Origin of the sequence: Parvularcula lutaonensis (assembly GCF_014651915.1) — a bacterium.
Classification (GTDB): domain Bacteria; phylum Pseudomonadota; class Alphaproteobacteria; order Caulobacterales; family Parvularculaceae; genus Parvularcula; species Parvularcula lutaonensis.
The window spans coordinates 113836-226844 of sequence record NZ_BMXU01000002.1 but is presented as its reverse complement, the minus strand read 5'-3'; the positions used below and the strand labels follow the sequence as shown (position 1 = coordinate 226844).

Sequence of the window (113009 nt, the reverse complement as noted above, 5' to 3'; positions counted from 1 at the left end):
AAGGGAAAGGACGAAGCCGAGCGCCTGATCCAGGAAGGCGTCGCCAACTACAAGCCTGAGTGATCTCGCTCAGCATACGATACGAAAAAAGGCGGGCCGAGGCCCGCCTTTCTTTTTGCCGACAGGCCGGCGCTCAATCACGTGCACCCTGGCTTCCCGCAGCTTCAGGCACGGGGTTCGGGTCCGGGAATCCGCGCTGGCGCATCAGGGCACTGACCGTGACATCCTTGCCGCGGAAAGCCCTGTATCCCTCCGTAGGCGGAATGGTATTGCCAACGGATAGCACGTGATCGACAAAGGCCTGCGCCACGTCGGGGTCGTAGGCACCGCCGTCGGCCTCGGCAAAGGCTTCCCAGGCATCAGCCGCGAAGGTGTCGGCCCAGAGATAGGCATAGTAGCCCGCTGCATAGCCTTCGCCCGAGAAGATGTGAGCGAAATGGGGCATGCGGTGCCGCATGGGCAGCTCCGACGGCATGCCAAGCTCTTCGAGGGTGGTGCGCTCGAACTCGGCGGCGTCGATGTTCGACGGGTCTTCCAACGTGTGCAGTTTCATGTCGACCAGCGCCGAGGCCAGATACTCCGTGGTCGCAAAGCCCTGGTTGAACGTCGCAGCATTCTCGATCTTCTGGACAAGCTCTTCCGGGATCGGCTCGCCCGTGTCGACATGGACTGCGTAGGTCTGAAGGATCTCGGGCGTTGCCAGCCAGTTCTCGTGAACCTGGCTTGGGAACTCGACATAGTCGCGCGGGACAGCCGTGCCGGCAAGTGATGGGTAGACCACATCTGACAGCAGGCCGTGCAGCGCGTGGCCGAACTCGTGGAAAAGGGTTTCCGCATCGTCCCACGAGATCAGCGTCGCTTCACCCTCGGGAGCCTTCACGAAGTTCGAGTTGTTCGAGACGATCGGAAGGGTCTCGCCATCAAGTTTGTTCTGGGTCCGGTAGGCGTTCATCCACGCGCCCGAACGCTTCCCGTCGCGGGCATAAGGGTCGAAATACCAAAGCCCCTTCAGCTTGCCGTCCTTGTAGACTTCCCAGACCTTCACGTCAGGATGGAAAACGGGGACGTTGTCGATCGGTCCACGGAATTCGAGGCCGTAAAGCTCGTTAGCCATCCAGAACATCCCCTCACGGAGATTGTCGAGCTGGAGGTATTGCTTCACTTCACCGGCGTCGAGGTCATACTTCTCCTTGCGGACTTTCTCCGCATAGAAACGGTAGTCCCACGGCTCGATGGTGATGTCCGCGCCTTCGCGATCGGCAACGGCCTGCATGTCGGCGACTTCCTCGGCGACGCGGGCCTTGGCTGCGGGCCAGACACTCATCATCAGTTCCATTGCCGCTTCCGGCGTCCGGGCGACCTGCTTCTCCAGCGCCCGATCGGCAAATGTGCCGTATCCCTGCAGCTTCGTCCGTTCACCGCGGAGTTTCATGATCTCCGAGATGATCGCCTTGTTGTCGTACGCATCGTTGTTGTCGCCGCGGCTGTAGTAGTTCCGCCACACCGTCTCGCGGAGGTCGCGCTCGGTGGAATAGGTGAGGAACGGGTCCATCGACGAGCGGGTGTTGGTCACGGCGTATTTGCCGGGCTGGCCCTTGGCTTCCGCAGCCGCGGCCATGGCTTCGACGAGGTCCTCAGGCAAGCCACCGAGCTGGTCCTCGTCGAGGAAGGTCACGTAGCTGCCTTCGTCGTGCAGGAGGTTCTGAGAGAACTTCGTGTAGAGCTCGTTGAGCCGCTCGTTGATGTCGGCGATCTTCTCCTTGGTCTCTTCATCGAGAGCTGCGCCCGAGCGGGCGAAGTCAGTGTAGTAGTCCCAGACAAGGCGCTGCTGCACCGGGTCGAGGGCCGCCATCGCGTCTTCGTCATTGTAGATCGCGGCGATACGCTCGAACAGGGCCGTGTTGCCGATGACCTTGGCGGAATAGTCCGAGGTCAGAGGAACGAGCTTCGTCTCGATCTCCTGGAATTCGGGGCTCGACAGGTTCGAGGACCAGATGCCGTAATAGGTGTAGAAACGGTCGAGGGCCTGCCCCTGGCGCTCCATCGCGACAATGGTGTTCTCGAAGGTCGGCGGCTCGTCGGAATTGGCGATGGCGTCGATCTCGGCGAGGCCTTCAGCGATCGCGGCTTTCAAGGCGGGCTCGAAGTCGGCCAGCTCGACCTTGTCGAAGGCGGGCACGCCGCCATAGGGGCCTTCGAAGGGTGCGGTCAGGGCGAAGTCCGCCGTGCTCGGCGCCTCGGTCATTTCAGCTTCCGCAGAAGTCTCCGCGTTCATTTCTTCGTTCGCTCCCCCGCAGGCCGCGAGCGCCACGAGCGCTGCGCCCAGAAACAGACTTTTTCTCACCGGATACCCTTTCGGTTTGTGATCACGGCGGAACTAGCAGATTTTTGCGCGGCAACGGTAGGGGGCTGGGAATAACCCTCGTTCAGGGTCTGCGCATCAGTCGAAAACGACTGTCCGCGCCCCGCTCAGGAACACCCGGCCCTCTGCATGGGCCTTGACAGCGCGGGCGAGGACCCGAGCCTCGATGTCCCGGCCCATTTCCACGAGCCTGTCGGGCGTGGCTCGGTGATCGACGCTGACAGCTTCCTGCGCGATGATCGGACCCTCGTCGAGATCGGCGGTCACGTAATGCGCGGTCGCACCGATCAGCTTCACGCCGCGGGCATGGGCCTGGTGGTAGGGGCGTGCGCCCTTGAAGCTCGGAAGGGCAGAGTGGTGGATGTTGATACAGCGGCCTTCAAGCTCCCTACACAGATCATTCGACAACACCTGCATGTAGCGGGCGAGGACAACGAACTCTGCCGAGGTCTCATCAATCAGTTTACGGAGCTGGTCTTCGGCCTGCGGCTTTGTCTCCTTCGAGACGGGGATGTGGTCGAAGCGGATCTCATGCCGGTCGGCGTGCCAGCGCGCATCCTCATGGTTCGATGCGATGCCGACGATATCGGCGCCGAGCCTGTCGCTCCGGTGCCGGAAAAGAAGGTCGTTGAGGCAGTGGTCCATCTTCGAGGCGAGGACAAGGACCTTGGGCCTGTAGCCCGCCGGACGCAGATTCCAGGCGAGGTCGCGCCGAAGCGCGACTTCACCGAAGGCGCGGCCGAAGTCCTCAGCATCAAAAACATCACTCGTCTCGAAGCGCGCCCAGACGAAAAAGCGCCCGGACACGCTGTCAGCGAAGTCATGGCTCTCCACCACGCTGAGCCCGCGATCGGCGAGGAACGCCATGACGCTCGCAAGGATGCCCACAGCATCCGGACTGGCGGTTCGCAGAATGTGAGACTGATGCCCACTCATCGGCTTAGTGTTTCCCCAGAGCGGGATGACGTCAAATTCGGTGGTCGCTGAGGTGAACGGTCCGCGGACATGGCGGCCAGCCGGAAGCCCTGCGAATCCTTCCGGTGGGCTCGGCCCTCGGATCGACGATAAAGCGAAAGCGCGTCCCGTCCGGCTTCCGCCCTTTCGCGGACGAGGCCGGGCGTGGGTAGATCCTCGATCGCTTGTCCCGGCAAGGCATGCTCCAGCGCGATCTCCTTCACGCGGCGCGAAGCTGCGCCGCGAGCCTCCCTCCCGGTGCGGAACCCGAAGATCTTTCGCGGCAATAGCATCGCTTTGGCAAACGCTCCGCCGCGGGCAACGTCGTCCCAGAAAGCGGCAAGGGCGTCGCGGGCACCCTGGCGGCCCCCTCGGACAAGCCCCGTCGCGAGGATAGCGGCATTCATTGCCCCGGCAGAAGCGCCGGAGAGAGCAGTCAAAGGACGATCCTCAGCCTCGAGCAGCTTGTCGAGTGCGCCATAGGTAAAAGCGCCAAGCGCGCCTCCGCCCTGCAACGCGAGGACACGGCCTCGCGTGCGGCCGTCAAAGGCCGAAACGGCGCGCCTGAGCAGCCGCCGCGGATTGAGGGGCTGTTGGTGATCCATGGCGGGCGGCTCTCAAAACCTGCGTTTGCAGAGGATAGTCCTCTGTGGGTTGACGATTTCTTCCACGACTCGATGCGGCGCACAAAAAAGCCGGGCGCGTGGCCCGGCTTCTGTTCCGAGATAGGAAAAGCGGCTCAGCCTGCCTTGTTCACGCGCATGTACCACTCGACCAGACGGCGGACCTGGCGGGGGGTGTAGCCACGCTCGGTCATGCGGCTGACGAAATCGTCGTGCTTCTTGGCGGTCTCGCTGTCCTTCTTCGAGTCGAAGGAGATGACCGGGAGGAGGTCTTCCACCTGGGTGAACATCCGCTTCTCGATGACGGAGCGGAGCTTCTCGTAGCTGGTCCAGCTCGGGTTCTTGCCGCCATGGGCCGCGCGGGCGCGGAGGGCGAACTTGACCACCTCGTTCCGGAAGTCCTTCGGGTTCGCGATGCCCGCGGGCTTCTCGATCTTCGAGAGCTCCTGGTCCAGCGTGTTGCGGTCGAGGAGCTGGCCGGTGTCGGGATCCTTGAAGTCCTGGTCCTCGATCCACGCATCGGCATAGGCGATGTAGCGGTCGAAGAGGTTCTGTCCGTACTCGCCGTAGCTTTCGAGATACGCCTTCTGGATCTCTTTGCCGATGAAGTCGGCGTAGCGGGGGGCGAGTTCAGCCTTGATGAACTCGAGATATTTCTTCTCGACCTCGTCAGGGAACTGCTCCCGGCGGATGGAGTTCTCGAGAACATACATCAGGTGCACCGGGTCGGCCGAAACCTCTTCGGTGTCGAAGTTGAAGGTCTCCGACAGCACCTTGAAGGCGAAGCGGGTAGAGATCCCGTCCATGCCCTCATCGACGCCGGCGGCATCGCGGTACTCCTGGTGGCTCTTCGCCTTGGGGTCTGTGTCCTTCAGCTTCTCGCCGTCATAGACCCGCATCTTGGAGTAGAGGTTCGAGTTCTCGTGCTCCTTGAGGCGCGTGAGAACCGAGAAACGGGCCAGCATCGGCAGTGTCTCAGGCGCACATGGCGCGTCGGAAAGCTCCGAGGATTTCAGCAGCTTCTCGTAGATCTGGGTCTCTTCGGTGGGACGCAGCGCATACGGAACTTTGACGACCGAGATCCGGTCGAGGAAGGCCTCGTTGTTGCGGTTGTTACGGAAGGCTTGCCATTCGCTCTCGTTCGAGTGCGCGAGGATGATGCCTTGGAAGGGGATCGGTCCGAGCGACTCGGTGCCGACATAGTTGCCTTCCTGCGTCGCGGTCAGCAGCGGGTGCAGGACCTTGATCGGCGCCTTGAACATCTCGACGAATTCGAGAAGCCCCTGGTTCGCGTGACACAGGCCACCCGAGTAGGAATAGGCGTCGGTGTCATCTTGGCTGAAGTGCTCGAGCTTCCTGATGTCGACCTTGCCGACCAGGGCAGAGATGTCTTGGTTGTTCTCGTCACCCGGCTCGGTCTTCGTGATTGCGATCTGGCGCAGCTTGGACGGGTAGAGCTTGACCACCGAGAATTTCGAGATGTCGCCTCCATACTCGTCGAGGCGCTTCACGGCCCATGGAGACATGATGCCGGTCAGGCGGCGGCGCTCGATGCCGTATTTTTCTTCGAGGAGGTTTTTCAGGTCCTCGGTCTGGAACAGGCCCAGCGGGCTTTCGAAGACGGGCGAGAGTTCGTCGCCGGCCTTGAGGACGTAGATCGGGTACTCTTCCATCAGGTCCTTGAGGCGCTCGGCGAGCGATGACTTGCCGCCGCCGACCGGGCCGAGGAGGTAGAGGACCTGGCGCTTTTCTTCGAGGCCCTGCGCGGCGTGACGGAAGTAGCCGACGATCCGCTCGATCGTGTCTTCCATGCCGTAGAAGCCGTCGAAGGCCTTATAGCGCTTGATGGTGCGGTTGAAGAAAATCCGGCTGAGGCGCGGATCCTTCGACGTATCGATCATTTCCGGTTCGCCGATGGCCTTGACCATCCGCTCCGCCGGGGAGGCATACATCATGACGTCGTCGCGGCACGCCAGCAGGTAGTCGCGCAGCGACATCTCCTCGTGCTTGGTCCGCTCATAGCCTTCAGAGAAGGCGTCGAAGACATCCAGTCCTTCCGTCATCGTCATGCTCATTTTCTGCCACCGATTCTGCCAGCCCCTGACGGCCGGCGGTTCGCCCGCGGGGGCGCCGTATTCCCCGCTCACGCGCTACGCACACAGGTGGTCCGGCCGTGTCTAACCGGGCCGCAATCTTGAGGTTAACCGTGAGGCGTTAAAGCTTTGCCATCACAGTCTGCCAATTGCGGCGCTATGAACGCATGATTGCGCTCAGGACCACCGATACAACATATAGGATGTGCCTGCGCCGCGTGATCCCGCAAGGTCCTTATTCTGAACAATTGCGCAAATTTTCTGCGACGTTGCCGCACAGTGACGGTGATACGTGAACGGATGTTCAGGTTCCATCGGCTGGCACCGAAGGGGGGAGAGTGCTGCTCACCTCACGCCCAGTAGGGAGGCGGCAGATCGCCTCTCATCGCGAGGTCTGCCGTAGCTTTGAGAGTTTCCAAAGCGGTCTCGATCAGGGCGGGATCGGCGAACTCCTCCTGCCAGACGACATAGGCAGGGTAAGGGAACACAGGCGCGCCTTCGATCCGGTGGAGCAGGCCCTCGTCCATGTGCGGCTCGATGATGCGGCGGGGGAAATAGCCGGCTCCGCCCTGATTGATGACGAGGTTCACGCCAAGGGCCCCGAGATCGATGGACAAGCCAGGGTTGTGAAGATCGGGGAACTGGGCCGCGTGCCATTCCGTGAAGCCCGTGCCCCAATCGCAGAAGATATAGTTTTCTTCGAGCGGTCGTTTTGCATCGGCCGTCACCAGGACGAGCTGGTCCTCGATCAGCTCTTGGATGGCGAGGCCGGGGCGGTGCTCCGGACGATAGATCACGGCCATGTCGAGGGTGCCCTCGGACATCTCGCGCATCAGCCGCTGGGGCATCCCGGAGCTCAAACGCAGGGCCACACGCGGGCAGCGCTCCTGAAAGCCCGGGACCCAGCGGGTGAGGAGCCGGTTCCACAGCGAATACTGCCCTCCAACTACGAGGGTGTCGTCGAAGGCTTCGGGCACCGCGACCTGGTGCTTAGCCTCCTCCCAGACCCGGACCATGGACCGGGCGAAGCGGTAGAACTGCTGCCCCTGCGGCGTGAGCGCCGTGCCCGCCTTCGAGCGGGTGAAGAGCGGCTTGCCGAGCAGTTCCTCCAGCGCCTTGATCCACGCGGACACCGTCGACTGCGTGACGAACAGCCTCTTCGAAGCGGCGACGAAGTTCCCGGCTTCGACAATGGCGAGGAAGGTGCGGGCTTGGTTGACGTCCATGATCGTTCGACATTCTCGATTGCAAACCGCAATTCTATTCGTTTGCCCGGAGCATGTCACTGCGCCATCTCTGATCCCGTCGCTGGCACCAAGGTACTTCGCCAGGCCGAGGACGACCTGAAGGATGCCCGCTTGAAAGAACACCGCGGCAAGGACAACATCGCCGATGGCAAGAAGAAGCTCGCCAAGGGTGAGAAGCTGGTCTCCGAAGGCCGCCGCGAGATGGAAGAGGTCCAGCAGGAATACCGCAGCCTCGCCATGGCGATCCGCTAACGGATGAAAAGACTGGCGCCGCGCGTGGGATCATGCGCGGCGTTTCGCTCTGCCTGACGAAGGCCGAGCCCGTTCTCGCGCCGCAGGGGTGGGCCTCGCGGCGCGAGAGCGCGTTTAGCGGGCGGTGGACTGCACGCCGTCGCCGAACTCGGTCGGTTTGTCCTCGTCCAGAAGGTCTTCGCCCGATTTCTGACGGTCTTCGTCGACTTTCTCTTCCAGCGTCCGGTCAGGTGAGACGTCTTCTTCCTCAACGCTGGCTTTCGGTGAGGGCTTTTTTGGCGGCGAAGGTTCGAAGGGTTGCTCGCTCTTGTGGACCACCGCCGTGAGGGCGTCAGGGATCTGGTCAATGCGGAGGCGGTAGATCGGCTCGGGCAGGGTGAAGCCTTGTTCCTCGAGTTCCATCTTGACCACCCGGATCGCGGAGGACCGGGCTTTCAGGAAGTCGGTGTTCGTTTGGTTGATCCAGAACGCGTAGGTGATGACGATATTGCTGTCGCCGACTTCCTCGACCCAGGCCTGGGCGGGCGGGTCCAGAAGCGGGAACTTGAGGGCGCGAAGCTTGGCGAGCCCTGCTTCCATCGCAGCCTTCGGATCGTCTTCAGCATCAATTCCGAGGACGAAAGTGATCCGTCGTTCGGGGTTCCGCGAATAGTTGAGAATGACGGCCTTGAACACCTGGCTGTTGGGGATGCGCAGGTGGTTGCCGTCAGGGGTCATCAGGATCGTCGCGCGGCTCGTGAGGCGGACGACGACCCCGAGTTTCCCGTCGATCTCGACAAGGTCCTTAGGCCTGAAGGGCTGGCGGATCGACAGCATCACCGAGGCGATGAAATTCTCGATGGTGTCGCGGATGGTGAAGCCCACGGCGATGCCGACGACGCCCGCTGCCCCCAGGATGGCCGACAGGATCGCCACGGCGTCGAGAATGTTCAGCGCGAAGACGATGCCGAGGAGGAGAAAGACGACAGGGATCAGCCGCCGCAACAGCTGCTCGATGAGCTCGCTGCCGCGCGAGAGACGCTTGGTCAAAAAATCACGGGAGCCAAGGAAGGCGCCGATCATCCAGAAGATCAGGACCGAGATCACTGCGACGACCAAAAGGGGTGTCATGCCCCAGATCGTCTCGATCAGCTCCTGTGTCCTCTCGGCGGCGGAGAGAGGCTCTCCTCCACCGCTTCGATGCTTTCCTCGAGCTGCATCAGCTGTTCCGGGCCAGCGCTTTGTCGATCAGTTCTGCGGTGTTTTCAGCACCGTAGATCGCAACGAACGGACCCATGCGCGGGCCTTCGGACTGGCCGAACACGACCTCGTAGAGGCCCTTGAACCATTCGCGGATGTTCTCGTAGTTCTGCGCCTTGCCAGCGTCGAAGACGAGGGTCTGGTAGACGTCCTCCTCCTTGCCGTCACCGACCTCCTTGAGGCTAGCCGACAGCATTTCGAGAGCCGCGCGTTCCTGGTCCGTTGGTGCACGGAACTGCTTCTTCGGCAGGACAAAGTCCTGGAAGTAGTTCACCGCGTAGCCGAGCATCGGCTCGAGGGCCCGCATTTCGGCTTCGGACGCATCCGGACGGTATTTCTGGACAAAGCCGCGCAACACGTCCGGGTCCGAGGTCCCCGAGGCATCAACGATATTGAGAAGCAGGCCGAAGCTCACCGGAGGCGTCGTGTCCGGCACTTCGCCCTGGTGGATGAAGAAGGCCGGGTTCTCGACCTTCTTCGCGTCTTCCTGCTCCGCATACTTGCCGACATGGGTCCAGTATTCGTCAGCCTGCTTCGGGATGACGTCGAAATAGAGCTTCTTGGCCTTCTTCGGCGCGGTGAAGTTGAAGAGCTGCAGCGTCTCGGGCGCGGCATAGCGCAGCCATTCGTCGATGGTCAGGCCATTGCCTTTCGTCTTCGAGATCTTCTTTCCGTGCTCGTCGAGGAAGAGCTGGTAGTTGAAACCGGCTGGCGGCTCGGAGCCCAGTGCACGGACGATCCTGGAGGACAGCCTCGTCGACTCCGTCAGGTCCTCGCCCGCCATTTCGTAGTCGACCTCGAGAGCGTACCAGCGACCGGCCCAGTCGGCTTTCCACTGGAGCTTGCAGGCGCCGCCCGTGACTTTCTGCTCGCGCCGGGTGCCGTCCTCGTCCTCGTAGACGATGGTGCCGGAGGCGGCGTCGCGTTCCAGCAGCGGAACATACAGCACACGGCCGGTCGCGGGGCTGATCGGCAGGATCGGAGAATAGGTCTTGCGGCGTTCCTCCCCAAGGGTCGGCAGGATGATGTCCATGACTTCGTCATAGACCTCCAGCATACGGAGCAGCGCCTTGTCGAGCTTGCCCGTCTCATAGGCTTCGGTCGCGGAGACGAATTCGTAGTCGAAACCGAAGCGATCGAGGAAAGCCCGCAGCTTGGCGTTGTTGCTGGCCGCAAAGCTCTCATACTCGCCCGATGGGTCGGGGACACGGGAGAGGGGCTTTTGCAGGTGCTCTTCGAGAATTTCGGCATTGGGAACCGGCGGGACCTTCCGCATACCGTCCATGTCGTCCGAAACACAGAGAATGCGCGTCTCGTATTCCGGGCAGAGCAGGCCGAAGGCAAAACGCACCATCGAGGTGCGGGCCACTTCTCCGAAGGTGCCGATATGGGGCGGGCCCGACGGGCCATATCCGGTCTCGAAGGTCACGAGGCCGTCCTTCTTGCCCATCTTGTCCAGACGCTTTTTCAGGGCCTTAGCTTCTTGGAAGGGCCAGGCTTTCGCGTTTTGGAGGATGGCGGGGTCGAAGGATCTATCAGTCATGCCGCGGGATATAACGGCTTCCGCGCGCGAGGATAGGGGGAACATCCGCCGCGGTCAGGCCTTGTCGGGAACCGTCTCCTCAAGCGGCGCGCTAACCGCATCGGGCATGTGCTCGCAGGCTTCGGTCATCTTCTCGTTGAGTTCGGCATTCCTGGCGCGCCTCCGCCGCACCCAGTTGGCGACGCGCTCGCTCCCGAGAACGAGAAGCGCAAGGCCGGGGATCAGGAACAGGAAGCCGAGCGGCATGGGCGAGACGAAGATGATCCCGCCGATCATAGCCAGAACCGTTCCGAGAGTGACGTAGAGAGCCTTGCGCATCGCGGCTCCTTCAAGGTCGCGTTCGTTGGCAGAACACGCCCCGCGGCGGTCGTGTTCCACCTTGGCACCGCTGTGGGTCTCAACAGTCTCGGAAAACAGAGCGAACGCGGGGGGCGGGCCAAGAACGGCGAGGTGGCCGCGTCCTGACCGCGCTCGTTCTGATGGCGGCGCGCCAAATGGGCTCCCGCGTGGGAGCCCCCCAAGCCTATTGGTTTATGTACCGCTTGGCTTCGTACCTGGCGATGGCACGGTTGTGGACTTCGTCCGGGCCATCGGCCAGGCGCAGGGTCCGCATGTGGGCGTAGATCTCCGCAAGGTGGAAATCGTCCGAGACCCCGGCGCCGCCATGGGCCTGGATGGCGTCGTCGATGATCTTGAGCGCCATGTTCGGCGCCGCGACCTTGATCATCGCGATCTCGCCCTTCGCCGCCTTGTTGCCGACCGTGTCCATCATGTAGGCCGCCTTGAGGCATAGCAGGCGCACCATCTCGATATTGGTCCGCGCTTCGCCGATCCGCTGTTCCCAGACCGAGTGCTTGATGATCTCCTTGCCGAAGGCTTTGCGGGTCATCAGGCGCTTGACCATGGCCTCGAGCGCGCGCTCGGCGGCACCGATCGTCCGCATGCAGTGGTGGATACGGCCCGGTCCAAGCCGGCCTTGCGCGATCTCGAAGCCGCGACCTTCGCCGAGCAGCATGTTCGACGCAGGGACCCGCACATTGTCGAGCTTCACTTCCATGTGTCCGTGGGGCGCGTCGTCATAGCCAAAGACCGGCAGGTGACGCTCGACCGTGACGCCTTCTGCATCGGCGGGAACGAGGATCATGGACTGCTGGTTGTAGGTGTTCGCGTCGGGGTCGGTCTTGCCCATGACAATATAGACCGCACACCGAGGGTCGCCTGCACCCGAAGACCACCATTTGCGCCCATTGATGACGTACTCGTCGCCATCGCGCTCGATCCGGCATTCGATGTTGGTGGCGTCCGAAGAAGCGACGGCCGGCTCGGTCATCAAGAATGCAGAGCGGATCTTGCCGTCGAGGAGGGGCATGAGCCACCGCTCTTTCTGCTCCTCCGTGCCGTATTTATAGAGCACTTCCATATTGCCGGTATCGGGCGCTGCGCAGTTGAAGACCTCCGGCGCGATGTGGCACTTGCCGGTGATCTCCGCGATCGGAGCGTATTCGAGGTTGGTGAGCCCGGCGCCAAGTTCGGGGTCTGGCAGGAACATGTTCCACAGGCCAGCGTCCCTGGCCTTGTCTTTCAGCTCCTCGATGACCGGCGGAATTTTCCAAGGGTCGCCCGCGGCACGAAACTCAGCGTGCTGTTTTTTGTAGGTCTCGTAGCCGTCCCAGACATGGGCGGACATGAAGTCCTCGACCCGGCGGATGAAGTCCTTGGTCCTGTCGGAATGTTCAAAATGCATGGGCGGCCTCCCTGGCGCGCGGTTCTCGTTGTTGGGAGAGACTGTGCCTTCCCATCGGGCCGCGGTCAAAGGGGTTGCTGCTCAGCCGCGCCGTGCCCGGAAGAAGTCCCGCAACAGCCCAGCCGCATCTTCGGCGCGAACGCCCGGCGTTACTCGCGGCCTGTGATGCAGGGTCTTTTGCTCGAAGAGCCGCGGGCCATTCTCCACCGCGCCGCCTTTCGGATCGGACGCGCCATAGACCAGCCTTGCGATCCTCGCATGGCTGATCGCGCCGGCGCACATCGCGCAGGGCTCGAGGGTCACCACCAGCGTGCAGCCTGGGAGGCGGTAATTGCCAAGCTTCGCTGCCGCGGCCCTGAGCGCCGCGATTTCGGCATGGGCGGTCGGATCGTGCTCCCTGATCGGAGCGTTGTGTCCCTCGGCAAGAACGGCGCCGTCGGGTCCGAGCACGAGGGCGCCGACCGGCACTTCGTCGCGCTCCGCCGCTGCGCGCGCCAGTTCCAGCGCCCGCGTCATCGCATCTTCATCGTTCATCGGCCCCGCTTACGGCGCGCCTACATCTTGGAGAAGGGGTCCACCGGTTCGAGGCCAAAGCTCTTGCTCGGCGTACCGTAGTCACCGAGCAACACTTCATAATGGAGATGCACCGGGATCCTGTAGCTCGCGGTGTTACCCATGATGCCGAGCTGGGTGCCGAGCTTCACCGCTTTGCCCTGTCCGGCCGCTCCCGTGCGCGAAGCGAGATGGGCGTAGCGGGTGTAAACGCCTGCGCCATGGTCGATCAGCACATAGTTGCCGTAATCATCACGGTAGCCTGACTCGAGGACCGTCCCCGGTCCCGCGGCGACGACTGGGCCAGCCGGGTCGCTTTGGTAGTCCACGCCCTTGTGCAACCTTCCGTTCCGGCTGCCGAACGAGGAACTCAGGCAACCTCGGGGCGCTGGGTTCACCAGCAGCTTGACGCCGTTGAATGTCGCGAAGGGCCTGTAGCCGCGGACCTTGCCTTGGCCATCTGTTGCCGGCGCGTTGCTCACCTGCATACGCGGGCAAAGCGACAGCGAATCCTCTGGCGCGAAACCGACGGCGGCACCCGACGGTGCGGAAGCCAGTTCGCGCTTGTCTCCTGTCGATGGTCCGGAGCCGTCCGGGGATGCGCAGGCCACAAGGAGGCCGCTGAACGCGAGAGCAAGGAGTGTCCGGGTAATGTTCACCATCTTGTGAGCGTGTCACAGAGCCTGGTTGCTCGCAAATCTTGCGGCCCGGACCAGATTTTTTGCGGTCAGAGTTATTGACGCGTCCCAAGCATCACTTAGATAGGCCGTTAGCAGCCAGCACTGGAGAGTGCTAAAACCGGCTGCACGAAGTTCAACGCTAGAGAAAATCTGGAGAGCAGCATGGCTTTCAGACCGCTCCACGACCGTGTCCTCGTCCGCCGCATCGAAGAAGACGACAAGACCGCCGGCGGCATCATCATTCCTGACACCGCCAAGGAAAAGCCGCAGCAGGGCGAAATCGTTGCCGTGGGTTCCGGCATCCGCTCTGAAAATGGCGACATCACGCCGCTCGACGTGCGCGAAGGCGATCGAGTGCTGTTCGGCAAATGGTCGGGCACCGAAGTGAAGATCGACGGTGAGGATCTCCTCATCATGAAGGAAAGCGACATCCTGGGCATCCTTTCGTAACGCCCCGTCTCGCTTCGTCAGTACAAAGACATAGAATTCAGGAGAAAGCACATGGCAGCTAAAGAAGTCCGCTTCGAAGCCGATGCCCGCGAGAAGATGCTCAAGGGCGTCGACATCCTCGCCAACGCCGTGAAAGTGACCCTCGGCCCGAAAGGCCGCAACGTGGTCATCGAAAAGTCCTTTGGCGCTCCGCGCGTCACCAAGGACGGTGTCTCGGTCGCCAAGGAAATCGAACTCGAAGACAAGTTCGAGAACATGGGCGCCCAGATGGTCAAGGAAGTCGCTTCCAAGACCAACGACATTGCCGGTGACGGCACCACCACCGCGACCGTGCTGGCCCAGGCCATCGTCCGGGAAGGCGCCAAGTCGGTTGCGGCCGGCATGAACCCGATGGACCTCAAGCGCGGTATCGACACCGCCGTCGCCCGCGTCCTCGACACCATCAAGTCGAACTCGGTCCCTGTCGAAGGTTCGCAAGGCATCACCCAGGTCGGCACCATCTCGGCCAATGGTGAGGCTGCGATCGGTGAAATGATCGCCCACGCGATGGAAAAGGTCGGCAACGAAGGCGTCATCACGGTCGAAGAGTCGAAAACGGCTGAAACCGAACTCGAAGTCGTCGAAGGCATGCAGTTCGACCGCGGCTACCTGTCGCCCTACTTCGTCACCAATGCCGAGAAGATGACCGTCGAGCTCGAGGACCCGTTCATCCTGCTGCACGAGAAGAAACTCTCGAACCTGCAGTCGATGCTCCCGCTCCTCGAACAGGTTGTCCAATCCTCGCGTCCGCTGCTCATCATTGCTGAGGACGTGGAAGGCGAAGCCCTCGCCACCCTCGTGGTCAACAAGCTCCGTGGCGGCCTGAAAGTCGCTGCCGTGAAGGCTCCGGGCTTCGGCGACCGCCGCAAGGCGATGCTCGAAGACATCGCGATCCTCACCGGTGGCCAGGTTGTCTCCGAAGACCTCGGCATCAAGCTCGAGAATGTCGGCCTCGACATGCTCGGCACGGCGAAGCGCGTGGTCATCACCAAGGACGACACGACCATCGTCGACGGTGCTGGCGACAAGCAGGACATCGAAGCCCGCACGGCCCAGATCCGTCAGCAGATCGAGACGACCACCTCGGACTACGACCGTGAGAAGCTGCAGGAGCGCCTCGCGAAACTCGCTGGCGGTGTCGCGGTGATCAAGGTCGGCGGTGCCACCGAGGTCGAGGTGAAAGAGCGCAAGGACCGCGTCGACGACGCGCTGAACGCCACCCGCGCTGCGGTTGAGGAAGGCATCGTCCCGGGCGGCGGTACGGCCCTGCTCTATGCCTCGCGTTCGCTCGACGACCTGAAAGGCGAAAACGCCGACCAGGATGCCGGTATCGCGATTGTCCGCCGTGCCCTCCAGGCGCCGCTTCGCCAGATCGCCGAGAACGCAGGCAACGAGGGCTCGATCGTCGTCGGCAAGCTCCTCGAGCAAGACGACGTGAAGTTCGGCTTCAACGCCCAGACCGAAGAGTACGGCAACCTGCTCGAGATGGGCATCGTGGACCCGGCGAAAGTCGTCCGTACCGCCCTGCAGGACGCGGCCTCGGTCGCTGGCCTCCTGATCACCACGGAAGCCATGATTGCCGAAGCGCCGAAGAAAGAAGGCGCCGGTCCGGCCATGCCCGACATGGGCGGCATGGGCGGCATGATGTAAGCCAAGGCTGCATCAGCCCGGTATGTGAGAAGGGCGGCCCTCGGGCCGCCCTTTTTTCTTATGTCGTGGCCTTGGTGGAACAATAATCGACGCCATGCTGCGCCTGCGAAGATATGCTGGTGGTCAGACGCGGTCAGGTATGTATTGTTTGATGAACAGGCGAATAAAGATTGTGGAAAACCCTCACTGCAGTGATATGTGAGAACAGAACACTGAGCTCCAGCCCCGCATGAATGCTAGGTTCCAGGCCTGTTCTACACGAAGGCGCGAGAGATCTTTCTTTTCTTCTTCCCAAGGCGCGAATCTTCGTTGTACCGTTCTCCCTCCGGCATGAAGCCCGGAGATACCTTCTCGCCAGAAGGGAGAGAGACGATGATCAAGGGTTTTCTGAGGCGACGCCAGGACCAGGGCCGCGCCGGCGACATGGCTGCTGAGAGCCGGGCCTACGACATCACGAGCGCCCGTCTTCCCGGACGCTCGATCATCGCATTCGAAAAGCGCGGTGGATCGGCCGCTGCGCTGGAAGTAACCGAACGCGGTGCCGAGATCCTCAAGGGCCTTGCTGCCGGAGCTATCCTGTCGGAGCTCGACGAAGTGCGTGCAGCGCGGTCCGATCTCTCCATGCCGCTCATCCGCGACGAGGGGGCGAGCCGCGAGGAGGCGGAGGCATTCATCCAGTCCCTCGACCTCCTCGATGGTGCAGAAAAGCGGGCTTTGATGGGGGCGCTGCCCCGGTGACCTGAAGCCCGCTTCGCAGGCGGGCGTCCCGCCGTCGTTTCTTCCCGCGACCAGAGGGCGCTCGCCAAGCGGCTCCGGACCCGCTCTAAGGCGGCTGTGCCTGAACTTCCCGAAGTCGAAACCGTCCGCCGTGGGCTGGAGCCGGTGCTGACCGGCGCCACGATCCGTGCCGTTGACCAGCGCCGCCCGGACCTGCGCTTCCCGTTTCCTGAGCGCTTCGCCGAGCGGCTGACCGGCGCGCGCATCGAGGGTGTCGGCCGGCGTGCAAAATTCCTGATGTTCCCGCTTTCCACGGGCGAGACCGTGCTTGGCCATCTTGGCATGACCGGGCGCTTCTCGGTGGAGGAGGGTGCGAAGACCCTCGAGCCCGGTGCCTTCTACGCTCCCGACCCGCCAAAGGGGCACGAGCATCTCCGTCTCGATCTCAGAAAAGCCGGTGGCGGGCGGGCATTCGTCACTTACTCCGACCCCCGCCGTTTCGGCTTTTTCGAGATCGTACAGACAGTGGAGATCGAAGACACGCCGCGCTTCCGCGCTCTCGGACCCGAGCCCCTAGGCAATGGTTTCCATGCGCAGGCGTTGCTCGAGAAGCTTTCGGGCAGGAAGATGCCGCTCAAGGCCGCTCTTCTCGACCAGTCCGTCGTGGCGGGGCTTGGCAACATCTATGTTTGCGAGGCGCTCTACCTGGCCGGCCTGTCGCCGAGGCGGAAGGCTTGCACGGTTGGCGCGACGCGTGCCGGACGACTTGTCGCGGCGATCAGGGACGTCCTCACGAAGGCGATCGAAGCGGGGGGCTCGACCCTTCGCGACTATGCCGCAGCTGACGGCAAGCAGGGGGCTTTCCAGCAGCAATTTCATGTCTATGACCGGGAAGGCGACGCCTGCGGCCAATGCGGGCGCGAGGTCCAGCGTATCGTCCAGTCGGGCCGTTCGACCTTCTTCTGCGGCGGCTGTCAAAAATGAGCGAAAAAAACCGATTTCGATCGTTGACCCGACTTCCCCCGCTCGGTATCAGTCGCGCTCGTTTCGAACTCAAAGAAGGTTTCTGACCCAATATGGCCAACACGACGTCGGCACAGAAAATGGTCCGGAAGATTGAGCGCCGCACGGCGGTCAACAAGTCGCGTCGCAGCCGTGTCCGTACCTACATCAAGAAATTCGAGCAGGCTGTGGAAGCTGGCGACAAGGCGAAAGCCCAAGCCGCGCTCCGGACTGCCGAATCCGAGATCATGCGGGCGGTTTCCAAGGGTGTGATCCACAAGAACACCGCTTCCCGGAAAGTCTCGCGGCTTTCCAAGCGCGTGGCTGCTCTGAGCGCATAAGACACGAGCTTCTTCCGGTCACGGAAGAGTGCACGAATTATCGAGGTCGTCCATGATCAGTGGGCGACCTTTTTTGTTGCAGTTTTATCTTTGCACTGAGCGAAATTGTTATGTGGAAAAAGTTTTAGCTGCGTTACCCTGAAACGAACTTTTCAATTTCGCTTGATTCCATCTGCGGTTCAGCCCGTTCAAAACGAAATTCGCCACCCTGAGACAAATGCTTCATGTGCTTGTCATCTCCGTCTCGCGAGGTAGCTTGGTGGTCGAGGCAGGCACGGGCAGGTGCCTTTCATCCGGGAGGACAAAAATGATCAAGAAACGAGCCCCCGCTACGCTGGGCGGGGGGATGCTCCGGGTGCGGTGTTTTGGTTGTCAAGGTCGAACGTGACATCGTTTCGGCTGGACAAAGCGGCCTCCCGATGGAAGAAGAGTAGGCCTCGGCGCCAGTCGATCGTTTCCAAAATTTCGTTTTAATTTCGCGGCCCCTAGTGCGGTCGAACACTCTAGTTTTGCGAAGGCAGATGATGCAGAACGCTCAGAGCACGCACCAATTCACACGTTTCAAATCCTGTCTGAAGGAGCAGTTCGGACAGGCTGTCTTTGACAGCTACTTCGACCGTCTCAGCCTGGCTGAGGTGGGTGACGACCATGTCACCCTTTGCGCGCCGACGCGTTTTTCTGCGTCGCTGATCTCACAGCGCTATCTCGGCCGGATGCGCCAGGTCTGGTCGGAGCAGATCCACCCTGTCAGTAAGCTGAGCGTTCGCGGCGCGCACGAGATGGGTTCCGTCCGCGCTGATGCAGGCATCATCCAAGAGAGCATGGACCAGCAACAGGCGAGCCTTGCGTCCTCGCTGACCGCCGCGCCGAAGATCACGCCCAAGTCCGCGCAACCCGAGAAACCCGGTTTTGACAGTGAGGGCGCGCCCACCTTCGCCCAGGCGATGACCCTTGACCGCTTCTGCACGAACGAGACGAACAGCCTCGCTTTCCGCGCCATCATGAAGCTGCTCGACAGCCCGACGCCTTCCGTCACCATGATTTACGGCGCTGCGGGCCGCGGCAAGACGCACCTCCTCAATGCAGTCGGGCAGGAATGGCTGCGCCGCCATCCGGGCGACAACGTCCTCTACCTGACCTACGATGCGCTGATGACGGATGTCTCCGAGGCATTCATCTCGAAGAGCTTCAAGGAACTCCGTGCATTCCTCCAGAATACGGATGTGCTCCTCATCGACGACATCCAGCTCCTGCGCGGACGCAAGCGCACGCAGGAAGAGCTCGACTGCCTGATCGACAAGCTCCGCAGCGCCGGCAAGCGTGTTCTGGTCGCCGGCGCAATGCCGCCGAAGGAGCTCGCCGAGACGGGCATTTCGCCGCGCCTCGCAGGACGCCTGGGCGGCGGGCTCTGCGTCGCGGTGGGCAAGCCAGACCTCGCGCTCCGCACCAAGATCGCCAAGCAGTTCGCCGAGGAGGCGATGCGTGTTTCCGGCGTCGCGATCCCGCAGCGTCACCTCGACTTCATCGCGCGTCGCTGCGAAGATTCGGTGCGTGAACTCGAGGGGGCTCTCAGCCTGATACAGGTCGCGACCGAAGCGTCTGCGGAGCATGGTGGTCAGCTCACGGACGAGCAGATGCGCCAGCTGCTTTCCGATCACCTCAAGCAGCGCCGTCAGCAGGTCACACCGGAAGCGATCCTCGATTTCACGACCGAGACCTTTGGCCTGTCGAAGGACGATCTGATGAGCCGTTCGCGCAAGCAGCCGATCGTGCGGGCCCGTCACGCCTTCTGCTTTGCTGTCCGCAAGCTGACGGATACGCCGCTGACGGCCATCGGCTCGATGATCGGCCGCGACCATACGACCGTGATGCATTCGATCCGCACGGCCGAGATCCTGGCGTCCAGCGATCCGACCTTCGGCAGCCGCATCACGGCCATCTTCGACGAATTTGAGAACGACTGAGGATAGGTTTTCGCGGCCACGGCCTAGCGTTAACGATTGTCCTATGCTGATGTCATGTCCCCCCATTTGAGTCGGCGGGGGCGCCGACACCAGCAAGGAGTGATGGTTCGTGAAGGTCACCATCGAACGCGGTACGCTTCTCAAGGCCCTGTCTCACGTCCAGTCGGTCGTTGAGCGCCGGAACACGATTCCCATCCTGTCCAACGTGCTGCTGCGCGCGGATGGCGGTACGCTGTCGCTGACGGCGACCGATCTCGATATCGAGATCGTGGAGCACGTCCCCGCGGATGTGGAGCAACCCGGCGCGGCCACCGCGGCTGCCGTGACCCTCTTCGACATCGTCAAGAAGCTTCCCGACGGCACGCAGGTCCAGCTCGAGAAGACGTCGATGGGCCGGCTCCAGCTGACTGCAGGGCATTCCGAGTTCTCGCTCGCCGTCCTGCCGGAGGACGACTTCCCCGTCCTGCCGCAGGCCGAGGGTGGTAAGAGCTTCGAGGTTCCTGCCGAGGACCTTTCCCGTCTCATCGACAAGGCCCGTTTCGCAATGAGCCAGGAGGAGACGCGCTACTACCTCAACGGCATCTACATGCATGCGAGCGAGGAGGGGGGCGAGAAGACCCTGCGCGCCGTGGCCACCGACGGTCACCGTCTCGCGCGGATCGATGCCGATCTTCCGCAGGGTGCGGAGGGTCTTGAAGGGATCATCATCCCGCGCAAGGCCGTGCTTGAGCTGCGCCGTCTCCTCGACGACGCGGGCGAGACGGTGGAGATGCAGGTGTCCTCGGGGCGGGTCCGCTTCGCCTTCGACGACATCGCGCTGACGACCAAGCTCATCGATGGGACGTTCCCGGATTATGCGCGGGTCATCCCGCAAGGGAACGACAAGCTGATGCGGGTCAGCCCGGCGGAGTTCGCAAAGTCGGTCGACCGCGTCTCCACCGTGTCGGCGGACAAGACGCGATCGGTGAAGCTCGCCCTCGAAGGCGACACGCTGCGCCTCAACGTCAACAGCCCCGAGACGGGCACGGCAACCGAGGACCTCGGCGTCGACTATCCGGGCGAGCCCATCGAGATCGGCTTCAATGCCCGCTATCTCCTGGACATCACCTCGCAGATCGACGGCGACACCATGACTTTCGCGTTCGCCGACACGGCCAGTCCGACCCTTATCACGGACGAGGCCGATGAGCGCGCGCTCTACGTCCTGATGCCGTTGCGCGTCTGATCGTCCCCATGCGGCGCATCACGGCGCTGACGCTGAGGGACATCAGGTCCTACGAGGCTTTCGAAGCGAGGCTGTCCGGGCGCTCGGTGGTCATCACCGGACCAAACGGGGCTGGCAAGACCAACATTCTCGAGACCCTTACCTTGTTCGGTGCGGGCAGGGGCCTGCGCGGCGCCAAGCTGTCCGATGTCGTCCGCCATGGCGCAGGCGGCGCGCCGGGAGCGGCGATCACTCTGTCTGCGGAAGATGAAGAGCCGATGCGCCTCGTCGTCTCGGTCGTTCCACCGCGCTATGACCGGCGCGAGGTCCGGATCGACGGTGAGGTGGTGAAGAGCGCCGGCACGTTGTCGGAACTCATCCGCTTCCTGTGGATGACCCCGGCGATGGACCGCCTGTTCATGGACGCGCCGTCCGAGCGCAGGCGCTTCCTCGACCGGATCGCCGCTGCGGGATCGTCCGGCCACGCCATCATTGCCGGGCGCTACGAGAAGGCGATGAAGCAGCGCATGGCGCTCCTCGAGCAGGGCGGCGATCCTTCTCTGCTGACCCACTTCGAGCGCGAGATGGCCGATGCGGGGATCGCCCTCAGCATGGCCCGGCGCGAGACGGCCGAGAGCCTCGCCGCTGGCTATGAAGCGCTCCGACAGGAAGCTTTTCCCCGCGCAACGGTCTTCATCGAAGGCGATGTCGAGCTCCTCCTCGCCGAGCATGGCGAGGAGCAGGCGCGAGACAGATTCGCCGAGCGGCTCGCCCGCAATCGCCGTATCGACCGGGATGCGCGGCGTACGATCATCGGTCCCCACCGCTCCGACCTCGTGGTTACCCATGAAGGCAAACAGATGCCTGCGCGCCAGTGCTCCACCGGTGAGCAGAAGGCGCTTCTCACCGGCCTCGTGCTTGCCCGTGCCCAAGCGGCAAAGGAGCGGGGCGAGGGGACGCTCGTGCTCCTCCTCGACGAAATCGTTGCGCACCTTGACGAAACCCGCCGCGAGGCGCTCGCGGAAACCCTCCACGGGCTCGGTCTCCAGGCCTTCCTGACCGGGACGGACCCGGACGCTTTCGCGCCATTTCTGGCGCACATGGACCACCTCCGTCCGGACCAGGGCGGGAAGGTGTCAAACCCGCAAGATTCCTAGTCTTTTCGCCTCCCGGCGGCGGCGTAAAACGCTTGGGTTTCGGGCCGAAAATCCCTATGTTCGGGAGGAATCATAAAGACAAGAATCGAAGGCGAGAGCGCATGGCCTCTGAGGCTGCTTCCGAGCAAAACGGCAATTCTGGCGGCGACGAATACGGCGCGCAGTCCATCAAAGTTCTCAAGGGCTTGGATGCTGTGCGTAAGCGCCCGGGCATGTATATCGGCGACACCGATGACGGCTCGGGCCTCCACCACATGGTGTACGAGGTCGTGGACAATGCCATCGACGAGGCGCTGGCGGGCTATTGCGACACCGTCGAGGTGACCCTCAACGACGATGGCTCGGTCACCGTGCGCGACAATGGCCGCGGTATCCCGACCGCCATGCACCCGGAGGAAGGCGTCTCCGCCGCGCAGGTCATCATGACCCAGCTTCATGCCGGCGGTAAGTTCGACCAGAACAGCTACAAGGTGTCCGGCGGCCTCCACGGCGTCGGCGTCTCGGTCGTGAACGCCCTTTCCGAACGGCTGCACCTTCGCATCTGGCGCGGCGGCAAGACCCACGAAATGACCTTCATCCACGGCGAGGCCGAGGAAGATCTCAAGGTCACCGGCGATGCGGACAGGACGGGGACGGAAGTCACCTTCAAACCGTCGGACAAGACCTTCTCGAGCGTCGAGTTCGACTTCGAGACCCTGGAGCGTCGCCTGCGCGAGCTCGCCTTCCTCAACTCCGGCCTCAAGATCGTGCTGCGCGATCATCGGCATGCGGAGCACAAGGAGCTGGAGCTGTTCTACGAAGGTGGCCTGACCGCTTTCGTGAAGCACATCGATGAGAGCAAGAACGCTCTCGTCAGTGAGCCGATCACCATGCAGGCGGAGAAGGACGGCATCACCGTCGAAGTCGCCATGTGGTGGAACGACAGCTATCACGAGAAAGTCCTGCTGTTCACGAATAATATTCCGCAGCGCGACGGCGGCACGCACCTGGCGGGCTTCCGCGCCGCGTTGACCAGGGTCGTGAACGGCTACGCCCAGAGCTCGGGCCTCCTGAAGAAGGAGAAGGTCTCGCTTTCCGGCGATGACGCCCGTGAAGGTTTGACCGCCATCGTCTCGGTCAAGGTGCCGGACCCGAAATTCAGCTCCCAGACGAAAGACAAGCTCGTTTCCTCCGAGGTGCGCCCGGTTGTCGAGAACATCGTCGGCCAGGAACTCTCGACATGGTTCGAGGAGCATCCCGCCGAAGCGAAACGGCTTGTCAGCAAGGTGATCGAAGCCGCCGCGGCCCGCGAGGCTGCGCGCAAGGCCCGCGAACTTACCCGCCGCAAGGGCGCGCTCGATGTTTCCTCGCTGCCGGGCAAGCTGGCTGACTGCCAGGAGCGTGACCCGTCCAAGTCCGAGCTCTTTATCGTCGAGGGTGACTCGGCGGGCGGCTCCGCCAAACAGGCCCGGAACCGCGAAAACCAGGCCATCCTGCCGCTCAAGGGCAAGATCCTGAATGTCGAGCGGGCGCGTTTCGACAAGATGCTTTCGAGCCAGGAGGTCGGTACGCTGATCACCGCGCTTGGCACGGGCATCGGGCGCGATGACTTCAACATCGACAAGCTGCGCTACCACAAGATCATCATCATGACTGACGCCGATGTCGATGGCGCGCACATCCGGACCCTGCTGCTTACCTTCTTCTTCCGCCAGATGCCGGAAGTCATTCGCCGCGGCCATCTCTACATCGCCCAGCCGCCGCTTTATCGGGCGGACAAGGGCAAATCGGCCCGCTACCTTCTCGATGAAAAGGCGCTCGCCGATTATCTTTATGCCGAAGGTATCGAAGGTGCGGTGTTCATCTCGGCCGGTGGCGAGCAGCGTACCGGTAACGATCTCGCCGATCTGGTCGAGAAATGCCGGGTTGTCGCCCAGCGGGTGGAGAGCTTCCCGGCCTGGATCCGCCGCGACGTTCTCGTTCTTGCGGCGCTCGAAGGCGTTCTGGGAACGGAAGAGCCCGGTGAGGGCGCCCTGTCGAACCTGACCGACCGTCTCGATTTCATCTCCGAAGAGTATGAGCGCGGATGGACGGCGACGCTGGAGGACAATGGCGATGTCGTTCTTGCCCGTGACGTCCGCGGCGTGCGCGAGGCCTATGTCCTGACGCAGGAGATGCGTCTCGGTGCCGATGCCCGGCGTCTGGCGGCGGAGGCCGAAGACATCCGCGGCGTGTTCCTCGGCGCAGCCACGCTGAAGCGGGGCGAGGCGGAAACGATCGTCTACGGACCGCTCGATTTTCTGGAAAGCCTGCGCAAGGTCGGCGGCAAGGGCATCACGCTGCAGCGCTACAAGGGCCTCGGTGAGATGAACCCGGAGCAGCTCTGGGAGACGACTCTTGACGCCAATGCCCGCCAGCTCCTCCAGGTGCGGATTGAAGAGGCCGACAGGGCCGACGAGACCTTCACCAAGCTGATGGGCGATGTGGTCGAGCCGCGGAAGCACTTCATTCAGAGCAACGCCCTCGAAGCTGAGCTTGATCTCTAACAGCCGGGTTTGGCTCCCGCGCCGGATCGACGGCCCGGCAGGTATCCCTCCCTGGGTGCGGCCGCGCCTGCGGGCCTATGGCCGCCCTCGGCACCTGAAGTCTTTGCCCTACATGGCAGGAATGGTTGGTGGCGATGGCTGAACATAGCGCGCAAGAGGTGCTCCCGGAACGGTTTCAGAACTGGTTCGCCGCGCGCGGCTGGCATCCGCGCGCGCACCAGCTTGAGATTCTCGAAAATTCCCTGAACGGACGATCGACACTGCTGATCGCACCAACCGGGGGAGGCAAGACCCTCGCCGGTTTCCTGCCGAGCCTGGTCGAGCTCTCCGCCGCGCCGAAGAACGAGCGCTCGCTCCATACGCTGTACATCTCGCCGCTCAAGGCCCTTGCGGTGGACATCGCTCGCAATCTCGAAGCGCCCGTGGACGAGATGGGCCTGCCTGTTGCCATCGAGAGCCGCACCGGCGACACGATACAGTCCGTACGCCAACGCCAGCGAACCGCGCCGCCAGACATCCTCCTGACCACGCCGGAACAGGTCTCGCTCCTTCTCGCGCACCCGTCGGCAGAGACGCTTTTCTCCGGACTCCGCTGCGTCATTCTTGATGAGCTCCATGCGCTCAGGAAGTCGAAGCGCGGCGACCTTCTGTCCCTCGATCTCGCAAGGCTGTGGACACTCGCTCCCGGTATGCGGACGATTGGCCTCTCCGCAACGGTCGACGACCCGGTCCCGCTGCGCCGCTATCTTGTTCCCCAGGACGGCACGGACGAGGCCCTCGCCGATCTCGTCATCGGCAAAGGCGAGGTCAGCCCGAAGGTCACGGTCCTGACCCCCGATGACGACATTCCCTGGTCGGGTCATTCTGGCCGGCACAGCTTCGAAAAAATCTACGATCTCATCCGTCAGCATACGACAACGCTGGTCTTCACCAACACGCGCAGCCAGGCGGAGGTCTGTTTCCAGGAGCTCTGGCGGATGAACGAGGACGCGCTGCCCATCGGCCTCCATCACGGCAGCCTCGACCGGGAGCAGCGCGAACGGACAGAAGCCGCGATGGCAGCGGGCCAGTTGAAAGCAGTGGTCTGCACCGCGACTCTCGACATGGGAATTGATTGGGGCGCAGTGGATCTCTGCGTGTGCCTCGGCGCACCGAAAGGTGCTGCGCGGCTGGTGCAGCGGATCGGTCGCTCCAATCACCGGATGGATGAACCTTCGGAGGCGATCCTCGTCCCTGCCAACCGTTTCGAGGTTCTCGAATGCGTCGCAGCAAAACAGGCGGTGGATCAGGGCCTTCTCGATGGCGAGCCCTATAATGAAGGCGCGCTCGATGTCCTGTGCCAACATATCTGGGGCATGGCAGCGGCCGAGCCGTTCTTTCCCGACCGTCTGTACGAAGAGGTGATTTCCGCCGCGCCCTACCGGTTCCTTACGCGCGAGACGTTCGACGAGGCGCTCGATTTCGTCGCCACTGGCGGATACGCCATGCGCGCCTATGACCGTTTCCGCCGGATCGTGAAGATGCCTGACGGGCGTATGCGGATCAAAGATGCCCGCACGGCCCAGCTTTACCGCATGAACGCAGGCACGATCGTCGAGCTTCCTGTCTATAATGTCCGCCTCGGGAGAATGGCGCGCAAGGACGGCCGCCCCACGGTCGCACGGGGGGGGCGCAAGCTCGGCACCATCGAGGAATGGTTCCTTAGCCAGATCACCCCCGGTGACACCTTCATTTTTGCAGGGGAGATGCTGCGCTTCGAAGGCGTGCAGAACATGGATGTCTACGTCACCAAGTCCCAAGCCGACGAGCCGAAAATCCCGAGCTGGCAGGGCGCGAAGTTCCCGCTATCCAGTTTCCTTGCAGACAGTGTACGAACGATGGTCAGCGACCCTGCGACCTGGCGCGCGCTGCCTGGTCCGGTGGCGGAATGGCTCGGCCTGCAGGAGGCGAAGTCATATCTCCCCAAGCCCCATGAACTCCTGATCGAGACCTTCGAGAGGGGCGGGAAGCACTATGTTGTCTGCTACCCTTTCGACGGCCGTATCGCCCACCAGTCGCTCGGCACGCTCGTGACACGCAGGCTCGAACGCATGGGGATGCAGCCGCTTGGTTTCTGCCCGACGGAATACGCACTATCGGTCTGGATGCGGAAGGACCCGTCGAGCCTCGACATGAACGAGGTGTTCGAGCCCGACCTTCTCGGAGAGGATCTCGACCTCTGGCTCGCCGATGCGCAGCTGATGAAGCGGACCTTCCGCAACTGCGCGATGATTGCAGGCATGATCGAGCGCAACCATCCGGGTCAGGAGAAATCGGGCCGGCAGGTCAGCTTCTCTGCCGGGCTGATCTACGATGTCCTGCGCGAGCACCAGCCCGACCACATCCTTGTGAAGGCTGCCTGGAACGACGCTGCGGCGGGTTTCCTCGATATCCGCAGGCTGTCAGACCTTCTTGGCCGGGTCAGCGGTCATCTCGTCCACAAACGGTTGAAGCGCGTCTCGCCGCTCGCCGTGCCGGTGATGATGGAGGCGGGCCGCGAGACGATCCAGGCTGCGGCCAATGAAGCGATCCTCGAGGAGCTCGAAGCGGAACTGTTACAGGAAATGCAGGGTTAGGCGTCCCAAACCGGGAAGGTTAACAATGGGTTGACCCGCATGGTTCCGCTTGAGGATTTAGTAACGGTGGCCCAACTGTTGCAGCGATGGTGTCATGTTCCTTGGGGAGGCACGCATGCGTTTTGCCGCTATTCTTCTGGCCGGGCTCGCTCTCACTGCCTGCGCCACCCGTCTCGAGCCGGTTCCAGAAACTGGCGCGTTCAGCCTCAAATATGTCGAGGTCGACGGCGACTATTTCATCCGCGTCGACAAGATCGGCGTCAGTCAGGCTGTGACTCTCGCGGATAGCCATCACCCGGACCGCAGCGATTGGCGCCGCGCTGACTGGCAGCGCTTTGCTGACAAGCTGTTTCCTGAGGACGAGGTCGACTTCGATACGCTGCGCGAACTTCGCGGCTCGAACCTGATCCCCGCCGGCCTCGCTTCGCCCAAGCCGACCGCCATCCCGCCCTGCGAGACCAGCGTCGACCCGGACTACGCCAAGGTCCAGAAGCGTGTCATTCGCCTTGCCAAGAAGGGGACGGGCGCCGTGACCATGTCCACGACCTGTTCTCTGCACGAAGGTCTCTCTCCGGGTGAGTATGAAGGCATCCACCAGCGTCCGAACCCGTACAACTTCCCGACACGCTACGAGACGGTGATTGACCTCGATCGCGATGGGCGTCCGGAGCAGCGTAATGTTCGCATCCGGAACGTCCCGAAGTCGGAAATCGTGGCCTTCGTGAAGTTCGAGACGGTCCTGCCGCGGGAGCTGAAGCGCGAGCTGATCGCTTCGGTCAACCGCCTCTGACATCCCTCAGGTGGCGGACAGTCAGTCCGCCGTCGCTTCTTTCCAGGCTTCTCGCTCGACGCATCGGTTGAAGTAGGCCTTCACGGCGTCCGGGGCGTTGTCGAAGATGCCAGCGAACTTCGCCAGCAGCAGCATGTAGACCACAGAGATGTCCGCTGCCGAAAAGCCCGTGGGCAGAAGGTAGTCATGTGCCCTGAGCGGTCCTGCAAGAACTTCGAAGCAGCGCTGGGATTCCTTCGCACCATACTTCGCCATGGCCGGAATGCGCCGTTCCTCCGGCAACAGGACATTGTGTCCGAGGGCTAGTGTCACATACATTCCCATGCCCGCCTCGCCGAAATGCAGCCATTGCAGGTAGGGGCCGTAGAGCCTGTCACCAGGCTTGGGCGCGAGATGCTCGCCGCCGGGCTTGGTCAGCAGGTATTCCATGATCGCCGTCGACTCGAAAAGGATCAGGCCGTCATCGTCGATGGCCGGGATCTTCTGCGAGGGGTTCAGCGCCTTGTACTCGTCCGAGGTCAGGTATTCGGGATTGTTCGGCACCTGTACCACCTCATGGTCGAGTCCCATCTCAAGGCACAACCAACGAACACGGACAGATCGCGCGAAACGGGCGTGGTAAATCTTCAAGGTCACGGGAGCTTCCTCTCTTTTGGGAAAGCTTACTGATCTTTGAGCCAATATCCCATGATAAAGGCAGTCTGTCGCACCTGAGGCGGTCGCCGTGGCCGATCCGGTTCCTACGTGCCTCTTCGTCGATCAACGACGAATGGGAGACCCCACATGAAGACGCTCAAAGCACTCGTTCTCGCGCTCAGCGCCGCAACCCTGGTTCCGGCCACCGTGACCAGCGCCGCTGCGCTCGATCACCACAAGAAAAGCGAGATGAAGAAGGCGGAGAAGACCGTCGTCGGCGTTGCCGCCGGTAATGAAGATTTCTCGACCCTGGTGACCGCCGTGCAGGCAGCCGGCCTCGTCGAAACGCTGAACGGGGATGGTCCGTTCACGGTCTTTGCCCCCACCAACGCGGCCTTTGAAGCGTTGCCTGAGGGCACGGTGGAGACGCTTCTCAAGGAAGAGAACAAGGACGCTCTCTCCATGGTGCTGACCTACCACGTGGTACCCGGAAAGGTTAAAGCGGGCGACCTCGTCAAGATTATCCGCGAGGGCGACGGCGAAGCGACTGTGACCACGGTCGAAGGCACCGAGCTCACCGCGAGGATCAAGGACGGCGATGTCATCCTGACCGATGCTGCCGGTAACGACATCAAGGTCGTGAACACAAACATCGCCGCTTCGAACGGCGTCATCCATGTCATCGATGGCGTGCTTCTGCCGGCGTCGGGCGATCACGACGCCTGACGCAGAGGGCGTGGCTGGACCCTTGCGGGTTCAGCCATCCGTGCCCGTTGTTTCCGCAGAAAGCGCTGCGAGGTTATTCCGGATACGGTCAATCCTCTGGCGCTCGCTCGACAGGTTTTCATAGGCGCGCAGCATGGCGTTCATCGACGTCACCGCCACCTTCACCTTGCCGTCGCTGTCTTCGAAGACCGCAGCCCTGATCGGCAGCTCCGCAGCCATGAGCGGCTCCACCTGCATCAGCGGTGTTCCGATATCCGGCGAACCGAAGATTACGACCGTGGACGCGGGCAGTTCCAGCCCGGCCTCCCTCGCGCCGGCGGCGTGGTCGATCACGGCGAAGACCGTCAGGTCGCGCCGGTCGAGGGCCTCGTAGAGACGGCGCATCGTTTCGTCATGGTCGAAATTGCTCTCGGTGACGACGAAGCGCGGCGCAATGGCCCGCTTATCGCTTGCCCCTGCCCGCTCTTCGACAGGACTCCGATCCCCGGCCGCGCCGTTGCAGGCCGCAACCATTGCGGTCGCCAGCAGTCCTGCCCAAAACCCGATCTTCATCGCCTCAACTCCCAGTCCCTGCCGGTGCCCGAACGTCTTCGTCCTCGTACAGCCCGGCGATCGCGAGCAGTTGGTCCTTCTTGGCCATCGCCGCAAGATAGCCTCGCTCGGTGATCTCTTCGTGGCGGTCGAACGCCGCCGCTGAGATGTCGTCAAGCTTGGGGGTCAGTCTGAGGTCCGCCACGTCGATCTGCGCCCTCGCCTGGGCGAGGTGCGCCTGGACAATATCCATGGTCGCAGCTGCCGTCTCGAACAGATGCGGTTTCGACTTTGCCTTCGCGCGGGCCATGGTGATCTCCCTGTCCAGGAAGTTCTTCGTGTCACGGATCAATGAGGTCACAGTTTCGGGCAGGAAACTCTCTTCCTCGACCGGTTCGGGCTCCACCGGCACCACTGCGCGGGTGGTCGGCCTGTCGAAGCGGGTGAGGGTGACGGCCGAAGCGTTGAGATCAACCGAGATCACCCGCTCGGCGCCCAGCGCGCGGGCGAGGCTGACGGGAACGGGGTTCGAGGCCGCCCCGTCAATCATCCAGCGCTCCGCGCCCTGGAACATCACCGGCGCTGCCTGCATCACCAGCGGGATCGCGCTCGAAGCCCGTGCCGCATCAAGGACCGAGCCTCGGGTCAGCCAGACCTCCTGTCCGGTGGCGAGGTCCGTGGCCACCGCCCCCCAAGGCTTGTCGAGATCGCAGATGTCCTTGTCGGCATAGCGGAACACCTCGAAGGCCCTCGCCGGGTTGATGAAGCCCCCGGCGCCGATGCCAATCGCGAAATGGCCGAATGCGCCGATCGGGTCGAGCTCCTTGGCCCAGGTCAGGAATTCGTCCCAGACCCCGAGGCGCCGGGCGGCAGAGACGAGGGCGCCGACGGAGCATCCGGCCTCGACCGTGACCTCGATGCCAAGCTCATCAAGCGCCTTCAGCACCCCCACATGGGCCCAGCCCCTTGCCGCGCCCGAGCCCCATGCCATGCCGATTTTCGGTAGCTGTCGTGTCATCATTCCCTAACGCTTGAGAGGCGGGATAAGTTTTTCGCAAGGTCCGTTAACGTTGGAGTAACGCTGGCTTGCGAGTCAGGATAGGTCGACGTGCCACCTCGCGGACCCTTCGCCTACCGCATTTTTCGATGCTGTGGCGCCGGGGCCGCAAATTCCCAGGCACTGTGAGGGCAGCATGGCAGAAGCCGCGAACCGTCAAACGAAGAACCCGAAGCGCATTCGGCCGGCGAGCCTGAAGCCTGGAAAGGCCATGGGCGGCAAGCTCAAGGCCGCCCTCAGCTTCGCAGCCTCCGATGAAAACGATCAGACAGAACAGGATTTTGACAAGATCCTGAACGACGTGATGACGCGTGAGGCCGAGCATGTCTCGCGTCTGAGCGACGAGGAGGCCGAGGGCACCGCCGCGCTCGCGCGCCGCCTGGCCGAGCGTGTCCAGAAGAACCGCACCGGCGATGCGGAGGACGAGTCCCCGCAAGCGAGAGCGCTGAAGATCGCGAAGGCTGCCGCGGAGAAGCGCAAGGCTGCTGCCCAAGCCCTCGCCAAGCCGGACCTGCCCGAAGACGACGATGCCGACCTTGCCGAGCCTGCCGATCTCGACAAGCTGATCCAGGCCCGCCAGTCCATGAGCGACATCCCCCCGGCGCGCCCGCAGGTCAAAGGCCCGCTGGAGACGATCGAGGAACCCGTCCTGCAGGAGCTGCCCGAGGACAAGGTGATCGACGAGCCGGTCCTGGCCAAGCTCCCGCTGGAGACGGCACCCAAGTCCGAACTCAAGCCGCTGCCGGACGAGGAGGGCGGCAAGTCGGACATCCGCGATGCCTTCGCTGCCCATCTCGAGGCGCTCGACCGCGAGGATTCGATCCTCGGTGACGATGTCACCGCTGGCGATGCGGAGCGCAAGGGCGGCGGTAATGACGGCGATGGTCCGCAGATGACCTTCGCCGCCGAACCCCGCCGCGTTGAAGCGCCCAAGGAGAACCCGCTCCGCGGCTTGATCGAAGCCACCACGCCTCTCGCGATCTGGACCAGTCTCGCCATGATGGTCGCCTCGCTCGCCTATGGCGCATGGCAGGGCGGTGTGGACCTTCTCGTGGCCAGCGTCTTCGGCGCGGGCATCCTGATTTTTGTCACCGTGCTGACGCTTGCCAGCATGGTGCAGGCTTACTCGCCGGTGCTCCTGACGAGCTTCCTCTTCAAGCGCGTCTCGAAGAAGCGCGATGAAGCGATCGCGCTCGCCGGACACGAGGTCATGCAGTCGCTGGGCCTTGCTGAAGGCATCATCGACGCGGATGCCGATGCCCGCCTCGTCACCACCCGCGACGGCGTCGTGGTCTACGCCAATGATGCCTATCTTCAGATTGCTGAAGAAGCAGGCGTCAAGGGTGCGACGGGCCTTCCGCCGCGCATCGACCGTCTGTTCGGCCAGTCAGGCACTGAAAGCTCCAAGATGTTCCGCCTCGCCAAGGCATGCCGTTCAGGCACGCCAGCGGAGGAAGAGCTGACCCAGGCCATGGGCCGCGCCGCGCATCGTGGAAAAGGCGAGCTGCCTGTGCGGCGTTTCTCCGTCCACGTCCGCCCAATGAAGACGGCAGGCGATGGCCAGACCTATGCCGCCTGGCGCCTCGTCGAGCTCGAGGTCGATCGCCAGCAGGACACGCTGAAGGCCGCTTACCACCACCTGCCGCGCCCGATCATCGCCGTGGAGCGCTCTGGCGCGATCGCGTGGATGAACCTCGCAGCAGCGAACCTCTTTGGCACCAAGCCGGGCGCAGCCATGTCGCTCAGCGACATCGTCCTCGGCGAAGCCGCGCCTGTCGTCGGCCACCTGTGGGAGCTGATCGCGGAAGAATACGAAGTCCGCATCCGCCAGCGCGGCGAGGCTGCGGGCACGTCGAAGGAAGTCGTCCTCACCCCCTTCACCAAGGGCGGTCCGGGCGAAGGCTTCGTTTGTGTCGAGATCGCCGAGAAGGGTGGCTCGAAGGCCGATCCGGTCGGCATGCAGGCAGGGGCCGATCTCACCGACGCGCCATTCGGCGTCGCTGTCCTCGAGGGCGATCCGTCCGCAGACGGCAAGATCACCTACGCCAACGCTATGTTCACCTCCTTCTTCCCGGAGGCAAGCGAAGGCGCACGCTTTGCCAGCGTCCTTTCATCGGAAGCGGTCAGCGAGCTGATGGCTGCTCTGAAGGGCCGGCCGCAGAACAAGCCTTTGACCAAGCCGATCGAAATCCGCGTCGGGGAAGGGGCCACGGCCCACACCTACCGCATGTTCGCGCGGCCCGTCCGCCGTCGCCGCGGCGCCTATGGCCCACGCCAGACCGTTCTTTACGCTGTGGACATCACCTACCAGCGCCGCATGGAGGAAGAGACCGTCCAGGGCCAGAAGCTCCAGCAGATCGGCCAGATCGCGGGCTCCGTCGCCCATGACTTCAACAACTTGCTCCTCGTGGTCAAAGGCTCGACCGAGCTCCTGATGCGCAACCACCCCGTCGGCGATCCGAGCTACCGCGACCTCGCGATGATCTACGAGACGTCCCAGCGCGCGCAGGACCTGACGCGTAACCTGCTCGCCTTCTCACGCAAGCAGACCCTGACTCCGGAAATCTGTTCCATTACGGAGCTTCTCAACGACTTCACCCCGGCGCTGAAGCGCTGCGTGTCGGAGAAGGTGCAGCTTCAGGTCGTCCACGGCCGCAACCTGCCGGACGTGAAATGCGACAAGGGCCAGGTTGACCTTGCGATCATGAACCTCGCGGTGAACGCCCGCGACGCGATGGCGGGGCAAGGCGGCGGCTCTCTCCGAATCGAGACGAAACATGTTCCTGCGGAAGCCATTGCCGACTATGGCTACGAAGTGCTCGACGAGGTCGATCACGTCCTGATCGAGGTCGCCGACACTGGCGGCGGCGTGCCGAAAGAGCATGCCGAGAAGATCTTCGAGCCCTTCTTCACCACCAAGGGTGAAGGGCAGGGCACGGGCCTTGGGCTTTCCACCGTGGCCGGAGCGATCGGCCAGATGGGCGGCCGCATCTTCCTCTTCAACCGCGAAGGCGAAGGCGCGACCTTCCGCATCTTCCTGCCTGCGGTGAGTGCCGAGGAGTCCGCCGCCGCCGCCGCGCGCCGCAGCGAGATCAAAAAGAACGAAGAGGCTGCCGACCCCACGGGCAAGGGCAGGATTCTCGTTGTCGAGGACGAAGACGGCGTGCGGAGCATCGTCGTCCGCGCTCTCGGCATGTGCGGCTACGAGATCACCGAGGCCACCGACGGCGACGAGGCGCTCGAGATCATCGAGGACTCAGGCGAGCGCTTTGACCTTGTCCTCACCGACATCATGATGCCGGAGATGGACGGGCCGACCCTGATCCAGGAAGCAGGCGAGAAGCTGCAGGGTGCGAAGGTCGTCTTCATGTCGGGCTATGCCGAAGCCGCCATGCGCGACAAGCTGAACGAGATCGAGGGCGCGAAGTATCTCCAGAAGCCTTTCACGCTGACCTCCGTCGCGTCGGTGGTGAAAGAGGCGCTGGCCCGCTGATCGATCGGCTCTTGAACGATAAAAAAGGGCGTCCCGCGGGGCGCCCTTTCTTGCTGGCTGGGCAGCCGGGTCAGCTCGCGAGGTCCACCGCGACCGTCGCGTCGTCTTCCTCCGCCGGGGCTTCCCAGGGCAGGTGACGGTCTTCGAGCACCACGAGGTTGTTCTGGTTGATGACGTCGCCGGTGATCTTGAAACCGAGGATTTCCTCGACCTGTTCATCGTCATGCCGCGCAATCGCCAGGGTCTCTTGGGTCGAAAAGTTGCACAGGCCCCTCGCGCATTCCTCGCCATCCTCGTCATAGACGTGGAGGACATCGCCCTTGGTGAACTCTCCCGTCACGGAGATCAGGTCCTCGGCCCGCACGCCGGTTTCGTCATTCCTGATCCGCCTCGCCGCTTCGTTGGTGACGACCAGCGAGCCCTGCATCGTCAGCCGGTCAGTCAGCCAGACGCGGAAGGCGGACTGCGGGTCGCCATCGGCGATACACTTGGTCGCCCGGCGTTCCCCGTTCAGGATCGTCGTCACGGGTCGCTCGAGGATGCCTTCGCCAATCCATGCCGTCACGCCCGCGTTCTGGGCCATGTTGGCGGCCAGCATCTTGGTCATCATGCCCCCCGAGCCAAGGGCGGAGACCCCCATCGTCGCCTCGATATAGCCGGAGACGTCTTCGACCTCCGGCACGAATTGCGCCTTGGGGTGGTCTGGCGCTTTGTCATAGAGGCCGTCGATCGAGGTCAGCATGACGAAGTCTTGCGCCTGGATCATCTGGGCGATCTTCGCCGCGAGGCGGTCATTGTCACCGACCCGGATTTCCTCCGTCGTTACCGTGTCGTTCTCGTTGATGATCGGCAGGATGCCGTTGCCGAGCAGGCGCTCGAGCGTGTTCTTGGTGTTCAGGTAACGGCGGCGGTTCTCCATGTCTTCAGAGGTCAGAAGAACCTGCGCGATCTCGATACCGAATTCGAGGGCAACCTGCTTGTAGGCAGCGAGCAGGAGGGGCTGTCCGCATGCCGCAGCGGCCTGCTTGTCCTGCAGGCTCGCCTGGCCGGGCTCCACCCCCATCAGCTTCAGTCCGACCGCGGCCGCGCCGGAAGACGTCAGGACAACATCGCAACCTTTCTTGCGAAGGGCGGCAATGTCCGACAGCAGTCCGTGCAGGAAGGCGTAGCGGATCGTCAGGTCCTCTTCATTGACCAAAAGGCTCGATCCGACCTTGATGACGACGCGGCGGTTGAGTGGATACAAAGTAATCTCTTCCAGTTGCTGGATACGCCTTGCGTGTAGCGAGAAAGAACGACGAAACAAGGGCTGGGGCACCTTAAGATAGCGCAGGGGCAGCATCACGAGAGGGTGAGCATTTTCGAATTCGCCTTCTGGTCGCCCCATTGGACGGGTGGCCGTAGCCTTGCTCTTTACTCCGCATCGCGTTACCCGACGCGCAAATGGAACGTCCCGCCGCGATTGGCCCTGGCCTTGATCGCAGAGCGGGAGGCTTCGCTGGCAGGGCAGGGGTCCTGCGATGTGCGAGGCCCGAATGACGGAGACATCTATGCTCGACGACACTGACGGCGGCGTTCGCGCCGAGATCGAATCGCTTTGCCTGCGCGCACGGGAAGGCGCGCGCGGCCTTGCTGCGGCCAGCCCTGAAGCCAAGGACAAGGCGCTCCGCGCTGCCGCCGATGCCCTGCGCAATCGCGCCGGAGAGCTGGTCGCTGCCAACGCCAAGGACGTTGCCGACGTCGAGGCGGCTGGCAAGCCCGCGTCCTTCATCGACCGCCTCAAGCTCGATGAGGAACGCGTCGAAGCCATGGCGACCGCGCTCGAGCAGATCGCAGAGCTTCCGCACCCTGTTGGCCGCAAGCTTGCGACCTTCGAGCGTCCCAATGGACTCGTCATCGAACGCATCGCCGTTCCTCTCGGCGTCGTCGGCATGATCTATGAAAGCCGCCCGAATGTCGGCGCTGATGCCGGTGGCCTCTGCCTCAAGTCCGGCAATGCCGTGATCCTGCGCGGCGGTTCGGAAAGCACCCGTTCGACGGAAGTCATCGTCGCCTGCATGCAGGAGGGCCTCAAGGCCGCGGGCCTGCCCGAGACAGCGATCCAGAAGGTCCCGACCACGGACCGTGCGGCCGTCGCTGCACTGCTGCAGGCCGTCGGCCTCGTCGATCTCGTCATTCCGCGAGGCGGCAAGGGTCTTGTCAGCCTCGTCCGCGATCAGGCGCGGGTGCCGACGCTTCTGCACCTCGACGGCAACTGCCACACTTATATACACGAGAAGGCCGACGCTGGCAAAGCCGCGGCGATCGTCAAGAACGCCAAGCTGCGCCGGACCGGCATCTGCGGCGCCACCGAGAGCCTCGTCATCGACCGCGCGGCCCTTGCGATGCTGCCACGGATCGTCGACGCCCTCGAAGGCTGCGAGATCCGCGGCGATGAGGAAGCCCGCCAGGCCGACAGCCGCATCGGCGAAGCTACGGAAGCCGATTGGGGTACGGAGTATCTCGACAGCATCATATCGGTGAAGACGGTCGGTGGTCTCGACGAAGCCATCGCCCACATCGAGCGGTTCTCCTCGCACCACACCGACGCTATCGTCACCGAGGACCCGGTGGCGGCCGAGCGCTTCCTGACGGAGATCGATAGCGCCGTGGTCATGCACAATGCCTCGACGCAGTTCTCCGACGGCGGCGAGTTCGGCATGGGTGCCGAGATCGGCATTGCCACCGGAAAGATCCACGCCCGCGGCCCTGTCGGCCTCGAACAGCTGACGACCTTCAAATACACCGTCCGCGGCACCGGCCAGACCCGGAGCTGAGCCGCGCGCCCGTCATGCCGACTGTGCCGACGGGCTCACCGAAAGTCGTGAACCGCAGATGATCTCTCCTGGATAGCCCTGCGCTGTCCGGGATGACATCGGCAAGGGATCACGCCACACGACACCACACACGAAGACCACGAGGGCAGAGAGAACCATGAACATCGAAGCGCTCATTTCGCTGGCGGGCTATTTCATCCTGATGCTCGGCATCGGGCTCTACGCCTACAAAGAGAGCACCGACGACAGCTCGGGCTACCTGCTCGGTGGCCGCAAGCTCGGCCCGGCAGTGGGCGCGCTTTCGGCTGGTGCATCGGACATGTCCGGCTGGATGCTTCTCGGCCTTCCTGGCGCGGTCTATGTCTCCGGGCTCTCGAGTGCATGGATCGCAGTGGGCCTTACCGTGGGCGCCTTCCTCAACTACCTGCTCGTGGCGCCGCGTCTCAGGGTCTACACCGAGGTCGCGGACGACGCGATCACCATTCCCGACTATTTCGAGAAGCGCTTCAACGACACGAGCCGTGCCCTGCGCGTTCTCTCGGCCGTCGTCATCATCGTTTTCTTCACGGTCTACACCTCGTCGGGCGTGGTGGCCGGCGGCAAGCTCTTCGAGGCGAGTTTCGGCCTCGACTACCGCGTCGGCCTGTTCCTGACCGCGGGAGTCGTTGTTGCCTACACGCTGTTCGGCGGTTTCCTCGCCGTCTCGCTGACGGATTTCGTCCAGGGCTGCATCATGTTCATCGCGCTGGTCCTCGTGCCTATCGTGACCATCCAGGTGCTTGGCGGCTTTGGCGAGACGTTGAGCCTGCTCAAGGACGCGAACCCCGCCTATCTCAGCATGTTCAAGGCGCCCGATGGCATGGGCGGGGCGCAGGCGCTGTCGCTGATCGGCACGATCTCGCTGCTTTCCTGGGGCCTTGGATATTTCGGCCAGCCGCACATCATTGTCCGCTTCATGGCCATCCGTTCACTGAAGGATGTCGCCGTTGCGCGGAACATCGGCATGGCCTGGATGATCGTCACGGTCATCGGTGCCGTGCTCGTGGGCCTTGCAGGTCGCGCCTATGTCGCCTCGGACGAAGGCGGGATCGCGGCCTACCTGTCCGAAGCGGGCCGGGGAGGTATCGAGGCCTTCGACCCCGAGACGATCTTCATCGTCCTCAGCCAGATCCTGTTCCATCCGTTCATCTCGGGCTTCCTGCTCGCAGCCATCCTTGCGGCGATCATGTCGACGATTTCCTCCCAGCTTCTCGTCTCGTCGAGCTCGCTGACCGAGGACTTCTACAAGATCTTCCTCCGTCGCGGCGCGAGCGAGAAAGAACTCGTCACCGTGGGCCGGAGCTCGGTCCTCGTCGTGGCGCTCGTTGCCATTGGCCTCGCCCTTGACCGGTCGTCGAACATCCTGACCCTCGTCTCGAATGCATGGTTCGGTTTCGGTTCGGCCTTCGGCCCGGTGGTCCTGCTCAGCCTCTTTTGGAAGAAGATGACCCGGACCGGCGCACTTCTCGGCATGCTCACCGGCGCCATTGTCGTGCTGGTCTGGGTCTACGGTCCTGCAGGCCCGCACCAGGACATCGCCGCGATCATCCCGGGCTTCGCCCTCGCCACCGCCGCGATTTTCCTTGGCAGCATGGCCTTTGGCAGTGTCGACAGACCGATCGCCGCCCGTCACGATGAGGTGGCCGAAGCTGTCGCGAACGGCTGACGCTCCCCCCTCATCCGCGGGGGTTGCTGCAATTTATAGCGCCCCCGCTGCGGAGAATGCGGGCCATTCGCAACCCGGTTTTATAAGAACCCTAGCGACCGCTGCGAAAGGCGGAAGGGAGAAGGGGTGGAGACAGCTCACGACGGTCCATTCGTTCCGCGATCAGCTCTCGCTGCGCTACGTTCCCGCGCGGAAAGCGCGGGCCTCGACGTATCGCGCATAGCCGGGGACCTCGGCGTCGAATTTGATGGCCTGAACGGGGCCTCACGGTTGCCGCTTACGGGCTTCCTCCGGCTGCAGACGCGGCTGACCTCGCTGCTCGATGACGAGACCGGCCGCCTGTCCAAGCGTCCGTTGCTCTCGGGGTCCACGGAACTCGCGCTTTCGCGCCTTCCTTCCCGCGGCACGCTCATTGACGCGATGGAGACAGCGGCCCGCTCTTACAATCTTTTGCACGGCGGTGAGTTCAACAGCGTCCAGCACCGCGAGGGGCAGGTCGCTTTCGTCACCGATGACCGAAATTTTCCGTATGCGGTCCAAGACGACGAGCAGATCCTTTTCATCATGGAGACGACGCTCCTCTTCGTGCACGCGCTTTTGCGCCTCATCGTGCCGAGCGTCGCGGCGGGTGGCTGGCGCGCGGTCGAGCTGCGGCGGGAGCAGGGCCCGGCGAGGGTTCCTTTTGATGACCTCGTCGAGACCCGCTATGGCTGCCTGGCCTATGCCTTGGTCTATGACCGCGCCGCAGCCGAGCGCATCGTCACCTTCCCGCCGCCGGCGGGGATCACCCTCGAAGCCGTCACCGAAGAGCAGATCAGGCTCCTTACCGGCGGCGTCGATGACCGCACTTTCGCAGGCCGTGTCCGTATGCTGATCGAGGAGGGGGCAGGCGACCAGACCGCTGTCGCAAGAGCCCTCGGCATGTCCGTGGCGACCCTGCGCCGCCGCCTAGCGGAAGAGGGGCAAAGCTTCCGCGCGCTCAGGACGGAGACGCTCGAAAAACAGGCCGACCAGCTTCTGCGGACCGATCTCCCGCTCGTGCAGGTCGCGGAAAGGCTGGGCTTCTCCGATGTCCGCAGCTTCTCCCGCGCTTTCAAGGCGTGGACGGGTGAAACCCCGAACACGCGACGCAGAAACGCTCAAGTTTGAGCGATATTGTCCTGACTGACTGCGCGGTCGGGTCGTTTTCGTGACATTTCGAACAGCTTAGCCTCCCAGGATAAAAATATAGGTCCGCAGGGAGGATCACCATGAAACCGATCGCAAAGATTTCGCGCGCCGCGCTGTTCCTGACAGCCGCCAGCGCTGCCCTCATGCCTGCCTATGCGCAGGTCGAGAGCGAGGACGGGGATGTCATCACCGTCACCGCTCGCCGCCGGGGGGAGAGCCTCCAGGACGTGCCCCTGTCCGTGACCGCGATCAGCGGTGAACGCCTGGAGGAACTTGGCACACCCGACATCACCTATATTGCGCAGACCACGCCCAACACGACGCTTGAGGTCAGTCGCGGGACAAACTCCACCATCACTGCCTTCATCCGCGGCGTCGGCCAGCAGGACCCGGTCGCAGGTTTCGAGGCCGGCGTCGGTATCTACATCGACGATGTCTATCTCAACCGTCCGCAGGGGAACGTTCTCGATGTCTACGACGTCGAGCGTATCGAGGTCCTGCGTGGCCCGCAGGGCACGCTCTATGGCCGGAACACCATTGGTGGGGCGGTCAAATACGTCACCAAGCGCCTCGGTGACGAGCCGAGCCTCAGGCTCCGCGGCACCTATGGCACCTTCAACCAGCGTGACATCGTCGCCACAGGCGAGCTACCGCTTGCTGATACCCTCCGCGTCGGCGCATCTGTTGCAAGCTTTAACCGCGACGGCTTCGGCAAGAACCTCACCACCGGCGAGGAGAATTACAACAAGGACGTTCTCTCCGCCCGCGGATCGGTCGAGTTCGAGCCGAGTGACGCGCTGTTTGTCCGCTGGACCGCTGACTATCTCGAGGACAACTCCAACGCCCGCGGCGGCCACAGGGAAATTCCGGGCCTCTTCTCGGGTGCGCCGGTTCTCGACGATGTCTTCGATACCCGCGGCGGCATCATGGGCCCGAACGTTGTCGAAGCCTGGGGGACCTCGCTGACTGCGGAGCTGCGCCTCTCTGACACCCTCAAGCTCAAGGCCATCGCCGCCCACCGCGCCGATGACACCGAGACGCAGATCGACTTCGACGCCCTGCCTGCTGAGGATGTTGATGTCCCGGCGATCTACGAGAACGAGCAGACGACCTTCGAGCTGCAGGCCACCTATGAAGGTGACGCCGTTCAGGGGGTCGGCGGCCTGTTCTACATCGATGCCAATGCCTTCAACACCTTCGACGTGATCCTCGGCCAAACCGGCGCCCTGATCAGCCTGCCGGGCCTCAACGCCAACACCACCGGCGATGTCGATACCGAAAGCTGGGCGATCTTCGCCGATGTCAGCTTCGATCTCGAGCGCCTTCTCCAGATGCCGGGTTGGGAGCTTTCGCTCGGCGGTCGCTACACCGAAGACCAGCGTGCGGCAGACGTCCTGCGCCGAACCTTCATCGGTGGCCGGACCAACGAGCTCGGCGGCAACAATCCGACGCTGATCGCGACGACCTCGGATTTCTCTGGTGAAGAGACGTTCACGGATTTCAGCCCGCGGGCCTCGATCTCCTACAGCCCGAACGCTGACCACAATTTCTACCTGTCCTACTCCAACGGTTTCAAGGGCGGCGGCTTCGATCCGCGCGGCCAGTCCTCGGCAGCCATCGACTTCGACCAGGACGGTGACGTCGACGGCGACGACATCTTCGACTTCTTCCTCTTCGAGCCTGAAGAGGTGGACAGCTACGAACTTGGCTGGAAGTCGAGCCTCGCAGGCGGACGCCTTCGCAACTCGATCGCCGTCTTCCTGGCCGAGTATGAGAACGTCCAGATCCCCGGCTCTGCAGGCGGCATCGACCCCGTCACCAACAGCCCGACCTTCATCGGCGTGACCACCAATGCCGGTGCAGCGGAGTTCAAGGGCCTCGAAATCGAAGGCACGGCAGTCCTTGGCGAGGAAATCTTTGCAGCCGGCGACAGCTTCGCGGTCGACTACGCTCTCGGCCTCATTGATGCGGAGTATACGGAGTTCATCGTTGCAGGCGTGGACGTCTCCGACCAGCGCGTCGTCCAGAACACGCCGGAGACTTCGGCGGCCCTGACCACCCGGTACAACACGCCGATGGCGGGCGGGGACCTGACCTTCCTGACGGTCACGAGCTACAAGGGCGATGTAAACCAGTTCGAGGTGCCCAACCCGCTCATCGACCAGGAGGCCTACACCCTGTTCGACGCCAGCATCGTCTGGACCAACGCGGACGGCAAATTCAGCCTCGGCCTTCACGGCAAGAACCTGACGGATGAGGAGTACCGCGTCGCCGGCTACAATTTCCTCGCCCAGAACCCTGACGGTTCGATCGTGCAGCCCCTGACGTCGACCCTCGGCCTCGAAGGCATCGCTACGACCTTCTACGGCCCGCCGCGCCAGGTGTTTGCGACGGCCGAAATCCGCTTCTAAGCGTCACCCAAGACTGGCCCGGTCGGTTGTCCCAAGCCGCCGGGCCTTTTTGCCCCTTTGAGGAGACGCGCCATGCGCAAGCTACTTGCTGGACTGCTGGTCGTGCTGGCGGCCGGCGCCGTTGCGGTCCTCGGCTATAATTACAAGGCCAGCCAGGGCGTCGACCAGGCAACCGTCGAAGAAGCCTATCTCGAAACCCAGGACCAGTTCGTCCCCATCGACGGGCTTGAGGTCCGGGTCAGGGACGAGGGGCCGCGCGACGCGCCCGTTCTCCTGATGCTCCATGGCTTCACTTTCAGCCTGGAGAGCTTCGATGCCCTCGCTGAACGGCTGAGCACGGATTACCGCGTCATCCGCTACGACCTGCGCGGGCATGGCCTGACCGGTCCCGACCCGCAGAAGCGCTATTCCCCTGCTCAGCGGGCGGAGCATATCGGTGCTGTCCTCGATACTCTTGGCATCGAGCGGGCAACCATCATCGGCAATTCGCTCGGCGGCCTTGCATCCTGGCGCTTCGCTGCGGAGAACCCTTCGCGGGTGGAGGCGCTCGTCCTCATCAGCCCCGGCGCCTATCCCATCAACGGCGTCAGCGATGAGCCAGCGCCCGTCCCGCCGCTCGTCGAAGCCTATCTGCGCACGGTGCCCGAGGCCGGGCTCGAAGCCTCGCTTTCCCGCATCTATGCTGATCCTTCGAAGATCACGCCAGAGCGCAAGGCCGAGATTCGCGCGATGATGCGCCGCGAGGGCAATGGTGAGGCCTTCGTCGATGCTTTGAAGGTCTTCACCCTGCCAGACCCCGAGCCGATGCTGGCGAGGGTCGAGGCTCCGACCCTCATCATATGGGGCCGCGAAGACCAGGTCATTTCACCTGACGACGGCAGCAAGATGGTCGCCGTCATGCCGCGTGCGGAGCTTGTCCTGCTTGAGGACATCGGCCACGTCGCCCACGAGGAAGACCCGGAGCGCGTGGCGCGGGAGATTGAGCGTTTCCTCTCCACAACGGGACTCGACGGCTAGAGCGATGAGCGGCACTCCGACCTCCGAGAAGGGCGCAGGATACCGCGCCTACGTCCTGTTCATCCTCGTCGTCGTCTACACCTTCAATTTCATCGACCGGCAGATTCTCTCGATCCTCGCCGTGCCGATCAAGGCGGAGCTTGGCCTGTCCGATACCCAGATCGGGCTGATGAGCGGTCTTGCCTTCGCGCTCTTCTACGCCACCCTCGGGGTGCCGATCGCCATTCTCGCCGACAGGACGAGCCGTGTGCGGATCATGGCGATTGCCCTGTCGCTGTGGTCGGCCATGACAGCGGTCTGCGGCCTTGCCCAGAATTTCGGACAGCTCTTCCTCGCCCGTCTCGGCGTCGGGGTGGGGGAGGCAGGCGGCGTTGCCCCGGCTTACTCCTTGATCGCAGATTATTTCCCGCCGAACGAACGCGCGCGGGCGCTTGCCATCTACTCCCTCGGCATCCCGGTCGGCAGCGCGCTCGGCATCATTCTCGGCGGTATCCTTGCCGAGCTTCTCGACTGGCGCATCGCCTTCTACATCATGGGGGTCGGTGGTCTCCTCCTTGCACCGATCTTCTGGAGCACGGTGAAGGAGCCCCGCCGCGGCCACTACGACAGCGCGCCGCCTGCCCCCCAGGAGAAGCCTCTGCGCTCGGTCATCTCCATCCTCGACATGCTCACCCGGAAGCCGAGCTTTTGGCTGCTTTCGATCGGCGCGGCTTTTTCCTCCATGATGGGCTATGGCCTGATCCTCTGGTTGCCATCCTTCCTTGTCCGGAGCTTCGGAGCAGACCTCGCGCCGTTCTTCTCGTTCCTCCCGGGCTTCCTGCTCCCAGCCGATGCTACGCCGATCCGCTTCGCCGCCTATTTCTACGGCGCCGTGCTCCTGGTGGGCGGCACGATCGGGATCTATGCGGGTGGCTCGCTCGCCGACCGTTTCGGCGCCAAGCGAAAGTCAGCCTACGCAGCAGTCCCGGCGATTGCCTTCCTGCTCACCGCGCCGCTTCTTGCCATCGGCCTGACCACCCCGACCCTCGGGCTTGCCTTCGTAGTCTTCATGGGCGTCCAGGCGCTGAGCCTCGTCTGGCTTGGCCCGGTCATCACCGCGTTCCAGCACCTCGTCCCGCCGCACATGCGCGCAACCGCTTCGGCGATCTTCCTGCTGATCAACAACCTGATCGGCATAGGTGTGGGACAGACCGTCACCGGGCTCATGGCCGATCTCCTGCGCGCCGAGTTCGGCGACGACAGCCTGCGCTACTCGCTTCTTGCCGGGACCAGCTTCTACCTGGTTGCTGCGGGCTTCATGGTCCTCGCCGCAAGGCGCCTCCACCGGGACTGGCAAGGCTAGGAGACGCGAACTCTTTGGGTTCCGGCGGCGTTTTCGTTTCATGGAACAGATCCGCCGCCCCTTTGGCGCCCTGTCCGCAGCGCTGCTGCTGACGGCTGCCCCCGTTGCGTTCGCCCAGGAAGCCGACGCTCCTGCACACACCCTCTCGGTCGAGGCTCCGGTGGAGCTTCACGCCTACTACGACCAGGGCGGCAAGCGCCTCTGGTCCGGCGACCGGGAGGCCCGCAGAAGGCTCGACGAGCTGGTATCGGTGCTGGAGAGCGACACCTATTCCGGTATCGCCCGCACCCGCTACGGGCTGGACAGGATCCGCGCGGCGAAAGACAGCGCCAATGCCGATGCCCTCGAAGCTGCGGCGTCTCTCGCGTTCACAAGTCTGGCACTGGACCTCCGCAGCGGCCGTATCGATCCGCTTATCAATATCACCGAAGATGCGGTCGCGGAGCGCGAGGCCAGCCGTACCGAGATCCTTAAGATGCTGGCCGAAAAGGGGTCTGTCGAGGACGTCCTGCGTAATCTCCGTACGGACAACCCCGTCCAGAAAGAACTGCTCGCCATTCTCGACCGCTACAAGCGTTACGCCGAAGAAGAAGCGTGGTCCCCGATCACCATCTCATCCGATGTCCTTGAAGAGGGCGCGACCGGGGACGACGTCGCGGCCGTCATAGACCGTCTGGCTGCGGAAGGGTTCTACAGCAAGCCGCGCTTCGGCGGCTCCAGCACTCCGACCTATGATAGCGGTGTCGCGGAAGCGGTGAAACGCTTCCAGAAGAGCCGCGGCATCGTTCCTGACGGCGTGGTGGGTCCCAATACGCTCGAGCGGATGAACGAAACACCGCAGCAGCTTGTCGAGAAGATCAGACTCAACCTCGAACGGGCGCGCTGGTTGCCGCAGGACTTCGCCGACCGCTACCTGATGGTCAACATCGCGGACTTCACTGTCGGGGCCTGGGAGGACGAGAAGCAAAAGTTCTCGATACGGACGGTCGTGGGGACGGATTACAACAAGACACCCGTCTTCGCCGACGAGATGGAATATGTCGTCGCCAACCCTTACTGGAACATCCCGGCTAGCATCCTGGTGAACGAGATCGCGCCCCAGCAGGCCAAGGATCCGGGGTATCTTGCTTCAAAAAACATGGAAGTGGTGGAAGGTTGGGGCGACGATGCGCCGGTCATCGACCCTTCGCAGATCGACTGGAACACTGTGACCGGGAATGAGACCTGGCGTGTGCGCCAGCGCGGTGGACCGAACAATGCGCTCGGCCTTATCAAGTTCATGTTCCCGAATGATTACGCCGTTTACCTTCACGATACGCCCGCTGAGAGCCTGTTCGACGAAACCAGGCGGACGTTCTCGCATGGGTGCATCCGCGTCGAAGAACCGCGCAAGCTTGCCGAATGGGTTCTCGAAGGGACGGAGTGGGAAGGTCGCGACCGGGTCGACCAACTGATCGACAGCGGCGAACGGCGGACTGTTTCGCTGGCTGAGCCGATCCCGGTCTATGTCACCTATTTCACCGTGTGAATGGATGAAGACGACCAGCCGCTGTTTCTCGACGACGTCTATGGTCGCGATGAAGAATTGCGCAGCAGACTGCAGGCCGTCGATAGCGAAGCGGAGCAGCAGGTCGCGGCTCTCCTGGACCCGGCCTGAAACCAAGCAGCACGAAGAAGATAAAGGCGGCGTCCGAAGGAAGGACGCCGCCCTCTCTTTGTCATCGCGCGGCGCGGGCGAGGGCAGCGAGCGCGGGGCGGATGAAGCGGAAAAACGGGCGCATGTCCGGCTCCTTTCAGGCGGCGAACACGCGCCAGCTGCCGATACTCCCCTCACGAATGAGTGCCCCCGCGTCAGGGAAGGTTGACGCGGGGGGCAGGGGAACAGCCGGCAAGGTGCGGTTGGGGTGTTCAGCCGACTGCGATCCTGGGGCGGGAAGGCACCCTAGGACGGGATGGAACGGCGGGCGCACGGGTCCCTGCTGACGGGCCTGGCGCCGCCCGCATCGGGACGGTGAACCGGAAGGTGCTGCCGCGCCCTTCGCGGGAGTTGAAAGAGATCGCACCACCCATCGCGGTCACGATGTCAACGCATAGGGTCAGGCCGAAACCGGGCGCGCTGCCGCTCGCGGGGGACGTGCCGCGGAAGCGGTGGGCGAGGGCGGCCTGCTCGGTCACGGACAGACCGCATCCAGTATCACGGACGGAAAAGCGGGCCTGCTGTGTACCGATCTTCTCGACGGTCAGGCTGATGACACCTGCCTCGGTGGCATCCATTGCATTGGCGATGAGGTTGATCAGCACTTGGCGGATCCGGCCTTCGTCACCGCACATCTGGTTACCCAGTTCGGGATCGATCGCCATGGTCAGTGCATTGTGTCTCGCCGCAGCGCGCGGCTCCATGACTTGGATGACGGATCGGCAGCACTCCTCGATATCGAACACGTCGCGCTCAATCGACAGGCAACCAGCCTCGATGGGGGAGCGTTCCATGATATCTTCGATCAGTGTCAGGACTGTCTGGCCTGTGATACTGATAATCGACAGGCTCTCGTGATGGCCATCAGGCAGCTCGCTCTTGGCCATCAAGTCCGAAAGGTCGACGATCTGCTCAATCGGTGGTCGCAGTTCGCGCGACATGGTGGCGAGATAGGCGGCGGTCTGTGCGTTGATGTCTTCGCTGCGATGAAAACGCTTCTCCGCTGTGCGCCGGGCGCGATTCTGGTGCCGGAGCTCGTTCATGAGCGCCAGCATCTCGTCGCGCCGGATCATGATCCGTGCACGCTGGAAGCCGACGCAATAGCTCCCCAGGAACAGGCAGACACCGGCGCCGATCGTCAGTGCAAGGCTGTCGAGACCATTGAGGGCGCCGATTGCGATCAGCGAAGAAGCACCGGTCGCGATGACGAGCAGGCCGGTCAGCCGTGCTGTCTTTATCCTTCGCGATGCCGTCACTGCAACCTCCAAACGATCCGTGTACCGTGTCACGCGGAAGGACGGATACGCTCAGAACACGCGGTTTTTTCTAAAATCGTCTGAAAATACTTCGTTAACGCCCGTTATCCATCCCTGAACGGACATCCCGCAAAGCGAAGGCGCGCGCGGCAAGGGGGAGTGAACGCGCCGTTTACCAGAAAAAAAGTGCCGAACAGGAGGCACGAATAGGGCAGAAATAGGGCAGTGGCCGTCCTTGGCGTTCAGCCTCATGGGAGCGCCCGCGGTGCGTGAGATCGGAAGAACAGTTCAGGCGTTCGATGCCCGATCGAACCCTGAACAAGGTCGCGACCGCGGCCCGGACCAACTGGTCCGACCCATCGGAGGCGCCTCGCGCCGTGAGATCAAAGAAATGGTGGAGCTAGGCGGAATCGAACCGCCGACCTCTTGCATGCCATGCAAGCGCTCTACCAATTGAGCTATAGCCCCGGATCCCGAAGATCGGAGCGCGCTGAATAACGCTGGCGAGAAGGGGATGCAAGGGGGTTTCGAGCGCCGTTGATAATTTTGCCGCGAGTGCCTGACCGCGCGGGAGGCCGGGCGGTCAGGCCACGTCCTCCTGCTCGTCGGCAGCGATGAAACCGCCGGACTGGCGTCGCCACAGCGCGGCGTAGAGCCCGCCCTGCTGCAGCAGTTCCTCATGGGAGCCCTGTTCGATGATCTCGCCATTGTCGAGCACGATGAGCCGGTCCATCGCGGCGATCGTCGATAGCCGGTGGGCGATGGCGATCACGGTCTTGTCGCCCATCAGTTCGTCCATCCGCCCCTGGATCGCTGCCTCCACCTCACTGTCGAGAGCCGAGGTCGCCTCGTCGAGGACGAGGATCGGTGCATCCTTCAGGATCACCCGCGCGATGGCGATCCTCTGGCGCTGGCCGCCGGAGAGTTTCACGCCGCGCTCACCGACATGGGCGTCGAGACCCTTGCGGCCCTTCTTGTCCTCGAGCTCCTGAATGAACTCCCAGGCCTCGGCCTTCTTTGCCGCCGCGATGATCGCGTCTTCGCTGGCGCCCGGTCGTCCGTAGGCGATGTTCTCGCGGATCGAGCGGTGCATCAGGGCGGTGTCCTGCGTCACGACGCCGATATGCCCGCGCAGGCTGTCCTGCGTGACGTCGGCCACGTTCTGCCCGTCGATCAGCACACGGCCACCCTCGACATCGTGGAGCCGGAGGAGGAGGTTCACGAGCGTCGACTTGCCCGCACCCGAGCGCCCGACGAGGCCCACCTTCTCGCCTGCAGCCACGTCCAGCGAAAGGCCAGAGATCACGCGCTTGCCCTCCTTGCCGTAGTGGAAATAGACATCCTCGAACACGACCCGGCCCGACGGCACCGAAAGTCTGTTGTCGGACTTGTCGGTCACGGCCAACGGTGCTGACAGCGTTTCCATCCCGTCCTGGGTCATGCCGATATTCTCGAACAGGTTCGCCACCTCCCACAGGAAGTAGTGGCTGATTGCCTGCAGGCGCAGGGCCAGCGTCGCGGCAAAGGCAACCGCGCCCACGGTCAGCGCCCCTTGCGACCACAGGAACAGCCCAAGCGTCAGGACGCCCGAGATCATGAAGCCGTTCATGACATGCAAGCTCATGGAGAGCCCGGTCGCGAGCCGCATCTGCGGATAGACCGAGCCCAGCATTTTCTGCATCCCTTCGCGGGCATACTCGTCCTCGGCCGGTCCCGTGGAGAAGAGTTTCACGGTGCCGATATTGCTGTAGGCATCGACGATCCGGCCGGTGAGCATCGACCGGTCATCGGACTGGCGCTTCGAGACCTCTGCCAGCTTGGGCAGGAAGAACAGCGCCGCTGCCAGATAGGCCACGAGCCAGGCGAGCAGGGGGATCACCAGCCGCCAGTCATTGGCAAAGAACAAGACCACGGCAGAACCGAAATAGACCACGCCCCAGACGCAGAGATTGGTGATCTTCGCCGCCGTCTCCCGTGCGCCAAGCGCCGTCTGCATCAGCTTGGTCGCAATGCGCCCGGCGAAATCGTCAGCGAAAAAGGTCGAAGACTGACGAAGAAGGTACCGATGCCCGCGCCATCGGATCGACATCGGCATGTTGCCCATGATGCCCTGCAGAAAGCCCAACTCGTCCAGCAGGCTGAGAAACGGCCAGACTAAGGCGATCATCACGACGACTGCGATCACTTCGCCGCCATGCTCGCTGAAGAATGCCTCCGGCGTGCTGCCGGCCGCAAGGTCAATCAGGTGCCCGATCCGCTCGAACGCGAAGACCTCGACGATGGCGATCAGCATCGAGGTGACGATGGTCAGCAGGAACAGCCAGCGGAACGGCTTGGCGTAGTGCCAGATGAACGGGACGAGTTTCGTCGGCGGACGCGTCGGCGCCTCGTCCTTCAGAGGATCGACAAAGTTCTCGAATGTGCGGAACAGCATAATGGCCTCGTGCTGCCGGGTCAGGTGCAGGGCAGCCGGTCCGGATACACGAATGGCGCCGCGGCGCTAGGATAAAGTTCAGTCGCCGGCCTTGGCGGCCAGGTTCATGGCCAGCGCCGCCGTGGGTTCTCGCTGCCGAGCGCCTGCGAGAACCGACCGCGGGAGTCGCCTTGCCACCAGATCGGCGTAGATACGAAGCTGCCGCGATACGGAGGCTGGCGTGATCTACATCGTTCTCAATTTCTGGCCGATTCTGGCTGCCACCGTTGCAAGTTGGCTCTTCGGCAGCGCCTATTACGGTGTGTTCGGCAAGCCCTGGATGGCTGCCGCGGGGCTCGATGAAAGCGATATCAGAGGACCCGGCGGCAAGGTTTCGCCCGTGCCTTTCATCGTCTCTTTCATCGCAGAGTTCTGGATCGCCTGCATCCTTGCCGGTGCCCTGATCCTCGCGCCTGATGAAGCGGGTGAGTGGACCATGGCGATCGGTACCGCGATCGTGATCTGGATCGGCTTCGTCATGCCCGTGATGCTGGTGAACCACCTCTACCAGCGCCGAAGCATCCGCCTGACGGCCATCGACGGAGGGCACTGGCTTGGCGTATTCATCGTCATCGTCGCCGTCCTGCAGGCGATCGGGCTGACCCCGCCGCCGTCTGCCTAGACGCTTACGGGAGCGGGGTTCGACGAACGGCGCTCGAGAGCTAGGCTCTCGACGAAGAACCCGCGTGGCTCGCCAATCCAATGGGTCCGCTGCTCGAGGTCGGCTTCGGTCGCGCCGGGTCATCTTGCACCGAAACAAAAAAGAGGGCCGCGACGCGGCCCTCCTCATTGGCGAAGAAGCTCCGGACTAGCGCGGCCCGATCATTTTCTCGGGACGGACGATGTCGTCATAGTCCTCTTCGGAGACGAAGCCGAGCCGGATGGCCTCCTCGCGAAGCGTCGTGCCGTTCTTGTGCGCGGTCTTCGCAATGATCGTGGCGTTGTCATAGCCGATGGTCGGCGCCAGCGCGGTCACGAGCATCAGCGAACGCTCCACCAGCTCCCGGATGCGTTCTTCATTCGCTTCGACGCCAACGACGCACTTGTCGGTGAAGCTGATGGCGGCATCGCTCAGCAGGCGGATGGACTGGAGGACATTGTAGACGATGACCGGCTTGAAGACGTTGAGCTCGAGATGCCCTTGGCTTCCGGAGAAGCTGACGGTCGCGTTGTTGCCCATCACCTGGGCGCAGACCATGGTCAGGGCTTCGCACTGGGTCGGGTTCACCTTGCCCGGCATGATGGACGAGCCCGGCTCGTTCTCCGGCAGGCGAAGTTCCGCGATGCCCGACCTTGGGCCCGAGCCAAGGAGCCGCAGGTCGTTCGCGATCTTGAAGAGCGATCCGGCGACGACGTTGAGCTGGCCATGGGCCTCGACCATCGCGTCATGGGCGGCAAGGGCTTCGAACTTGTTCGGTGCCGTGACGAAAGGAAGCTGCGTGAAGTTGGCGACTTCCTCGGCAAACGCCTCAGCAAAGCCCGGTTTCGTATTGATCCCCGTACCGACGGCCGTGCCGCCCTGGGCCAGGGCGTAAAGCGCGGGCAGGGCACTTTCGACCCGGCGGATACCGTAGTCGACCTGCGCGACATAGCCCGAGAACTCGTGGCCGAGGGTCAGTGGCGTTGCGTCCTGAAGGTGGGTCCGGCCGATCTTGATGATGTCCTTGAATGCCTCCGCCTTGTCGTTGAGGGCATTGCGGAGCTTCTGCAGCGCCGGGATCAGGCGGTGGTGGATCTCTTCGGCCGAGGCGATGTGCATCGCCGTCGGGAAGGTATCGTTCGAGCTCTGCGAGCGGTTGACGTGATCGTTCGGGTGCACCGGATCCTTCGATCCGATCTCGCCGCCGAGGATCTCGATCGCGCGGTTCGCGATCACCTCGTTCGCGTTCATGTTCGACTGGGTGCCCGAGCCGGTTTGCCAGACCGAGAGCGGGAAGTGGTCGTTGAGCTTGCCCTCGGCGACCTCTGTTGCGGCATTGACGATCGCTTCGCCGATCTTCGGGTCGAGGTTGTCGAGGCGCATGTTGGCGCGGGCTGCCGAACGCTTCACGATGCCGAGCGCCCGGATCATCGGCGGGGGCATGGTCTCGACGCCAATGTTGAAATTGATCAGCGAGCGCGCCGACTGCGCGCCGTAATACTTGTCCTTCGGCACCTCGAGGGGGCCGAAGCTGTCGGTTTCCGTGCGGGTCTCAGCCATCGCGTGGATCTCCTTCGTTCTTGCCTCGCGAGCTAGGCGAGCAAGCCCGTGAGGGCAACGCTTCTGAGATGGGGACTTATCCCGCTGGCTGCAGCACCCCGCGCCGCATCAGCAATTCCTGCTGCGCTGCGTCGTGGGCGGGCAGGATCAGCAGGTCAGGCTCGGCCTTGGACAGCTCGTGCAGCGCCCGGACCTGCGCCTGCACCGTCCTGCGGTCCTCGGGCGGGTCGAAGAACAGCGTCTGCATGATCCGCGGCCGTGTCGTCGCTTTCTCGATGTTCCGCATGTTCCAGGCGATATCCCCGATCATCAGGAACTCCTGTCCATCCGCAAGCTGCACATAGATCGTGAGGCTGCCCTCGGTGTGCCCCGGTGTCTCCAGCACCGCGATGCCCGGCGCGACCTTCCGCGGCTTGTCGAAGCGCTCGGCGATCAGCCGGTCCAGCGGCTCGGGCACGACCCCGTTGGGCGCGAATTGCGGCAGCGCCGCGATCTGCGGCGGTGTCAGCCTCAGGGCAGGAGCGATCACCTCGGGCCGCGGGTGGCGCGGCACGACAGAGATATGGTCGAGATGCTCATGGGTGACGAGGATCGCGTCCGCAACATCCATTGCCTGAACGAGGCGCGCATACTGCTCGGGGTAGAAGTCCCCGCCCAGCTCCTCTTCCACGACCTGCCTGTCCGCCGGCGCTTCGATCAGCACGGAAGCATCATCCGGGTACGCCACACGGAAGGCGGAGAACGTCATGTCCACCGGAGCGAAGTCGAGACCGAGGCCCACGGCAAAGCCCGGCGCGCGTCCGCGGCCCACCTCGATCACGGAGATTGCGATGGGACGGTCCCCGGCCGGTGCCTCGGCCGCCTCGCGCAACCTCTCGATCTGGAAGTCGTAAGCCGGTCCCTCAGGTACGGAGTTCTCGATCGCCCACCAGTAAAGAAAGGCCAGCACCGCCGCTGGTACGGCAAGGAAAAGGCTGCGGCGCATCGTCTGGTCTCCGAACGTGTTACCTCATCCTAGAGGGCGGGAACGTTTGCGCAATCGAAGGGAACAGGGATGGGATCAGGCTCGGGCAAGGTGCGGCTCCACACCGACGGCGAAATTGCCGTGGTCATCATTGACGCGGCCACCACAAAGACCCGGCCGCTGAAGAAATTCGTCTCCGCCTTCATCAAGCGCGAGGCCGCCCTCATCCGCCCCTGGTTCGGTCCCTTCGAGGTCAGGATCTGGACCAGCGTGATGGCCGGGAAACGCGGCGCCCACGATGTCGACAACATCGCCAAGGCCGTTCTCGACGCACTCTCAGGGGTCTTCTGGCGCGATGACAGGCAGGTGGTGCGGCTTGTCTCGGAAAGGTTCGAAGGCGACGCCAACCGCATCGCGGTCAAGATTACCCCGCTGAAAAAGCAGCTCGAATCCGTGGACCTCGATGCGAGCCTTCTGCAGCGGAACTAGAAAGGCATCGCGCCCTTTTTCTGCTTCTCGCTCTCCTCCGGGAAAAGGTCGTGCAGCTTCTTCCTCAGCGAGAAGATCCCCCGGATGGCAACGTAGAACCCGCTCCACCGGACAAGGTAGCCCGCGAAAGTGTCGTCGAAGGTCAGGAAGAGCCCGCGGATCGAGATTTCGACCGCCTTCATGCCGCCGCCGTCCCGCAGCATGGCGACATAGGGCCAGAGGAAGTCGATGAAGATGATCGCCAGCGTCACCTTCCAGGGCGGCAGGCGGTTCGAGACGATCAGCGATCCGATAACGATGAAACCAGCGGCCCGGATCGCATCCGTGCCCGAGAAACCGAGCGAGAAGAGATAGGCTATCGCTTCCATCTCTCCTGCTTGCGCGCGTTATGGTTAGCGGGCGGTAAAGCCGTCAGCTTGCCCCGTCGGCCCTGAGATCGTTGACGAAGGCCTTCACTGCCGTGTCGATCTTGCGCCATTCGGGCAGGTAGACTTCCTTGAAGATGTAGCGGACCCATACCTCTTCGGAGATGTCATAGATCCGGAAGCAGTCCGGTGGCACCAGCTCTTCGTCTTCATGGTCGTAACAGAACAGCACCGCTTCCTCGCCGTCCTCCGTGGTGCCGACATACATGACCCGGTCCTCATACCCCGCGCCCGGCGCAAGGCTCGACGCTTTGCCGAACTCGTATTTCGTCAGGCCATGCTCGAAGGGCACGCCGCCAGCCTCGGTGACGTGCTGCTTGTAGAGAATTTCGAGCCGCTGCTTCTCGTCGAACGGTGTGTTGTTCTCTTCGATCAGGACATCGATCCGGCGCGAATTGGCCCGGTTTTCGATGAAATCGGTCCTGCGCGAGGGGGTGTAGCCATCCATGCGCGGCCATGCGGCATAGAGCGCGAGGCTCTCCCGCGCCCCGGCCCTGCGGTCCCGCGGGAACACGGTGTGGTTGGCCGGCACGTCGAAGGGAATGCCGCCGACTGTGAGGATCACCGAGTCCTCGGCCACGCTCGGCCGCGGCACGTCACCGGCGATCTCTTCGGGGCTCGGTCCGAAATAGAAGAACAGGACGAAGCCCGACAGGATCAGGGTCGCCACGAAGATCAGCAGCGGATAGCGCCAGCCCGATTCCTCGCGGACCTCTTCGCCGCCGATATACTCGCTCTGCTGCGGCCGTCGTGCCATGGTCTGCCCCGTTGATCCTGTTCTGATCTCGCCCGTTCTGGCGTTTCAATCAAGCGGCCCCCGCGTGAAGCCTCGCTCAGGAGGAAATCTATCCGCCCTGCACTGCAAAACCCTGAAAGGGGGCACTCCCGACGCGCGAGGATTGAGGCTATCGAGCGGCGACAGCCTTGCGGGAAGCTCCCATGTCCGACCTCACCCTCGTCATCGGCAACAAGAACCTGTCCTCATGGTCGCTCAGACCGTGGATCCTGATGAAGCATTTCGGCATTCCGTTCGAGGAAGTCACGATCAGGCTCGACGTCCCTGGCACGCGGGCGGAGATCGCGAAGCATTCGCCGTCGGGCCTCGTTCCCTGCCTCACCGTTTCGGGGGAGGCAATCTGGGACTCCCTCGCCATCGCCGAAACGCTGGCCGAATGGTATCCCGAGAAAAATCTGTGGCCTGAAGACATGATGGCGCGGGCACGGGCGCGGTGCCTGTCGGCGGAGATGCATTCGGGCTTCTCCGAGCTGCGGGGGACCTGGCCCATGGATGTCCGCTGCGAGCACAAGGCGCTCAGCCGCCCGCCGGGCGTCGCTCGGGACCTTAAACGCATCCATGCCCTGTGGACCGGTGCGCGGCAGGACTATGGGCAGGACGGACCATTCCTGTTCGGAGAGTTCTCGATCGCCGATGCGATGTATGCACCGGTGGTGTCGCGTATCAGGACCTATGGCCCGGTGCCGATGTTCGCCGACCTGACGGATTACATGGACGCGATCTGGGAGCATCCGGCCATGCAGGAATGGCGCGCCGGGGCCAGGGAGGAAGAAGCCCAGGGCTGGTACGCCTAAGCCTTATCCCCCCAGTGTCATTCCGGCCCCACCCTCCGAGCAACAAGGAATGACAACCCATCAGGCGCTTCCCACGGCCCGGCCGTGGGGAGGATCAGAAAAGAAATCCCCGCGCTCTCCAGCCAGAGCATCCTGTCCGTCCCTGCTGCTAGTCAGGACAATCCGGGTTCGTCACGGTTTGGCAGCGGCCGGTGTTCCTCGTCGCTACGGATGACAATCGTGGCGCGGGGACGAGGGCTAAAAAGGCTCTGTGGGCCCCTCGCAGAAAAACACCGGGAGCGGACGCAAAAGGCCCGCATACAAATTAATCTAGAAGCGAGCCCTAGCGTCCGCTGTCCTCAAACAGCGAAGCGATAGGACAGACGAAAACCAAGAACCGGCTACGGGCGGACGAACCTGCTGCCTGTCATCCCGCGGCGCTCAAAGAGCGAGCCGATGACCCACATAGCGCTCCCTATGACTTCCGGGCGCGAGCCCCACCCACGCCGGAATGACAGAGCGCGAAAGCCGAACCGGCCTCCAGATTCCTGGCTGACAAGCCCTCTAACTGTCTTCTTTCCGGCCGCGGGCCACTCTCGATCCGCCGCCAACAATCAATGCCGCAAGGATCCCCAGAGCCACGTTGTCCAACACCAGCCAGACAAAGCCGAAAGCAATCACCGCTGCTGCGAGGTCGAACGCTGCGCCCGCTCCCTTTTTCTCTTCGCTGTCTTTCCGCTCGGACATCCCAGCCCCCTCGCTCCCTCTGCGTTCTCTATATCGAAACTGGGGGCCGTCATGCCCTTGCTGTCAACCGCCTCAGATCTTCTCGACCATCTTGGCGACCAGCGGGTGCCGGACGATGTCCCCGCATTTGAACCGCGTGACGCCGACCTCGTCGACCTCGTCGAGCTTGTCGACGATCTCCGCGAAGCCAGAAACACCGGGAAGGAGGTCGGTCTGCTCGGGATCGCCCGTGATGACCATCGAAGAATGCCAGCCAAGCCGCGTCAGCAGCATCTTCAGCTGGGCATAGGTGCAGTTCTGTGCTTCGTCGATGACCACGAAGGAATTGTTCAGTGTGCGCCCCCTCATGAAGGCGATGGGCGCAACTTCGATCACGCCCTCCTGCATCAGTTGGCGGACTTTCTTGGCACTCAGCCTGTCGGTCAGGCAGTCATAGAGCGGGCGGAGATAGGGCGACAGCTTCTCCTCCATGTCACCGGGCAGGAAGCCCAGGCTTTCGCCCGCTTCCACGGCGGGGCGCGACAGGACGATCCGTCCGATCTTGCCAGCCTCCAGCGCCTCGACGGCCTTGGCGACGGCAACATAGGTCTTGCCGGTACCGGCCGGGCCACAGGCGAAAACGACGTTGTGCTCGTCGATCTGCCTGAACAGCTGCGCCTGTGTTTCGTTCTGTGGCCTGATCTTCTTTTTGTAGCTCTGGTCCCGCGGTCCCTCGGGAACGTCACCCATCGGGGACCATCCGTCCTCGAACAGAAGCCTGACATTGTCCGGCATGGCTCTACGATCTTCCTGGCGCTGAGTACCCGATCTCTTGATCGATTTCTTCGCTGAACGACGAGCCATGACGCATCTCCTTTACGGTGCGGCTGCGGACAATATGGGTGGAGGGTCGAGGAGGGAGGCGCTGTGTGCGCTATGTGCCCGGAGGGCGGAGAAGCGTCGCCTGCCATTCCTCATCGACGACAATGATGACTGATTCGCGTGAAGGCGTAGTGAAATAAAATCGGTTCAATTGACGGCAATGCAGGTTTACCGAGTCTTTTCGTTGCCTCGGCCGGGTCAGGGCGCAACATGACAGTCATGACAGACCAAAGCCGCTACACCGCAGTCGCGAAATTCCTGCACTGGCTGATCGCGCTGATTATCCTGATCCAGATCCCATTCGGGTTCTACATGCACAATCTCGAGCCGTCTGAATTCAAGTTCACGCTCTATCAGCTCCACAAGAGCGCCGGCCTCATCGTCCTCGCTCTTGCCCTCTTCAGGCTCTACTGGCGCCTTACCCATCCGATCCCGCCCCTGCCTGCGGCCATGCCGAACTGGCAAAAGATCGTGGCGCGCTTCACCCATGTGGCCTTCTACGTCCTGATCATCGGTATCCCGCTCACCGGCTGGGCCATGGTTTCTGCCTCCACGCTCGGGATCGACACCAAGATCTTCTTCCTGATCCCCGTCCCGCACCTGCCGGTCCCTCAAGGGGAAGAGCAGGTCGAGTTCTGGATCGAGGTCCATGAGCTCCTGGCCAAGGCGACGATCGGGCTTCTGGTCCTTCATGTGGGCGCGGCGCTGAAGCACCATTTCCACGACCGGGACGACATCCTCATCCGCATGCTGCCCGAACGGCTCCAACCGCGCATGGCGGCCAAGCCGACCCCGCAAAAGGATCCCGCCGAATGACCCGTGCCCTCCTTGCCGCTTTTGCCCTGGCACTGCTCGCCGCCTGTGGAGGTGAGCCGGAGGTCAGTGACCTCGAAACCGAAGTCGATCTCGAGATCGCCGATCCTGTCGGGACATCCGTTTGGACCGTTGATCGCGAGGCATCGTCGATCGGGTTCCGCGCAACCCAGAACGGAAAGACTTTCGAGGGCACCTTTGGGCGCTGGAATGCGGCCATTCTCCTCGATCTCGAAGCCCCGGAAGTCGAAGGCTCGATCGAAGCGCTGATCGATCTCGCATCAGCCGATGCCGGCTCGAAAGATCGCAATGAGGCCCTGCCGGAAGAGGCATGGTTCAACACCGCCCTACACCCGGTCGCGGTGTTCCGCTCGACCGCCATCCGCTCCACCGGCCCCGGGACCTATGAGGCGGACGGCACCCTGACCATCAAGGGGATCACCCGCGAAGTGGTCATGCCCTTCAGCCTCGAGGTTGACGAGAACGGTCGCGCCATCGCTGACGGCTCGGTCATTCTCGACCGCTCCGAATTCGGGGTCGGCACGGGGGAATTCGCTGACGGCAAGTGGGTCGGGCTCGAGGTGGAGGTGCTCCTCCATATCGAAGCCGTTCCCGCAGGCTAACCGAAGGCGCCGTCGCTCTCGACGGTCTTGAAGCAATAAAGGCGGGAGTCGAGCACCGCCGCCTGCCGGTGGAAGACGATGGCCTGATAGCCTGGATCCTTGACCATCTGCAGGAAGGCATCCTTGCTGGGATACGTCGCGACAAAGCCGAGGTCCCAGACCTGGTCGCGCGGCCCGATCACCGGGAACTGCGGCACGCCGCGCCATGTGATCTCGCCGCCGACCTTCTCGAAGAACTCGGCCGAGGCGGCGCTGTACGCCTTGTAGGCTTCTGCACCCGAGGCTTCGCGGCCGTCGTCATAGGCCGCACGCTCGCGCAGCTTGATGAGGTTCAGCATCTGAACGGGCCCCTCGATCGCCTTTTCTGCGAATTGCCTGAAGGCATCACGGTCAGGATCGACGAAATGGGGCACAGGCTTCAGTCCTCGAACAAACGACCCTCAGGCGGCTCTTCCAGCCTGCGGTCCAGGTAACGCTCGGCTGTCTCCATAAGTGCTTCTTGGTGTTGGGAAAAGAAGTGATCTGCACCGGGGATGACTTCGAACTCGATCCGGCGCCCTTTCTGGGTCCGGGTCTTGGCCATCACGTCCTTGGTCAGCTGCGGCGGGCAGATCTTGTCCTGCTCGCCATGGATGACGAGCCCCGAGGACGGGCACGGGGCAAGGAAGCTGAAATCGTAGAGATTGGCGGCAGCCGATATCGAGATGAAGCCAACGATCTCAGGGCGGCGCATCAGCAGCTGCATGCCGACATAGGAGCCGAAGGAGAAGCCAGCGACCCATGCGAACGGCGCCGTCGGGTTGAGCTGCTGCAGGTAGTCGAGAGCCGTTGCGGCATCGGAAAGCTCGCCCTGGCCTTGGTCGTACTCACCCTCGGACTTGCCCACACCACGGAAATTGAACCGCATCACGGCAAATCCCCGCCGTGCGAACATGTGGTACATTTCGTAGGTGATCTTGTCGTTCATCGTGCCACCGAACTGGGGGTGGGGATGAAGGATGAGGGCTACGGGCGCGTTGTCTTCGCGCGCCTTTCTGTAGTGCCCTTCGATCCGGCCCTCGGGACCGGGAAAAATGATCTCAGCCATTGGCTCTCAAACGCTGTGCAGCGCGACAGGGAGGCGCGCCAAATAAAGTTGACTGGAGAGGTCGGAAATCCTACCTCCCGGGTCAGGAACAGGGGCGATTACCACAAACGCGCCCTCTGTCCATGCTGACGTGGTTCCATAAGGAGATAGTGCTTGAAGCTCGCGGCGAAAGCCCGAATGGCCGTGACGGGCATGGCGGATCTCGCAGCTTTCGGCGGCGAGCAGCCCGTGCCCTTGTCCGCGATCGCCGAACGCCAGCGGCTGAGCCTCGCTTTCCTCGAGCAGGTCTTCTCCAAGCTTCGTCGCGCGGGGCTTGTCGAGAGCCGGAGGGGCGCTGCGGGCGGCTATGTCCTGGCCAAGGACCCGGCAGAGATCCCCCTCGCGGCGATCGTTGCAGCCGTCGAAGAAGAAGTCCGGTCCACCGCGTGTCAGCCCGGCGCCCATCAGGGGTGCACGGGGACCAGCGCCCGCTGCCTGACCCACAAGCTCTGGGCGGACCTCGACGAGCATATCGACCACTGGCTCACCACCCGGACTCTCGCCGATGTCTCGGGTGAGGTCCCCCAAGGGTTCATGGAGGCAGCGGAGTAGGGCCATGGACCGTCTCTATCTTGACCATAACGCGACGTCGCCGCTGCGGCCCGAATGCCGGGACGCCATGCTCGACGCCATGAGCGCGCCGCGCAATGCATCCTCCGTGCACGCCGAGGGTCGTGCCGCGAAACAGCTTGTGGAGAAGGCTCGGAAGAGCATCGCTGGCGCAATCTCCTGTCCGCCGACCAGCATCGTGTTCAATTCCGGCGGCACGGAAGCCGACCACACTGCCATCCTCGGTTTCGCCCGTGGTGGCCCCAAAGTGCGGAGGCTCTTTCTCTCCGCGACCGAGCACCCTGCCGTGCCTGCCGCAGCGGAGAAATCCGGCTTGCCTGTCGAAACGGTCCCCGTGCTGAAGGACGGGACCCTCGACCTTGCATGGCTGGAAAAACGCCTCGGCACCTATGATCCGCAGGCTGATGGCCCGTTTCTTCTCTGCACCATGCTCGCCAACAATGAGACCGGCGTCATCCACCCGGTGAAGGAAGCAGCGCAAATCGCCCGCAAGGCTGGCGGCTACACCATGGTCGATGCGGTGCAGGCGCTCTTCAAGATCGAGATCGATTTCTCGACCCTCGGCGCGGACCTGCTCGCGCTCTCGGCGCACAAGGCCGGTGGGCCTGTCGGTATTGGCGCGCTTGTCGTCACGCCGGGCCTCGGCTTCGAGCCGCTCCTGGGGGGCGGCGGGCAGGAAGAGAACCGCAGAGCAGGGACCCACAATGTTCCCGCTATCGCAGGCTTCGGCAGGCTGGCCGAAGTCGCCAGCGTCTCCGACTACCAGGCCCTCGCGGGAATCCGTGACCGGATCGAGGCAGGCCTGCCGCAGGGCGTCACCGTCCACGGACAATCCGCCCCGCGCCTGCCCAACACCACCTGTCTCACGGCTCCCGGCTTCAAATCCGAGACTCAGGTGATGACGATGGACCTCGCAGGTATCGCCGTCAGCGCAGGCTCGGCCTGCAGCTCCGGCAAGGTCAAGCGGTCCTCCGTCCTCGGCGCAATGGGCGTGCCGGAGGAAGAAGCCGCGACATCCCTACGGATTTCCCTTGGCTGGGACACGCCGGCGCATGCAGCGGAGCGCGTCCTCACCACATGGACCACTGAATTCGAACGCATCTCTTCGAGAGCAGCATAATGTCACAAACGACGTACAAAGAAGGCATCGACGCCAAGACGGTCGAACAGGTCGAAGAGCTCGGCACTTACAAGCACGGCTTCACGACCAATATCGAAAGCGTCAAGGCTCCGAAGGGCCTTAACGAAGACACTGTCCGCTTCATTAGTGCAAAGAAGGAAGAGCCCGAATGGCTCCTCGAATGGCGGCTCGCGGCCTTCGAGCGCTGGAAGAAAATGGAGGAGCCGACCTGGGCCAACGTCTCCTATCCGCCGATCGACTACCAGGACCACTACTATTACGCCGAGCCGAAGGCGGGCGCGAAATACGAGTCCATCGACGACGTGCCCGAGGAAATCCTCGAGGACTTCAAGAAGCTAGGCATCCCCCTGCGCGAGGCTGAGGTTTTGCTCGGCGTCGAGGGCGCGGGCGCGACCCCGGGCGATGCGCGGACCAATCAGCCGAAAGTGGCCGTGGACGCTGTCTTCGACTCTGTCAGTGTCGCGACGACCTTCAAGAAGGAACTCGAAAAAGCCGGCGTCATCTTCATGTCGATCTCCGAAGCGGTGCGCGAGCATCCGGAGCTGGTGAAGAAGTATCTCGGCTCCGTCGTTCCGGTCTCGGACAACTTCTTCGCGACGCTCAATTCGGCGGTTTTCTCCGACGGCACCTTCGTCTACGTGCCGAAGGGCGTGCGCTGCCCCATGGAGCTGTCGACCTATTTCCGCATCAACGAGGCCAACACTGGCCAGTTCGAGCGCACCCTGATCGTCGCCGACGAAGGCGCTTATGTCAGCTACCTTGAAGGCTGCACCGCGCCGATGCGCGACGAGAATCAACTCCACGCCGCGGTGGTCGAGCTCGTCGCCCTCGACGATGCCGAGATCAAATACTCCACCGTTCAGAACTGGTACCCCGGCGACAAGGATGGCAAGGGCGGTATCTACAACTTCGTGACCAAGCGCGCCGACTGCCGCGGCGTGAGGAGCAAAGTCAGCTGGACCCAAGTCGAGACTGGCTCGGCTGTTACCTGGAAATATCCGTCCTGTATCTTACGCGGTGATGACAGCCAGGGCGAGTTCTACTCGATCGCCATCACCAACAACCATCAGCAGGCGGACACCGGTACCAAGATGGTGCACCTCGGCAAGAACACGCGTTCGCGTATCATTTCCAAGGGTATCTCAGCCGGCAAGTCGGACCAGACCTATCGCGGCCTCGTCTCGATCCACCAGAAGGCGGAAGGCGCACGGAACTTCACCCAGTGCGACAGCCTCCTCATCGGCTCCAATTGCGGTGCGCATACTGTTCCGTATGTGGAGGACAAGTCCAACACAGCCATCCTCGAGCACGAGGCCACCACCTCGAAACTCTCCGAGGAGCAGCTCTTCTACGCGCAGAGCCGCGGCCTCGACGAAGAGGAAGCCGTGGCGCTCCTCGTCAATGGTTTCTGTAGGGAGGTTCTCCAGGAGCTCCCGATGGAGTTTGCGGTGGAGGCGCAGAAGCTCGTGCAGGTGAGCCTTGAGGGGAGTGTGGGGTGATGGCGAATCTCTCTTTCCACGTCGCTTTCTCAAAAGAACCGACTGGTGATATCGAGACTTATTGGGACGAGTTGCCTGATGGTGCGGAGCTACGCGTGACGAACGACGACGGCGTCTGGCTCTCGGGTAATCGCGAAGGTCTTCTCCTGCTTTCCACCAAGCTTGCGGAAATCGCGCTGCGCGACCTAGAGCCCGGTTGGCACAGCCATATTCAGAAACTCGAAAAATCCGATCTCGACTTCACTGTTGAGAAATTGGCGGACTGACATGCTGAACATCAATAACCTCACCGTCACCCTCGGCGGCAACAAGATCCTCAACGGCCTCGATCTTTCCGTACCCGCCGGAGAGGTGCATGCCATCATGGGGCCGAATGGCTCGGGCAAGTCGACGCTGAGCTACACCATTGCAGGACGTGACGGGTACGAACCGTCCGAAGGGGATATTACGCTTGACGGCGAAAGCCTTCTCGAGATGGGTCCGGACGAACGCGCGGCGAAGGGGGTCTTCCTCTCCTTCCAGTCCCCGCCAGCGATTCCGGGCGTTGCGACGATGAACTTCCTCCGCACCGCCCTCAACGCCCAGCGCAAGGCGCGCGGCGAGGAGGAGATGTCCTCGGCGGAGTTCCTCAAGGTCTTCCGCGAGCACGCGAAAACCGTCGGCCTCTCCCCGGAGAAACTCAAACGTCCGTTCAATGACGGCTATTCCGGCGGCGAGAAAAAGCGCATGGAAATGCTGCAGATGGCCCTCTTCGAGCCGCGCTTCTGCATCATGGACGAGACCGACAGCGGCCTCGACATCGACGCCCTCCGCATGGTCGGCGAGGTCGTGAACAGCCTCCGCGGCCCCGACCGCGGCTTTCTCGTCATCACCCACTATCAGCGGCTCCTGGACTACGTGAAGCCCGACCGCATCCACGTCCTCGCCGGCGGCCGCATCGTCCACTCCGGCGGCCCGGAACTGGCGAAAGAACTCGAAGAGTCCGGCTACGAACAATTCGCGTCGGAGGCTGCGTGAATTTCGCTGGTTTCAGTTTTGAGGAGAGCAAGGCGTGCTTGATATGCGAGCATGTCGATGCCGGCGCTGATATTGCGATCGCGGTGCATGACGAAGATGGTTGGCTACAGTTTTTGTGCGGCAGAGAGGATCACGACTCTGACCAAGCGAAAACGGTTGGCCTCGGTCATTTGAGGAGTTGCCTTCCTGACGCGCGAGCGCTTCCTCTTCTGAAGCCAGGCGTCGTTGCGGAAAGAACCAAGACCGGCGACTGGACGCTGACCAGATTGGATGAGTTCGAATGAGCAGTCCTATCCCCCTCACTGCCTTTGAAGACAGGCTCCTTGCCGAAGTTCCGGACACGGATCTCGCAGAGCTTCTCCGCTCGCGCGGCCTGCCGGGTCGGCGGACGGAGACCTGGAAATGGTCGGACCTCCGCGGTGCGCTTCGCGATGTGCGCGAGCCTTCGGGCGCCTATGCTTCCAAGGCCGAGGCCCCCATCACCCTCGAGGGCGCAACCGTCCTCACCCTGAAGAACGGCGTCCCGCAGGCGCCCCACGGCGTTGAGCCGAAACCCATCGTCAAATCCGGCGAGAAGGTCGGCAGCACCTATGTCGTCGAAGATGGCCTCGTGGTCAGCTTCTATGACCAGGGCCGCGACGCCGAGGATGAGATCGGCGCAGGCGAAGAGCTCTCCGCCCTCGCAGCGCTCCGTCCCCTGATGAGCATCAGCGTGCTGCCCGGCTTCACGCACAAGATCGTCCTTCGCCGCCTCTCCGACGGCGAAGGCCGCCACGGCGACAATGTCTTCGTCACGGTGGGAGAGGGCGCGCGCGCCACTCTGGTCGAGACCCACGAGATCACCGGCAGCCCCTTCGTCAACAGCCGGACGGAGCTGGAGCTCGATGCGAAATCCGTGTGCGATCGTTTCATCGTGCAGACGGCTGCGTCCGAGGCTGTGCTGGTCCACTCCTCCGTCCTCCGCCTCGACGAGGCCAAGGACGGCGAGACGGTGAAGCTGAACCAGATGACCCTAGCGCTCGGCGCGCAGCTCGCGCGGCATGAGACGCGACTGACCCATCTCGGCGAGAGCGAAGCGAAGATCGACGCCCTCTATCGCCTGTCGGACAGTCTGCACACCGACATCACCAGCCACATCACCTTCGAGGGCGAAGACGGCGTCACCGACCAGCTCGTCAAAGGCATTGCAGACGGTCGATCGCGCGGCGTTTTTCAGGGCAAGTTCCTGGTGCAGCGCGGCGCCCAGCGCACCGACGCGAAGATGGCGCACCACGCGCTTCTCCTCTCGAAGGGTGCGCAGATCAACGCCAAGCCCGAGCTTGAGATCTATGCGGACGATGTCGAATGCGCCCACGGCAACACGGCCGGCGCCCTCGACCCCGAAGCGCTCTTCTACATGCGCCAGCGCGGCGTGCCGGAAGACGAAGCCCGCAGCCTACTGATCGACGCCTTCGGCGGAGAAGTGCTGGAGCGGGTGAAGGATGAAGCCGTGCGCGAACAGCTCGCCGCGCTCTTCCACGGAGGTGCGTCGTGAAGCTTCTCGCCGCCATCGCCCCTCTCGCGCTTGTCGCCTGCACCACCGCGCAAGGTGAAGACACCTATCGCGGAGTCTATGAAAGCGGCTTCGAAGTGAGCAACTTCACCGTGTGCGGATCAGGCGAGACATGGTGGCTGGAGACGGCTGGCGTCGACGTGTGGGGCGACTTCCGTCCGGCGTTCAACGCCGAGGTCGTGCTCGTAGTGAAAGCCACCGTCGACCATGAACCGGAAGAAGGCTTCACCGGCTTTGGTCATCTCTCCGCATTTCCCGCACAGATCACGGTGATGGAAATCATTTCTCACGATGCTGACGAAGCGGCGATCAGGGCCTGCCGCGAAGGAGGCGCATGACTTTCAACGTCCAAGACATCCGCGTGCAGTTCCCGATCCTCTCGCGGGAGATCCACGGGAAGCCGCTGGTCTATCTCGATAACGCGGCCTCGGTACAGAAGCCGCAGGCGGTGATCGACCAGCTCACCGCGTCGATGAGCAGCCAGTATGCCAACGTCCACCGAGGCCTGCACGCGCTGTCGAACGAGACCACCACGGCCTTCGAGGAGGCGCGCGGCACGGTCGCGAAATTCCTGAACGCTGCGTCCACGGATGAGATCGTCTTCACCATGGGCGGCACAGATGCCGTCAACCTCGTGGCCAATGTTCTGGGTCAGGAAGAAATCCGTGAGGGTGACGAGATCATCCTCTCGGTGATGGAACACCACTCCAACATTGTCCCGTGGCATTTCCTGCGCGAGCGCAAGGGCGCGGTGCTGAAATGGCTCGATGTCGATGCCGACGGAAATGTCGACCTCGACGCCTATGCGGCGATGTTCACCGAGCGGACGAAGCTGGTCGCGATAACGCATCAGTCGAACGTCTTTGGCGCTGTGACGCCGGTGAAGGAGATGGCGAAGATCGCCCATGAGCACGGCGCGATGATCCTCGCTGATGGCTGCCAGAAGGCCGTGCACGGACCGGTGAACGTGCAGGACCTCGGCGTCGATTTTTATGTCTTCACCGGGCACAAGACCTATGGGCCTACGGGCATCGGCGTTCTTTATGGCAGGAAATCCGTGCTCGACCGGTTGCCGCCTTACCGCGGCGGCGGCGAAATGATCGACATCGTCGAGCAGGAGCGCGTCACCTATAACGAGCCGCCCCACCGCTTCGAAGCGGGCACGCCGCCTATCCTCGAAGCGATCGGCCTCGGCACGGCGCTCGAATGGATGATGGCCCAGGACCTCGAAGGTCTCGTCGCCCATGAAAGGGCGCTGACGGACCATGCGATGGAGGCCCTGCGCGCCACGAATTTTATCGAGCTCTATGGCTCGCACCCGGAGAAAGGTCCGGTGATCGCCTTCAACCTCAAGGGCATTCACCCCCACGACGTCTCGACGATCCTCGATCGCCAGGGCGTCGCGGTGCGGGCGGGGCACCATTGCTGCCAGCCCCTGATGAAGAAGCTCGGCGTCTCCGCCACCGCGCGCGCCAGCTTCGCCGCCTACAACACCCATGACGAGGTCGACGCCCTCGTTGCAGCGTGCCGCAAGGCAAATGAATTGTTGAGCTGACCCATGACCGAACATCAGGCAAAAGACGAAGCCTTCGACGCCGACACCGGTGCCCGGGACATGATCGACCTCTCCGCGCCGCCCGAGAAACCGGCGGCGAAGGAGAACACACGCGTCTTGAAAGACCTCAACGAGGTTCAGATCGCCGACGTGACCCAGGAGGTCATCGCCGCGCTCAAGACCGTCTACGACCCTGAGATCCCGGTTGATATCTACGAGCTCGGTCTCATCTACAAGGTGGACTTCGACCCCGCCAATGACGAGCGCGGGGCAAAGATCACGGTGGACATGACGCTGACCGCGCCGGGCTGCCCGGTGGCGGGCGAGATGCCCGGCTGGGTGGAGGACGCGATCCTTCGCGTCGACGGCATCGAAGAGGTGTCCGTTAACATGACGTTTGACCCTCCGTGGTCTCCTGAGCGGATGAGCGAAGAGGCGAAACTCGAGCTGGGATGGATGTAGATGGCTAGGCAGAGACCCCAGGCGATCACTTTGACTGACCGTGCGGCCGCGCGGATGCAGGCGATCATGGAGCGCGCCGACAATGACTATATCGGCGTGCGGATCGGCGTGAAGAACGGCGGCTGCGCAGGGATGGAGTACACCCTCGACTACGCCGAAGAGAAGCAGCCCCTCGACGAAGTGGTCGAAGACCGCGGCGTGACGATCCTCATCGATCCCAAAGCGATCCTCTTCCTTCTGGGTACGGAGGTCGATTACGTGACCGAAAAGCTGTCGAGCCGCTTCGTGTTCAACAACCCGAACCAGACCGATGCGTGTGGTTGCGGCGAAAGCGTGACGATCGTCCCGGCCACGGCGTAGGGCGAAACCGCAAGGCGGGTTGCGAAGCCATCCGCCAGTTTCGAGCCGCTACGGGGTGCCGTGCCTGTCAATCTGCGCTAGGATCTCGCGTCTCGTGATCGGCAGGAGGTCACCATGAGAGCATTCCTCACCGCGATCGCCGGGGCGATTGCCATCACCTCGGCCCATGCAGAAGTGGCTTCGGCGTCCGAGCACGGCTTCGTTCTCGAGCACGAGGTGACCTCACCCTTCGCGCCCGACGCACTTTGGCACCGCCTCATGCAGCCCGCCCAATGGTGGGACCCCGACCACACCTATTCCGGCGACGCGGCCAACCTTTCCATGGAGGATACGGCCGGCGCCTACTGGCGGGAGGACTGGGACACCGGTTCGGTCATCCACGGGCAGGTCCTGCTGGTCAAAGAAGGCGAGGAGCTCATCCTCTCCGCTCCTTTCGGCCCGCTGATTTCCACCGCCGCGGACTGCCGCTGGACGATAAGGCTCGAGCCGACCGAGGACGGCGGCACGCTCATCAAGTCCTCCCACACCATCGCGGGCGTACCGGGCACGGGCCTCGAAGAGCTGGCCCCCGCCGTGGATTTCGTCATGGGCAACGGCGTCAAACGCCTCGCAGGGGTCGAATAGCCTCCCATCCCGGCAAACACGTTGCGTAGCGGCGCGAGGGCCACTAACTCACGCCGCTATGACCGCGACCGTCAACGATATCCGCCGCCAGTTCCTCAGCTTCTTCGAAGAGCGCGAGCACAAGGTGATCCCCTCTGCGCCGCTGCTGCCGCAGTCGGACCCGACGCTGCTTTTCGTCAATGCCGGGATGGTGCCGTTCAAGAACATCTTCACGGGCAAGGAGACGCCGCCTGCGCCGCGCGCGACGTCGTCGCAAAAATGCATTCGCGCCGGGGGCAAGCACAACGACCTCGACAATGTGGGGTACACGGCGCGTCACCACACCTTCTTCGAGATGCTCGGCAACTTTTCCTTTGGTGACTATTTCAAGGAAGAGGCGATCAAGAACGCCTGGGACCTGTGCACGAAGGAATTCGCCATCGACCCGGCGAAACTGTTGGTCACGATCTACCATGACGATGACGAGGCCTTCGATTTCTGGAAGAAGATCGCTGGCCTGCCTGATGAGAAGATCATCCGCATCGCGACGTCCGATAATTTCTGGTCGATGGGCGATACGGGCCCTTGCGGTCCGTGCTCGGAGATTTTCTACGACCACGGCGAGGACATTCCCGGCGGCCCTCCGGGTTCGCCGGACGAGGACGGCGACCGGTTCATCGAGATATGGAACCTGGTCTTCATGCAGTTCGATCAGCAGCCGGACGGCTCGCGTGAGAACCTGCCCAAGCCCTCGATCGACACCGGCATGGGGATGGAACGCATCGCCGCCGTGCTTCAGGGCGTGCACTCGAACTACGAGATCGACCTGTTCCGGAAGCTCATCGGCGCTTCGGTCGAACTGACCGGCAGGCCTGAACAGGGAGAGGACGCAGCGGCGCACCGGGTCATCGCCGATCACCTTCGGTCGTCGAGCTTCCTGATCGCCGATGGTGTGACGCCTTCGAACGAGGGCAGGGGCTATGTCCTGCGTCGCATCATGCGCCGCGCCATGCGCTACGCCGCGACCCTCGGCGCGAAAGACCCGCTGATGCATCGCCTCGTTCCGACGCTGGTGGAGGAGATGGGCGCTGCCTATCCGGAGCTTCAGCGTGCGGAGGGACTCATCACCGATACGCTCCGCCTCGAGGAAGAGAAATTCGCCGACCTTCTCGATCGGGGCTTGAAGCTGCTGTCCGAGGAAACGGCCAAGTTGCCCGCAGGCGGCACGCTTCCCGGCCAAGCCGCGTTCAAGCTCTATGACACCTATGGCTTCCCGGTCGATCTCACCGAAGACGCCCTGCGCCGACAGGGTTTCAGGCTCGATACGGAGGGCTTCGAGAAGGCCATGGCCGAGCAGAAAGAGAGGGCGCGCGCGGCCTCGAATTTCGGCGGGCAGGCCGGGGACGACAAGGTCTGGTACGAGATCGCCGACCAGCATGGTCCGACGGAGTTCTTGGGCTACACCCACCTCAAAGCGTCCGGTCAGGTGCAGGCTATCGTCAAGGATGGCCAGCAGGTGGACAGCGCTTCGGCTGGTGACGACATCATGTTCGTCGCCAACCAGACGCCGTTCTACGGCGAAAGCGGCGGACAGACTGGCGATGCGGGCACGGCGGAGACCGAGGCCGGCGCGAAGCTGACCATCACCGACACGAAGAAAAAGAACGGCCAGCACGTCCATGTCGCAACCATCGAAGCAGGCAGCCTGAGGACGGGCGAAGAGATCGTCCTCTCCGTCGATGAGTTGCGCCGTGCAAGGACCAAAGCCAACCACTCCGCGACGCACCTTGTCCACCAGGCGCTGCGCAACATCCTTGGCGACCACGTGACCCAGAAGGGCAGCTTCGTCGGCCCGGACAGCTTTCGCTTCGATTTCAGCCATAACGGCGCGCTGACCCGCGACGAGATTGATGCCGTCGAAGCCGAGGTCAACGAAATCATCCGGCAGAACGCCGAGGGGATCATCAAGCTGATGCCCTATGATGAGGCCATCGAAAGTGGCGCCATGGCGCTGTTCGGAGAGAAGTACGAGGACGAAGTCCGTGTCTTGAGCCTCGGGCATGTTCCGGGTGGGGACAAAGCCTATTCGGTCGAGCTCTGCGGAGGCACGCATGTCGACCGGACAGGCGACATCGCGCTCTTTGCCATCACCTCGGAAGGGGCCGTCGCTTCGGGTATCCGCCGGATCGAAGCCGTGACGGGGGAGGCGGCGCGCCGCTTTCTCAAGGGCCAGGCCAATATCGCGCTCAAGGCTGCAGGCATCCTCAAGACAACGCCCGAGGATGTTCCCACACGGATCGAAGCGCTACAGGACGAGAAGAAAAAGCTCGAAAAGGAGCTCGTGGCCGCGCGCAAGAAAGCCGCGACGGGCGGGGCTGCGACCCAGTCCGAGGAAATTGGTGGCGTCCACTTCACCGGCGCGGTGCTTGAAGGCATTCCGCCCAAAGAGCTTCGCGGCCTGATCGCCGACGCGCTGAAGAAGAACGACAGGGCCGTAGCCGCCTTCGTCGCGGTCAATGACGGCAAGGCTTCTGCCTCCGTCGGGGTGTCCCCGGCCGTTATCGGCGATCACCCCGCGCCGGAACTCGTCAAGCTGATGGTCGAGGCCCTTGGCGGCAAGGGCGGCGGCGGCAAGCCGGACCTCGCCCATGGCGGTGGCCCTGACGGCTCTAGGGGAGAAGCGGCGCTCGATGCTGTCAAAGCAAGGCTCGCGCGGTAGCTCCCGCGCGCCGCAACGCTAGAACACAAGAGCGAGCCCTTGTGTTCGCCGCATGATCCGACCGGAGGAACCGCCATGGCTGACAAGGACATTCTCTTCGCCCGCGAGAGCGATTGGGGCGTCATCACGCTCAATCGCCCCAAGGCGCTCAACGCCCTGACTTCGGAGATGTGTGTCCAGATGGACGCGCAGCTCCGCGAGTGGGCCGAGGATGATGCCGTCAAGGCTGTCCTCATTGAAGGCGCAGGCGAGAAGGCCTTCTGCGCGGGGGGTGACATCCGCTGGCTCGCCGAGACGGCGAGGGAGGACCCCGTCGAAGCTGCGACCTTCTTCCGCAAGGAGTACAGGCTCAACAACCTGATCGCCCATTACGGGAAGCCTTATATCGCGCTGATCGACGGGATCTGCATGGGCGGCGGCGTTGGTGTCTCCTGCATGGCTGACCGCCGGGTGATGTCTTCCCGGACCATGTGGGCCATGCCCGAATGCGGCATCGGTCTCGTGCCCGATGTCGGGGCGAGCTATGCGCTGAACCAGCTCAAAGGCGGCATTGGTCTCTACCTTGCCTTGACCGGCACGCGGATGATGGGACCGGACTGTCTGTCCGCGGAGATTGCGACCAACCTGATCGCTGATGACCAGGTAGATGCGACCCGCGAAGCCCTCCTCGGGGCGGATCTCTCAGGTGACCCTCTGGGCGCGATTGACGAGGCGCTGGGCGCGTACAACGTTTCCGACCCCGGCGATTTCGTTCACTCCGTCCGTGACATCGACCACCATTTCGGCAAGGTCGAGAGCGTTGCGGCGCTGAAGAAGGATCTCGCCGAAAACGGTGGCAGCTTTGGCCAAGGATGCCTCGACCGGATGGCATCGGGCAGCCCGACGAGCCAGGTGCTGACCCTCCGCCTCCTCAACGAGGCGCCTGATAATTTCTCCGACGCCATCAAACGCGAGTTCAACGTCACCGCACACCTTCTCGAAGGCCCGGATTTCCTCGAGGGTGTCCGTGCCCAGATCATCGACAAGGACCGAAATCCGAAATGGCAGCCTGCGAGGGTTGAAGACGTCGATCCTGCACGGATCGACTGGTACTTCACCGAGCCTGAAGGCGGCCCGCTCGAGCTTTAGGGAAAGGGAGCCGGCATCAAGCCGGCTTCGTCACAGCCCGGACGACCATCCACAGGATCACGATCCCCGCGCCCAGGCCTACGATGTGCAGTATCGTGAAGGGCAGGTCCGTGTAGCCCATGGAATTGGCAAAATAGATCGACGCTGCATCCGCGACTGCCGTCAGGAACACGAGGTTCGCCGCCCAGCGCTCCCCCTTCAGAACGCCGACGATCGCGCCAGCCAGCATGACGGTCGATGCGAGCAGGAGGAGCGCAGGCAGCCAGGCCGCATCGACATAGGCGGTCACCAGCGGGTCGGCTCCGACCAGCATTTCGTAAACCCGGTCGTCGAACAGCCCGATGATCTTCACGAGCGGCACGATCGCGTGAAAAGGCAGGGCGAGAAGGATCACAAGTGCCACGAGCAGGCGGAACAAGAACGCCATTGACAGGTCTCCGGTACGGTTTTCGGGGATATCGCATGTTTGCACCCCTTCGCCCAGCGGCGAGTGAGATGCGGTTCGTTCTTGGAATGTGCGCCTGCACCCGGCACAACGGCCAAAAAATACGGGGAGTGCATGGTAAGGTTTCTGTGGCGGTGCTTGGCGTTGATGCTGGCGGCGATGCTCGGCATGGCCCCGGCCCATGCGGGTCTTTTCTCCAAGCGTGTCCTGTTTGAGTCTGTGGATCGCAGGGAAACCGTGTTCGAGCCACGCGGCGAAGAGCCTGTCCCCGCCGAAGAAATCACCCTGACCGTTCCGGAGAACCGCAGCGACAGGAACAGCCGGATGATCGCGATCCGCCTCGTGCGACTGCCTGCGCTCAATCCGAAAGGCCATCCCCCGATCGTCTATCTCGCTGGTGGCCCCGGTGGCTCGGCCACGGGCGCGGCCCGCGGACCGCGCTGGGCGATGTTCGACCGGCTCCGGCAGGACGCCGACGTCATCCTCTTCGACCAGCGCGGTACCGGCCTGTCGGACCGGCCAGCCTCCTGCGAGAGCACTTATGGCTGGGCTGACGGCGGCCCCGCGCACCGACGTGATATCATCTCGGCCTATCGCGGGGCGTTCGAGGAGTGCGCGGCGTTCTGGGAAGCGTCAGGCGTCGATCTCAAGGGCTGGAACACCCTCGAAAGCGCCCATGACCTGGCAGCGGTGGCCGATGTCCTTGGCGGCGAGATCAGTCTTCTCGGGATCAGTTACGGCACCCATCTGGCCCTTGCGACGGTGAAGGAATACCCGAACAGGATCGACCGCGCCGTCCTGGTCAGCGTCGAGGGGCTCGACCAGACGGTGAAGATGCCGGCCCACACCGATGCTTATTTCGAACGGCTCCAGGCGGCGATCGACAGCCAGCCCGAGGCAAAAGCGCTGTATCCGGACGTTGCGGGGACGATCCGCCGTCTTGCCGCCCGCTTCGACGCGGAGCCGGTTGTCATCCGCCGGAGCAACAAGCCGGACCTTCAACTCACGGGGTATGGCCTGCGCATCATCTGCGCCTTCATGATTTCCGACCCGGAGCGCGCGGTCGATCTCCTCGCCGCGCTCAAGGCTGCCGATGAGACCGGTGACGTGAGCACTTTCGCCCGGATCCTGCCCTTCATCCTCGAGGACTCGATCGACATGGATGCCATGTCCACGGGGATGGATCTTGCCTCGGGCGTCAGTGCCCGCAGGCTCCGCCGGGTCCAGTCCCAGGCCCGGACGGCGGTTCTGGGAGACGCGCTCAACTTTCCCATGCCCCACCTCCTTGAAGTGGCCAAGGATTATCAGCTTCCGGACAGTTTCCGGAAGCGACCCAGGGGAAAGACGCCGATCCTCGTTTTTTCCGGCACCCTCGACGGGCGCACCTATCCCGAGGGCGCGCGCAAGGCGACGCGCGGGTTGAAGAAAAACCGTGAGATCGTCCTTGTGCGGAATGGTGGGCACAACCTCTTCTTCGACCATCAGGAAGTCGTCCCGCTGATCGACCTTTTTCTCGACGGCGGGGAAGTCGAAAGCCGGGAGCTGGAAGCCGCGCTCCCCAATTTTGCACCAGTGGACGACGCCTAGTCCTCTCTAAAGGGGTCATGGCCCCAGTTCATGAGGCTGTATCGCCAGTCGGAGGTCTCGACATCATTCTTCGGGCCGCCCTGTGATTTGTGCCGCTTGATGTAGCCGACCACCTTGCGCATGTGGTCCCAGTCGTCGTTTGACAGGTCGTCCTTGTTCGTCCTTTTGATCTCGACGATTCGCTTGCCCGATTTGTGACCCTTGCTTTCACCATCGCCGGAGTCGGCACCGACGGATCTGGATTCCTCCGTCTTCAGCCATTCCTCAAGCTCCTTCGGCTGCATGTTCACCAGATCGCGCCATTCATCCCAGACCTGTTCGCGGTCTTTGCTCATCGAACGCTCCCTTTGTGCGTCCCCAAGGGAACGCGGTGCAGCCTCGGGCGTTCGCTCGCCATGGAGGAGCCGTGATGGAGCCCATCTTTGTCGACAGCGCCGCCAGCCTTGGCCGGACGCTCTTTATCGGTGTCATCGGATATATCGGCATCGCGCTTCTCCTGCGGATTTCGGGGAAACGCAGCCTGTCCAAGCTGAACATGTTCGATTTCGTGGTGACGATAGCTCTCGGCTCGGTCCTTGCCGCGATGCTGACCGCGAAGTCCGTGGCCCTGGCCCAGGGCCTTATTGCTGTCGCCGTTCTCCTGTTCCTCCAGTGGTGCGTGACCTTCACTGCGGCGCGATCGTCACGCTTTGACCAGTTGGTGAAGGCCGAGCCGCGGCTCCTGTTCCACAAGGGCGAGTTTCTTCGGGACGCAATGCGCGCCGAGCGGATTGCAGAAAGCGAGCTCTACGCTGCGGCGCGTGACAGCTCCTGCGGCGACCTTGGCCGGGTCCACGCCATGGTACTCGAGAGTGACGGCACGATCAGCGTCATCCCGGAGGAGCAAGCGGGCGATGGATCAGCGATCCCCGAACACTTCCAGGCGCATTCGCTGCAGGCTTCTTCCCTAGGGGAATATGGCGCACATCACTCGAATCGCGGATGAAAAAGTCTCAGATCCTTCGCAGGCTTGTAAATTTCAGCAGAATCGGGCATCAGATGTTGCATTGAGGCATCCTGCCTCCGGAGACATTTTCGATGCCGAAGAAGCCCTTCAGCAAGGCAAGCAGCCGCCTCGCCGTGCCGTCCATGGCTCCGCGCACCATGAAGAAACACAAGCTCAAACCGCGCGGCAAAAGCTTCGGAAAGAAGCGCTAGCTCTTCCGGACCGCTGCCTCCTCACGAAGACATGGCTAGGCGCCGCTTGTTCCGGCCGGTGACGGCAGGGGCGAGGCGGCGCTTTTGCGTCCGGCGCGGCTTGGGGCAGCCGGGCAGCGAGATTGACATGCCCCTGAATGGGGAGAGACACTGGGCGGAAAGGACGCCCAAGGTCTTCGATATGCTCGCATTTCTCGCTGCTCTTTCGCTCGGTCTCGCCTCGGCGACCGCGGCCCAGCCTGTCGAAGAAGGCGTGGTCCTTAGCCCCGAGGATTTCGAGACCACCGTCTATTTTGACTACGGCCGCAACGATCTCGGCTCTGCCGGCGTGATGCTGGTGGAGCACATTGCCGCCAAGGCGCTGGCCGCAGGCTACACCCGCGCCACCGTTACCGGACACACGGACAGGGCAGGTCCCGAGGACGAGAACTACCAGACCGGCCTTGAACGCGCAGAGGCCGTCGCTTCGGTTCTCGTGCAGTCCGGCTTCCGCGAGGACGATATCACCATCAAGAGTGCCGGCGAAACCGAGCCTGCGCGCAAACATGTCGACGAGCGTCGGGAGCCGCTGAACCGCCGCGTCGTGATCGAGTTTTCGGAGTGACGACGGGCCTTGGGCAGGCCCCGGCGATCCGGTAAGCCCGCTCCATGACCAGCTCCCGTCCGCGTTTCCACCTGGCCTTTCCCGTCGACGACCTGGAGGCAGCGCGTAGCTTCTATGGCGGCGTTCTTCTGTGCCCTGAAGGGCGGGAAGACCCCGGCCACTGGATCGACTTCGATTTCTACGGCCACCAGATCGTCGCCCACCTCTCACCTGAGGATTGCCGCGCCGCCCAGCGCAATGAGGTCGACGGCAAGGCGGTGCCGGCCAGCCATTTCGGGCTGATTCTCGACTGGTCCGCATGGGAACGGATTCGCGACAGGCTGCGGGCTGCGGGTGCCCGCTTTATCGTCGAGCCCTATATCCGTTTTGAAGGCAAGCCCGGCGAGCAGGCCACCATGTTCGTCCTCGACCCGGCGGGAAACGCGCTCGAATTCAAGGCGTTCCGAGACGACCGGATGGTGTTCGACAAGGGGCTCAAGGAGGAAGGCTGATGGATATCAGGCGAGAGGATGAAGGCGGCCGCGGCCGTTACGTGACCGAGATTGAAGGCCATGAGGCGGAGCTGACTTTCCACAAGGAAGGCAGCAGGCTGACGATTGACCATGTCGGTGTGCCGCGCGCGCTCGAGGGAAGGGGCATCGGCACCCAGCTCGTGGCCCATGCCGTGCAGGAGGCCCGTGCCCGCGGGGAAACTCTGGTCCCGCTTTGTCCCTTTGCGAGAGCCAAGATGGACAGGCATCCTGAGTGGCAGGACGTGCGCGGAGAATAGGCGATGGAGATCCAGCGCGAAGAGTCAGACAGCAAGGGGCGCTATTTTGTGGCCATCGACGGCCATGAGGCCGAGATGACCTATTCCCGCGCCGGGGAGAAGCTGATCATCATCGACCACACCGGTGTTCCCGATGCCCTGCGCGGCAAGGGCGTCGGGGTTGCACTGGTGCAGCGCGGCGTCGAGGACGCCCGCCGGGAAGGCCGGAAGATTCTCCCCCTCTGCCCCTACGCGAAAGCACAGATCGACCGGCACGAGGACTGGCAGGACGTGCTGCAATAGGGGGTTGCAGCCCAGCCAAGTGTGATTACCTCTCATCGAGATTCGATGTGGGGGGAGTCTTTCATGTTTCGAAAAGGCCTGGGGCTCGGGGCGCTCGTATTGACTTTGTCCGCCTGCGCACATGAGGCGTCGGTCGCACCGCAGGGCGCTCTCGAAGACGCGGACATTGGTGCCTACTTCGAGGCTTTGCGCGACCTTGGGCAGTTCAATGGCACGGTGCTCGCCACGAAGCATGGCGAAGTCATTCATCTCTCCGCCTACACTCTCGACGGAGAGATCCCGCCGACGATGCCTGTGACGATCGACAGCCAGTACGACCTTCGTTCGGTCTCCAAGCTGGTGGCAAAAATCGCAGTGGTGCAGCTCGAGGAAGACGGGCTGCTGACACGGCAGACGAAGGTTTCCGAGTTCTTCCCAAGCTTCCCGCGTGGCGATGAGATCACGGTGCAACACCTCATGGACCACACCTCCGGCCTTCCGCGGGAGCTGACCGATCCGCCCGAGGACCAGCTTGCCTTGACCCCGGGCCAGATCGTCGGCCTCGCTGCGATTGAGAAGCTTGAGTTCGATCCGGGCACAGGAAGACGCTACTCGAATGTTGGCTACCAGGTCCTCTATGCCATGATTGCGGAGGCCGCTGGCGTGCCGTTTGTCCGCTATGCCGAGGAAGAGATTTTCGACCCTGCAGGTATGACGATGAGCGGCGGGCACTTCTACTCGTCTCGGCCCAAACCCTCGAATTACGCCTACGGACATTTCCTTAGGGACGGCGCCCTCATCGCGATCGAGGAGTTCGAACGCGAGGATATGCGTCCGGCTCACCTCTACGCGACCGCCGCCGACCTCGATCAATTGCTGAGCTACGTGTCCCGCGAGCCTTTTCTCAGCAAGCTTGCCAACGAAGACGGTGTGATCGCGCACGCCGGCGGCACGCGCGGTAAGCGTGCTTACGTCGAGGCGAATACTGAACTTGGCTATCGAATGGTGTTGCTTTCAAACTATGACGAGGTTCCGTTATCACAGGTCGTCAGTGATATGAGGGCGATTCTTGAGGGCAAACCCTTCGAGATACCCGAGAAGGTGTTCCGTACAGCCATTGACCTGCCCGAGAGCACGCTCAGGCGATACGAGGGCACGTACAGCTTTGCGGAGCTCGAGCACCTTAAGCTCGTGATCAAGTTCGAGAACGGAGCGCTCGCCGTCTACCAGAACGGACAGAACAACGGCTTTCTGAAAGCCGAGAGTGAGCGTGTGTTTTTTGAGGACCCTGAGTCAAACGAGTCTATCGAGTTTCGCCCCCGCGAAGATGGTCGCTACGACATGCTCCTGGATTGGCAGGGCGTCCGCTGGGAAGGTGAGCCGGTCGCTCAGTAAACCCGCATAATATCGCTCAGCGCCTTCTTTTTCAGCGCGTGCTCCGGCACCGTTGCATCCTTCGCGGGTTTGCCCACGACGACAATCATCAGCGGCTTCTCCGTCGCCGGACGGCCGAGGAGCTCGTTCAGGAACTTCATCGGGTTCGGCGTGTGGGTGAGGGTGCCGAGCCCGGCAAGGTGGAGCGCCGTTATCAGCATCCCGCAAGCAAGTCCCGCGCTCTCGGTGACGTAGTAGTTCTTCCTGTCGTCGCCCGCTTCGATGCCGCCGCGCTTCTGGGCAAAGCAGACGATCAGGTAGGGCGCAGTCTCGAGGAACGGCTTCTCCCAATCGGTGCCGATCGGCGCGAGGGCTTCCAGCCACTCGGCGCCCGCTTTGCCGCTGTAGAAAGCCTTCTCCTCTTCCTCGGCGGCGATGCGGATCTGCCGCTTGACCTCCGGGCTCTCGCAGACGGCGAAGAACCAGGGCTGGTGGTTGGCGCCGGAGGGGGCGGTGCCCGCCGCCGCGATCGCCGCCTCGATAACCTTCCGGTCCACCGGTTCGCCAGAAAACGCTCGTAGCGTGTGCCGGGTCTTCATGGTCTCGGCGAAGGCGCGGGCGGCGGCGAGGCTCTCCTCGTCCGAAAGCTGCGGTCCGGGAGGCAGGTCTTTCAAAGGGATATGGCGATGCTTGGTCATGGGCGGGTTGTGCGCCTTGATCCCGGCTGTGTGAAGAACCCGTCAGGCAATTCCGCACCGCCGTTAACCCGCCGCTAACCCTCCTGACCGATCCTTTAACCGTGACACCCAAGCCGTTCTGAGGATTCGCCCAACATGCCGCTCAATCTCTCTGTACCCACCTCGGCGGAGCTCAAGCCCAAGATCGTCGTCATCGGCGTTGGCGGCGCAGGCGGCAACGCGGTCAACAACATGATCGAGAGCGAGCTCGACGGCGTCTCCTTCGTCTGCGCAAACACGGATGCGCAGGCGGTGGGCCTCTCGAAAGCCGAAACCAAGATCCAGCTCGGTACCGGGGTGACGCAGGGCCTCGGCGCAGGTTCGCGTCCGCAGATCGGTGAAGCCGCCGCCGAGGAAAGCCTCGACGAGGTGATGGCTGCACTCGAAGGCGCGAACATGCTCTTCATCACCGCAGGCATGGGCGGCGGCACGGGTACCGGTGCCGCCCCGGTCATCGCCAAGGCCGCGCGCGACCTTGGCATCCTGACCGTCGGTGTCGTGACGAAACCCTTCGCCTTTGAAGGTGCCCGCCGTATGCGGATCGCGGACGAAGGAATCGAGGAGCTGTCGCGCCATGTCGACACGCTGCTCATCATCCCCAACCAGAACCTCTTCCGGCTTGCTGACGAGAACACCACCTTCGCTGACGCCTTCGGCATGGCTGACGAAGTGCTCTACGCAGGCGTGCGCGGCATCACCGACCTGATGATCGTGCCGGGGCATATCAACCTCGACTTCGCGGACGTCCGTACCGTGATGAGCGAGATGGGCAAGGCCATGATGGGCACGGGCGAGAGCTCTGACGAGAACCGCGCCTCAGTCGCTGCTGCCGCCGCGATCTCGAACCCGCTTCTCGACGAGATGTCGCTCAAGGGCGCCAAGGGTGTGCTGATCAACATCACCGGCGGCCTCGACATGAAGCTCTTTGAAGTGGACGAGGCAGCCAACGCCATCCGCAACGAAGTCGACCCGGATGCCAACATCATCGTCGGCTCGACCTTCGACCAGTCTCTCGAGGGCACGATCCGCGTCTCCGTCGTCGCCACGGGGATCGACGGCGCTTCCGCCATTGCCACCGCGCCGGTGGCCGCGCCGCGCCCGGCCGTCGCCGCTGCGCCGCAAGCCGCTCCGGCCGAAACACCGACCCCGGTCCAACAGCCTGACTCCGCTCCGGCCGCGGTCGCGGCCAGCACCGAAGCCAACCCGGTCGGCGAAGTGCATGAGCGTATCCGCCGTATCCTGACCGAAGACACGCCGGTCGCCCGCGAGGAGCTTCGGCAAGCCACAGCCCGTCAGAATCCGTTCCGCGGTCGCCAGACCTCGACCCTCGAAGCGGCCATGGGCCTTCTCAAGGAGACCTTCAAGGGCCGCCAGGACGAACAGCCTCTGCAGCCGCGCCGCAAGCCGTCGGCCAAGCCGCTCACGGACGATGACGACGAGGTCGAAGTCCCGGCATTCCTCCGCCGCAACTGATTTCCGGGCAGCACTGCAGGTGCGAGAAGGAGGGCCTCGGCCCTCCTTTTTCTTTCTGTGCAGATCAAAAAAAGGCCGCGGACAATGCCGCGGCCTTTCGTCATGACTCCGTAGACGTCAGAGCGTTTCGGGATAAATCGGCTGGATGTCCACCGGGATTTCGGTCATCGAGGCGATGATGCGATCAGCATCGTCATCCAAAACGCCATAGCCATCGAGAAATGCTCCGGCTGCGTCATAGTCACCGTCGCCCTGGATTATCACGACCTTGGCCGTCAAATCACGGATGGCCTTCTCGAGCACATCGAAATCGACCCTGTATTTGCCTGTCTCCTCGTCAACCTCGAAGGCGCCGGCTTCTTTGTAGAAGTTATACTGGAAGGCTGCGCCCTTGCCGTGCGCCTCTCCGATGCCAAAGCGCATCGAGCGGAAGAGACCTGCGAAATAGGTAGCGAGGAAGTTCTCTTTCTCCTCCGCAGGCAGCTCGCCGCGCTCCATCATGTAGAGGATGTTGTAGGCGCCCATGACGTCCGCCTTGCCTTCCTCCATCGGTGAGTAACGCTCCTTAAGCTGAGCATTCACCGTCGTTTCCTCGCCGTCCACGGTAATGGTGCCCGGCCCGAGCGAGTGGCTCAGTTCGTGGAAGAGCGTGTTCACGCCCATGTATTTCTGCATCAGGAGCCCGGCCTGCTCGTCCACCAGGACCTTCGATGCCATCGGCGCCAGGATACGGTCGAATTTCGCCCCCATGACGTTGTTGAGCAGCACCTTCTTCGCGCCCTTCGCTTCGCGAACCCGCTCGTCATTGGGCAGGTTGAAGGCAATCGTCTGCACACCCGGCACGTTGTCACCGCCGCCATGGACCTGGTCCACGACAGCAATCGGGCTTTCGAAGCCGCGGGCGAAGTTCTTGTAGGAATTGTCGACCGGAAGGTTCTCTTCCATGTCGCGGAGCATGCCCTTGTATTTGTCGAGCGCCGCTGATTCCTCAGGGTTCTTCACCGTGATGAAAGCTTCATAGGCGGTTTTATACCCGAAGAGCCCGTCATCATAGACCTCATACGGACCAATGGCGACTTCGATCGTTCCGTCGAGATCCATCCACGCCATCTCGCTTTCGAAATAGTCGTCGGTGAGGAAACTCTCAGCACGCAAGGTGAGGAACCTCTTCAGGCTCTCGTTCGACGTTTTGTCCGCGGCCTGGCGGAGGAGGGCAGCTGCCGGTTCTAGGAACTCCGCATACGCCTCGCTATAGGGAATCGCACGCAGTCCCCCGTCCTCGGTCCGGCGGATCACGGTGTAGCCTGAACGGAACGCCTCTTCGTCTTCGGGGTGTTCCGCGATCCAGTCCTCGAATTCCTGCTTGGTGATATCGGCGGGGTAGAAGCCGGCGCCTGCGGGCCGCTCCACCGAGCCATAGAACGGCTTGTTGTGATTCAGGGTGTCCCAAGGGCCGAAATGCAGGTCGAACAGGTCGAGCAGCAGGTCCCGGTCCTTGAGCTCCGACGCCGCGATCTCTTCACGCCATTCAGGATTCCGCGGTGAAATCTGGCGCAGGTAGATCGCACTCATCAGGTTGCCTGCCTGGTTCAGCAGGTTGATGACCTCGCGCTGTTCTTCCGTGAGGAATGAGGTGTCTGGATCCATCTCGATCCGCGCGAACTGGGCCCGCAGTTTCAGGAGCTCTTCGGTCGGGGCGACCTCGACTTCGGAAGCGGGTTCAGCGGACTCCATGGAGCCTGTTTCTTCCGAAGCTGCCTGTTCGACCGGCTCGACCGCCTCACGGTCACAGGCTGCAAGGCCCACGAGGAGAAGCGCTGCCGCAAGGGCGCTCTTGGATGATTGCACGATAATCTCCCTATCCCGGAGCAGGGCCCAGCCTGCTCTCGATCTGTGTTGCCCGGCCGGGGCTTAGACCTTTCCGGCGTGGCTAGCAAAGCGCCGCACCGCAGGAAGCTCTGGACGCAGGCCGGTTTCGCGGCGAACCTCGGTTCCACTAAACCTAGTGGGGGAGCGGGCTATGCAGCTTTTCGGAATGACGCGGCGCGGCGCGGCGGATATTCGTTTCATGGCCGAAGGCATGAGCGAAGGCGCCAGACTCTATACTGACGAGGGGCTCGATCACATTGAAGCCGCACCGCTTTTCTTTACCGACCCCGAGCGGCTCGACACGCTCTACGAAGCAGGGATTCCGACCGATGTCCTCGGTATTGCCATTGGGGTGGCGCAGAAGTCGAAGAATTGGATCCGCCTGCAATTCACATCGAAGCTTCTCAAGAAGATCGAGGAATGCAGCCCTGACATCTTGTTCGACATGGAGAAGAAGTTCGAGTTCACCTCCATGGTGAGTCGCGAGCTGAGCGGCTTCTCTGAAGAATTCATCCGGGTCGCCGCGCTCCTCGAAGATGCGATCAAGCGTCAGGATAAGGAAGCCGCGGCGCGCTATGCCCAGCACTCTCTGGAACTGATCCTCCTCTTCCTCGGACGGATGAACCAGCACTATCAGGACTTCGGCCACTTCTTCGAAACCGGGGTCTACAACCAGTTCCGGGCCAAGCTGAACACGATGAGCGTCGGCGACCGGCGGCTGATCGAGGCATTCTACACCCAGTTCCAAAGCGGCGTCGCGGTGATGACGCGGGTCTTCTCCGGCGAGATCCCGCAGGCCCAGCGCAACCGTGCGGTGACGATCAACCACGTCTTCCGTTGGCTGAGCCAAGTGTCGCAGTCGGTCAGTGGCATGTACAACGCGGCGATCAAAGTCGTGAACGCCTGACTCAGGCTGCCCCTGTCATTTCTCGGCAGCCGCGCTAAGGGCGGCTTATGGCTGATTCACCCAAGAAACGCGCGGCTCTCGCTGCGCTCGAACTCGTCGAGGACGGCATGCGGCTCGGCCTCGGCACAGGTTCCACGGCGAAGTTCTTTATCGAAGCCTTGGGCGAGAAGGTCCGCACGGGCCTCGACGTCAAGGGCGTCCCGACTTCGAGATGGAGCGAGGAACTCGCCAGGAAGAACGGCATCGAGCTGTTCGAGCCTGACGAGACAACGGTGCTGGATCTCGACATCGATGGCTCGGACGAGATCACGCCCGATGGCTCGATGATCAAGGGCGGCGGAGGCGCCATGCTGCGCGAGAAGATCGTCGCACGGGCTGCGCGGAAGTTCGTCATGATCGCTGACGCGTCGAAGCGGGTGCACACCCTCGGCGCCTTTCCGCTGCCGGTGGAGGTCATCCCGTTCGGCCAAGCGCTGACCGTCCGGGCGATCCGCGAGGTGCTCTCGGAGGAGGGCTTCAGCAATCCGCAAATCACGCTGCGCGCAGCGCCGAATGGCGAAGGCTTTTTCCTGACAGACGCCGGGAATCTCGTTGCGGATCTGGCGCTCGGGCGGATCCAGAACCCCGAAACCCTCGACCGGAAGCTCACCATGATACCGGGCGTCGTGACCACCGGCCTGTTCCTGGGCTTCGACGTCCACCAGATCCTCGCGACCGAGGATGGGTTCCTCGATGGCTGAGAAGACGCCCTACGAGACGCTTAAGGCGGCGATCGAGGCTTACGGCGAAGCGGCCATGGAGAACTTCCTCCGGTGCCGTGCCCTCGGGCACGCCGTGGCCGAGGGTTTCGACAGTTATCTCGAAGCACCCGAACCCGCCGTTGCGCTGGTGCCGCCCCAGGGACCGTTCGACCCGAGCCAGGAATATGGGGACGCCGCATTCAGCTATGACCCCAAGCAACCGATCCGACTGGAGCCGATCGCTTTCGGCATCTCCGTCACTGTTCCGAATGTCGAGGACTCCGGCTCGCTCTGGATTCGCACGGGCATCAAGGTCGAGGTGAAGGACGACCGGTTCGAAATCTTCATCGCGAACCAGCCGCGGCTGCGCCTCCCGCTCGACTTCGAGGGGAAGCTGCAGCCCGTCTACGAGACCCTGATGGCCGAGTTCCTCCATCTCTTCCGCCACGAGCTCGCCGATTTCGGCGATGCCCGCTACCAGAACCGTATCGGCTTCGTCCCGACCATGCCGAAGTAACCTCGCGCCCACCCCCCGCGAAGGAGGCCAGATGGCTTACGACTACGATCTTTTTGTGATTGGCGCAGGTTCGGGCGGTGTCCGGGCAGCGCGGCTCGCGGCGCAGGCCGGCTTCAAAGTCGCGTGTGCCGAGGAATCAAAACCCGGCGGCACCTGCGTCGTTCGCGGCTGCGTGCCCAAGAAGCTTTTTGTTTATGCGTCCGAATACGGACACATGATGGAAGATGCCAAGGGCTATGGCTGGACCTTTCCCGAGGCACCGCGCCACGACTGGGACACCCTGCGCGACAATGTGCAGGCCGAGGTCGAGCGCCTCTCCGGCATTTATTCCGGCATCCTTGAGAAGAATGGCGTCGATCACATCCGCAGCCGTGCAGTCCTCGTCGATCCGCATACGATCCATATCGTCGAGGAGGACCGCCAGGTCACGGCGGAGAAGATCCTTGTCGCCGTCGGTGGTCGTCCCATCCGCGATGACGGTATTCCTGGTGCCGAGCTCGGCATCGTCTCGGATGACGCCTTCCTGCTGCCAAAACTCCCCAAAACGGCCGTGATTGCAGGCGGGGGATATATCGCCGTCGAGTTCGCCTATATTCTCGCGGGCCTCGGCGTCGCTGTCACCCTTGTCTACCGCGGCGAACGCGTGCTGCGCAGTTTCGACACGGACCTTGCCTCCTATGTCGAGGGCAATTTCGAGCGCGCGGGTATCCGCTACGTCAACAACACGGTCTTCACCAAGATCGAAGAGATGGACGTTGGCGGGCGCAGGGTCCACCTGATGAACGGAGACGTTCTTGATACGGAGCTCGTCTTCTGGGCCATCGGCAGGCGGCCGAACACGGACAGTCTCGGCGTCGATAGGGTCGGCGTGCAGGTCGACAGGCACGGCGCCATCATCGTCAACGAAGACAGCCAATCGAGCGTCCCGTCGATCTTCGCCGTGGGCGACGTGACGAACCGCGTGAACCTCACGCCCGTGGCGATCCGCGAGGCGGCGGCGTTCGTGGAAACGCAATTCAAGGGCAATCCTCGCCGGATGGACTATGACTTCATCCCCAAGGCGGTCTTCTCCCAGCCGCCTGTCGCTTCGGTCGGCTATACGGCTGCCGAGGCGCGGGCAGCGGGCTACGAGGTCGATGTCTACAAGGCCGACTTCCGTGCCATGAGGAACATCCTCGCGCAGAACCCGGAGCGCTGTATCATGAAGCTCGTCGTCTGCAAGAAGACCGACAAGGTCCTCGGCTGCCACATTGCAGGGACCGAGGCAGGCGAGATGGTCCAGGTCGCCGCCATCGCGGTGAAGGCCGGCGTCACGAAGGCGCAGTTCGACGCCACCTGCGCCCTGCACCCGACCGTGGCGGAGGAACTGGTGACCCTGAACACGATCGTGGAAGAGTAGGAGGCTCGGATGATCCGGACCTTGGCATGCATGGCGCTCGGAACCTCTCTCGCCGCCTGCTCCCAGGCCGTCACCATCGGGGTCGAGAACGACACGGTCTGCACGTTCCGCCAGATCGAGGGCTACAAGGTCCACCCGCGCAGCGGCGAATACACGCTCGTCTTTGCCATCGAGGAGATGCAGCCGCTGACCAGAAAGCCGATCTATTTCAAGCTCGACTGGGAAGGCGAGCTTGCCGTCAGCGCCGAGAGCCCGGACCAGTACATCACCAGCGTTTACGTAACGCCCGGCATTACCGGCTACACCCTGCCGCTCTCACCCGCTGCGCCCGCGGATTGCCTGCGCGGCGCGGTATCAGGAGACTAGATCATGCGCGTGATCATCTGCGGCGCGGGCCGCGTCGGAACCGGGATCGCCCAGCGCCTCGCTGAGGAAGATGCCAACGTCACGGTGATCGACCAGTCGCCGGAGCTTGTCCGCGGCATCACCGAGCGCCTCGACGTGCGCGGTGTCGTAGGCTCGGGTTCCTACCCCGATGTCCTTGTCGAAGCAGGCGGCCGCGAGGCCGACATGCTGATCGCAGTGACGCATTCGGACGAAGTCAACATTGTCGCCTGTCAGATCGCGCACTCGATCCTGAAAGTGCCCACCAAGATCGCCCGTATCCGTGCGCGGAGCTATCTCGATAAGCGCTATGCCGATGTCTTCAGCCGGGACAACATCCCGATCGACGTCATCATCTCGCCTGAGCGCGAGGTCGCGGCTGCCGTGCTTCAGCGGCTGACGACTCCCGCAGCTTTTGACGTGAAGAGCTTCGCCGACGACAAGGTCTGGGCCGTTGGGCTCAGGCTGCGCGAGGACTCGCCGATCCTGGCGACCCCGCTGCGACAGGTGCGCGAGCTTTTCCCCGATCTCAAGATCACCATCGTCGGCGTCTACCGGAACGAAAGCTTCTTCCGTGCGGGTCCGGACGACCAACTCGAAGAAAACGATGAAGTCTTCTTCGTCTCGGCAAAGCAGGATGTCGATCGCGCCATTGCCATTATGGGCGAAGGCCAGATGGCGGCGCGCCGGGTTGTCCTCGTCGGTGGCGGCAATATCGGCTTCGACGTCGCGCGGGCGCTTGAGGAGCAGGGCAAGCGCAAGATCCGGATCATCGAGGCGGACGAGAAACGTGCGGCCTTCATCGCGGAGCGCCTCGACAGGACGATCGTGCTCCACGGTTCAGGCCTCGACCGGTCGATCCTCGCGGAGGCAGGCGTGTCGGAAGCCGAGGCTCTCGTCGCGCTGACCGACAGCGACCAGACGAACCTGCTCGCAGGCGTCATCGGCAAGCGCGAGGGCGCGCGCCGGACCATGATCCTGACCAACGAGCCTGAATACGGCCTTCTGTCCCAGTCGGTGGGCATCGACCGCTTCATCGACCCGCGCGCGACGACGATATCGACGATTCTCCAGCACGTCCGCCGTGGACGGATCAAATCTGTCTACTCGATTCTCGAAGGCCAGGCAGAACTCGTCGACGCCGTTGCGCTCGAAACCTCGAGCCTCGTCGGGACGCCACTTGGCAAGGCCGACCTGCCGTCAGGCGTGGTCATCGGCGCTATCGTCCGGGGGGCGGAGGTCATTCTGCCCAACAAGACCACCATCATCGAGCCCGGCGACCGCATCGTCCTGCTCGCCATGCGCGATGCCGTGAAAGAGGTGGAGAAGATGTTCCGTGTCGGGATCGACTATTTCTAGACTGGCTGCGTGATCGACGGCGACAGCGCGCTGAAGAGCTGTGGCCCGTCTTCGGTCACGACGAAGCAATCCTCGAGCCGCACGCCGAACTCTCCAAAAGAGTAGAGTCCCGGCTCGTTCGAGAAACACATGCCTGGCTGCAGCTCCATCGTCTCGTTCTCGACGAGATTGATCGGCTCATGGCCTTCCATCCCGATGCCATGGCCAAGACGGTGCGACAGCCCCGGCGTCTGGTAGCGCGGCCCCCAGCCAAGGCTCTCATAGTACTGACGAACGGCGCGGTCGACATCGCCCGCAGGGGTGCCGACGACAGCATTCTCCAGCGCGACCTCCTGGCCACGCTTCACCGTCTGCCAGACCTCACGCTGCCGCGCCGTCGGCTCGCCAAGCACGAATGTTCTCGACACGTCGCTTTCATAGTCGTGCACCGCGCAGCCGCAGTCCATCAGGATGATGCCGCCTTCCTTCACCTCCTGCGGTGTACCGGTGCCATGGGGATAGGCGCTCGCATCGTTCAACAGAACCATCGAGAACTGCACGTCCCCGCCATAGGCGCGGGTCCGATCACTCATCAAGTTGCTGACATCGCGGGCGGACATCCCCGGCTCGATGGCCTCGAAAACATCCTTGTATGCCGCCATCGTCACATTGGTTGCCGTCTGCATCAGCGCCAACTCGGCGGGCGACTTGATCATGCGGCAGGCGCGGACCATCGGCGCACCGGGGACAATCTTTCCTTTCAGCGCATTGCGCACGCCGTCAGCTACGAAAAAGCGGGCCGTTTCCTCGATCCCGACTTTTCCGCGGCCGACTTTCCAGTCGTCAGCATACGATTTGACAACCCGGAACGGATCCTCGTTCTCGTGCCAGGTCCTGATTGAGGCGGGCACGCCAATCGTCTCCTCGACCGAGGGCTGCTCGAAGAAAGGCGTCACGATGCCGACCTCGCCTTCGGCCGGGATGAGTGCGAGGGTCGGCCGCTCCGACCGCCACCAGCGCAGGCCGGTGAAATAGACCATCGATGCCCCAGGCTCGATCACCAGCATACGGACATTCCGCTTGCGCATCTCGTTCTGCAACTTGGCGAGCCGTGCCATACGCTCTTCGCGGCTTATGGGCTTGGCGTCCTTGGTAAGGTCGATGTCTGCGGCCTTGGCCGGTGCCGATGCGGCGATCGGCACCATCGACCCCGCGGCGACGAGGCCCGCACCCTTCATAAGATCGCGTTTGCTGACATCCATCGCCCACTCCATCACTCCGGCGCCGGGACCCTAGGCTCGATTGGACCGATCCGCCAACGCCCCCCGCGACATCTTAAGAGAACCCCGCTAGGCCGGGGCGAATGTCGTTTGCGCCCGTCCTCCGTTTCCTTGCTTTAGCGCTCTTCGCCGTCGCCGTGGCGGCGATCGTCCCGGCGCTTCTCGCCTTGGGGCTGGGCGAGGCCATGGAGCCGTTCGTCGCCTCGGCCTTCGTCTCGGGCTTTGCGGGAGCCTGCTTCCTCGTTCTGAGCAAGGGCCTTCCGCGGCTGAACGCCATACGCTCGGGATTCCGCGAACTCGTCCTGGCGCTCAGCCTGTTCTGGCTGGCGGTTCCTTTCGCAGCGGCGATTCCCCTGATCGAACAGACATTCAGCCTGTGGAGCGCGTGGTTTGAGGCCGTCTCGGCCCTGACCACTACGGGCGCCTGGCTGTCAGAGCCAGCAGCGCGATCGACGGTCAGCGGTATGATCTACCGCGCCTCGCTCGAATGGCTGGGCGGCATGGCCAGTCTTGCCACCGCCGCGGCCGTCTTTGTCAGGCCTGAATTCGTGGGCGTCGTCCCGCCTTCGCCGCCCTTCGCCCGCGGCAAGCACGACAGCTATCTTCGTGCTTTTTCGAGCGCTTTCCGGGCCTTCGCGCCGGTCTATGCCAGCCTTACGGCGGTCAGCTTTTTCGCCTTCATGATCGCTGGTGTTCCCTGGGCAGAGGCCGCTACGCTCGCGCTCTCGCTCATAGCGTCGGGCGGCTTTGCGCCCACCCCCGGCGGTCTTGCGGCCTATAACAACGCAGCCCTCGGCGTGGCCATGGCGACGCTGGTGGTGAGCGCCATCAATTTCGTCGTCATCGCACGGCTCGCGCTGCAGGGCAGCGACAGGCTCAAGTCAGGTCCTGATCCGGAGACCCGCGCCTTCATCCTCCTCATCATCCCCGTGGCGCTCCTCTTCTGGCTGTCGGTCGGCAGCTATGACTGGTCTGACTTCCCGCCGCAGATCGTCAACGCCATTTCGCTCCTGTCCACGAACGGCTCGTTCATCGGGGAGACCCCGCAGCTCGTGCCGCTTCTCGTCACTGCCGTCATCGGCGGCGCGGCTGTCTCCACGGCAGGGGGGATCAAGCTGCTGCGGTGGCTCATCACCTTCCAGCGGGCAGGGCAGGAGCTGTGGCAGCTGACCCACCCCGGCGGCGTCCTCAAGCAGGGCCGACCGGCGATCTATGAGTTCGGCGTCTGGATCCACACCATCGCCTTCACCATCGTCCTTGCGGTGCTCGTCCTCACCGTCGCCTTCTTCGGCTACGACCTTGAGCTCGCAGCAGCCACCGCCGTTGCCGTCGTCACCAATGCCGGCCCCCTGATCGCCGCCGCCCCCGGCAGCACGTCCGATTTCATCCAGTTCACCGAGCCCCTGCGGGTCATCCTCGCCTTCGGAATGATCGCAGGCCGGCTAGAGCTGGTCCTGCTCCTATTGCTGTTCGACAGGGAGTTTTGGGAAACCTGATCGCAAGCCTTGCTTTCGCCACCGTTCCCTCCCTACATCGAAGGTGCAGCGCAACATCGCGCGCCACAAACGAGAAGAGCCAGGCCAATGGACAAGCCAAGACCGCTCCAGGATATTTTCCTCAACGAGATCCGCAAGCAGAAGGTCCCCGTGACCGTCTTCCTGGTGAACGGTGTCAAGCTTCAGGGCATCGTGACCTGGTTCGACAGCTTCTGTGTCCTGCTGAAGCGTGACGACCAGACCCAGCTCGTCTACAAGCATGCGATCTCCACGATCATGCCGCAGGGGCCCGTGGACCTGCACGAGGATCAGACCAACGCCTAAACCAACGCCTTTCGAGACTGCCCGCCCGGCCGACAAAGCCTTCGTCATCCATTGTGAGCTGGCGGGCACCGGCCGCAGCCTGCGCTCGGCCGAAGGTGCGCTGGAGGAGGCGGCCAGCCTCACCGCCGCCATCGGCATCGAGACCGTCCGTGCCGAGATCGTCAACCTGCAGGAGGCCCGCCCCGCGACGTTTCTGGGGCAGGGCAAGGTGGACGAGATCGGCCGCTGGCTCGAGGCGGAGGACGACGTCAAGCTCGTCATCGTCAACGCCCAGCTCAGCCCGGTCCAGCACCGCAACCTAGAGCGTGCGTGGAAGGCCAAGGTCCTCGACCGCACGGCCCTCATCCTCGAAATCTTCGGTGAGCGCGCCCAGACCCGCGAAGGCACCCTGCAGGTCGCGCTCGCGCACCTGACCTTCCAGCGCTCGCGCCTCGTGCGCTCCTGGACCCACCTTGAGAGGCAGCGCGGCGGCGCGGGCTTCCTCGGCGGCCCCGGTGAGCGCCAGATCGAGAGCGACCGCCGCATCCTGGCCGAGAAGATCGACCGCCTGAAGGCCGAGCTCGAAGAGGTCCGCCGCACACGGAACCTCCAGCGCCGCAAGAGGAAGCGCGCGCCGAGCCCTGTCATCGCGCTGGTCGGCTACACCAACGCGGGCAAGTCGACGCTCTTCAAACGGATCACCGGCGAGGACACCTTCGCCAAGGATCTCCTCTTCGCCACCCTCGACCCGCTGATGCGCAAGATCGAGCTGCCGTCGGGCCTTGAGGTGGTCCTGTCGGACACGGTGGGCTTCATCTCGGACCTCCCCACCCACCTCGTCGCGTCCTTCCGCGCCACGCTGGAAGAGGTGCTGGAGGCGGACATCGTGGTCCACGTGAGAGACATCAGCCACGACGAGACCGACGCTCAGCGTGCAGACGTCATCAAGGTCCTCGCCGAACTCGGCCTGACCGAAGAGACGGATGCCGTCTTCATCGAGGCGTGGAACAAGATCGACGCTCTGCCCGACGCCAGCGCCGAAGACCCTCCATCAGGCGCTTCCCACGGCGAAGACCGTGGGACCCAACTCCCGCAAGATCAGCAAGCGGAGAAACCCAGTGATGGGCACCACGGTCAAAGCCGTGGTGAGCGCCCAGTCACGGCCCCCGTCACCGCGGAAGCCCTCAGAGAATCCGCCCGCCAGCGCGCCGCCGTCGCCGACGGCACCCCCAAGGACCCGCTCACCGTCGCCCTCTCGGCCCAGACGGGCGAGGGCGTCGAGGATCTCTTGGACCTCATCGATGAGGAACTCACCGCCCTCCGCCAGGAAGTCACCTTCGAGCTAGCCGCCACCGACGGCCAAGCCGCCGCCTGGCTCTACCGCCACGGAGACGTCCTCTCAGACCTCACCACAGAAGGCGGCACAAGAACGATCAGTGTGCGGTTGGAGAAGAGGGACGTGGGGAGGTTTGCGAAGGAGCACGGGTTGGAGCCGGTAGAAGTTGACAAGATAGCTGCCGCTAGGGCCTAGGGCGGCGGCTACTTGTCCGCTCAGTCATATCTTTCGTTTTGAATTCGCCAAGAACCGGTCTCCTGAGATGGGGCTCTTGTAGACACCGTGATCGAGGAAGTTCAGAAGTTCTTTTAGTTGTTTCTTGTCATCAGGGAAAGTTATCGCTTTTCCCGACATCGCGATGCTGACGCCAGCGGCCTTTCCCGCCCTTTCTAGGTCTTTGGTCTTGTAATTGTTCAAGACTCCGGATTTCTTTATAAGGTATATTTTTTTGCGAACGACTTCGTCAGCATCTTCAATGAATTTTTTTACATCTGGAATATTTACCGAAGTCTGATTGGCGAACGTTTTGATTTCGTCGTCGGTCGCATCCCGGAAGTGACCTGTTAAATCGAAGATGCTCCTTGTTGCATGGAAGCTTCGGAATTTGAGCTGTTTTCCGGAGATGAAAGCCGTAATTTTCGTGTTCAGAACAACCGATGGCGTGTCGAGATTATTATAGGTGTTTTTTCTGAGCATAAGAGTTCTTCGCTTGTCCAATATTTGATTTTGGCGAAAGCTCTGCACACCGATAATTGTGGGGCTGCTTGAGCTGTCGCCCATGAACAGCGACTTGACTCGTCCAGAGGCGATCTCGTTCTGGGAGATTGCGGGGATTGCTGTAGCGTTTCCGCTAACACAATCGACGAACTTCTTAACGTCAGGCAGGCCGCCGATGAAAAGCGCTTCGTCGCGTTCGGGGCTGTATCCACCGTCAAACGCGTATTCCTGAGTGATCGACGAAAGAAATTCTTGCTCTTGCTGTTCGGCATCGGCTGGGGCTTGGCCGGACTGTGCCCAGGGCCGGCGCTTGCCGTGATCCCGCTCGCGCCATCTCTCAGTCCTTCTCAATCAAAATGTACTCGGTTAATTGGCCGCATTGCGTATCCAACAAAGCCGAGCGAAGTTCGCGCTTTGTAAGTAATACGTAAACCACACCCTCATCCGTTTCAACCCTATAGAAGTGCCAACCCCATAGATTCAACACTGGGTTGAAGTGGTAGTTGTATCCGGTTGCAGTGATCCAAGAGAAAATACCGAGTATTGGAACCCAAATATAAAAGTTGAGAGATTCAAGATCTGCAGTGAAAAGGGGAAGAAGATACACAAGAAGAAAGGTCAAACTTTCTCTATCTGCTGCTTCTACTCGAGTAATTTTTACGTCTATGTCTTCGAGATTATTTTGAGCGTAGTCGATTATGCCTAAGCATACTATCGTGAGAACTAATACACCTGCCAGCCAGAATATCAGATGGACATAGTCTTCCTGAGCAAACGATATTGCCCCGAAGGTTAGAAAGATCGGGGCTATGGCTGTCGACGTGAGGCAGAGTTTCGCCACGTTGCTTAGCATCAAGACCGCCTTGTTCCTGCTATGTTCTTGTTGAGGGAAGCGGACTAAGCTATCGGATCGCGGAGGTCTACACGAAATAGCAGCGCGACAGGCGTTGATCTTATCCCCGCCCACCAAAACCACCCCATAATCTCCCCATCGCGGCAGGAACGGGACTGACTGGTACCGTCGCCTTTCGGCCGTGGATCGGCTTTGCCGCTCCACCTTCGTGGAGGCCCGCATTTTTGTGGCGCTACCGCTCACTCGCGTTCGCTATATGAGCGCGCCGCGCAGGAGCGCGGGTGCTTGGCCCCGGCAAAGCGCCTGTCGCCGCTGAGTGCCGCCGCGAAAGCAGCCAGCACGCAAGCGCCTGCGCTCACAAAGCGAAGCGGTAGCGCAAACAAAGGCTCCGGGCCGGCGCTCAAATAGGAGGCCGGTCAGGCCGACGGTAGCGCCCAAGAAAGACTCTTACTCTTAAATCTTCTCCCCTAAATCTCGCGCGTCGAAGAGGGGACCTCCTGCATGGGCGCGCCGCGTGTACCGCGAATTCTGTGGATGTTCTGGGCCCAGGGCTGGGACCAGGCGCCGGAGGTTGTCGGCCCCTGCGTTAAGAGCTGGAAGGCGCACAATCCCGACTGGGACATCCGCCTGCTGACGGCGGAGACGATCGCCGAGCATCTTGCCGACCCCAGCGTGATCCAGCGTATGCTGGACGAAGGCCAGCCCCTTGAGGCGGTGTCGAACCTCCTCCGTGTGGAGCTGATCATCGCCCATGGCGGGGTCTGGGCCGATGCCACGGCCTACTGCCTGCGCCCGCTGTCGGAGTGGATCGACGATGCCGCCAAGGGCGGGTTCTTCGCCTTCGCCGACCCCGGCGCTGACCGGAAGCTGTCGAGCTGGTTCCTCGCCGGGCATCCGGGCAATGCGATTGCCACCAAATGGCGCGACGCCACGGTTCGGTACTGGGACGGACGGTCCGAGCGGCACATCTATTTCTGGTTCCACGGGCTGTTCAAGGAGCTCTATCACCAAGACCCGGAATTCCGCGAGGCCTGGGACGCCTGCACCTACATCACCGCCCGTGGCCCGCATATCTTCACGCCCGCCCAGAAGCGCCTCCTCAACCCGCCGGGCCTGAAGGAAAAGCTGATCGCCGGCACCGCAGCCACCCCGCTGGTGAAGCTCTCCCACAAGCTGGGCGTCGATCCTGCGGAGATCGGGCCGGAGACGGCCTATCGCTGGATGCTGGAGCGCGACCCCAAGGGCCCGCTGCCCGGAGCGTTGGCGAAGCCCTTGCGCTCGGTGGCTTCCGGGCTGCTGAAGGCAGCGACGCGAAAGCCCAACGCCTAGCGCTGCGGCTCGTCCGTCTTTGGTGCAGGCGCTTCTTCGGGGCCCTCTTCCGCCGGAGCGGTCTCACCGACACCCAGATCGTCGGGCAGGGTAAAGGCGTCGTCCGTCCGCGCCGCTTCCTCGGTGGACAGGAAGTCGGAGAAATCGTCGTCGCGGAGCTCCTGCTGTTCCTGCTCTGGCAGGAAGTCGACCTCTCCGGTGTCGTCGCGGAAGACGAGGGAGAAGATCAGCGAGTTCGCAAAGAACAGCGCGGCAAGGATCGACGTCGCCCGGGTCAACGCATTGGCCGCGCCGCGGGCCGACATCATGCCGCCACCGCCGCCGCCCATGCCGAGGCCGCCGGCGCCGTCGGAGCGCTGCAGCAGCACCACGCCGATGAGCGCGAGCACGATGAGAACCTGAATGGTGAGAATGACGGCGGCCATGTCGTATCCTATTTGGTGGCGGTGCGCTGCGGGAAGACCGCAGTGATCGCCCGGAGCGCGCTCTCTAACGGCGAGCGGGCTGCCATTTCAAGCCGCTGATCGACTCGATCGATGGCGTCCAGACATCTTTCCGGATGGGAATGGTGCAGCGCATGGCCGCCGCCGTCGATGATGTCGAGATTGCAGTCGGGAAGCTGGTCCGCAAGGCGCCGCCCGTGGATGGGCAGGATGACCGTGAGGTCGTGGGTTCCCGCGACCACCTCGGTGGGCACTTTGATCTTGGGGTAGAGCCCTTCCATCGGCACGAGCTGCTCGTAGAGGCGGCAGATATCCTGCGCGTTCCAGTGGAACTCCGCAGCCCGGAAGCTGAGCGCGGTGCGTGAGCGCTCATAATAATAGGGCGCGGCCTTGCAGCCCCTGAGCGCGCGGGCGACCCCGCGCGGGGCGCCATAGCGGGAATAAAGCGCGATGAAGCTGCGCCTGAAGAGCCACCCATAGCGCGGATTGTTGCCCATCCGGATGTACCAGCGGACCCCGTAGGGCCACGGGTGGGTCACGGGGGCGACAAGGACGAGGCCGGCAACGTCTTCCGGATAGGCGAGGGCCCAGACAAGAGCCGTGGCGGCACCGTAGCTCTGGCCGCAGAGGACATAGCGGTCCGCCCCCTGCTTCTTCACCGCTTCGCGCATGGCCGCGACCTGCACATCAACGCGCCAGCTGTCCGGCCCGCGATCAGAGAACCCATGTCCTGGGCGGTCGGGCAGGATCACCTGCCGGTCTTTCGCGAGCTTGCCTGCAAGGTCGATATCCATGTCGAGGGCGTTGGTGAAACTGCCGTGGAGCATGACCACGGGCAGCTTGTCGCCCTTGCCCTCGCCGCGGGTGATGAGGTGCACCTTGCCCTCGGCCGTGTCCACGAAATGTCCCGCGGGCGGGCGCACTCGGGTCACGTGGCGGTCCTGCCAGAAGCTGAACAGGACCACCGCAACCAAAAGCGCGAAAGTCGTGAGAACGAAGAAGGTCGGTGTCATCAGCCTGCTCGGGCAATCCCCAGAAAGTCGTCTGCTTTCAGGCTGGCCCCGCCGACAAGCGCACCGCCAACATGGGGAACGGCAAGGATCTCCGAAGCGTTCCCGGGCTTGACCGAGCCACCATAGAGAAGCGGGGTCGTCTCACCCAGCCGGTCGCGCATGGCCTGGTGCATCTCTGCAATGTCATCGACGCCCGGCACCTTGCCCGTCCCGATAGCCCAGATCGGCTCATACGCCACGACGACCTTTTCAGCGAGGTCCATGACGACGCCCAGCTGGGCCGTGACGAAGCTCACGGCCTCGCCCGCTTCGCGGGTTTCGAGGCTTTCCCCGACGCAGAATATCGGCACGAGACCCGCGCGGAGGACCGCAGCCAGCTTGGCCGCGAGGATGTCGTCGGTATCGCCGCATTCCTCGCGGCATTCGGAGTGGCCGACGATGCAGTAGCTGGCACCGGCGTCAGCGATCATCTCGGCGGAGATCCGGCCTGTATGGGCCCCGCTCTCCTTCGGGTGGCAGTCTTGCCCGCCGGTCTTCACCGCGCTGCCTTCCAGTGCCTCGCTCATAGCCCAAAGAAGCGTCGCCGGAGGGCAGATGGCGAGGTCATGGCCGTCGGGCGCTCCCTCCGCGATCCGCCTCGCTTCCGCGAGCGACGAACGCAGGCCGTTCATCTTCCAATTCCCTACGATGAGCGCCATAAGTTCCTCCCTCGGGGCCCGTGTGTGGCAAGCTCTCCGGCTTGCAAACCCTGCGCCTTCATCACAAACGCTCCGTTACGACCAGCGAAAGGCAGTCTCAACGTGCTGAAATTTTTCCGTGGAATGCTCGAAGGCCCGGGCCGGTGGATCTTCATCATCCTGCTCGTGGCAGCGTTCGGCGTGTTCGGTGTGCCTGCGCTGGAGAATTTCGGCGGTTCCGCGGCCATCAAGGTCGGCTCTCAGGAAATCTCGGCGCAGGAGGTCGAACAGGAGTTCTCCACTCGCCTGCGCCAGGTCCAGGCGCAGAACCCCAATGTCACCCGCGAACAGGCGCTGGCCCAGGGCCTCGACCAGCAGGTGATCGAAATTCTCACCGCGCAGGCCCTTCTCGAAGAGGAAGCGCGTCGCCTCGGCCTCGCCGTGCCGGACTCGGTGGTCCAGCAATATATCGAGCAGATCGACGGTCTGGCCGACCCGTCCACCGGCCGTTTCGACCGCCAGCGGCTTGGCCTTTATCTCCAGAGCGCCGGCCTCACCCTGCCGGGTTTCCGCGACCAGATCGCCGCCGAAATCCTCCGCCTGCAGCTTGCCGATGCTGTGGCCCAGCCGGTTGCCGCGCCCGAGGAGCTGACCCGGCTGCTCATCCTTCGCCAGTTCGAGAATCGCCAGGTGCAGGTGGCCACCGTCCCGGCGGATGCCGCCGAAGCCGAGCCGACCGAGGAAGAAATCGAGGCGAGCTACCAGGCCGATATCGAGAGCTACCAAACCCCTGAATTCCGCACCCTGACTGTCCTCACGATCGACGAATCCGCCGTCACTGACTCGATCGACGTGTCGGACGAGGAGATCGAGCAGCTCTTCAATGTGAGGGCTGGTGCGCTTGCAGCCGGTGAGACCCGGTCGATCCGTCAAATCCTCGTTCCGCAGGCCCAGGCTGATGGAGCAGCGGCCGCGGCGGAAGGCGGCATCGATGCGATCCAGCAGGCCACGGGCGGCACCGTCACGGTGCTGGAAGACCAGCGCCAAAGTGATTTCATCAACGAAGAGCTTGGCGAGGCTGTCTTCGCGGCGGAAGAAGGCGCGCTCGTGGGACCGATCGCCACCGGCTTCGGTGTCGTTTATGCCGAGGTCACGGATGTCAAAGAGGCGCAAGGCCCAAGCCTCGAAGACCTCCGTGACGAACTCGAGGCTGAACTCCGGGCCGAGATTGCCGACCGTCGTATCCTCGAGCTCGTCGAAGGTGTCGAAGAGGCGCGCGATACCGGGGCAAGCCTTGCCGAGGCTGCCGAGGCCGTGGGCCTTGAAGCGCGGACAGAAGGCCCGGTGGACCGCGAACTCTTCACCCGCTTCGGCTCGATCGCGAACATTCCCCAGGAACTCGGCCGTGAGGGCTTCCTGCTTTCAGAAGGGGAGGAGAGTCCGCCGATCCGCCTCAATGACGGCTATGGCTTCGTTGCCGTCGAAGACATCACACCGCCGCAGCCGATCCCTCTTTCCGAAGTGCGCGACCAGGTCGTCGCCAAGCTGGAGGCCGAGAAAAGGGCTTCCGCCGCTGATGAGATCCTTGCGCGTTTCCAGGCTGGCATGGCCGAGGGCAAGACTTTCTCCGCCGTGGCGGAGGAGCTTGGCGCCACGGTCCAGACCGAAACCGTCTCCCTCATCGACCAGGAGCCGAAGCTGCCCCAGCCCGTGCTGGCAAAGGCTTTCGACCTCGCTATTGGCGAGCTTGGCAGCGTCCCGGTGGAGGGCGAGCCAGCCGTTCAGGTCATCGAGGTGACCAATGTGAGCTATGCTGACAGTTCTGCGGTCCAGCCGGTCCTGCCGCAGCTTTCCGCCCAGTTCGGCCAGCAGATCGCGGGTGAGCTGAACCAGGCCTATCTTTTCGCCATCGAGGAAGACGTCGAGGTCAAGCAGAACCCAAGCCAGATCGCGCGCGCCTTCGGTCGCGACCAGCCGTGACCTCAGAGAGTTTCCGGAAGCTGCAGCCGTCCTTCGAAACCTTCCGCGAAGGGTTCGAGCAGGGTCGGCCGCAGCTTCTTTACCGCCGCACGATCGGTGACCTCGAAACGCCGCTCTCGGCCTATCTCAAGCTGACCGGCGATCGTCCGGGCTCGTTCCTTCTCGAGTCGGTCGAGGGCGGAGAGCAGCTCGGCCGCTATTCCACCATCGGGATGGAGCCCGACCGCATCTGGCGGTGCAAGGACAACCAGGCTGAGTATCTCGGCGCTGACGGAGAGGTGCTGGAGAGAGGGCGCGAGGCCATCGCGTCGCTCCGTCAGCTGATCGCCGCTGACCGCGCCCACATGGCCGAAGCGGTGGAGCAGGACCTGCCGCCCATGGCCTCTGGGCTCTTCGGCTATTTCGCCTATGACTTCGTGCGCTATGCCGAGCGGCTGCCTGACAAGCCCGAAGACACGCTGGGCCTGCCTGACGCCTATCTCATCCGTCCGACCGTGGTCGCGACCTTTGACAGCGTTAAGCGTGAAGTCGTCCTCGTCACCACGGCTCGACCGGGTGAGGGCCTGTCCGCCGAAGACGCGTACAGGGCTGCCGAGACCCGGCTTGACGATTGCCTCGCCCGCCTGCGCGCGCCTCTGGAGGACACCACCGGCGAAAGGGTGGCAGCGCCCGACTTTCAGTCAAACATGACGCCCGAAGCCTATCTCGACGCGGTGAAACGGGCGAAGGACTACATCGCTGCCGGTGACATTTTCCAGGTGGTTCTCAGCCAACGCTATTCGGCGAAGTATGATGGCCGCCCTCTCGACGCCTACCGCCAGCTCAGGCGGATCAATCCGTCCCCGTTCCTTTTCTATCTCAATTTCGAACCCGCGACCTTGCTGGGTGCAAGCCCCGAGATCCTCGTCCGTGTACGCCATGGAGAAGTCACGATCCGCCCTATCGCCGGGACGCGCCCCCGCGGCAGGACCCGCGAGGAGGATCTCGCCCTCGAAACCGAACTTCTTGCCGACCAGAAGGAGAGGGCGGAGCACCTGATGCTCCTCGACCTCGGACGGAACGATGTCGGGCGCTCATCGAAGCTCGGCACCGTCAAGCCGACAGAGACCTTCGTCGTCGAGCGCTACAGCCACGTCATGCACATCACGTCGAATGTGACGGGTGAGCTGCGCGAGGACCTCACGCCCCTCGACGCGATGCTGAACGGCTTCCCCGCAGGCACGCTCACCGGGGCGCCGAAGATCCGGGCGATGGAGATCATCGACGAACTCGAAGTTTCCGCCCGTGGACCCTATGGCGGTGCCATTGGGTATTTCGGGGCGGACGGAGAATTCGACAGCTGCATCGGCTTGCGCATGGCGGTGGTGAAGGACGGAGAGGTCCACATCCAGGCGGGCGCTGGCGTCGTCCATGACAGCGATCCGCTGGCGGAGCTTGCCGAGTGTGAAGCCAAGAGCCGCGCGATCAAGGAAGCCTTCATCAAGGCCGCCGAAGCCGAACTCTAGGAGCCGGTCCCTCGCTGCTCCACCTCTGCCGCGAGGTCCTTCGCACGGACGAATTGCAGGTCCGCGCCGCGCTCCAGTGCCCATTCGTTCAGCACGGAAATGGTGGCCGGGTAGGGATGCCCGATGGCGATCACCTCGCCGTGCTTCTCCGCAATCTTCTCCAGCCGCCTGAGCTGCCGCCGCACATGCTTTTCGCCACCCTTGCCGAAGTCGCCATCCAGAAAGAGATCGCCTTCGATCACCGTGGCCCCCGTCGTCGCACTCACCCGTTTCGCCTTGGTCCGCGGTGTCGTCATGCTGTCGAGGAAGTACAGCCCCCGGGCCTCGAGCTCCGAAAGGACGATGCGCATGGCGGTTTCGTCGGCCGTCGTCTTGCTCCCGGTGTGGTTGTTGACCCCCGAAAAACCGGTCAGCTTCGCAAGGTTGGCGTGGAGCGCCGCGCGTACGGCATCAGGCGCGCCGGTCGGCACCATGTCAGGCCCCGCATCCTCCTTACGGCGATGCGGCTCCATCGGAAGGTGCAGGATCGCATCGTGCCGCGGGTCCTTGGAATCGAGCATCGCCTGGGCATCCGGGCCATAGGGCAGGAACCCGATCGTCACCGGCATGGGCAGGCGGTTCACGGCCTGGAAGCGCCGCCAGTCAAGGCCGACATCATCGATGACGATCGCGACCTTGGGCCTCTCATCCCTCACCGCTGCGAGCCGCATCGGCGCGCGGCCTGCGTCAAGGTCGTCCGCGCGGGCAGGCGCAATTGCGCTCAGCGCTGCGGCTGCTAACACCCAGATTTTACGCCGGCCTCGCACCATGATCCTGATCGTCGATAACTACGACAGCTTCACCTATAATCTCGTCCAGCTTTTGGCCCCGTTCGGCGGGCGGTCCAAGGTCATTCGCAACGATGAGTTGTCTGCAGAGCAGGCGATGGACTTGCGCCCACGGGCGGTGATCCTGTCGCCCGGACCGTGTGACCCCGACCAGGCGGGCATCTGCCTCGACATGGTGGCGCTGGCAGCGGAGAGGGACGTGCCGCTCTTCGGCGTATGCCTCGGTCACCAGTCGATCGCCCAGGCCCATGGCGCCAAGATCATCCGTGCCCGCAAGCCGATGCACGGCAAGGTCAGCACCGTGACGGCCAAGGCCGACCCGCTCTTCACCGGTATCGGCGAGCGCTTCGAGGCTACCCGCTACCACTCCCTGACCGTTGACCCTTCATCGGTGCCTGACACCATCGACGTTCTGGCGCATGCGGAGGATGACGGCGAGATCATGGCGCTGAAGGTGATCGGCAAGGAGATCTACGGCGTCCAGTTCCACCCTGAGAGCTATCTGTCCCCTGCAGGCGCGACGATGCTCGGCAACTTCCTGGCCCTCGCCGGGATCAAGGCAGAAGTAGCATGAGCTTTCTCGATATCCTCCGCGCAGCCGTTGATGGCGAGGAACTTCGCCCCCGCGAAATGGAAGCGGCCCTGACGGCGATCTTTGACGAAGGTGTCCCTGACGAACAGGCAGCAGCCTTCCTGACGGCCCTCCGCGTGCGCGGCGAGACGACGGAGGAGCTGCTCGCCGCGATCCGCTTCCTGAAGCTCCGTGCAAAGAACATCGCTTCGCCAGAAGGTGCGATCGATTGCTGCGGCACAGGCGGCGACGGAATCAGCACCGTGAACATCTCGACGGCCGTGGCGATCGTCGGCGCAGGCGCGGGCCTGGTCATGGCCAAGCATGGCAGCCGCGCCGTGACGTCAAAGTCCGGCTCGTCAGAGGTCCTCGCCCAGCTCGGCGTCGATCTGACCGAGAGCATCGAGACGCAGGAGAAGCGCCTGGCCGAAGACGGCATCACCTTCCTCTTCGCGCCGAACCATCACCCGATCCTTGCCAAGGTCGCGCCCCTCCGGAAGACGCTGAACTTCCGGACGATGTTCAATATCCTCGGCCCGATGATGAACCCGGCGCAGGCCCGCTACCAGCTTCTCGGCGTCTTCGACAACAAGCTGGCGCCGCGGTTCGCGGAAGTTCTTCGTGCGGAGGGGTCGAAGCGCGCATGGGTCGTCCACGGCGCGGGTGGCATGGACGAGATCTCCCTCGCTGGTGGCAATGAAGTGACCGAGCTCAAGGACGGCGAAATTCGCCAATTCGTCGTCACGCCCGAAGATGCCGGCCTCAATCGCCGCGGCAACGAGACCCTGGTTGGAGGCACTCCCGAGGAAAACGCAGCTGCCCTTCGGGCGCTTCTGGAGGGAGAGAAAGGCGCCTATCGCGATGCCGTCCTCCTCAACACCGCCGCATGCATGATCGTCGCTGGACGGACCGAAGACCTGGCCGAAGGCGCGGCGCTCGCCGCCGAGTCCATCGACTCGGGCGCGGCGAAAGAAAAGCTCCGCCTGATGACGGAGAAGAAAGCATGACCACCGTCCTCGACAGGATCATCGCCTACAAGAAAGACGAAGTCGCCGCTGCGAAGGCAGTAACGTCTGTGGACGAACTGGCCGAGCGGGCGCAGGAGATCACCCCTCGCGGCTTCGCTGCGTCGCTGCACAAAGGCGCGGAGCACGGCCTCGGGATCATCGCAGAAGTCAAGCGCGCAAGCCCCTCCAAGGGTCTCATCCGCGAGGACTTTCATTCTGCCGAGCTTGCCGCCAGCCTCCAACGCGGTGGCGCGTCTTGTCTCTCGGTGCTGACGGACGAGCCGAGCTTCAAAGGTCACATCGACTTCCTGATGGAGGCGCGGGCCGCCACCTCGATCCCCCTCCTGCGCAAGGACTTCATGGTCGACCGCTATCAGGTGGTCGAAGCACGCGCGCGGGGCGCGGACGCGATCCTCCTGATCCTCGCCGCCCTCGACGACGCGCTCGCCGCAGAGCTGCGCGAAGAGGCGGCGCGCTGGAACCTCGACGTCCTCGCCGAGGTGCATAATGAAGAGGAACTCGAAAGAGCCCTGGCGCTCGAACCCGACCTCCTCGGCGTCAACAACCGCAATCTCAAGACCTTCGAAACCGATATAGAGACCACGCCGCGCCTCGCTGCGAAGGCCGGCGGCACACCGATCGTGAGCGAATCGGGGGTCGATGGGGCCGAGGCCATGCGCACCCTCGTCAGCGCCGGGATTCGCCGTTTCCTCATCGGGGAGCACCTGATGCGTGCACCTGATCCGGGCGCTGCGCTGAAGGAACTCGTCCAGGCTGTTGACGGGTAGGTGGAACAACCTTAGAACGGTCACGATCTGTTCTAGAGGGTTCCATGCTCACGGCCAAACAGCGCACGCTGCTGATGTTCATCCATCAGCGTCTCGAGGAGACCGGCGTGTCGCCGTCTTTCGAGGAAATGAAGACCGCTCTCGACCTCAAGTCGAAGTCGGGAATCCACCGTCTTATCACCGCCCTCGAAGAGCGCGGCTTCCTCAAGCGCTTGCCGCACAAGGCCCGGGCGCTCGAAGTCCTGCGCCTGCCCGAGGCTGCGACACCGCCGCGGCGTGAGCCTTTCAAGCCTGCGGTGATTGAGAACCACTCCTACAAGAGCGAGCCGACCGGCATGGAAGAGGAAGGTGTACCCGTCCTCGGCCGTATCGCTGCCGGCACGCCCATTGCCGCCATCCAGCACGAACAGGCGCGGGTGAAGGTTCCGCCGTCCATGCTGCGTGGCGGTGAGCATTTTGCGCTCGAGGTCCACGGGGACTCAATGATCGACGCCGGGATTCTCGACGGCGACACCGTCATTATCCGTCGCTGTGACGACGCTCCGAATGGAGAGATCGTCGTCGCTCTTGTCGAAGACGAAGAGGCGACGCTCAAGCGTATCCGAAAGAAAGGCAATTCCATCGCCCTCGAAGCGGCGAACCCGGCTTACGAGACCCGCATCTTCGGCCCAAACCAGGTCAAGGTGCAGGGCCGCCTTGCCGGGCTCATCCGAGAGTACTGATCTCTTGCGCTGCGGCGCAGCATTTTCCTTGTCTGCGCCCGCTGCGTTCTTCAAGCTCCCTCGATCATAACGCACGGATGCGCCGTGCGCCATCAGCCGGAGGAGCTCACGAGCCCATGTTCGACCTGCGCCCAGACCAGTTTCACACGGTCCGACGCCTGCCCCCTTACGTCTTCGCCCAGGTGGCAGAGATCGTCGCGGCAGCGCGCGCAGAAGGCAAAGAGGTCCTTGACCTCTCCATGGGCAGCCCGGACATGCGGGCACCGCAGATCGTTATCGATGCGCTGAAGGATGCCGTCGATGCCCCCGATGCCAGCCGCTACTCCGCCAGTGCCGGGGTCGAAAAGCTGCGCAAGGCGTGTGCTGACTATTACGGTCGCCGTTTCGGAGTGCGCCTCGACCCGGATCTGCACGTCGTCTCAACCCTTGGTTCGAAGAACGCCTTTGCCAATCTCGCGACGGCGATCACGGCGCCCGGCGACGTCGTGCTTGTCCCGAACCCTTCTTATCCGATCCATACTTTCGGGTTCATCCTCGCAGGCGGCGTCGTCCGTCCGTACCCGGTGGAGCCTAACGATAACCTCTTTCGCCAGGCTGAATGGGCGATCCGCTACTCGACGCCGAAGCCCATCGCCATGGTGCTGAATTACCCGGCGAACCCGACGACCAAGACCGCCGACTTCGCGTTCTTCGAAGAAGCTGTCCGCTTCGCCCGCAAGCACGAGCTCTTCATCCTGTCGGATCTGGCGTATGCGGAAATCTATTATGATGAGCCGCCGCACAGCATCCTCGAAGTGCCGGGCGCCCGTGACCTTGCCGTCGAGTTCACTTCCGCTTCCAAGAGCTTCAACATGGCAGGCTGGCGTGTCGGCTTCACCGTTGGCAATGAACGGCTGATCCAGGCCCTGACCCGTGTTAAATCCTACCTCGACTATGGCAGCTTCGCGCCGATCCAGCACGCCACAGCGCTGGCGCTGGACAATGCTGAAGCGATTACCGCCGACGTCAGGATCCAGTACCGTGCTCGCCGCGACGCCTTCCTCGAAGCCGCCTCCGCGGCCGGATGGGACCTGCCGAAGCCTGATGCCAGCATGTTCATCTGGGCACCGCTCCCGAAGGGCGAGACCGATAGCGTCTCATTCTGCAAACGGATGGTGCGGGAAGCCGGTGTTGCGCTGAGTCCGGGCGTGGGCTTCGGCGAAGGCGGCACGGGGCACATTCGTATCGCCTTGGTCGCCCCCGAGGACCAACTCGCCAGCGCGGCGACGCGGATCGCCCGGGCGATCTGAGGGCAATCCGATCCGGCAACTTCAGGTTGCTGCACCCCTTTCCCGCGCCGATCGCTCAAAGTGTTAGCATTGCGGTTGCAGGGTATCCGCCGGAAATGGCGGTCGAGGAGGGGAGTGGCCTGAAATGGCACAGCCTGCATCAGCGCTTGTGATCGGGGGCGGCTTTTTCGGCTGCGCAATCGCTGTTGCGCTGTCGCGGCATCTCGACCGCGTTGTGCTGGTCGAGCGGGAGGGCGAGCTGCTCCGTCGCGCCTCCTACGTGAACCAGGCCCGCGTCCACACAGGCTACCACTATCCCCGTTCCTTCCAGACAGCGGCCAGCAGCCGGCTCAATCAACGCCGGTTCACAGAGCTCTTTGAAGAAGCCGTCGACCGGCGTTTCACCAAGCTCTACGCGATTGCGCGCAGCGGCTCGCGCGTAGCACCGGCCTATTTCAGGCGCTTCTGTGAACATCTCGACCTTCCGCTGCGCGAAGCGAGCGATGCCGACCGAGAGCTCTTCGACCCCCGCCTCATCGCGGAAGTCTATCAGTGTGAAGAGTTCGCCTTCGATGCCAATGTCCTCCGGAAGCGGATGACGCAAGAGCTTGACGAGAGCGGCGTTGTCACCATCACAGGAGCCGAGGTCCTAGGCGTGACCCAGGGCGCAGACCGTATGGCACATGTCCGCTACGCAGGAGCCGCTGGCGAGGACGAAATCTCCGCCGACTGGGTGTTCAACACGACCTACGCCAACCTGAATGCGATCCGTGGACTGTCTATCGGCAGTGCAACCCTACGCCACCAGCTTACCGAGGTCTGCCTGACGCAAGTGCCTGAATCGGTGGCAGGGCTTGGCATCACGGTGATGGACGGGCCGTTCTTTTCGGTCATGCCATTCCCTGCGGCGGGGCGCCACTCACTGACCCATGTGCGCTACACGCCGCATACCACTTGGATCGAGAGGTCGTGCGAAGATCCGTCTCCAGATGGAATGATAGCGCAGTGCAGACCCGCAACACGGTTCGAATGGATGCGCGCCGATGCCAGGCGCTACATGCCGGCCCTTGCAGGATTACGGCATGACCGCAGCCTCTTCGAGATCAAGACCACGCTTCAGGATAGCGCGCGTGACGACGGGCGTCCTATCGCGTTTCGCCGCGTGGGCGCCGATGGCCGCCTTATTTCCATCCTCGGCGGCAAGATCGACAACATCTTCGACATTCTTGATGTCATCGATCAGATGTTTGAATCCGAAGGAGTGATCGGATGAACAGCGGCGAAGTTCTGCGGACCGACGTCTTCCCTTCGGTCGTCTGCGTGGTCACTGATCCGGGCCCGACGCTGACGCAAAAGATCGATCAGTTGGCGAACGAAATGGCAAGCCGATACCGGTACTATGAGATCATTCTCGTCGACAACGCGTCGCGGGACGGATCGGCCGCCCGCATCGCTAAGGTTCTCGATCGCCACAAGAACATCCAGGTCTACGTCCTGTCTGCGCGCGCTGCTGAAAGCGCTGCGATTGCCGCGGGGTTGCATAGGGCAATCGGGGACCGGATCGTGCTTCTCGACCTGATGACCGATCCGGCGGAAGCCATTCCCGAGATGATCAATATGCTGCACGACGGGACCGAGATCGTCTACGGGCTACCGTCGGGCAGGGAACAGGGCGGAAGGTTCTATGACCGGCTTGCCCGCTATTTTCTTCGATCAGTAGCCCGGTTCAACGGTGTGACGGCCCCTGCAGCCATGTCGACATGTCGTGCGTTCACGCGCGATGTCCTGACGTATATTCTGGGATCGGAGAATTACCACAGGACGCTGCCGCTCGCTCCGGCGTTCTCCGGCTATCCTTTCAAGACGTTCACCTATGAGCGTGACGAGGTCGCCTACCGCCAGCGCCGCTCTGGTTTGCGTGCGGTGTTCAAGGCGCTCGATCTCGTATTTTCGTCTTCGGTCAAACCTCTCCGCCTGGTAACGATCCTGGCGGTGGGCATGAGCTTTCTCAGTGTTCTCTACGCTGCCTATGTTCTCGCAGCGAAGCTCTTGATGAACGACATCGCGGAAGGCTGGACGTCCCTGTCACTACAGGTTTCGATCTCGTTCTTTGTCATCAGCGTCGTCATCGCCATCATGTGCGAGTACCTGCTGCAGGTCCTCGAAACCACCAACAGGCGCCCGGTCTTCAATATTGCCCGTGAGGCCCATAGCACTGTCATGGACTACGACCGCGGGCCGAACGTTCAGATGGCGGAAGAACAACCTACGTCCGAGAAGGTCAGCGGCGAACCCTCTTGATGTAGCTTTCGGACATGCAATAGATCAGCGTGACGAAATAGGGACGTATGAGCTTGACGACGTTGAAGCTCGACGCACCGCCTTCGCGCTCGGACCAATCGTTCGGAACGACCGCATATTTCCAGCCTCCGAGGATCGTCTTGACGGAGAGTTCGATCGTGATGTTGAACTGGCCCGATACGATCGGCGAGATGGCGTCGATGACTTCGCGGCGGTAGCATTTGAAGCCGTTCGTGAAATCATCGTACCGCCTACGGAGCACCAGTGACAGGAACATGTTCGATGCCCTGTTCATCAGGAGCTTGAGCTTGGGATAGTCCTTGACCACGGCCCCGCCGGAGAAGCGCGAGCCGAAGCAGGCATCGAAACCTTCTTCGATCTTGCGGAAATAGGCTGCGACATCTTTCGGTGCATCGGCCCCGTCAGCAGTCACGATGACCACGGCTTCGCCCTGATAGCTTTCAAGGCCCTTGCGGATGGCGAAGCCGAACCCTCCGGGTCCCTCATTTCTGACGCAGCGCACCTGTGGCCGCTGCTCCGATACGGAAGCGACGATAGCACCAGTCCGGTCGGCGCTTCCGTCATCGACGACGATCACCTCGTAGTGGAAGCCTTCCTTATCGAGATAATCCGTTAGGTCGAGAAGCGTTTTCTCGATGACCGCTTCCTCGTTGTAGGCCGGCATGACCACCGAGAAAAAAAGACCGCCGTCGGGGGTTGCTGGTTCAGCCATAGTGCCGGGTCACGAATTGAAGTGCGGTATCGACGGCCGAAACAGGGTCCGGGGCTGGACGCATCTCGACTGAAAGCCAGCGGTCGTACTGGACCTCGCGAAGAGCGATGGCGACCTCGGCGTGCGGCATTGAGGGCTCGGAAAATCCTCCGAGATCCGGCTCGGTGATATGGAAATGCGCGATGGCCTCGCCGCATTCTCTCACGGCCTCCGCCGGCTCGTCATCCTCCAGCTTGATGCACGCAACATCGAGATGTGTGCCGAGGGCATCATGGCCAACCGCCTCCACCATGCGTTTCACGTCGCGCCAGCTCGTCAGGAAACGGCAGGCATAGGTCCGGGGATTGGGCTCGAGACCAATGATCGTTCCGTGTGCGTGTGCACGTTCGGCTGCAGCCCGGAAGAAATCAGCCCCCCGTTCGAAAGCTTCATGTGCAGGCATGTCGCCCGGATCACGGTTCCTGGGAGAGCCGAACACCAGCACTTTCGCCCCGAAGGACCCGGCCAGTTCGGACACGAATTCAAGGTGGTCGAGCAGGGCAGCACGCGATGCCCCGTCCCCGAACACTTGGAGATCAGGTTTGCCGAACAGGATCGCCTGCAGAGCAGGTACGGAGAAACCGAGATCCGCATAACGAGCGGCCTGGGCCGTCGCGGCTGCGGGGGTCGCGCCTTCCCACTCTGGCCAGATCTTCGAGGGTGCAACCTCGACCCCGCTCGTGCCATGGCGGCGGAGCGCCTCGAGAACCGCAGCTTCGTCATCCTGCTCCCAGGCGATGTTCGAGACTGCCAGCTTCATGTCTTCGCCCGCGCGGTTTCTATGAAATGGCTAAGATCTTCGAGGACTTCATCAGTGTCCAGCATATAGCCGTCTCGCCCACCGAAAAACCCGTCATGGATCGTGCGATAGTCGTAATGCGCCTCGGGATAGGGGGCGGAGCCCACGGCTTTGTCAGGGAAGAACGCATCGAGGATGGCCTGCGTGCCCAGGGGCTCTGGGAAGAAATGGATAAGCCGGATCCCGGCATCGAGCGTCGTGCAGATGTCCTGCCAGAGCCGGGTGAGATCGTAATATTGGAACGAGCTTGCCGGGTTGATCTTCTCCAGCATATTGTCCGTAAGAAGATCGTAGATGACGTTTTTCTTCAAGCCCTCGCCGAAGAGGCCAGGCAGCCGGACAACCGTCGTGTCCGGGATCATTGCCTTCAGCTCTTCCTCGAGCCGGAAGCGGTTGCGGCCATAGGCATGTTGAGGCTTGCTGCAATCGGTCGTCTCGTCATGGCCGGGGCCGGGCGGCAGCACGTCGATGGTGGAGATCAGGATCAGCCTGCGGACCGAAGCCTGTCGCAGCGGGGCGAGCGCCTTCTCGATGCTCCTCCAGTCCTCGTCCGGGTTCTGGTTGGCCCACCATTTCTTGCCCTGCGCCCCGGCGAAGACGAGGGTATCGATCTCGGTCCCGGCGATGTCGCTTATGTTGGCCGAGTTGTAGCGGGCGGCGAAGGCGTGCTGGCGATCGAGGTTGCCGCCGACAAAGCCTGTGTATCCGATGAGTGCGTCGCTCACTCCGCGTCCCCCCTGCGGTCCCGGCGTTCGAGAATGACAAATTCGCCGATCCGCGTCACCTCCTGATAACTGTCAGCGATATGCTGGCCAACAGCATCGCGCCACATCTCATGCTCGATTTGGTTCTCAATCTCGCGCTGACGGAGGTGGACCGTGGACAGACGGTCGGCCAGATGGTCCCGTTTGCGCCAGCGCCGCCGGCGACGTTCAGGATATTCGCCAGTCATCAGGGCTTCGAAGTCACGCGCACGCATGATGACCAGCGGGTCGCTCAGCGCTTCGAGATCATCGCGGGCGTTGCGCATACCCTCGCTATACGGAATATCATAGAAAGTGTAGCCGGCAGGGCATGCGCCAAGCGCCGATGCAGCCTCCCAAGCAGAGGAGTAGAGATAGACCTCGCGCCTCGCGTATTCAGGCGCTGCGAGAAATTCGGCAAGGGCAGCTATCGCCTCGTCAGGGTCGGAGATCTCATTAAGGACAGTATGCAGCCGCGCGTTTACCACCCCGCGATCTTCACCGCCGAGGACATCCCGCGCGCCATCGGCATAAGCGCGAACAAGGCGGTCCGCTGTTGGAAAAAGCCCGATAGCAGCAAACACTGAAGCGGAGGCGACTGCGCCGTAGGCGGACCTTCGAATGTTTCTGTCGATCGGGAACCAGCGACGCTCGCCGGGAAGCAGGACTGCGAGGGTCAGGGCGATGGCGGGGAAGGTCATATGCCAGAGGTCAGCCCTCTGCACAGCGATCCTCGTGCTGAAAACAGCGAAGACGACAGCGCCGACGAGGAAGAGATCGCGCGGCGTCGGCTCGACCTTGGCCAGCCTGCCTAGACCTGCGCCCACAACCACCAAGCCGAGGGCAAAAAGCGCGAAAACCGCGAGGGAGTGTGCTGTCCAGTAAAACCTGAAGGCGCCAAGTCCCAGCTCCGAGGCCCGCGTCGAGACGTGGGCCACCGAGTTGACATAGCTCAGGGAGTTGTCATTCGTCAGTATAAATACGAGAGCCGTCGTTCCTAGCAGGGAGGCCGCAGCGAGGACCGGTCCTTTCACAAGGCTTTCTCGCCATGCTGGCGAAAGCAGCAGAGCTGCATAGACACCCCCGACAGAGATGAGACCGACTGCTTTGAATTCGTAGGAAAGCGCCCCCGAAACCGCCAGGATGCCTGCTGTGACCGCGATACGTCGCCAATCGAACGGTCCCGCGCAGATCACGAGCAGGGCAATGACCGGCAGCATCCGCCGCCAGGGCAGGTAGTTGAGCCCCATGAGAAGGTCAGCCAGTGCGGGAAGCAGCAGGAGGAACAGGATGATCCGCTCACGCCTTTCGGGGACAGCAGATTGCATCCACCAGAGAAAACCGCCGAAAAACGCGGCGTTCAGGATGGCGACAAGCCAGTAATAGTTCTCGAGGGTATAGCCTGTCAGTTCCAGCCAAAAACTCTGTAGAGAGATCATCAGCGGACCGTAGAGGAAGCTGAAATCGGCATAGGGATCCTGGCCGCACAGAACGCGAAGTGCGGTGTGCAGGAAATAGGCATCTTCCGTATAGGGTCCGTTCCTGACGATGATCGGCGGGAAATAGAGGGCGAACACTGCCGCCACCAAGATGGCGACTTCCACCAGACGTCCGCGCAGGGACGGGGGCGCCCCCGCTTTCCGGCCAGGCTGCTGGCCGCCGGGGAGTGCGAGCAAGCCACTTCTCGAGGCAAGGAACACCGCGCCAGCAAGGACCGCTGACCACCCCGCGATGATCGGGAAGAGGGAGCCGATATGGTAGCCCTGACGCGCGGCGGCGTTGGGCTGGCTGGTATCGACAGGCAGAAGGGTGGGGACCCAGGCCGCGAGGATCACATATCCCAGCAATCCCACGGCGCATGCGATCCAGAACCTGACACTCTGGGCGTTTCCCATCGCCGCAGCCATCTCCCCACTCCGCGCCGACATCTTGGCAGAATTCCGGTAGGGAAACATGAACGGCAGACAAACGTCGAGCACGCGGCGCAGGCGCCAACCGCGCTTCTTCGCCGCGGAAGGCCGCTAGTCGGTAAGAAGGTTGCCCTTGCGTTCTTCGAGCAAAGCCGAGCCTGCAACCTTGCCGATCACCTTGTTCTCCCAAGCCCAGCGCTGGTCATGGCGAGCGAAGAGGATCCCGTCCGTTACCGCCTCGACAAAGGCAGGCTCTCCGCCCTTGGGCGGGAC

At 62.9% G+C, this 113009-nt stretch carries 112 protein-coding genes and 1 tRNA gene (2 of these 113 only partly in view); 71 read left to right on the top strand and 42 right to left on the bottom strand.

What is annotated here, in order from left to right; translation table 11 throughout:
• Positions 1–63: the 3' end of an inorganic diphosphatase gene (ppa, locus tag IE053_RS09310; protein ID WP_189575240.1), read on the top strand. The gene continues 468 nt to the left of window position 1, outside the view; only the last 63 of its 531 coding nucleotides appear in the window; the start codon falls outside the window, past its left edge; its stop codon occupies positions 61–63.
• Between the two features lie 70 nt (positions 64–133).
• Here ppa and IE053_RS09305 read toward each other — a convergent pair whose 3' ends face one another.
• The 5 genes from IE053_RS09305 to IE053_RS09285 all read right to left on the bottom strand — a co-directional run bounded on the left by IE053_RS09305 (position 134) and on the right by IE053_RS09285 (position 7258).
• Entirely contained in the window at positions 134–2344 is a 2211-nt protein-coding gene (locus tag IE053_RS09305; protein ID WP_229786164.1) for a M3 family metallopeptidase, read from the bottom strand.
• Between the two features lie 96 nt (positions 2345–2440).
• The gene (purU, locus tag IE053_RS09300) at positions 2441–3298 is read right to left on the bottom strand and encodes a formyltetrahydrofolate deformylase (protein WP_189575238.1); all 858 of its coding nucleotides are present in this window, start codon (positions 3296–3298) and stop codon (positions 2441–2443) included.
• The gene (locus IE053_RS09295) at positions 3295–3921 is read right to left on the bottom strand and encodes a patatin-like phospholipase family protein (RefSeq protein ID WP_189575236.1); all 627 of its coding nucleotides are present in this window, start codon (positions 3919–3921) and stop codon (positions 3295–3297) included. Before IE053_RS09295 ends, purU begins: the two co-directional genes overlap by 4 nt.
• 134 nt (positions 3922–4055) lie before the next feature.
• A complete protein-coding gene (locus tag IE053_RS09290) occupies positions 4056–6002 on the bottom strand; it encodes a PrkA family serine protein kinase (RefSeq protein ID WP_308430434.1) in 1947 nt (648 codons plus the stop codon).
• 380 nt (positions 6003–6382) lie between these two features.
• Positions 6383–7258, bottom strand: coding sequence for a LysR family transcriptional regulator (locus IE053_RS09285; RefSeq protein ID WP_229786162.1), 876 nt, complete (start codon positions 7256–7258; stop codon positions 6383–6385).
• On the opposite strand from IE053_RS09285, the gene IE053_RS09280 reads away from it, so the two are divergent.
• Positions 7244–7531, top strand: a complete 288-nt coding sequence (locus tag IE053_RS09280; protein WP_189577038.1) for a hypothetical protein — start codon at positions 7244–7246, stop codon at positions 7529–7531. The two genes, IE053_RS09285 and IE053_RS09280, sit on opposite strands and share 15 nt — an antisense overlap.
• Positions 7532–7645: 114 nt before the next feature.
• Here the strand turns inward: IE053_RS09280 and IE053_RS09275 are convergent, their stop codons facing one another.
• The 6 genes from IE053_RS09275 to IE053_RS09250 form a co-directional block, all read right to left on the bottom strand.
• Entirely contained in the window at positions 7646–8641 is a 996-nt protein-coding gene (locus IE053_RS09275; RefSeq protein WP_189575234.1) for a mechanosensitive ion channel family protein, read from the bottom strand.
• An 88-nt stretch (positions 8642–8729) separates the two neighbouring features.
• Positions 8730–10313 (bottom strand): lysine--tRNA ligase, encoded by a 1584-nt coding sequence (locus IE053_RS09270; protein WP_189575232.1) that lies wholly within the window; start codon positions 10311–10313, stop codon positions 8730–8732.
• A gap of 54 nt (positions 10314–10367) precedes the next feature.
• Positions 10368–10631: a hypothetical protein gene (locus IE053_RS09265; protein WP_189575230.1), complete on the bottom strand. Its 264-nt coding sequence runs from the start codon at positions 10629–10631 to the stop codon at positions 10368–10370.
• A 205-nt stretch (positions 10632–10836) separates the two neighbouring features.
• Positions 10837–12057, bottom strand: coding sequence for an acyl-CoA dehydrogenase family protein (locus tag IE053_RS09260; protein ID WP_189575228.1), 1221 nt, complete (start codon positions 12055–12057; stop codon positions 10837–10839).
• Positions 12058–12138: 81 nt separating this feature from the next.
• Positions 12139–12591 (bottom strand): tRNA adenosine(34) deaminase TadA, encoded by a 453-nt coding sequence (tadA, locus tag IE053_RS09255; protein ID WP_189575226.1) that lies wholly within the window; start codon positions 12589–12591, stop codon positions 12139–12141.
• Positions 12592–12611: 20 nt separating this feature from the next.
• The gene (locus tag IE053_RS09250) at positions 12612–13091 is read right to left on the bottom strand and encodes a M23 family metallopeptidase (protein WP_189575224.1); all 480 of its coding nucleotides are present in this window, start codon (positions 13089–13091) and stop codon (positions 12612–12614) included.
• Positions 13092–13451: 360 nt separating this feature from the next.
• Here IE053_RS09250 and groES point away from each other — a divergent pair, with 360 nt between their 5' ends.
• The 11 genes from groES to IE053_RS09195 all read left to right on the top strand — a co-directional run bounded on the left by groES (position 13452) and on the right by IE053_RS09195 (position 27743).
• Positions 13452–13739 (top strand): co-chaperone GroES, encoded by a 288-nt coding sequence (groES, locus tag IE053_RS09245; RefSeq protein WP_189575222.1) that lies wholly within the window; start codon positions 13452–13454, stop codon positions 13737–13739.
• A gap of 51 nt (positions 13740–13790) precedes the next feature.
• On the top strand, positions 13791–15428 hold the full coding sequence (groL, locus tag IE053_RS09240) for a chaperonin GroEL (protein ID WP_189575220.1): 1638 nt from the start codon (positions 13791–13793) through the stop codon (positions 15426–15428).
• Positions 15429–15800: 372 nt separating this feature from the next.
• Positions 15801–16166: a hypothetical protein gene (locus tag IE053_RS09235; protein WP_189575218.1), complete on the top strand. Its 366-nt coding sequence runs from the start codon at positions 15801–15803 to the stop codon at positions 16164–16166.
• Positions 16167–16262: 96 nt separating this feature from the next.
• Entirely contained in the window at positions 16263–17129 is an 867-nt protein-coding gene (gene mutM / locus IE053_RS09230) for a bifunctional DNA-formamidopyrimidine glycosylase/DNA-(apurinic or apyrimidinic site) lyase (RefSeq protein WP_189575216.1), read from the top strand.
• 92 nt (positions 17130–17221) lie between these two features.
• The gene (gene rpsT / locus IE053_RS09225; protein ID WP_189575211.1) at positions 17222–17488 is read left to right on the top strand and encodes a 30S ribosomal protein S20; all 267 of its coding nucleotides are present in this window, start codon (positions 17222–17224) and stop codon (positions 17486–17488) included.
• A gap of 521 nt (positions 17489–18009) precedes the next feature.
• Positions 18010–19452, top strand: coding sequence for a DnaA ATPase domain-containing protein (locus IE053_RS09220; RefSeq protein WP_189575209.1), 1443 nt, complete (start codon positions 18010–18012; stop codon positions 19450–19452).
• A gap of 109 nt (positions 19453–19561) precedes the next feature.
• Positions 19562–20677, top strand: coding sequence for a DNA polymerase III subunit beta (gene dnaN / locus IE053_RS09215; RefSeq protein ID WP_189575208.1), 1116 nt, complete (start codon positions 19562–19564; stop codon positions 20675–20677).
• A gap of 8 nt (positions 20678–20685) precedes the next feature.
• On the top strand, positions 20686–21813 hold the full coding sequence (gene recF, locus IE053_RS09210) for a DNA replication/repair protein RecF (RefSeq protein ID WP_189575207.1): 1128 nt from the start codon (positions 20686–20688) through the stop codon (positions 21811–21813).
• Positions 21814–21914: 101 nt separating this feature from the next.
• Positions 21915–24338: a DNA topoisomerase (ATP-hydrolyzing) subunit B gene (gyrB, locus tag IE053_RS09205; protein WP_229786161.1), complete on the top strand. Its 2424-nt coding sequence runs from the start codon at positions 21915–21917 to the stop codon at positions 24336–24338.
• 134 nt (positions 24339–24472) lie between these two features.
• Positions 24473–26953, top strand: a complete 2481-nt coding sequence (locus IE053_RS09200) for a ligase-associated DNA damage response DEXH box helicase (protein ID WP_189575202.1) — start codon at positions 24473–24475, stop codon at positions 26951–26953.
• 115 nt (positions 26954–27068) lie between these two features.
• Positions 27069–27743, top strand: coding sequence for a hypothetical protein (locus tag IE053_RS09195; protein ID WP_189575200.1), 675 nt, complete (start codon positions 27069–27071; stop codon positions 27741–27743).
• Between the two features lie 21 nt (positions 27744–27764).
• Here IE053_RS09195 and IE053_RS09190 read toward each other — a convergent pair whose 3' ends face one another.
• Positions 27765–28379 (bottom strand): glutathione S-transferase family protein, encoded by a 615-nt coding sequence (locus IE053_RS09190; RefSeq protein WP_189575199.1) that lies wholly within the window; start codon positions 28377–28379, stop codon positions 27765–27767.
• A 147-nt stretch (positions 28380–28526) separates the two neighbouring features.
• Here IE053_RS09190 and IE053_RS09185 point away from each other — a divergent pair, with 147 nt between their 5' ends.
• Complete coding sequence (locus IE053_RS09185) at positions 28527–29105, top strand: fasciclin domain-containing protein (RefSeq protein ID WP_189575197.1); 579 nt, start codon at positions 28527–28529, stop codon at positions 29103–29105.
• Positions 29106–29135: 30 nt separating this feature from the next.
• Here IE053_RS09185 and IE053_RS09180 read toward each other — a convergent pair whose 3' ends face one another.
• Together IE053_RS09180 and IE053_RS14625 are read right to left on the bottom strand one after the other, a co-directional pair.
• Positions 29136–29657, bottom strand: a complete 522-nt coding sequence (locus IE053_RS09180) for a DUF302 domain-containing protein (protein WP_189575196.1) — start codon at positions 29655–29657, stop codon at positions 29136–29138.
• 4 nt (positions 29658–29661) lie between these two features.
• Positions 29662–30657 carry a patatin-like phospholipase family protein gene (locus IE053_RS14625; protein WP_189575194.1) on the bottom strand — a complete coding sequence of 332 codons (996 nt, stop codon included), beginning with the start codon at positions 30655–30657 and terminating at the stop codon, positions 29662–29664.
• Positions 30658–30829: 172 nt separating this feature from the next.
• Between IE053_RS14625 and IE053_RS09170 the strand changes: the two genes are divergently transcribed.
• Positions 30830–34186, top strand: coding sequence for a response regulator (locus tag IE053_RS09170; RefSeq protein ID WP_189575192.1), 3357 nt, complete (start codon positions 30830–30832; stop codon positions 34184–34186).
• A gap of 70 nt (positions 34187–34256) precedes the next feature.
• Here IE053_RS09170 and proB read toward each other — a convergent pair whose 3' ends face one another.
• Positions 34257–35432, bottom strand: a complete 1176-nt coding sequence (proB, locus tag IE053_RS09165) for a glutamate 5-kinase (protein ID WP_373302882.1) — start codon at positions 35430–35432, stop codon at positions 34257–34259.
• Positions 35433–35736: 304 nt separating this feature from the next.
• Here proB and IE053_RS09160 point away from each other — a divergent pair, with 304 nt between their 5' ends.
• The 8 genes from IE053_RS09160 (at position 35737) to IE053_RS14580 (ending at position 46304) form a co-directional block, all read left to right on the top strand.
• Entirely contained in the window at positions 35737–37002 is a 1266-nt protein-coding gene (locus IE053_RS09160; RefSeq protein WP_229786159.1) for a glutamate-5-semialdehyde dehydrogenase, read from the top strand.
• 157 nt (positions 37003–37159) lie between these two features.
• The gene (gene putP, locus IE053_RS09155; protein WP_189575186.1) at positions 37160–38707 is read left to right on the top strand and encodes a sodium/proline symporter PutP; all 1548 of its coding nucleotides are present in this window, start codon (positions 37160–37162) and stop codon (positions 38705–38707) included.
• A gap of 126 nt (positions 38708–38833) precedes the next feature.
• A complete protein-coding gene (locus IE053_RS09150) occupies positions 38834–39856 on the top strand; it encodes an AraC family transcriptional regulator (RefSeq protein WP_189575184.1) in 1023 nt (340 codons plus the stop codon).
• A gap of 101 nt (positions 39857–39957) precedes the next feature.
• The gene (locus IE053_RS09145; protein ID WP_189575182.1) at positions 39958–42288 is read left to right on the top strand and encodes a TonB-dependent receptor; all 2331 of its coding nucleotides are present in this window, start codon (positions 39958–39960) and stop codon (positions 42286–42288) included.
• 72 nt (positions 42289–42360) lie between these two features.
• A complete protein-coding gene (locus IE053_RS09140) occupies positions 42361–43305 on the top strand; it encodes an alpha/beta fold hydrolase (protein WP_189575181.1) in 945 nt (314 codons plus the stop codon).
• Positions 43306–43309: 4 nt separating this feature from the next.
• Positions 43310–44647, top strand: coding sequence for a spinster family MFS transporter (locus tag IE053_RS09135; RefSeq protein WP_189575179.1), 1338 nt, complete (start codon positions 43310–43312; stop codon positions 44645–44647).
• Positions 44648–44687: 40 nt separating this feature from the next.
• Positions 44688–46175: a L,D-transpeptidase family protein gene (locus IE053_RS09130; RefSeq protein WP_189575177.1), complete on the top strand. Its 1488-nt coding sequence runs from the start codon at positions 44688–44690 to the stop codon at positions 46173–46175.
• Positions 46176–46304: a hypothetical protein gene (locus IE053_RS14580; protein WP_268249059.1), complete on the top strand. Its 129-nt coding sequence runs from the start codon at positions 46176–46178 to the stop codon at positions 46302–46304.
• Between the two features lie 251 nt (positions 46305–46555).
• On the opposite strand, the gene IE053_RS09125 is transcribed toward IE053_RS14580, so the two are convergent.
• From IE053_RS09125 to IE053_RS09115, 3 genes are all read right to left on the bottom strand, one after another.
• A complete protein-coding gene (locus IE053_RS09125) occupies positions 46556–47599 on the bottom strand; it encodes a sensor histidine kinase (protein WP_189575174.1) in 1044 nt (347 codons plus the stop codon).
• 392 nt (positions 47600–47991) lie between these two features.
• Positions 47992–48067: transfer RNA gene (locus IE053_RS09120), tRNA-Ala, on the bottom strand.
• A gap of 115 nt (positions 48068–48182) precedes the next feature.
• Positions 48183–50033, bottom strand: coding sequence for an ABC transporter ATP-binding protein (locus IE053_RS09115; protein WP_189575173.1), 1851 nt, complete (start codon positions 50031–50033; stop codon positions 48183–48185).
• 220 nt (positions 50034–50253) lie between these two features.
• On the opposite strand from IE053_RS09115, the gene IE053_RS09110 reads away from it, so the two are divergent.
• On the top strand, positions 50254–50694 hold the full coding sequence (locus IE053_RS09110; RefSeq protein WP_189575170.1) for a DUF1761 domain-containing protein: 441 nt from the start codon (positions 50254–50256) through the stop codon (positions 50692–50694).
• A gap of 186 nt (positions 50695–50880) precedes the next feature.
• Here the strand turns inward: IE053_RS09110 and fumC are convergent, their stop codons facing one another.
• Together fumC and IE053_RS09100 are read right to left on the bottom strand one after the other, a co-directional pair.
• Positions 50881–52272, bottom strand: coding sequence for a class II fumarate hydratase (gene fumC / locus IE053_RS09105; protein WP_189575169.1), 1392 nt, complete (start codon positions 52270–52272; stop codon positions 50881–50883).
• Between the two features lie 76 nt (positions 52273–52348).
• The gene (locus IE053_RS09100) at positions 52349–53257 is read right to left on the bottom strand and encodes an MBL fold metallo-hydrolase (RefSeq protein WP_189575167.1); all 909 of its coding nucleotides are present in this window, start codon (positions 53255–53257) and stop codon (positions 52349–52351) included.
• 69 nt (positions 53258–53326) lie between these two features.
• On the opposite strand from IE053_RS09100, the gene IE053_RS09095 reads away from it, so the two are divergent.
• Positions 53327–53725: a RusA family crossover junction endodeoxyribonuclease gene (locus IE053_RS09095; RefSeq protein ID WP_189575165.1), complete on the top strand. Its 399-nt coding sequence runs from the start codon at positions 53327–53329 to the stop codon at positions 53723–53725.
• Here the strand turns inward: IE053_RS09095 and IE053_RS09090 are convergent.
• The gene (locus IE053_RS09090) at positions 53722–54093 is read right to left on the bottom strand and encodes a hypothetical protein (RefSeq protein WP_189575163.1); all 372 of its coding nucleotides are present in this window, start codon (positions 54091–54093) and stop codon (positions 53722–53724) included. The genes IE053_RS09095 and IE053_RS09090 overlap by 4 nt on opposite strands.
• Before the next feature lie 43 nt (positions 54094–54136).
• Positions 54137–54907 (bottom strand): hypothetical protein, encoded by a 771-nt coding sequence (locus tag IE053_RS09085; protein WP_189575161.1) that lies wholly within the window; start codon positions 54905–54907, stop codon positions 54137–54139.
• Positions 54908–55089: 182 nt separating this feature from the next.
• Here IE053_RS09085 and IE053_RS09080 point away from each other — a divergent pair, with 182 nt between their 5' ends.
• A complete protein-coding gene (locus IE053_RS09080; RefSeq protein ID WP_189575159.1) occupies positions 55090–55740 on the top strand; it encodes a glutathione S-transferase family protein in 651 nt (216 codons plus the stop codon).
• A 543-nt stretch (positions 55741–56283) separates the two neighbouring features.
• On the opposite strand, the gene IE053_RS09075 is transcribed toward IE053_RS09080, so the two are convergent.
• Complete coding sequence (locus IE053_RS09075; protein ID WP_189575157.1) at positions 56284–56466, bottom strand: hypothetical protein; 183 nt, start codon at positions 56464–56466, stop codon at positions 56284–56286.
• 72 nt (positions 56467–56538) lie between these two features.
• Positions 56539–57309, bottom strand: a complete 771-nt coding sequence (locus IE053_RS09070) for a PhoH family protein (protein ID WP_189575155.1) — start codon at positions 57307–57309, stop codon at positions 56539–56541.
• Between IE053_RS09070 and IE053_RS14575 the strand changes: the two genes are divergently transcribed.
• The 3 genes from IE053_RS14575 to IE053_RS09060 all read left to right on the top strand — a co-directional run bounded on the left by IE053_RS14575 (position 57308) and on the right by IE053_RS09060 (position 58763).
• Positions 57308–57442 carry a hypothetical protein gene (locus tag IE053_RS14575; protein ID WP_268249058.1) on the top strand — a complete coding sequence of 45 codons (135 nt, stop codon included), beginning with the start codon at positions 57308–57310 and terminating at the stop codon, positions 57440–57442. The two genes, IE053_RS09070 and IE053_RS14575, sit on opposite strands and share 2 nt — an antisense overlap.
• 104 nt (positions 57443–57546) lie before the next feature.
• Positions 57547–58143: a cytochrome b gene (locus IE053_RS09065; protein WP_229786158.1), complete on the top strand. Its 597-nt coding sequence runs from the start codon at positions 57547–57549 to the stop codon at positions 58141–58143.
• A complete protein-coding gene (locus IE053_RS09060; RefSeq protein WP_189575152.1) occupies positions 58140–58763 on the top strand; it encodes a YceI family protein in 624 nt (207 codons plus the stop codon). Before IE053_RS09065 ends, IE053_RS09060 begins: the two co-directional genes overlap by 4 nt.
• Here IE053_RS09060 and IE053_RS09055 read toward each other — a convergent pair.
• Together IE053_RS09055 and IE053_RS09050 are read right to left on the bottom strand one after the other, a co-directional pair.
• On the bottom strand, positions 58760–59176 hold the full coding sequence (locus IE053_RS09055) for a DUF1330 domain-containing protein (RefSeq protein ID WP_189575150.1): 417 nt from the start codon (positions 59174–59176) through the stop codon (positions 58760–58762). The genes IE053_RS09060 and IE053_RS09055 overlap by 4 nt on opposite strands.
• A gap of 5 nt (positions 59177–59181) precedes the next feature.
• Positions 59182–59850: an alpha/beta hydrolase gene (locus IE053_RS09050; RefSeq protein WP_189575148.1), complete on the bottom strand. Its 669-nt coding sequence runs from the start codon at positions 59848–59850 to the stop codon at positions 59182–59184.
• 153 nt (positions 59851–60003) lie between these two features.
• On the opposite strand from IE053_RS09050, the gene IE053_RS09045 reads away from it, so the two are divergent.
• From IE053_RS09045 to IE053_RS08980, 14 genes are all read left to right on the top strand, one after another.
• On the top strand, positions 60004–60441 hold the full coding sequence (locus IE053_RS09045) for an Rrf2 family transcriptional regulator (RefSeq protein ID WP_229786157.1): 438 nt from the start codon (positions 60004–60006) through the stop codon (positions 60439–60441).
• A gap of 4 nt (positions 60442–60445) precedes the next feature.
• Entirely contained in the window at positions 60446–61579 is a 1134-nt protein-coding gene (locus IE053_RS09040; RefSeq protein ID WP_189575146.1) for a cysteine desulfurase family protein, read from the top strand.
• Positions 61579–63099, top strand: a complete 1521-nt coding sequence (sufB, locus tag IE053_RS09035; RefSeq protein ID WP_189575144.1) for a Fe-S cluster assembly protein SufB — start codon at positions 61579–61581, stop codon at positions 63097–63099. Before IE053_RS09040 ends, sufB begins: the two co-directional genes overlap by 1 nt.
• Complete coding sequence (locus IE053_RS09030; RefSeq protein ID WP_189575142.1) at positions 63099–63365, top strand: hypothetical protein; 267 nt, start codon at positions 63099–63101, stop codon at positions 63363–63365. The genes sufB and IE053_RS09030 overlap by 1 nt, the downstream gene beginning before the upstream one ends.
• A 1-nt stretch (position 63366) precedes the next feature.
• Positions 63367–64116 (top strand): Fe-S cluster assembly ATPase SufC, encoded by a 750-nt coding sequence (gene sufC, locus IE053_RS09025; protein ID WP_189575141.1) that lies wholly within the window; start codon positions 63367–63369, stop codon positions 64114–64116.
• Positions 64113–64400: a hypothetical protein gene (locus IE053_RS09020; RefSeq protein ID WP_189575139.1), complete on the top strand. Its 288-nt coding sequence runs from the start codon at positions 64113–64115 to the stop codon at positions 64398–64400. The genes sufC and IE053_RS09020 overlap by 4 nt, the downstream gene beginning before the upstream one ends.
• Complete coding sequence (locus IE053_RS09015) at positions 64397–65650, top strand: SufB/SufD family protein (RefSeq protein WP_189575138.1); 1254 nt, start codon at positions 64397–64399, stop codon at positions 65648–65650. The genes IE053_RS09020 and IE053_RS09015 overlap by 4 nt, the downstream gene beginning before the upstream one ends.
• A complete protein-coding gene (locus IE053_RS09010) occupies positions 65647–66006 on the top strand; it encodes a hypothetical protein (protein WP_189575136.1) in 360 nt (119 codons plus the stop codon). The genes IE053_RS09015 and IE053_RS09010 overlap by 4 nt, the downstream gene beginning before the upstream one ends.
• Positions 66003–67223: a cysteine desulfurase gene (locus IE053_RS09005; RefSeq protein WP_189575134.1), complete on the top strand. Its 1221-nt coding sequence runs from the start codon at positions 66003–66005 to the stop codon at positions 67221–67223. The genes IE053_RS09010 and IE053_RS09005 overlap by 4 nt, the downstream gene beginning before the upstream one ends.
• Before the next feature lie 3 nt (positions 67224–67226).
• The gene (locus tag IE053_RS09000; protein ID WP_229786156.1) at positions 67227–67685 is read left to right on the top strand and encodes an SUF system Fe-S cluster assembly protein; all 459 of its coding nucleotides are present in this window, start codon (positions 67227–67229) and stop codon (positions 67683–67685) included.
• Positions 67686–68045, top strand: coding sequence for a HesB/IscA family protein (locus IE053_RS08995; protein WP_189575131.1), 360 nt, complete (start codon positions 67686–67688; stop codon positions 68043–68045). It abuts the gene before it with no gap.
• Between the two features lie 114 nt (positions 68046–68159).
• Positions 68160–68669 (top strand): hypothetical protein, encoded by a 510-nt coding sequence (locus IE053_RS08990; RefSeq protein WP_189575130.1) that lies wholly within the window; start codon positions 68160–68162, stop codon positions 68667–68669.
• A gap of 58 nt (positions 68670–68727) precedes the next feature.
• A complete protein-coding gene (gene alaS / locus IE053_RS08985; RefSeq protein WP_189575128.1) occupies positions 68728–71367 on the top strand; it encodes an alanine--tRNA ligase in 2640 nt (879 codons plus the stop codon).
• Between the two features lie 75 nt (positions 71368–71442).
• On the top strand, positions 71443–72495 hold the full coding sequence (locus IE053_RS08980; RefSeq protein ID WP_189575126.1) for an enoyl-CoA hydratase/isomerase family protein: 1053 nt from the start codon (positions 71443–71445) through the stop codon (positions 72493–72495).
• Between the two features lie 16 nt (positions 72496–72511).
• Here IE053_RS08980 and IE053_RS08975 read toward each other — a convergent pair whose 3' ends face one another.
• Positions 72512–72922: a hypothetical protein gene (locus IE053_RS08975; RefSeq protein WP_189575124.1), complete on the bottom strand. Its 411-nt coding sequence runs from the start codon at positions 72920–72922 to the stop codon at positions 72512–72514.
• Between the two features lie 132 nt (positions 72923–73054).
• Here IE053_RS08975 and IE053_RS08970 point away from each other — a divergent pair, with 132 nt between their 5' ends.
• Positions 73055–74527 (top strand): alpha/beta hydrolase, encoded by a 1473-nt coding sequence (locus IE053_RS08970; protein ID WP_189575122.1) that lies wholly within the window; start codon positions 73055–73057, stop codon positions 74525–74527.
• On the opposite strand, the gene IE053_RS08965 is transcribed toward IE053_RS08970, so the two are convergent.
• On the bottom strand, positions 74524–74862 hold the full coding sequence (locus IE053_RS08965) for a DUF3140 domain-containing protein (RefSeq protein WP_189575120.1): 339 nt from the start codon (positions 74860–74862) through the stop codon (positions 74524–74526). The genes IE053_RS08970 and IE053_RS08965 overlap by 4 nt on opposite strands.
• A 74-nt stretch (positions 74863–74936) precedes the next feature.
• Between IE053_RS08965 and IE053_RS08960 the strand changes: the two genes are divergently transcribed.
• The 6 genes from IE053_RS08960 (at position 74937) to IE053_RS08935 (ending at position 78753) form a co-directional block, all read left to right on the top strand.
• Positions 74937–75512 (top strand): DUF421 domain-containing protein, encoded by a 576-nt coding sequence (locus tag IE053_RS08960; RefSeq protein WP_189575118.1) that lies wholly within the window; start codon positions 74937–74939, stop codon positions 75510–75512.
• 393 nt (positions 75513–75905) lie between these two features.
• Positions 75906–76328, top strand: a complete 423-nt coding sequence (locus IE053_RS08955) for an OmpA family protein (protein ID WP_189575116.1) — start codon at positions 75906–75908, stop codon at positions 76326–76328.
• A gap of 44 nt (positions 76329–76372) precedes the next feature.
• Complete coding sequence (locus IE053_RS08950) at positions 76373–76819, top strand: VOC family protein (protein ID WP_189575114.1); 447 nt, start codon at positions 76373–76375, stop codon at positions 76817–76819.
• Positions 76819–77097, top strand: a complete 279-nt coding sequence (locus IE053_RS08945; protein WP_189575113.1) for a GNAT family N-acetyltransferase — start codon at positions 76819–76821, stop codon at positions 77095–77097. Before IE053_RS08950 ends, IE053_RS08945 begins: the two co-directional genes overlap by 1 nt.
• A 3-nt stretch (positions 77098–77100) precedes the next feature.
• Entirely contained in the window at positions 77101–77379 is a 279-nt protein-coding gene (locus IE053_RS08940; protein ID WP_189575111.1) for a GNAT family N-acetyltransferase, read from the top strand.
• 63 nt (positions 77380–77442) lie between these two features.
• Entirely contained in the window at positions 77443–78753 is a 1311-nt protein-coding gene (locus tag IE053_RS08935; protein ID WP_189575109.1) for a serine hydrolase domain-containing protein, read from the top strand.
• Here IE053_RS08935 and IE053_RS08930 read toward each other — a convergent pair.
• Positions 78747–79430 (bottom strand): nitroreductase family protein, encoded by a 684-nt coding sequence (locus tag IE053_RS08930; protein WP_189575107.1) that lies wholly within the window; start codon positions 79428–79430, stop codon positions 78747–78749. The two genes, IE053_RS08935 and IE053_RS08930, sit on opposite strands and share 7 nt — an antisense overlap.
• Positions 79431–79565: 135 nt before the next feature.
• Between IE053_RS08930 and ftsZ the strand changes: the two genes are divergently transcribed.
• Entirely contained in the window at positions 79566–80942 is a 1377-nt protein-coding gene (ftsZ, locus tag IE053_RS08925) for a cell division protein FtsZ (protein WP_189575105.1), read from the top strand.
• A gap of 117 nt (positions 80943–81059) precedes the next feature.
• On the opposite strand, the gene IE053_RS08920 is transcribed toward ftsZ, so the two are convergent.
• Positions 81060–82790 carry a DUF8614 domain-containing protein gene (locus IE053_RS08920; protein ID WP_229786155.1) on the bottom strand — a complete coding sequence of 577 codons (1731 nt, stop codon included), beginning with the start codon at positions 82788–82790 and terminating at the stop codon, positions 81060–81062.
• Positions 82791–82962: 172 nt separating this feature from the next.
• Here IE053_RS08920 and IE053_RS08915 point away from each other — a divergent pair, with 172 nt between their 5' ends.
• Genes IE053_RS08915 through trkA form a run of 6 tightly spaced genes read left to right on the top strand, consistent with a single transcriptional unit; the run spans position 82963 to position 88117 of the window.
• The gene (locus IE053_RS08915) at positions 82963–83718 is read left to right on the top strand and encodes a hypothetical protein (protein WP_189575103.1); all 756 of its coding nucleotides are present in this window, start codon (positions 82963–82965) and stop codon (positions 83716–83718) included.
• Positions 83719–83765: 47 nt separating this feature from the next.
• Entirely contained in the window at positions 83766–84458 is a 693-nt protein-coding gene (gene rpiA / locus IE053_RS08910; protein WP_189575101.1) for a ribose-5-phosphate isomerase RpiA, read from the top strand.
• On the top strand, positions 84451–84975 hold the full coding sequence (locus tag IE053_RS08905; RefSeq protein ID WP_189575099.1) for a hypothetical protein: 525 nt from the start codon (positions 84451–84453) through the stop codon (positions 84973–84975). The genes rpiA and IE053_RS08905 overlap by 8 nt, the downstream gene beginning before the upstream one ends.
• Before the next feature lie 31 nt (positions 84976–85006).
• The gene (gorA, locus tag IE053_RS08900; protein ID WP_189575097.1) at positions 85007–86374 is read left to right on the top strand and encodes a glutathione-disulfide reductase; all 1368 of its coding nucleotides are present in this window, start codon (positions 85007–85009) and stop codon (positions 86372–86374) included.
• Between the two features lie 9 nt (positions 86375–86383).
• The gene (locus IE053_RS08895; protein ID WP_189575095.1) at positions 86384–86740 is read left to right on the top strand and encodes a hypothetical protein; all 357 of its coding nucleotides are present in this window, start codon (positions 86384–86386) and stop codon (positions 86738–86740) included.
• 3 nt (positions 86741–86743) lie between these two features.
• A complete protein-coding gene (trkA, locus tag IE053_RS08890; RefSeq protein ID WP_189575093.1) occupies positions 86744–88117 on the top strand; it encodes a Trk system potassium transporter TrkA in 1374 nt (457 codons plus the stop codon).
• Here the strand turns inward: trkA and IE053_RS08885 are convergent.
• Positions 88114–89358: a M24 family metallopeptidase gene (locus tag IE053_RS08885; RefSeq protein WP_189575091.1), complete on the bottom strand. Its 1245-nt coding sequence runs from the start codon at positions 89356–89358 to the stop codon at positions 88114–88116. The two genes, trkA and IE053_RS08885, sit on opposite strands and share 4 nt — an antisense overlap.
• A gap of 101 nt (positions 89359–89459) precedes the next feature.
• Here IE053_RS08885 and IE053_RS08880 point away from each other — a divergent pair, with 101 nt between their 5' ends.
• The 3 genes from IE053_RS08880 (at position 89460) to hflX (ending at position 92706) form a co-directional block, all read left to right on the top strand.
• Positions 89460–90872 carry a potassium transporter TrkG gene (locus IE053_RS08880; protein ID WP_189575089.1) on the top strand — a complete coding sequence of 471 codons (1413 nt, stop codon included), beginning with the start codon at positions 89460–89462 and terminating at the stop codon, positions 90870–90872.
• Between the two features lie 87 nt (positions 90873–90959).
• On the top strand, positions 90960–91196 hold the full coding sequence (gene hfq, locus IE053_RS08875) for an RNA chaperone Hfq (protein ID WP_189575087.1): 237 nt from the start codon (positions 90960–90962) through the stop codon (positions 91194–91196).
• Positions 91132–92706, top strand: coding sequence for a GTPase HflX (gene hflX, locus IE053_RS08870; RefSeq protein WP_229786154.1), 1575 nt, complete (start codon positions 91132–91134; stop codon positions 92704–92706). Before hfq ends, hflX begins: the two co-directional genes overlap by 65 nt.
• Positions 92707–92730: 24 nt before the next feature.
• Here hflX and IE053_RS08865 read toward each other — a convergent pair whose 3' ends face one another.
• Positions 92731–93291, bottom strand: a complete 561-nt coding sequence (locus IE053_RS08865) for a Kiwa anti-phage protein KwaB-like domain-containing protein (protein WP_373302881.1) — start codon at positions 93289–93291, stop codon at positions 92731–92733.
• 36 nt (positions 93292–93327) lie between these two features.
• Here IE053_RS08865 and IE053_RS14665 point away from each other — a divergent pair, with 36 nt between their 5' ends.
• Positions 93328–93648, top strand: a complete 321-nt coding sequence (locus tag IE053_RS14665) for a DUF6691 family protein (protein ID WP_373302880.1) — start codon at positions 93328–93330, stop codon at positions 93646–93648.
• Here the strand turns inward: IE053_RS14665 and IE053_RS08860 are convergent.
• Entirely contained in the window at positions 93566–94081 is a 516-nt protein-coding gene (locus tag IE053_RS08860) for a KwaA family protein (RefSeq protein ID WP_229786153.1), read from the bottom strand. The two genes, IE053_RS14665 and IE053_RS08860, sit on opposite strands and share 83 nt — an antisense overlap.
• 501 nt (positions 94082–94582) lie before the next feature.
• Here IE053_RS08860 and IE053_RS08855 point away from each other — a divergent pair.
• Positions 94583–95410, top strand: a complete 828-nt coding sequence (locus tag IE053_RS08855) for a capsular polysaccharide synthesis protein (RefSeq protein WP_189575076.1) — start codon at positions 94583–94585, stop codon at positions 95408–95410.
• On the opposite strand, the gene secG is transcribed toward IE053_RS08855, so the two are convergent.
• From secG to tpiA, 3 genes are read right to left on the bottom strand one after another with little or no spacing between them, the layout of a single operon-like run.
• Positions 95407–95835 (bottom strand): preprotein translocase subunit SecG, encoded by a 429-nt coding sequence (gene secG, locus IE053_RS08850; RefSeq protein ID WP_189575074.1) that lies wholly within the window; start codon positions 95833–95835, stop codon positions 95407–95409. The genes IE053_RS08855 and secG overlap by 4 nt on opposite strands.
• A gap of 8 nt (positions 95836–95843) precedes the next feature.
• A complete protein-coding gene (locus IE053_RS08845; protein WP_189575072.1) occupies positions 95844–96866 on the bottom strand; it encodes an alpha/beta fold hydrolase in 1023 nt (340 codons plus the stop codon).
• A complete protein-coding gene (tpiA, locus tag IE053_RS08840) occupies positions 96866–97564 on the bottom strand; it encodes a triose-phosphate isomerase (RefSeq protein WP_189575070.1) in 699 nt (232 codons plus the stop codon). The genes IE053_RS08845 and tpiA overlap by 1 nt, the downstream gene beginning before the upstream one ends.
• Before the next feature lie 102 nt (positions 97565–97666).
• Between tpiA and IE053_RS08835 the strand changes: the two genes are divergently transcribed.
• A complete protein-coding gene (locus tag IE053_RS08835; RefSeq protein WP_189575068.1) occupies positions 97667–99523 on the top strand; it encodes a peptidylprolyl isomerase in 1857 nt (618 codons plus the stop codon).
• On the top strand, positions 99520–101028 hold the full coding sequence (gene trpE, locus IE053_RS08830; protein WP_189575066.1) for an anthranilate synthase component I: 1509 nt from the start codon (positions 99520–99522) through the stop codon (positions 101026–101028). The genes IE053_RS08835 and trpE overlap by 4 nt, the downstream gene beginning before the upstream one ends.
• Here trpE and IE053_RS08825 read toward each other — a convergent pair.
• Positions 101025–101837, bottom strand: coding sequence for a divergent polysaccharide deacetylase family protein (locus IE053_RS08825; protein ID WP_189575065.1), 813 nt, complete (start codon positions 101835–101837; stop codon positions 101025–101027). The two genes, trpE and IE053_RS08825, sit on opposite strands and share 4 nt — an antisense overlap.
• Between IE053_RS08825 and IE053_RS08820 the strand changes: the two genes are divergently transcribed.
• The 7 genes from IE053_RS08820 to IE053_RS08790 all read left to right on the top strand — a co-directional run bounded on the left by IE053_RS08820 (position 101836) and on the right by IE053_RS08790 (position 108512).
• The gene (locus tag IE053_RS08820) at positions 101836–102429 is read left to right on the top strand and encodes an anthranilate synthase component II (protein WP_189575063.1); all 594 of its coding nucleotides are present in this window, start codon (positions 101836–101838) and stop codon (positions 102427–102429) included. The genes IE053_RS08825 and IE053_RS08820 overlap by 2 nt on opposite strands.
• Positions 102426–103433, top strand: a complete 1008-nt coding sequence (trpD, locus tag IE053_RS08815) for an anthranilate phosphoribosyltransferase (protein WP_189575061.1) — start codon at positions 102426–102428, stop codon at positions 103431–103433. The genes IE053_RS08820 and trpD overlap by 4 nt, the downstream gene beginning before the upstream one ends.
• The gene (gene trpC / locus IE053_RS08810) at positions 103430–104221 is read left to right on the top strand and encodes an indole-3-glycerol phosphate synthase TrpC (protein WP_189575059.1); all 792 of its coding nucleotides are present in this window, start codon (positions 103430–103432) and stop codon (positions 104219–104221) included. The genes trpD and trpC overlap by 4 nt, the downstream gene beginning before the upstream one ends.
• Before the next feature lie 44 nt (positions 104222–104265).
• Complete coding sequence (lexA, locus tag IE053_RS08805) at positions 104266–104943, top strand: transcriptional repressor LexA (protein ID WP_189575057.1); 678 nt, start codon at positions 104266–104268, stop codon at positions 104941–104943.
• Between the two features lie 116 nt (positions 104944–105059).
• The gene (locus IE053_RS08800) at positions 105060–106232 is read left to right on the top strand and encodes an aminotransferase class I/II-fold pyridoxal phosphate-dependent enzyme (protein ID WP_189575055.1); all 1173 of its coding nucleotides are present in this window, start codon (positions 105060–105062) and stop codon (positions 106230–106232) included.
• A gap of 124 nt (positions 106233–106356) precedes the next feature.
• Positions 106357–107484, top strand: coding sequence for an FAD-dependent oxidoreductase (locus IE053_RS08795; RefSeq protein WP_189575053.1), 1128 nt, complete (start codon positions 106357–106359; stop codon positions 107482–107484).
• Positions 107481–108512, top strand: a complete 1032-nt coding sequence (locus IE053_RS08790; protein WP_189575051.1) for a glycosyltransferase — start codon at positions 107481–107483, stop codon at positions 108510–108512. Before IE053_RS08795 ends, IE053_RS08790 begins: the two co-directional genes overlap by 4 nt.
• Here the strand turns inward: IE053_RS08790 and IE053_RS08785 are convergent.
• From IE053_RS08785 to IE053_RS08765, 5 genes are all read right to left on the bottom strand, one after another.
• Positions 108493–109245, bottom strand: a complete 753-nt coding sequence (locus IE053_RS08785; RefSeq protein ID WP_189575049.1) for a glycosyltransferase family 2 protein — start codon at positions 109243–109245, stop codon at positions 108493–108495. The genes IE053_RS08790 and IE053_RS08785 overlap by 20 nt on opposite strands.
• Complete coding sequence (locus tag IE053_RS08780) at positions 109238–110044, bottom strand: sugar phosphate isomerase/epimerase family protein (RefSeq protein WP_189575047.1); 807 nt, start codon at positions 110042–110044, stop codon at positions 109238–109240. The genes IE053_RS08785 and IE053_RS08780 overlap by 8 nt, the downstream gene beginning before the upstream one ends.
• Positions 110041–110808 carry an NAD-dependent epimerase/dehydratase family protein gene (locus IE053_RS08775; RefSeq protein WP_189575045.1) on the bottom strand — a complete coding sequence of 256 codons (768 nt, stop codon included), beginning with the start codon at positions 110806–110808 and terminating at the stop codon, positions 110041–110043. Before IE053_RS08775 ends, IE053_RS08780 begins: the two co-directional genes overlap by 4 nt.
• The gene (locus IE053_RS08770; protein ID WP_189575043.1) at positions 110805–112733 is read right to left on the bottom strand and encodes a hypothetical protein; all 1929 of its coding nucleotides are present in this window, start codon (positions 112731–112733) and stop codon (positions 110805–110807) included. Before IE053_RS08770 ends, IE053_RS08775 begins: the two co-directional genes overlap by 4 nt.
• Before the next feature lie 114 nt (positions 112734–112847).
• Positions 112848–113009 carry the final stretch of a succinylglutamate desuccinylase/aspartoacylase family protein gene (locus IE053_RS08765; RefSeq protein WP_189575041.1) on the bottom strand. It continues 999 nt past the right edge of the window, so 162 of the gene's 1161 nt are visible here — the last part of the coding sequence; the start codon falls outside the window, past its right edge; it ends in the stop codon at positions 112848–112850.

Bases quoted from the DNA above. Each gene is read 5' to 3' on its own strand.
- IE053_RS08780 (WP_189575047.1), bottom strand. From the start codon at position 110,044: ATGAAGCTGGCAGTCTCGAACATCGCCTGGGAGCAGGATGACGAAGCT.
- IE053_RS08795 (WP_189575053.1), top strand. From the start codon at position 106,357: ATGGCACAGCCTGCATCAGCGCTTGTGATCGGGGGCGGCTTTTTCGGC.
- IE053_RS09115 (WP_189575173.1), bottom strand. From the start codon at position 50,033: ATGCTGTTCCGCACATTCGAGAACTTTGTCGATCCTCTGAAGGACGAG.
- IE053_RS08860 (WP_229786153.1), bottom strand. From the start codon at position 94,081: ATGCTAAGCAACGTGGCGAAACTCTGCCTCACGTCGACAGCCATAGCC.
- IE053_RS08930 (WP_189575107.1), bottom strand. From the start codon at position 79,430: ATGACCAAGCATCGCCATATCCCTTTGAAAGACCTGCCTCCCGGACCG.
- IE053_RS08825 (WP_189575065.1), bottom strand. From the start codon at position 101,837: ATGGTGCGAGGCCGGCGTAAAATCTGGGTGTTAGCAGCCGCAGCGCTG.
- IE053_RS08785 (WP_189575049.1), bottom strand. From the start codon at position 109,245: ATGGCTGAACCAGCAACCCCCGACGGCGGTCTTTTTTTCTCGGTGGTC.
- IE053_RS09040 (WP_189575146.1), top strand. From the start codon at position 60,446: ATGGACCGTCTCTATCTTGACCATAACGCGACGTCGCCGCTGCGGCCC.
- IE053_RS09030 (WP_189575142.1), top strand. From the start codon at position 63,099: ATGGCGAATCTCTCTTTCCACGTCGCTTTCTCAAAAGAACCGACTGGT.
- alaS (WP_189575128.1), top strand. From the start codon at position 68,728: ATGACCGCGACCGTCAACGATATCCGCCGCCAGTTCCTCAGCTTCTTC.
- IE053_RS09275 (WP_189575234.1), bottom strand. From the start codon at position 8,641: ATGACACCCCTTTTGGTCGTCGCAGTGATCTCGGTCCTGATCTTCTGG.
- IE053_RS09140 (WP_189575181.1), top strand. From the start codon at position 42,361: ATGCGCAAGCTACTTGCTGGACTGCTGGTCGTGCTGGCGGCCGGCGCC.
- groL (WP_189575220.1), top strand. From the start codon at position 13,791: ATGGCAGCTAAAGAAGTCCGCTTCGAAGCCGATGCCCGCGAGAAGATG.
- IE053_RS08865 (WP_373302881.1), bottom strand. From the start codon at position 93,291: ATGGGCGACAGCTCAAGCAGCCCCACAATTATCGGTGTGCAGAGCTTT.
- IE053_RS08970 (WP_189575122.1), top strand. From the start codon at position 73,055: ATGGTAAGGTTTCTGTGGCGGTGCTTGGCGTTGATGCTGGCGGCGATG.
- IE053_RS09170 (WP_189575192.1), top strand. From the start codon at position 30,830: ATGGCAGAAGCCGCGAACCGTCAAACGAAGAACCCGAAGCGCATTCGG.
- IE053_RS08855 (WP_189575076.1), top strand. From the start codon at position 94,583: ATGGGCGCGCCGCGTGTACCGCGAATTCTGTGGATGTTCTGGGCCCAG.
- IE053_RS08820 (WP_189575063.1), top strand. From the start codon at position 101,836: ATGATCCTGATCGTCGATAACTACGACAGCTTCACCTATAATCTCGTC.
- rpiA (WP_189575101.1), top strand. From the start codon at position 83,766: ATGGCTGATTCACCCAAGAAACGCGCGGCTCTCGCTGCGCTCGAACTC.
- IE053_RS09095 (WP_189575165.1), top strand. From the start codon at position 53,327: ATGGGATCAGGCTCGGGCAAGGTGCGGCTCCACACCGACGGCGAAATT.
- IE053_RS09290 (WP_308430434.1), bottom strand. From the start codon at position 6,002: ATGACGGAAGGACTGGATGTCTTCGACGCCTTCTCTGAAGGCTATGAG.
- IE053_RS09065 (WP_229786158.1), top strand. From the start codon at position 57,547: ATGACAGACCAAAGCCGCTACACCGCAGTCGCGAAATTCCTGCACTGG.
- IE053_RS14580 (WP_268249059.1), top strand. From the start codon at position 46,176: ATGGATGAAGACGACCAGCCGCTGTTTCTCGACGACGTCTATGGTCGC.
- IE053_RS09185 (WP_189575197.1), top strand. From the start codon at position 28,527: ATGAAGACGCTCAAAGCACTCGTTCTCGCGCTCAGCGCCGCAACCCTG.
- IE053_RS08990 (WP_189575130.1), top strand. From the start codon at position 68,160: ATGAGAGCATTCCTCACCGCGATCGCCGGGGCGATTGCCATCACCTCG.
- trpD (WP_189575061.1), top strand. From the start codon at position 102,426: ATGAGCTTTCTCGATATCCTCCGCGCAGCCGTTGATGGCGAGGAACTT.
- fumC (WP_189575169.1), bottom strand. From the start codon at position 52,272: ATGGCTGAGACCCGCACGGAAACCGACAGCTTCGGCCCCCTCGAGGTG.
- gorA (WP_189575097.1), top strand. From the start codon at position 85,007: ATGGCTTACGACTACGATCTTTTTGTGATTGGCGCAGGTTCGGGCGGT.
- IE053_RS09295 (WP_189575236.1), bottom strand. From the start codon at position 3,921: ATGGATCACCAACAGCCCCTCAATCCGCGGCGGCTGCTCAGGCGCGCC.
- IE053_RS08950 (WP_189575114.1), top strand. From the start codon at position 76,373: ATGACCAGCTCCCGTCCGCGTTTCCACCTGGCCTTTCCCGTCGACGAC.
- IE053_RS09090 (WP_189575163.1), bottom strand. From the start codon at position 54,093: ATGGAAGCGATAGCCTATCTCTTCTCGCTCGGTTTCTCGGGCACGGAT.
- rpsT (WP_189575211.1), top strand. From the start codon at position 17,222: ATGGCCAACACGACGTCGGCACAGAAAATGGTCCGGAAGATTGAGCGC.
- IE053_RS09000 (WP_229786156.1), top strand. From the start codon at position 67,227: ATGACCGAACATCAGGCAAAAGACGAAGCCTTCGACGCCGACACCGGT.
- IE053_RS09180 (WP_189575196.1), bottom strand. From the start codon at position 29,657: ATGAAGATCGGGTTTTGGGCAGGACTGCTGGCGACCGCAATGGTTGCG.
- IE053_RS08880 (WP_189575089.1), top strand. From the start codon at position 89,460: ATGTCGTTTGCGCCCGTCCTCCGTTTCCTTGCTTTAGCGCTCTTCGCC.
- purU (WP_189575238.1), bottom strand. From the start codon at position 3,298: ATGAGTGGGCATCAGTCTCACATTCTGCGAACCGCCAGTCCGGATGCT.
- trpC (WP_189575059.1), top strand. From the start codon at position 103,430: ATGACCACCGTCCTCGACAGGATCATCGCCTACAAGAAAGACGAAGTC.
- putP (WP_189575186.1), top strand. From the start codon at position 37,160: ATGAACATCGAAGCGCTCATTTCGCTGGCGGGCTATTTCATCCTGATG.
- lexA (WP_189575057.1), top strand. From the start codon at position 104,266: ATGCTCACGGCCAAACAGCGCACGCTGCTGATGTTCATCCATCAGCGT.
- IE053_RS08885 (WP_189575091.1), bottom strand. From the start codon at position 89,358: ATGGATGTCAGCAAACGCGATCTTATGAAGGGTGCGGGCCTCGTCGCC.
- IE053_RS09195 (WP_189575200.1), top strand. From the start codon at position 27,069: ATGCGTTTTGCCGCTATTCTTCTGGCCGGGCTCGCTCTCACTGCCTGC.
- IE053_RS09130 (WP_189575177.1), top strand. From the start codon at position 44,688: ATGGAACAGATCCGCCGCCCCTTTGGCGCCCTGTCCGCAGCGCTGCTG.
- gyrB (WP_229786161.1), top strand. From the start codon at position 21,915: ATGGCCTCTGAGGCTGCTTCCGAGCAAAACGGCAATTCTGGCGGCGAC.
- IE053_RS08940 (WP_189575111.1), top strand. From the start codon at position 77,101: ATGGAGATCCAGCGCGAAGAGTCAGACAGCAAGGGGCGCTATTTTGTG.
- IE053_RS08955 (WP_189575116.1), top strand. From the start codon at position 75,906: ATGCTCGCATTTCTCGCTGCTCTTTCGCTCGGTCTCGCCTCGGCGACC.
- IE053_RS08980 (WP_189575126.1), top strand. From the start codon at position 71,443: ATGGCTGACAAGGACATTCTCTTCGCCCGCGAGAGCGATTGGGGCGTC.
- IE053_RS09200 (WP_189575202.1), top strand. From the start codon at position 24,473: ATGGCTGAACATAGCGCGCAAGAGGTGCTCCCGGAACGGTTTCAGAAC.
- IE053_RS09050 (WP_189575148.1), bottom strand. From the start codon at position 59,850: ATGGCTGAGATCATTTTTCCCGGTCCCGAGGGCCGGATCGAAGGGCAC.
- IE053_RS08770 (WP_189575043.1), bottom strand. From the start codon at position 112,733: ATGGCTGCGGCGATGGGAAACGCCCAGAGTGTCAGGTTCTGGATCGCA.
- tpiA (WP_189575070.1), bottom strand. From the start codon at position 97,564: ATGGCGCTCATCGTAGGGAATTGGAAGATGAACGGCCTGCGTTCGTCG.
- IE053_RS08945 (WP_189575113.1), top strand. From the start codon at position 76,819: ATGGATATCAGGCGAGAGGATGAAGGCGGCCGCGGCCGTTACGTGACC.
- IE053_RS09075 (WP_189575157.1), bottom strand. From the start codon at position 56,466: ATGTCCGAGCGGAAAGACAGCGAAGAGAAAAAGGGAGCGGGCGCAGCG.
- recF (WP_189575207.1), top strand. From the start codon at position 20,686: ATGCGGCGCATCACGGCGCTGACGCTGAGGGACATCAGGTCCTACGAG.
- IE053_RS09100 (WP_189575167.1), bottom strand. From the start codon at position 53,257: ATGCGCCGCAGCCTTTTCCTTGCCGTACCAGCGGCGGTGCTGGCCTTT.
- IE053_RS09285 (WP_229786162.1), bottom strand. From the start codon at position 7,258: ATGGACGTCAACCAAGCCCGCACCTTCCTCGCCATTGTCGAAGCCGGG.
- IE053_RS08800 (WP_189575055.1), top strand. From the start codon at position 105,060: ATGTTCGACCTGCGCCCAGACCAGTTTCACACGGTCCGACGCCTGCCC.
- IE053_RS08995 (WP_189575131.1), top strand. From the start codon at position 67,686: ATGGCTAGGCAGAGACCCCAGGCGATCACTTTGACTGACCGTGCGGCC.
- IE053_RS08935 (WP_189575109.1), top strand. From the start codon at position 77,443: ATGTTTCGAAAAGGCCTGGGGCTCGGGGCGCTCGTATTGACTTTGTCC.
- sufB (WP_189575144.1), top strand. From the start codon at position 61,579: ATGTCACAAACGACGTACAAAGAAGGCATCGACGCCAAGACGGTCGAA.
- IE053_RS09265 (WP_189575230.1), bottom strand. From the start codon at position 10,631: ATGCGCAAGGCTCTCTACGTCACTCTCGGAACGGTTCTGGCTATGATC.
- IE053_RS09270 (WP_189575232.1), bottom strand. From the start codon at position 10,313: ATGACTGATAGATCCTTCGACCCCGCCATCCTCCAAAACGCGAAAGCC.
- secG (WP_189575074.1), bottom strand. From the start codon at position 95,835: ATGGCCGCCGTCATTCTCACCATTCAGGTTCTCATCGTGCTCGCGCTC.
- trkA (WP_189575093.1), top strand. From the start codon at position 86,744: ATGCGCGTGATCATCTGCGGCGCGGGCCGCGTCGGAACCGGGATCGCC.
- IE053_RS08895 (WP_189575095.1), top strand. From the start codon at position 86,384: ATGATCCGGACCTTGGCATGCATGGCGCTCGGAACCTCTCTCGCCGCC.
- hflX (WP_229786154.1), top strand. From the start codon at position 91,132: ATGCGATCTCCACGATCATGCCGCAGGGGCCCGTGGACCTGCACGAGG.
- IE053_RS09135 (WP_189575179.1), top strand. From the start codon at position 43,310: ATGAGCGGCACTCCGACCTCCGAGAAGGGCGCAGGATACCGCGCCTAC.
- IE053_RS09060 (WP_189575152.1), top strand. From the start codon at position 58,140: ATGACCCGTGCCCTCCTTGCCGCTTTTGCCCTGGCACTGCTCGCCGCC.
- IE053_RS08915 (WP_189575103.1), top strand. From the start codon at position 82,963: ATGCAGCTTTTCGGAATGACGCGGCGCGGCGCGGCGGATATTCGTTTC.
- IE053_RS08905 (WP_189575099.1), top strand. From the start codon at position 84,451: ATGGCTGAGAAGACGCCCTACGAGACGCTTAAGGCGGCGATCGAGGCT.
- ftsZ (WP_189575105.1), top strand. From the start codon at position 79,566: ATGCCGCTCAATCTCTCTGTACCCACCTCGGCGGAGCTCAAGCCCAAG.
- IE053_RS08790 (WP_189575051.1), top strand. From the start codon at position 107,481: ATGAACAGCGGCGAAGTTCTGCGGACCGACGTCTTCCCTTCGGTCGTC.
- groES (WP_189575222.1), top strand. From the start codon at position 13,452: ATGGCTTTCAGACCGCTCCACGACCGTGTCCTCGTCCGCCGCATCGAA.
- IE053_RS09145 (WP_189575182.1), top strand. From the start codon at position 39,958: ATGAAACCGATCGCAAAGATTTCGCGCGCCGCGCTGTTCCTGACAGCC.
- IE053_RS08975 (WP_189575124.1), bottom strand. From the start codon at position 72,922: ATGGCGTTCTTGTTCCGCCTGCTCGTGGCACTTGTGATCCTTCTCGCC.
- IE053_RS08845 (WP_189575072.1), bottom strand. From the start codon at position 96,866: ATGACACCGACCTTCTTCGTTCTCACGACTTTCGCGCTTTTGGTTGCG.
- IE053_RS09235 (WP_189575218.1), top strand. From the start codon at position 15,801: ATGATCAAGGGTTTTCTGAGGCGACGCCAGGACCAGGGCCGCGCCGGC.
- sufC (WP_189575141.1), top strand. From the start codon at position 63,367: ATGCTGAACATCAATAACCTCACCGTCACCCTCGGCGGCAACAAGATC.
- IE053_RS09070 (WP_189575155.1), bottom strand. From the start codon at position 57,309: ATGGCTCGTCGTTCAGCGAAGAAATCGATCAAGAGATCGGGTACTCAG.
- IE053_RS08960 (WP_189575118.1), top strand. From the start codon at position 74,937: ATGGAGCCCATCTTTGTCGACAGCGCCGCCAGCCTTGGCCGGACGCTC.
- IE053_RS09080 (WP_189575159.1), top strand. From the start codon at position 55,090: ATGTCCGACCTCACCCTCGTCATCGGCAACAAGAACCTGTCCTCATGG.
- IE053_RS09260 (WP_189575228.1), bottom strand. From the start codon at position 12,057: ATGCATTTTGAACATTCCGACAGGACCAAGGACTTCATCCGCCGGGTC.
- IE053_RS14625 (WP_189575194.1), bottom strand. From the start codon at position 30,657: ATGATGACACGACAGCTACCGAAAATCGGCATGGCATGGGGCTCGGGC.
- IE053_RS09005 (WP_189575134.1), top strand. From the start codon at position 66,003: ATGACTTTCAACGTCCAAGACATCCGCGTGCAGTTCCCGATCCTCTCG.
- IE053_RS09160 (WP_229786159.1), top strand. From the start codon at position 35,737: ATGCTCGACGACACTGACGGCGGCGTTCGCGCCGAGATCGAATCGCTT.
- IE053_RS09085 (WP_189575161.1), bottom strand. From the start codon at position 54,907: ATGGCACGACGGCCGCAGCAGAGCGAGTATATCGGCGGCGAAGAGGTC.
- IE053_RS09220 (WP_189575209.1), top strand. From the start codon at position 18,010: ATGATGCAGAACGCTCAGAGCACGCACCAATTCACACGTTTCAAATCC.
- tadA (WP_189575226.1), bottom strand. From the start codon at position 12,591: ATGAACGATGAAGATGCGATGACGCGGGCGCTGGAACTGGCGCGCGCA.
- IE053_RS08965 (WP_189575120.1), bottom strand. From the start codon at position 74,862: ATGAGCAAAGACCGCGAACAGGTCTGGGATGAATGGCGCGATCTGGTG.
- hfq (WP_189575087.1), top strand. From the start codon at position 90,960: ATGGACAAGCCAAGACCGCTCCAGGATATTTTCCTCAACGAGATCCGC.
- IE053_RS09015 (WP_189575138.1), top strand. From the start codon at position 64,397: ATGAGCAGTCCTATCCCCCTCACTGCCTTTGAAGACAGGCTCCTTGCC.
- IE053_RS14575 (WP_268249058.1), top strand. From the start codon at position 57,308: ATGACGCATCTCCTTTACGGTGCGGCTGCGGACAATATGGGTGGAGGG.